The organism is Tsukamurella sp. 1534 (assembly GCF_000312385.1).
Taxonomy (GTDB): domain Bacteria; phylum Actinomycetota; class Actinomycetes; order Mycobacteriales; family Mycobacteriaceae; genus Tsukamurella.
In genome coordinates this window covers 1,728,791-1,841,862 of sequence record NZ_HE997626.1, presented here as the reverse complement: position 1 = coordinate 1,841,862, position 113,072 = coordinate 1,728,791, and the positions used below count along the sequence as shown (strand labels likewise).

Here is a 113,072-nt window from a genome sequence, read left to right as displayed (position 1 = left end):
GCCCTGCACCCCGGCCGGAAGAGCGACGTTCCAGCTGATGAAACAGGTCGGCGGGAACCAGCAGTGGGGGCTCTACCGGACCGCCGGCGTGGTCGGGGTGAAGGGCGGCTGGGGCCCCGGCGCCGACGGCCGGTACGTGGTGCGCCAGCTCGGAGCGATCACCACACAGCGGGGTACCACCGGCTTCATGCTGACGGTGCGCCCGTCCGACGGTACGCAGGCGTCCGGCCAGGCCGCCCTCACCCGGATCGCGTCGGCGCTCGTCGAGCGCCTCGGAGAACTCCCCACCGGTCAGTGCTGACGTCCGGCTCGGCGAGTCAGAACGGCGGAGGCTCGGGTTCGGTGTTCGGGACGAACTCGACGCCCTCTTCCTCGGCCTGCTTGCGTTGTCGTTCCAGTTCTTTCCGTAGTCGTTCCTCGGCGCGCTTCTTGACCTTCTCGAGGCGGATGCGGCGATTGCGGGTGCGTTCGTCGCGGCGTTGTTGGGCGCGGTGTTCGGCGTGGGTGTCGAAGGTCTGCGGCTGAGGCGGCTCTTCCGATTCGGAGCGGGCGGGGGTGTCCCAGATGAGTTTCCCGAGGCCGGGGAGGATCTCTTGCGCGGCGCCGGGTGGGGTGAGCCAGATACCTCCGGCAGGGTGGTGCCATTCGACGGTGCCGTCGTCGAGCAGGTCGGAGAGCCATCCGGTTTCGGTTTTGATGCGGTGGTGGAATCCGCACAGCGGTACCAGGTTCCCGGGGCCGTGCTTCCCGGCGACCGTTGTCCGGCCGCCGCGTGCGGGGGTGCGGTGGTCGTATTCGGCGACGTGATCTGCCTGGCAACGGGTAGAAGGCACGCTGCATCCGGGGAACACACACGTCGGATAGGTCAGCCGCATGATCAACAGTTGGTACTGCGTGGGGGTGTACCCGGAGGCTCCGGTGAGGTGGATGTCTCCGGTGGCGGGGTCGCGCTTACCCAACGTGCGGATGGTGGTGTCGCAGTGGTCGATCAGGTCGTACGCCTGCTCCGCGGTGACCGGCCCGGAGATGCCGAGTTCGTCGCACACCACATACGCCGCGCCCGACGAGTCCGGAGGCGTCGACGCGCGCTGTGCACCTGAGTCGCCGGAGGCGATGTCCCCGGTTTCGTCTACGTCGTCCGCATCGGTCGTGGTGTCTTCGGCGGCGGGTGGTTCGTCGAACAGGGTGATCACGTCGTCGACCGCAGCAGCGGTGGCGGCGGTGGGCTTGGGTTCGGCCGCGGCGGGTTCCGGTGGGCGGAGGTCGGATTCGTTGAGGAGGATCAGCGCCAGGGCTTTCACCTCCGATGCCACGGCCGCGGTGCGGGGTCGGCGTTCCTTGTACTCGCAGGATTCGTTGGAGCATTGACAGCCGAGAGTTTCGTAGCCCTCGATCAACGCGGCATGCGCGGCGACCTGCCGTTCGCCGAGGGTGCGGGGGTCTTTGCGGCAGGTGGTCTTGAGCATGTCCGCAAGCAGAGCGGCGAACCGGATGCCGTCGGCCTTCGGGATGACGGCTTCGACATCGACGGTTCCGTCCGCCCGCGCATGCATGTCGATTCCGAACCGCGGCTTCTTCTCCGGAACCTGCGGCACGGCATCGATGTCGATCCGCACCAGAATCTGCTTCGCCGCCTCCTCCACTGCTGAGGCGGTGACGGCGGTGTCCGGATCGGACAGCATTCCCGATAACCAGGCGGCCATGCGGACGTCGAACTCATGCAGCACGCGATCGTCGATGATCGCCGACGCATACCGCAGCACGGGGTAGAGCTGCTGGTTCGTCACGATCCCGGTGGCACAGACCGCGAACACGCGCGGCAACCGCTCCCGCAGATCCAGACCACGATGCACCGCCGCGGACGCGCCACCCCGCCCGACCTGCAACACCGCACCCACCTCGGCGACCAACTCATCCCAGTCCCCGACGAACCGGCGATCGGACTCGGCCCGGCACCGCCGCGCATCATCACGAACCACGAACAACCGGGACAGCAGAGCGTTCTTCCGGGCCTCCAAACGGTTGGCCTCGGTGATCGCCGCTCGGAGCTCCGCCAGAACTCCGCCGGCATCGAGCAGATCGACGTCCCCGAACTCAGGAGGCAGCGGCCGGCGGACCACCCTCCCGTGTTCGAACCTATCGTCCGCTGTGCTCATACATTCGATACTACGCCGCTCACTCAGGCGTTGCAATACCGAACATCTAAGGGATTCCTCTCCCCCGCAGAATGTTTCATACGCCAAGAAACGTCTGCACCGGCGGCTCCGACCGAGACGGATCGAACGCCGCCGGGCCGACGCACACACCCGCAGCCCTCTAGGCCGGGCGCCCCGCCCGCGGAGCCCCGCCGAGCAACAGGTTCGTGATCACGCGCGCCGTCTCGGCGGGGTCCGGCACGTCCAGGTCGTTCACCATGGCCGCGACGACGCCGGTCATGTAACCGAGCCACCCCTCCGCGATGTTCTCCACGGTCACGGCCGATGTGAGCAGGCCCGCCTCCGCCGCCGGGGCCAGGATCCCCGAACACCGCCGCACGGCCTCCCGATACAACTGCAGGTACTCCTCGAAGCTGTCGGCGTCCACGCCCGGCACTTCGAACAGCAGGAACCGGTACTCGTCGATCCGGTCCGCGACCTCGGTCAGGACACCGGCCGTGGCGGCGTGGATCGCGGCGCGCAACCCGGCGACGGTGACCGGATCGCCCATGACCCGGCCCGCAGCGCTCACGGTGTCGAGGAGCGCCGCCGATTCGCGGTCGATCAGCACGGACAGCATGTGCCGTTTGCTGTCGAAGTAGTTGTAGAAGGTGCCGTGGCTGACACCCGCACGCTCGGTGATCTCCTTGACCCCCACGGCCGCATAGCCGTTCGCGAGGAACTCCGAGACGGCGGCGTCGAGCAGCTCGGTGGCGCGCCGCGTCACCGTCTTCGCCGTCATCCGGCGGCCCCCTGCGGGGTGTCGGCCGCGCGGGCGTCGTCCGACAGGATGCCGCGCTGCAGCATCGTCACGGCGGCCGACACGTAGGTCTCGCGACGCTCGGCGTCGTCATCGTTCTGCAGCGCCATCACGATCCCCGGAACCGCCAGCGCGGGAAGCAGTCTCCCCAGCAGCGCGTAGGTCTCCTCGGTATCGCTGCGCCGGTCCGGGATCCAGCCGCTGTCGCGGGCGTTGTTCAGCGCGCGCACCGTGATCGAGTCGAACGTCTGGTACAGCCCCTGGATCCGGTAGCGCAGTTCCTCATCGACGGTGCCGGCCTGGACCAGGACCATCCTCAGCAGCTCGGGGCGGGCGTCGGCCAAACGGTACAGGCGCTCTCCCAGCGCCCGGATCGCCTGTGCCGCATCGCCCACCTCGCCCCGGGTCACGGACAGCACGTCGTCGGGGGAGACGGCGGTCATCAACGCGTCGACGCAGCGGTCGAACACGAGGTCCAGCAGTTCCCGCTTGCCGTCCACGTAGCGGTAGAGGGTGCCCTGCCCGATCCCGGCGCGCCGGGCGATCTCGCTGACGGACGCCTTCTCGTACCCCTGCTCCGCGAACACGGAGAACGCCGCGTCGGTCAGCTCTTCACGCCGCCGTTCCGCGAGTCCGGCGGAGCGCGGACGGCCACGGCGTGGCCTGTGGTCCGCGGCCCCCTCGGGCTCCAGCTCCAGCATGAGGATCGATTCTATCGGGCCGGCCGGGTTCCGCGGGCCCGCCACTCTGCAATCTCATCGCCCATCGCGGTCGCCGGGGGCCCGATCCCGAGGATCTCGCAGGCCACGGCACGCCACGGCCCGGTCGCGTGCAGCTCGCCGAGCAGCGCGGCGGTCGAGATGTCGGTGCGGCGGCCGAGCGCGTGCGCCTCCTGCAGCTTCTGTCCCGCGAACCTGTCCCGGAAGCCGCCCGCCGGGAGCGCCACCGAGACCACGGCGTGCCGCGCCGTACCGGGCGTGACGGTGACCTCCCCCTCCTCGAGGTGCCAGCCCACCACGTGCCCGATGAACTCGGACAGGTCGTCGACCCCCATCACGTCGGGACGGCCGATGAACCCGCCCTCCACCGCCAGGCGGTGCACCTCGGTCTTGTCCCCCCGCAGCACCGCGGCGAACAGCGCCCGCTCGAACCGGTGTTCCTCCTCGGTGAGGAGCACGGTCATGCCGAAATCCACGAACCCCGTTCGGCCGTCGTCGAGGAGGAGGACGTTGCCGGGATGCGGGTCGGCACAGAACCGACCGGTGCGGTACATCTCGCCGCAGTAGAACCGGTACACCGCCTCCGCGACGCGGTTCCGCGTCGACTGGTCCGCGGCGACGGCGGCGGCGAACGGCCGTCCCTCCAGGAACTCGGTGACGAGTACGCGGTCGGTGCACAACTCGTCGATCGGCTCGGGGACCGCGATGGCGGGGTGCCCCGCGAACAGGCCGGCGAAGTAGCGGTGGTGGTCGAGTTCGGCGGCGAAGTCCAGCTCGGCCAGAACCTGTTTCGCGATCTCCTGCGAGAGCGCCTCGGCGTTCGACGCGGGGACGTACTTGCCCAGCACCTTCATGAGCAGGCGCATGTTCTTGAGGTCGGCGCGCACCATCGCATCGACCCGCGGGTACTGGATCTTGACCGCCACGCGCCGCCCGTCGTCGAGGAGGCCCCGGTACACCTGGCCGATCGACGCGGCCGCGATCGGCCCCTCCAGGTCGACGATCCGCGACCGAAGCGGCCCCAGTTCCTCGTCGAGGCGGCGCATCATGTCGGCGTCGCGCCAGCGGGGCGCCGTGTGGAACAGCGGTTCCAAGCGGTGGGCGAACTCGTCCCTCGCGCTCCTGCTGGTGATCCCCATGTCGATCACCGCCAGCAGCTGGCCCAGCTTCATCGCCGCGCCGCGCATACCGCCGAGCACCGTCACCAGATCGTCGGCCAGGGCCAGCATCGCGGCGTCCTGCGCCGCCCGCGCAGCCTCCTCGTCGCGGAACCGGGAGCCGGCAGCGGTGGCCGCGGTGCGCACCGCGTGCCGCACGGCGACGCCGCCCAGCTGCGCCCCGCGACGGACCCGGCCCGTGGACGCACCCGCACCCTCGCCGGTGTGCTCCGGATCCCTCATGGCCGCTCCTCTCGCCGCACGACGAGGCTACGTGCCGAGCCGCCCTCCCGTGGGCGATGACGCCTGCGCCCACCTGCGGCGCGGGATGCGGCCCGCGCTGCGGGCGAGGCGGCCCGCGTCCACGGCGAGCCTCATCGCGGTGGCCATCGCCTCCGGATCGGCGGCGCGGGTCACCGCGGAGGCCAGCAGCACCGCGTCGCACCCGAGCTCCATCGCGGTCGCCGCGTCGCTCGCGGTGCCGATCCCCGCGTCGAGGATCACGGGGACCTCGCTCTGCGCGACGATCATCTCGATGTTGTGCGGGTTGAGGATTCCCAGGCCGGTGCCGATCGGCGAACCGGCGGGCATCACTGCGGCGCAGCCCACGTCCGCGAGGCGGCGCGCCAGGATCGGGTCGTCGTTGGTGTAGGGCAGGACCACGAATCCGTCGGCCACGAGCTCCTCCGCCGCCTCGACGAGCGCCACCCCGTCGGGCAGCAGCGTCTCGTCGTCGCCGATCACCTCGAGCTTGATCCAGTCCGTGCCGAGCGCCTCGCGGGCGAGCCGCGCCGTGAGCACGGCCTCCGCGGCCCCCAGGCACCCGGCCGTGTTCGGCAGCGGCATGATGCCGAGTTCCCTGATCAGGTCGAGCACGCCGCCACCCTCGGCAAGGCTGGTGCGGCGGAGCGAGACCGTGGTGAGCTCGGTGCCCGAGGCGACAAGGGCGGCCCGTAGATGGTCCAGGTTGGCGCTGCCGCCGGTGCCGGTGATCAGCCGGGAGCCGAACTCACGACCGGCGATCACCAGGCGATCAGCCACCCTGGACCGCCGTCAGCAGCTCGATGTCGGCGTAGGCGGGGAGGGCCTCGCCCCAGTGCGACCGGGGGTGCACCGCACCGTTCACGGCGATCGCCACGCCCTTGTCGGGCAGCCCGAGCTGTTCCAGCAGCGTGGTCGCGGACGTCCCGTCCGCCACCTGCCGATCCTCGCCGTTCACCGTCAGCTCCATGCGTGCACCTCCTGGTTGAGCACCATATCCGTCACCCTCGCGCCCGTGACCGGGGCGAGCAGGATCCCGTTGCGGCCGTGCCCCGTCGCCGCGAACACGCGGCCGGCGAGTGGGGCGATCACCGGCACGTTGTCGGAGGTCGACGGGCGCAGGCCCGCGGTCACCTCGATCAGGTCGTACTCCCGCAGCGACGGGAGGACCGCGAACGCGTCGTCGAGCAGGTCCACCACAGGGCCGATCCGCGGCGCCAGATCGAGATCGTTCTCGTACTGCGTCGCCCCCACGATCACACCGTCGGCGCGTGGGACCACGTACACCTGCCGGCCGTGCACCCGCGCGCGCACCGTCACCGTCGGCGGCGGTAGGCACTGCCGCCCGCGGCGCAGCCGTACCACCTCACCCTTGACGGGCCGGATCCCCAGGCCCGGGGCGATTCGATCGGAAGCCGAACCGGCACAGACGATCACGGCATCACCGGGCAGGCCATGAGGGTCCTCCACCCGCTCGCGGCGGAGCACGACACCCGCGTCGTCGCAGGCGGCGAGCAGGGCCCGGTGCACGAGGCGGTTGTCCACGGCGATCTCCTCCGGCACCGACGCGGCGGCCCGGATCCGCGGCGCCGCACCGGGAACCGCGCGCACCGCGGCGGACGGCCGCATCGGCCAGAACAGCGCCGCGTCGCCCACGGCGGCCGTGGCGGTGGCGAGGTCCGCCGCGTCGCCGTCGTCCACGGCGAGCCAGACGGTGCCGCGGGCGGTGATCAGCGGACCGTCGGCGAAGGGTTGCAGGGCCTCGGCGAACGGCGCCCACAGGCGCAACGACTCGATCCCGAGCCGCAGCAGGGGCTCCTCGCCCGGCCACGCCTCCGAGTACGGGGCGATCATGCCCCCGGCCACCCAGGACGCGCCGGAGCCGGGATCCGGGTCGACGACGGTGACGCGTGCCCCGGCACGCGCGAGCGACCATGCGACGGTGAGCCCGACGGTCCCGGCACCCACCACGGAGACAGTGCAATCCACCTGCTGCGATCCTTCCTTCGCCGGCATTATCCGGATCAGGTCTGACGGTCAGGGGCGCGGCGAGCCCCACTCTCAGCCCCGCGGCCGGGGCTCCCGTGTGTTCGCCCTTCATCCTACTCTGGGCACATGCCGTCTCCGCGCGAACGCCTCGACTCCGCCGTCCTGTACCTGTGCACCGACGCCCGCCGCGAGCGCGGCGACCTCGCCGAGTTCGTCGCCGCGGCGGTCCGCGGCGGCGTCGACATCGTGCAGCTGCGGGACAAGGGCTCGGCGGGCGAGCGCGAGTTCGGGGCGCTCGAGGCGAAGCAGGAGGTCGAGCTCGTCGAGCAGTTGCGCGAGATCGCGCACGCGCACGGAGCCCTCGTGGCGGTGAACGACCGGGCCGATGTCGCGCGGGCGGCGCGCGCCGATGTGCTGCACCTCGGCCAGGACGACCTCCCCGTGGCCGTCGCCCGCGAGATCGTCGGTGCCGACGTGGTGATCGGCCGGTCCACGCACGACGTCGCGCAGGCCCGCGCCGGGGCGGCGGAGCCGGGGGTCGACTACTTCTGCACCGGGCCGTGCTGGCCCACGCCGACGAAACCCGGGCGCACCGCGCCCGGCTTGGACCTGGTCCGCGCGACCGCCGCCGCCACCCCCGCGCGGAAGTGGTTCGCGATCGGCGGCATCGACCTGGCGCGCGTGCCCGAGGTGGTCGAGGCGGGAGCGGACGCGATCGTGGTGGTCCGCGCGATCACGGCCGCCGAGGACCCCGAAGCCGCCGCCCGCGCCCTCCGCACCGCGCTGGGTGGCCCGGGCTCGCGCCCGGCCGACTGAACAACACGGCCGCGCCGCGACGGGCGCTACCCGTCGGCGAGGGCGCGGACGTGGAGTTGCAGGTCCGGCCAGGCCGTCGCGAACGCCGGATGCAGCTTGCGGTCGGTGACGGCGCCGAGGTGCACCCACTCCAGCGCCGTCGACTCCTCGTTCGGCACCAGGTCCCGGGGTTCGACCAGCCGGGCCAGCACCGTCGTGTACGTCCAGCCGGACTCGGCCTGCGCGGTGACCACCTCGGACAGCACCTGCAGGGCGGTGGACGGAAGCCCCGTCTCCTCGAACGCCTCGCGCAGCGCGGCGTCGGCCGCGGACTCGTGGGAGTCCCGCGCCCCGCCCGGCAGTGCCCAGGTACCGCCCTGGTGGCTCCACCACGCACGGTGCTGCAGTAACACCTTGGTCTCGTCCGGCGACAGAGCCAACAGACCCGCCGCGCCGAAGCGGCCCCAGTAGCGGGCCCCGTCCGGGTCGTGGACCCAGCCGTTCCCGTCACCCAACATGGCTCCCACCGTAGCCGACGGAGGGAAGCTCGGGGCGGCGAAAAGCGCGTCGGTCACGGCCCGACGGGGGCCCTGCGCGATAGGGTCGACACACGGTCAACGCGGTCGCGAGTCGCGGCTTGACGGGCGACCCGAGGGAAGGGGCAGGCGGTGACAGCCCAGGCGTCGAAGAATCGGCAGCTGTCGACCCTCCGCCTCCGATCCTTCCCCGAGTCGTCGGTCTTCGCGGAGCTGCGCGAGTTCTTCACGTCGAGCCCCGGCAAGCTCGTCTCGATGGCCATCGTGCTCGTCACCATGTGCCTCTTCACGGGGTGGTTCACCTCCGCCGGCCAGCTCTCCCGCACCGAGGTGCTGCGTGACAACCTCAACGATTTCGAGCCGCGGGCGCACGCCGCGCAGGTGCTCTACAGCTCGCTGTCCGCGGCCAACGAATCCGCGAACGCGGCGTTCGTCGCTGGCGGGCTGCCCGCCGACGAGATCCAGAACACCTATCAGCTGTCGATGGCGACCGCGGGCAAGTCCCTGATCACCTCGGCGGCGAGCCTCCCTCCCGAGGATTCGGTGGCGCAGGGGTACCTCAACACGATCTCCATGAACCTGCCCGTCTACACCGGCCTGGTGGAGACGGCCCGCACCAACAACCGGCTCGACAACTCCGTCGCGGCCGCCTATCTCGCGACCGCGTCCACGCTCATGCAGGAGACGCTGCTGCCCGCCGCCGAGTCCTTCTATCGCGAGGAGGCCGACAACCTCCGCGACACGCACTCGCAGTTCGCCTCGCCGCCGTGGGCGATCTACGGCGTCCTCGGGATCGCGTTGGCCTCCCTCGTCGTGACCCACCGGTACCTGGCGCGGCGGACGCAGCGCCTGGTCAACCGCGGGCTGGTGGTGGCCGCCGCGGCGCTCACCATCGCCCTCGCGTGGGTGGTGGTCGCGGGCCTGACATCCGCCACCTATTCGTTGCGCGCCGAGCAGCGCGGCACCGCGGCGGTCGACGCGCTGTCGCAGGCGCGCAACCTGACCCAGAAGGCCCGCTCGTTCGAGACGATGGCCCTGGTGCAGCGCGGCGCGGGCCGCAGCGCGCCGCCCAGCGCGTTCGCGGACACCCTGGAGCAGGCGCAGAACACGCTCGACTCCGTCAGCGGTTCGGACCCCGAGATCGCCGCCGCGGTCGACGGCGCGCGGGCCGACGCGAAACGGTGGGTGGCCGCGCACCAGCTGATCGCGGCCAGTGAGGCCACCGGCGACTACCTCGGCGCCACCCGCATCGCGATCGGCACCGATCCCGGTTCCGCGGCCGTCTCCTACCGGGCGCTCGACGGGCAACTCACCACGGCGATCGCGCGGGCGCGGACCCTGTACCGCGACAACGTGAACACGGCGCGGTTCTCGATCGCGTTCTCCGGACCCGGCGCCTTCGTGCTGTGCGTGGTCGCCGCCGCGGGCGTCGCCGCGGGCTTCTACCCACGTGTACGGGAGTACCGATGATGCGCAGAATCGCCGGAGGCGTCGCCCTGGCCCTGTCCGTCGCGCTCGGCGCGACGGGCTGCGTCGTCTCCGCCCCCGAGGCGCCGGGCGACGCGGTCACCGCGTTCCCCCAGCCCGTGCCCGGATCCGGAGCCGCGGTCCCCGGCGACGCTCCGATCCCCGCCGAGGTCTCGATGTGTCCCGGCACCCTGTCCCCCGCTGCGGTACCGCCGGCCGGTCAGATGCCTCCGGAGTCGACGATGGCCGACATCGCGAGCCGCGGCCGGCTCGTCGTGGGCATCGACATCGGCTCCAACCTGCTCTCCTTCCGCGACCCGATCAGCGGCGAGGTCAAGGGATTCGACGCGGACATCGCACGCAGGATCGCGGCCGCGATCTTCGGGGACCCGAACCGCGTGCAGTTCCGGATCCTGTCCACGGCCGACCGGCAGAAGGCGCTCGAGGAGGGCACCGTCGACGTCGTGGTGAAGACGATGTCGGCCACCTGTGAGCGCGCGAAGTCCGTCGCGTTCTCCGCGACCTACTTCATCGCGCAGCAACGGATCCTGGCTCCCCGCGGGACCGCGATCAACACCGTGGGCGACCTGTCCGGGCGGCGGATCTGCGAGGTGCGCGGCACCACGTCCCTGGACCGGGTACGACGGGCCGTGCCCAGCGCCTCCGTCATCGCGACCGACTCCTGGTCGGACTGCCTGGTGATGCTGCAGCAGGCGCAGGTCGACGCGGTGTCCACCGACGACGCGATCCTCGCCGGGCTGGAATCGCAGGACCCGAACCTGCAGGTCACGGGCCCGTCGATGGGGCTGGAGTACTACGCGGTCGGCATCGGGAAGAACCGGCCCGACCTCGTGCGTTTCGTCAATGGGGTGCTGCTGCGCATGGCGTTCGACGGCACCTGGATGCAGTTGTACAACGAGTGGTTCCGCCCGTCGTTGGGCCCGGTGTGGTCCGCGCCGGCGGCGCAGTACACGGGCTAGGGGCTGGTGAGCGGCATGAGCGACGACGAAGAACAACACACACAGGCGCAGGCCGTGGTCTTCGACGACGAGGACGACGACGGCCCGCAGACCGAGGCCCAGGCGGTCGCGCTCGGCGACGACGAGGACGACGAGGAGCAGGGCACCGTCGGCGCCCCGATGACGGACCTGTTCGACGACACGGAACCCCCGCCCGTGGGCACCCAGGTCACCGCCGTGCCGCCGCCGCAGCAGGCGGTCGAGACGGCCGCGACGCCGCGGTTCGGCAACGGGCCGGGACGATCGGTCACCACCACCCGGGTCGCCGCACGCCGCCGGGTGGGCGGCGGACTCGTGGAGATCCCCCGCATCACCGAGGTGGACCCGTCCGAGGCGATCACCACCAACCCGATCATCGCCGAGGGCAAGAGGTACTGCTGGAACTGCCGCAAGCCGGTCGGCCGCAGGCACGACGGTGAGCCGGGGGCGCTGATCGGCACCTGCCCCCACTGCGGCGCGCGGTTCTCCTTCGAACCCGCCCTCAAGCCCGGCGACATCGTGGCCGATCAGTACGAGATCCAGGGAGCCATCGCGCACGGCGGCATGGGGTGGATCTACCTGGCGACCGACCTCAACGTGGTCGATCGCCCCGTGGTCCTCAAGGGGCTGTTGAACTCCGGCGACGCGCAGGCCCAGGCCGTCGCCGTGTCCGAGCGGCGGTTCCTCGCCGAGATGACGCACCCGTCGATCGTCAAGATCTACAACTTCGTCGAGCACCCCGATCCGGACGGGACCCAGATCGGGTACATCGTCATGGAGTACGTACCGGGTAAGACGGTCAAGGAGATCCTCTCCGAGGCCGAGGCGACGCTCGGCACCCCGGAGGAGACCCACATCGAGGTGGAACAGGCGATCGCCTACATCCTCGAAGTGCTGCCCGCCCTCGGCTACCTGCATTCGCTGGGCCTGGCGTACAACGACCTCAAGCCCGACAACATCATGATCAGCGAAGAGGACGTCAAGCTGATCGACCTCGGTGCCGTCGCCCCGCTCGGCGGGTACGGATACATCTACGGCACACCGGGTTTCCAGGCGCCGGAGATCGCGAAGACGGGCCCCACCACGGCCTCCGACGTCTACACGGTGGGGCGCACCCTCGCGGTCCTCGTGTCCGACGTGCCGATGGAACGCGGCCGCTACGTCGACGGCCTGCCCACGCCCACCGACGATCCCACGCTGGCCAAGTACAACTCGCTCTACCGGTTGCTGATCAAGGCGACGGCGGAGGACCCCGAGGAGCGCTTCGCCTCCGCCAACGAGCTCACCGACCAGTTGCTCGGCGTCCTCCGGGAATGCCTGTCCACCAAGTCCGGCGAGCCGCGACCGGGCCTGTCCGTGGTGTTCACGCCGCAGCGCTCGACGTTCGGCGTGGAGCTGATGCTACGGGCGGTCGATCCCGATCCCGACGTGCACGACGACATGCTGCGCGCCCCCGAGGTGCTGGCGGCGCTACCGATCCCGATCGCGAACCCGTCCGACCCCGCGGCCGGCGTGCTGGCCCTCACCATGCGCAGCGACCCGACACAGATCCTCGACTCGCTGGCCGAACTGCGGGAGGCGATGGCCGGCACGGTCGAGATCGACCTGGCCGAGGCCCGCGCGCACCTGGAGCTCGGCGAGGTGGATGCCGCCACCTCCCTGTTGAATTCGCTCGCCGAACGCGAGCCGCACCGGTGGCAGGTCACCTGGTACCGCGCCGAGACGGCGCTGATGCAGGGCGACTACGCCACGGCCTACGACCATTTCGAGGCGGTCACGGACCAGGCGCCCGGCGAGGCCGCCCCCAAGCTCGCCGCCGCCGTCGCCGCCGAATTCTGCTACCTGTCCGGCGAATCCGATCCCGAGGGCTGGCGCGACCGGGCTCGCGAGCGATACGAGGGAGTGTGGCGCACCGACCGCGGAATCATCTCCGCCGCCTTCGGCGCGGCCCGGATGCGACGGGCCGGCGGCGATGTGGCGGGCACGGTGGAGATCCTGGACCAGGTGCCGTCCACGAGCCGGCACTTCCACAACGCGCTGTGCTCGTCCGTCGTGGCGCTGGTGCACGGGCGCGACCTCGCGGAGGTCACCGAGGCGCAACTGCAGGAGGCGGCGCGCCGCGTCCGCACGCTACCCAAGTCGGAGTTCCGCAGACTGCAGCTGCGGGCGCTGGTACTGGGCGTCTCCCTCGGCTGGGTGCAGCACCGCAATCAGCACGGCCGCCTGGACGGGAAGGCCACGATCCTCGACCACGCGCTCACCGAACGCGGGCTGCGCACCGCCGCGGAGAAGTCGTTGCGCGACCTGGCGGCGCTCGCCGAACGCAAGCGGCAGCGGCACGCGCTGGTGGACCTGGCGAACGCCATCCGGCCGCGCACGGTCTTCTGATCGACCGCCACCCCTGGAGAGGCGTTCATGTCATCGCCGTCAACCGAATACAACGGCGTGCCGGAGACGGCTCCACGCTGTCACGCCGTCACCGTCGCGTCGGCCGCAGCAAGGCGGGCGACGTCGTCCACGACGCGTGCACACACCTCGCCGTGCGTGAGCGGCAGGTAATGGCCCGCACCTGGGACGACCTGCAGACTGCCGTGGGACGTCGCCGCGAGGAACCTGTGCTCACCGAAGCGGAAGTGGTCGTGCCCGCCGTTGAGCAGCAGCACCCTCCCGCGGTACCGCGCCAGCAGATCGATCGAGTCGATCCAGGCGGCCGCGTCCATCACCGACGGGACCACCTCGGTCGCGATGCCCGCCGCGATCACGGGCTCGGCGACCTCGCTCGGTAGCACTCTCCGCAGCGTGCGAGCGCTGGCCGCCGCCCCATCGTCGCCGAAAGCCGTGAGCACGCGATGCCCCAGTCGGAACGCGCCGCGCAATGCGACACCGGGCACCAGGGAGCAACCGACACCGACCAGGGCCGCAACGCGATCCGGATGATGTGCGGCTGTGGCGATCGACACGAACCCGCCGAGTGAGTGCCCGACCAGCACAGCGCGCCCGCCGACCTGGTCGATGGCGCTCACGACTGCGTCCACGGCAGCGCCGACGGTGAACGCCTCTCCTCGACGGGTTCCGTGACCGGGTAGGTCGGGCGCGACCACATCACGAGCGCCGAGCAGACGTGCCTGCTGCTGCCAGCACGCACCGGACAAGCGGACGCCGTGGACGAACACCACGGGCAGAGAAGCGGTCATGGGTACACCTCCAATGCAACGGATCGTTGCATTGGAGGTCTAACACACTCGCATCCGACTATGCAACGCACCGTTGCATAGTCGGGTAGCCTCAAGACCGTGAACCGGACTCCATCGCGACCGCGGAAGGCGGAGGCAATCTTCTCGGCGACCTTGGAGTTGCTCGCCGAGCACGGATACGACGCTCTGACCGTCGAGGCGATCGCCGCGCGGGCGGCCGTGAACAAGACCACGATCTACCGCACGTGGGCGACCAAGGACGAGGTCTTCGCCGACGCGCTCCTGCAGGCTCCGCAACTGGCCTTCGAGATCCCCGATACCGGCAGTCTGCGAGGCGATCTCGTTGCGCTCGGACAGCGGATCAATCGCCTGCTCACGCACGACGAGCCCCGCCGGATCATCACCGCCGCGCTCGCGGCGCTACCGGACCGACCCGCGACCGCTCACGCGGCCCGCACGTTCTTCGCCGACCGCCTCCAGCGTGAGCAGGTGATCTTCGAGCGCGCGCACGCGCGCGGCGAGCTCGCCGACATGACGGACGCGGCGATGATCGTCGACCTGATCGGCGGCGACCTCTGGCTGCACACCGTCGCCCGCGCGAAGACCGCCGACGACACGCACATCGAGCGAGTCGTGGATATCGTCCTCGCCGGCGTCACGACCTGAACCGACCGCCTCCGCGCGCGGCCCGAAGTCCGACGATGCTGTACGCCGGCAGGACAATCGGACTGTTCGCGCTAGTCGGCCGCCCCGGTTCGACGCGTGCCGATGGGCACGATGCAGGGCCTGCCCGGTGCGACGGGGTCGTCGATCACCTGCGACTTCAGGCCGAACACGTCGTCGAGCATCTGCTCGCTGATCACCTCGGACGGCGCGCCCTGGGCGACCACCGCACCGTCGCGCATCGCGATGAGGTGGTCGCTGTACCGGATCGCGAGGTTCAGGTCGTGCAGCACCATCACCACGGTGCGGCCCTGGCTGCTCAGCTCGTCCACGAGGTCCAGCACGTCGAGCGCGTGCGAGAGGTCGAGGAAGGTGGTCGGCTCGTCGAGCAATAGCAGGTCCGTGCCCTGCGCGAGCGTCATCGAGATCCACACCCGCTGCCGCTGGCCACCGGAGAGCGAATCGACGGCGCGGTCGGCCAGGTCCCGCACGCCGGTCTGCGTGAGCACGGCGTCCACCACCTCGGCGTCGTCGGAGCTCCACTGCCGCAGCCAACTCTGGTGCGGGTGCCGGCCGCGCGCCACCAGGTCCGCCACCGTCAGCCCCTCGGGGGCGAGCGGGCTCTGCGGCAACAGGCCCATCGTCGTGGCGATCTGCTTGGTCTTGAGCTTGGCGATGTCGTCACCGTCGAGCACCACCTGACCGGAGCTCGGCTTGATCAGGCGCGCCAGGGTGCGCAGGAGCGTGGACTTGCCGCAGCCGTTGGGCCCGATGATCGTGGTGACCACGCCGGTCGGGATGTCGAGGTCCAGGCCGTCGAGCACGGTGACGTGCCCATAGCCCGAGGACACGGACCGGGCGCCCAGGCGCGACGGTGCGCCTGCCGCGGTCTCGGTGGTGGTCGCAGCCGGGTTCACTTGGCCCCCTTGAGGTTCTGACGGACGAGCAGGTACACGAGGAACGGGCCGCCCACGGCGGCCGTGACGATGCCGACGGGCATCGACGTGGAGAACGCGGTCCGCGCGACGAGGTCGGCGCACACCAGGAGCGCGGCACCCATGAGCGCGGACGGGACCAGCGGCGGCGAGGGCAACCTCGTCAGCCGCATCGCGATCTGCGGCGAGACCAGCGCGACGAACGCGATGGGCCCGGCCGCGGACACGGCACCCGCGGCCAGCAGGACCGCGGCCAGCAACAGCAGCAGGCGGATGGGCCCGAGACGCACGCCGAGGCCCAGGGCGACGTCGTCGCCCAGCTGCACCGCGCGCAGCGCGAACGCGGCGCCGACCGCGAGGATCGCCGCGGGCAGCGCGATGTAGAGCGCGGAGCGCACGTCGCCCCAGTCACGGCCCTCGAGCGAGCCCACGAGCCAGGCCTGCGCCCGGGCCACGTCGCGGATGTCGGCGCGCACCAGCATCCAGTCGATGAGGGCGCGCATGAGCGCGGTGATCGCGATGCCGACCAACACCAGCCGCATCCCGTCGACGCCGCCGCGAACGGAGAGCAGGTACACCAGCGCGCCGGTGACGAGACCGCCGGCGAGGGCGACGATGGGAAGGCCCACGTCGTTGTTGAGGGTCGCCGCGAGCCCGCCGGTGGAGGTCACCAGGAACACCGCCGCGACGCCGGCGCCCTGGGTGATGCCCAGGATGTCGGGGCTCGCGAGCGGGTTGCGCGCGATGGACTGCACGATCGCGCCGGACATGCCGAGCGCTGCGCCCACGATGACGCCGACGAGGGCGCGCGGCATGCGCAGGTCCATGATGATGAACTCGGTCATCGAATCGCCGCGGCCGATCAGCGTGCTGAGCACTTCGCCGAAGGTCAGCGGGAACTCGCCCATCCGGATGCTGGCACAGAACGCCACGAACGCGATGGACGCGAGGATCGCGGTGACCGCCACGGGGAGCGGCCGCCACACGAAGGAGATGACGTTCCCGAACCGCACGCCCGGCCGGATCGGCGGGAGACCGGTCGCCGGGCCGGGCTTCTCGAGGGTTGCGCCGCTCATACCCGGACCGCCTTCCGCCACCAGACCAGGGCCACGAAGAAGGGCGCGCCCACCAGGGCCACCACGATGCCGACCTCCAACTCGCCGGGGCGGGCCACGACGCGGCCCACGATGTCGGCGGCCAGCAGGAGCCAGGCACCGAGCAGCGCCGAGAACGGCAGCAGCCAGCGGTAGTCCGGCCCGGTGAAGAACCGCGCGATGTGCGGGACCATGAGGCCGAGGAAGGAGATGCTGCCGCACGCGGCGGTGGCGGCGCCCACCAGCAGTGTCACGGCGCCGATGCCGACGGTGCGCGCCAGGTTGATGTTGAGGCCCAGCCCCTTGGCCACGTCGTCGCCCATGTTGAGCAGGTTCACGGCGGGCCCGTTGGCGAGTGCGAGCAGCAGGCCGATCACGATGAACGGCGCCACCGTGAGAATCACGTCGTATCCGCGGCCGACCACGGCGCCCGCGTTCCAGAACCGCAGCGTGTCCAGCGACTGGTTGTCGTTGAGCGCGATGCCCGTGGTCATGGCGCTGAGGAAGAAGCTCACGCCCGTGCCGGCGAGTACCAGGGTGAGCGGCGACCGCACGCCGTTGCCGATGCTCGACAGGCCGAACACCACGACGGCGGCGACGCCCGCACCGAGGAACGCGAACCACACGTACTGGACCGGCGCGGTGAGGCCGCCGATGAACGTCGCGCACACCACGGCGAACGCCGCGCCCCAGGTGAGGCCCAGGATGCCGGGGTCGGCGATGGGGTTGCGCGTGTGCCCCTGGATGAGGGCGCCGGCCACCGCGAGCGCGGCTCCGGCGAGCAGCGCGAGGAGGGTGCGCGGCACGCGCAGCGTCTGCACGATGATCGCGGCCTCGTTGAGCCGCGGGTCGCCCTGGTCGGCCCCCGTCGTGTAACTGTGGGTGAGGCCCGCCCACACGTCGGACGGCGCCAGGCTCCGGGAGCCGATCGCGAGCGACGCGATCACGGTGACCGCGAGCAGCGCCAGGAGCAGCACGAGGCCGATCACGCGTCGCCGGCGGCGCGCGACACCGGCGAGCGACGCCGGCCCGCCCGGCGGCACCGCGCCGGGCCCGGCTTCTTCAGTGGTTACTGCGGTCATCCACGTAATGATAGGCTGCCCTTCGCTCAACGGAAGGGGCGGCATGCGTTCTCTCGCGACGATCCTCGCGATCCTGGTCACTCTCACCCTCACCGCGTGCGGGTCCGGCGGTTCCGACTCCGCCGAATCCTCCAGCGGCGCACCGAAACGCGTCGCCTCGCTGGGGCTCGGAGACGTCGACACCCTGCTGGCGCTGGGTGTCACCCCCGTCCTCGTGGCGCCCTGGGCGCAGGACGCGAAGGAGCCCGTCGGCGAGTGGTCCAAGCCGCTGCTCAAGGGCGCGAACCCCGAGATGCTGCTGGGCACCAGCAGCCAGGTGGACACCAAGGCCATGGAGAAGCTGGCGGCGGCGCGGCCGGACCTCATCGTCGCGGTCAACTCGGGCTTCGACGAGGAGACCTTCAAGAAGCTCGAGTCGATCGCCCCCGTCGTGCGGCGGCCCGCGGACTCCCAGGCGTGGGGCGTGCCGTGGGAGAAGCAGGTGCGCACCATCGCGTCCGGCGTCGGCAAGGCCGAGGAGGGCGAAGCGCTGGTGTCCAAGACCGAGGGTGCCATCACCGCGGCCAAGGACGCGCATCCGCAGTACCGGGGCAAGTCCGCGGCCACCGTGCTCCCCATGTCCGACGGGGGCTTCTACGTGTACTCCACGACGGACGGCCGCGGCCAGGTGCTCACGATGCTCGGCTTCACGCTGCCCGAGACGCTCTCGTCGCGGGTTCCGGGCGGCACCTTCTACGCGACCGTGTCGGCGGAGAACCTGTCCCTCCTGGACCTCGATGCGCTCGTCTACCTCGACTACGGCACCAAGCAGGCGGACGACACCGCGTTCCGCTCGCTGAAGGTGAGCCGGGAGAACAGGGTGGCCACGATCGACAAGTCACTGGGCAACGCGATGTCCATGCCCAACCCGGTCACGATCGACTGGGTCCTGAAGAACCTGCCGCCGAAGCTCCCCGCCTTCGCCTGACCCCCGGCGCACCGTCGGCGGTCCCGCACCGGGGTCGACGGTCCGCCGCCTTCCGGCGGACCGTCAGCGCACGGCCAGGTACATCCGGGTCGGCTCGTTCCGGCCCCGCAGAACCTCGGTGGGCCCGACGCGCCAGTTGCGGCGCTCCGCGGGCACCGCGGCGAAGATCGCCGGGGCCGACGCCCACGGCACCGTCGGGTCCGCCTTCGCCTGGGTGGACAGCCGGGACGCCTCGTTGACCGGGTCGCCGATCACGGTGTACTCGAAGCGGTCCGCCGCACCCACGTACCCCGCGACGACCGTGCCGTAGGTGACGCCGCACCCCGCGCGGACCTCGGGGACCTCACGCGCGAGCCGCTGCATCATGGCCCGCGCCGCGGCGAGCGCGGCCCCCGCGGGATCGGTCAGCTGGGTCGGGGTGCCGAAGATCGCGAGCACCGCGTCGCCCTCGAACTTGTTCACCAGGCCGCCACGGCTGTTCACCTCCGCGACCACGACCCCGCAGAACCGGTTGAGGATCTGCACGACCTCGGTGGCCGGCCGCTCCGCCGCCAGCGCGGTGGACCCGACGAGGTCGATGAAGATCACCGCGACCCGCTGCTCGACGCCGCCGAGCTCCGGCTCGGATTCGATGGTCGCGCGGGCCACCTGCTCGCCGACCTGGCGGGCGTAGAGGTCGCGCACCCGCTCGCGCTCGCGCAGGCCCGCGGCCATCTGGTTGAAGCCGGACTGCAGGTCCCCGAGGGTGGTGCCGTCGTAGACCACGACCTCGGTGTCGTACCTGCCTTCACTGACCCGCCGCATCGCGGCGGTCACGCTGCGCACCGGCCCGGAGACGCGGGAGACGCCGAGCAGGTTGAGCACCGACCCGGAGACGATGCCGCCGCCGGCGAGCGCCGCGGCGCCGATCGCGACGCCGCCGGTGGTGGCAGCGGGCTCGAACAGCGCGAACACACCCACGAGGACCACACCGAGCATCGGCAGTCCCGAGCCGAGCATCCACAGGCCCAGCGACCTGCCCTGCAGGCTCTGGTGCCGGGGTGTGGGCCGGTACGTCTGCAGCACGATCGCGGTCACGGGCCGCAGGCAGAACTCGGCGAGCAGCATCGTGATGCCGGAGGTCACCAGGCCCGCACCGAGCACCACGAGCGACACCTTGGGGACGAGCGCCACGTCGTAGTTCCCGTAGACCACGCCGAACACGACGGCCGCGACCACCCAGTTGACCAGGTGGAACCGGTACATGCCGCTGGGCAGGGCCAGGGTCGCTCGCGCCTCCTCCTCGGTGGGCGGTTCGGTGCCGCCCACCCAGCGCAGCGTGCGGAACACGGTCCAGGTCTCGACGGCGTGCCCGAACGCGAAGCCGACGGCGACGTACAGCGGCATCCACAGCGCGTTGATCTCGTGCAGGCCCGGCTCTCGCACGGACGGTTCGGGTATCCCGACCATGATGAGCATCGCGCCGTACCCGGCGCCGAGCACGGTGGCGATCGACATGCTGGCGATCATCAGCACGATGGTGCGGTTGCGGCGGCTCACGCCGTCCTCGTCGCGGTTGCCGAGGAGGGGCGATCCGTAGTCGCCTCCCCCGTCGTCCGGCTCCGCTCCACCCGGGGCGTGGTGCCCCAGCGGCATCAGACGGCCGCCGCGTCGCGGGCTATCGCCAGTTCCTCGTTGGTGGGCACCACCAGCACCGCGACGGGGGCGCCGTCGGGCGAGATCCGCCGGGGCTCACCGGATCGCACGGCGTTGCGCTCGGGATCGACGACGATGCCGAACCGTTCGAGCCCGGCCAGGGCGTCGGCCCGGACCTGCGCGGCGTTCTCGCCCACGCCGGCGGTGAAGGTGATGGCGTCGACGCCGCCGAGGTCCACCAGGTAGGCACCCACGTATCGGCGCAGGCGGTGGATGTACACGTCGTAGGCGAGCTTCGCGTGCTCGTCCCCCTGGTCGATGAGGGCGCCCAGGGCGCGGAAGTCGTTCTCGCCGGCGAGGCCCTTGAGGCCCGATCGGCGGTTGAGCAGGTCGTCGATCTCGTCGATGGACATGCCCAGCGAGCGGCCGAGGTGCAGCACCAGGCCGGGATCGATGTCGCCGGTGCGGGTGCCCATCACGAGACCCTCGAGCGGCGTGAGCCCCATCGAGGTGTCCACGGCGCGGCCGCCCCGCACGGCCGACGCCGAAGCGCCGTTACCGAGGTGCAGCACGATCTGGTTCACGTCGGCGTCGGGTTTCCCGAGGAACGCCGCCGCCCGCGCGGACACGTACTGGTGCGATGTGCCGTGGAATCCGTAGCGCCGCAGGCCGTGTTCCTCCGCGAGCTCGCGGTCGATCGCATAGGTCGCGGCCGCCGCCGGCAGGTCGAAGAAGAAGGCGGTGTCGAACACCGCCACCTGCTTGACTTCGGGGAGCAGCTCACGGGCCACCTCGATGCCCTGCGCGTTCGCGGGGTTGTGCAGCGGGGCGAGGGAGCTGAGGCGGCGGATCTCGGAGAGGACGAAGTCGTCGATCAGTGTGGGCGAGTGGAAGGTCCGGCCGCCGTGCACCACGCGGTGGCCGACGGCGGCGAGCCCGTCGGGGCCGCCCGCGCCGGCCTGGAGGTCGAGGCCGCGCTCGGCGAACTCGTCGAACACCAGACGCAGGGCCGCCTTGTGGTCCGGGACGTCGGTCTCGCCGATCCGCTCGACGATGCCCCCGTGCACCACCTCCCCCGTCTCCGGGTGCAGCAGTTGATATTTGAGCGATGACGAACCCGAATTGAGGACGAGCACCGCCCCCGCCACTCCGCTCATGTCCGGCTCCTCTCCGCCGCGAAGGCCTGCGCCTGGATGGCCGTGATCGCCACGGTGTTGACGATGTCCTCGACCAGCGCCCCGCGGGAGAGGTCGTTGATCGGGGCGTTGAGGCCCTGCAGAACGGGTCCGATCGCGACCGCGCCCGCGGAACGCTGCACGGCCTTGTACGTGTTGTTGCCCGTGTTGAGGTCCGGGAACACCAGAACCGTGGCCTTGCCGGCCACCGGGGAGTCCGGCATCTTCGAGGCGGCGACGCCGGGATCGACGGCGGCGTCGTACTGGATCGGGCCCTCCACCAACAGTTCCGGGGCGCGGTCGCGGACCAGCCCGGTGGCGGCACGCACCTTGTCCACGTCGGCACCGGTGCCGGACTCGCCGGTGGAGTAGGACAGCATCGCCACCCGCGGGTCGATCCCGAACTGGGCGGCGGTCTGGGCGGAGGAGATCGCGATGTCCGCCAGCTGGGTCTCCGACGGGTCGGGGACCACGGCGCAGTCGCCGTACGCGAGCACCTTGTCCGCCAGGCACATCAGGAAGATGGACGACACCGTCGAGACACCGGGCTTGGTCTTGATGATCTCGAACGACGGGCGGATGGTGTGCGCCGTGGTGTGCGCGGCGCCGGAGACCATCCCGTCGGCCATGCCCAGGTGCACCATCATCGTGCCGAAGTAGCTCACGTCGACGACGGCCTCGGCGGCGCGTTCGAGCGTCATTCCCTTGTGCTTGCGCAGCTCGTAGTAGGTCTGCGCGAACTTCTCGACGAGGGCGCCGGCCCGCGCCGGGTCGATGACGTCGGTGTCGCCCAGGTCCACGCCGAGTTCGGCCGCGCGGGCGCGCACCTTGGACTCCTGTCCCAGGATGGTCAGATCGGCGACCTCGCGTTGCAGGAGCCGGCCGGCGGCGCGCAGGATGCGGTCGTCACCGCCCTCGGGCAGCACGATCCGCTTGCGATCGGCCCGAGCGCGCGCGATGAGGTCGTACTCGAACATCTGCGGCGTCACGACGCCGGGGTTCGAGACCTGCAGCGCCTCCAGCAGATCCGCCGACACCACGTACTTCTCGGTGAGCGCGATCGCGAGGTCCACCTTGCGTTCGGAACCGGGCCCTACGCGGCCGCGGGTCTCCGCGGCGATCCGGGCGGTCTCGAAGGTGCCGTGCGGCACCGACACGATGGGCAGGCTGGGCCGGAGCCCGTCCACCAGCGCCGCGGTCATCGGATGCGGCGCATAGCCGCCGTTGAGGATGATCCCGGCGAGCGAGGGGAATCCGTTGGCGCGGTGCGCCGTCACCATCGCGAGCAGCACCTCGGAGCGGTCGCCGGGGGCGATCACCGCGACGCCCTCGGTGACCCGTTCCAGGCTGTGCTCGGCCGTCATGCCCGCGACGAGGACGTCCATCGCCTCGCGCGACAACAACTCCGGGTCGCCCCAGAGCAGCTTCCCCTCCATCGCCTCCATCAGCTCACCGACGGTGGGGGCGGTGAGGACCGGCTCCTCGGGCAGCACCCACACCGGGAGCCCCGTGTCCGCCTTGAGCGCGTCGCAGACGGCGTCGAGGCGGTCGGGGTTGCACCGGTTGGCGATGATCGACGCGGTGTGGGCGTGGTTCGCCTTGATCTCCGCCATCGACTGCTCGGCGACCGACACGACCTGCTCGGGCGTGCGGTCGAGGGCCTTGACCGCCAGGAGGATCGACGATCCGAGGTTCGCCGCGATCCGGGCGTTGAACGACAGCTCGGTGGGTGTCGTGACGTCGGTGTAGTCCGAGCCGAGGACCAGCACGAAGTCGCATTTGTCGGCGACGGCGTGGAATCTGCTCACGATCTCCGCGATCGCCGCGTCCGGGTCCTCGTGCACCTGGTCGTACGAGACGCCCACGCACTCGTCGTAATCCAGCTCCGCGGTGGCCTGCTCGATGAGCAGCTCCAGGATGTAATCCCGCTGCCCGCCCCAGGAGCGTGGAACGGGCCGGAAGACGCCGATGGTCCACCCCGTCGAGGTGAGCAGGTTCATCGCGCCCAGCGCGATGGTGGACTTGCCGGTGTCCCCCTCCGGGGAGGCGATGTAGATGCTGCTGGTCTTCGGGGATCGCTCAGCGCTCTCGGCCATGGGCTTTACTATCGCAGCTCTGGCTCAGCCGAGCGCACGCAGCCGGGGCGCCAGGTCACGCTCGAAGTTGTCCAGGAAACGGCGCTGATCATGGCCGGGGGCGTGGAACACGAGGTGGTTGAGGCCCGCGTCCACGTATTTCTTCACCTCGGCGACGGCCTCGTCGGGATCGGAGGCGACGATCCACCGCTTGGCGACCTGCTCGATGGGCAGCTCGTCGGCGAGGCGCTCCATCTCGGCGCTGGAGTTCACGCTGTGCTTCTGCTCCGCCGTGAGCGAGAGCGGGGCCCAGAACCGGGTGTTCTCGAGCGCCAGTTCCGGGTCCGGGTCGTAGCTGATCTTGATCTCGATCATCTTGTCCAGCGCGCCGAAGTCGCGGCCGGCGATCTCCGAGCCCTCCTTCGCGGCCGGGATCAGCTTGTCCGTGTACAGCTCCATGCCCTTGCCGGAGGTGCAGATCATGCCGTCTCCGGCGCGGCCCGCGTACTTGGCCACGACGGGGCCGCCCGCGGCGATGTAGACGGGCACGGGACGCTCCGGGCGGTCGAAGAGCACCGCGTCCTTGGTGTGGTAGTAGTCGCCCTCGAAGTTCGTGATCTCCCCGGACCACAGCGCGCGCATCAGCCGCACCGACTCGCGCAGCCGCGCGAACCGCTCCTTGAATTCGGGCCACTCGCCCTGGAATCCGGTCGCGTACTCGTTGAGCGCCTCGCCCGATCCGACGCCGAGGAAGATCCGGTCCGGGTACATGCAGGCCATGCTCGCGAACGCCTGCGCGATCACCGCGGGGTTGTACCGGAACGTGGGGGTCATGACCGAGGTGCCGATCTTCACCCGCTCGGTCCGCTCGCCGACCGCCGCCATCCACGCGAGGGAGAACGGGGCGTGGCCGCCGTTCACCCGCCACGGCTGGAAGTGGTCGCTCACGGCCACCGAATCCATCCCGGCCTTCTCCGCCGCGACGGCGATCTCCACCAATTCGCGGGGCCCGAACTGCTCCGCGGATGCCTTGTACCCGAGCTGCAACTTCGCCATGGAACTCACCCTACTGTTCGCGCCCGGGGCGGCGCGCCCCCTCTCCGGAGCGCACCGTCGTGCGGCCCGGGGCGCGCGCGGCGGACCGTCAGCCGGCGGGATCGTCTGCGCGCGAGGCGCCGTACTCGGTCTCGAAGACCTTGCCGTTCTGCGCCATGACGAGGCCGGGGGTGCTCGCGACGATGGCGTCGGTGCGCGGGTCCTCCCGGTCGACGCCCCCGTACACCTGGGAGGCCTGGGTGTCGTCGAACTCCTCGCCCCGCTCGGCGCCGCGGACCAGCGCGTACGACCGGGCGGCGATGGCCTGCGCCTGCAGCGCCGCGGTGCCGCCCTGGTCGGCCCAGCCGGGCGAGCTCTCGACCGGAACCACGCTGCGCACGTAGTCCTCGATGCCCACGTAGTTGAGGACCTTGCCCTCCTTGGCGGCGAGCCGGCCGCGGTAGCCCGCGTTGCTGCCGCAGAACCGGAAGACCTGGTCCACGGGTACGCCCTGGTTGGCGGTCGGCGGGCTCACGGTGCCGTCGGGTGCCGGAACGGTGGCGACGACGGGGCCGCCGCACCCGGCGCGGACCGTCGCCGTGGTGCCGTCGATGCTGACCGCCTGGCCGGGCGCGACCTGCTGTCCGCCGACGACCGCCCCGGCGGGCGCGACCACGTCGACACGGTTCTGCTTGGTCAGCTGCACCGTCACGGGCAGGCCGGTGTGCACGGTGCCGAGCGTGGTGCCCGGGTAGTAGAAGTTGAGGATCTGCTGCGCGTTCCAGCCCTGTTTCGCGTACTGGAAGGCGCCGAGCTGGCTCATCCCGCGGCCGTGGCCGCCCGCGCCGCCGGGTGCGACGCCGCCGGGTGCCGATTCGTCCACCAGCGTCGGCTGGGCCGGCTGCTGCGTCTGGAATTCGAGCACCGCTCCGCCGATGGCGAGGGCGGGCACGACGGTCACTATCGCGGCACGGGTGACCCGCGCTCGTCGCGAACGACGGGGGCCGCCGTCGATCCACACGGGCATCCTCGAGTCTCCTTCGGTCGCTGACACAGGCCGGGCCACACTGAGACGAGTGTGACAGTTGTGACTACTGAGGTTCAAGTAAAGATCGAGACTTGTCAACCGCACGCTGCGCTCAACATCTCGCCCACGACCGCCGGCGCACCGTCGAAAACTCCTACCACCAGGACACTTCCCGGACCGGCGCGACGTCACCTCCGGATCAGAACCAGGTGCGCGCGAGCCAGGCGGCGAGGGCCAGCCCGCACACGCCCACGACGCGGCGCAGCAGGTCCTGATCCACCCGCTCGGCGACGGGCGGACCGCACCAGCCGCCCGCGAAACCTCCGACCGCGAGGGCGATGGCCGCCGGCCAGTGCACGGGACCGAACACGGCGAACGCGATCGCCGCCACGAGGTTCGCGACGCCGAGCGCGAAGCTCTTCTCGATCACCGCGCGCCACATCGGCAGCGTGGTGCACACCAGCGTGATCGCGAGGATCATCACCCCGGCCCCGGCACCGAAGTAGCCGCCGTACACGGCGGCCAGAAACACACCGCCGTAGTACAGGACGGGAAAAGTACGCTCGCCCGCCAGCGCCCGTAGGCGCGGCTGCACGAGGATCGCGACGGCCGCGATCGCCACCAGCACCGGCACGACGGCGGCGAACGACTCCCCCGGGGCGACGAGCAGGATCGCGGCCCCGGCGGCCCCACCCACGAGCGCGACCAGGGCCAGGCGGGCCATCCGGGGCTTGTCCTCCGAGAGCTCGGGCACCGAGTTGGCGACGGAGCCTCCGCCCACCGCCACCATGGCGACGGTGTTGGTGACGTTCGCGGCGACCGGCGGCAGTCCGACAGCCAGCAGCGCCGGATAGGAGACGATCGATGCCAGGCCGGTGAGGAATCCGATCAGCCCGGCGGCGAACCCCGCCAGGCAGACCAGGACCAGTTCGACCGACGACACCGGTCCATCCTCCGCCACCCGTCCCGACGTGCGGACACCGGCCGCACGAGCCCCGCGATTCCTCGCTCGGCGAAATCACTGGACATCAAGTTAACTTGAGGTCGTAGTCTTCTATGCATGAGCATGGAATCGGTCGCGTGGGACACCCTCTACCGCGGGTCGCGGGCACTGGACGCGCCGTCGCGCAAGCCGTCGGAGACGCTGCGACGGATGGGCCCGTTCGCCCGCCCGCACCGCTGGCGGCTCACGGGATTCCTCCTTCTCTCGGTCGTCTCGGCACTGCTCGCCGTGGCCACTCCCCTGCTGGCGGGCAAGGTCGTCGACCGGATCGTCGGCGGCGGACCGACGAGCACCGTCATCGAGCTCGCGATCCTCATCGCGGTGATCGCGATCGTCGGCGCGGGCGTCGATCTCGGCTCCCGGTGGTTCTCGTCGCGGATCGGCGAAGGACTCATCTACCAGCTGCGCACCGCCGTCTTCGACCACGTGCAGACGATGCCGGTCGCGTTCTTCACCCGCACCCGCACGGGCGCGCTGGTCTCGCGCCTCAACAACGACGTGCTCGGCGCGCAGCGCGCGTTCTCCGACACCCTCGCGGGCGTGGTCACCAACCTCGTGACGCTCCTGCTGACACTCGGCGTGATGCTCACGATCTCCTGGCAGATCACCCTGCTCGCGCTCATCCTCCTCCCCGTCTTCCTGCTGCCCTCTCGCCCGATGGGGAGGAAGATCGCGGCGATGTCCCGGCGGGCCGCACGACACAACGCCTCCATGAGCGACCAGATGACCGAGCGCTTCTCGGCCCCCGGCGCCACCCTGGTGAAGCTGTACGGGCGTCCCGAGATCGAGTCGCACGAGTTCGCGACCCGCGCCGCCGCGGTCCGCGACATCGGCGTCAGCACCGCGATGGCGCGGATGCTGTTCGTCACCCTGCTCACGCTGGTGAGTTCCCTCGCGCTGGCGCTGGTGTACGGCCTCGGCGGCTTCTACGCCATCCGCGGCGAACTGCAGGCCGGCTCGGTCGTGGCGCTCGCGCTGCTCCTCACCCGCCTCTACGCTCCGCTCACCGCGCTCGCGAACGCCCGGGTCGAGGTGATGACCGCGCTCGTGTCCTTCGAGCGGGTCTTCGAGGTCCTCGACCTCGAGCCGATGGTGCGCGATGCACCCGACGCGGTCACCGTCGAGAAGGGCTCGACCGAGCTGCGGTTCGACGACGTGAGCTTCGCGTACCCGTCGGCCGACAAGGTCTCGCTCGCCTCGCTGGAGGAGGTCGCCCAGCTGGACACCCGTGGCGGCGAGACCGTACTGCACGACGTGTCGTTCACGGCCGAACCCGGATCGATGGTCGCGCTGGTCGGCAGCAGCGGCGCCGGAAAGTCGACGATCGCGCAGCTGGCCACCCGCCTCTACGATCCCGATCTCGGCGGAATCACGGTGAACGGCACGGATCTCCGGGACATCACCGCGCGATCGCTGCACGCCACCGTTGGCCTGGTCACCCAGGACGGGCACCTGTTCCACGACACGATCCGCGGGAATCTGCTGCTCGCGAATCCGGCCGCCACCGATGCCCAGATCGCCGACGCGCTGCGCCGGGCCCGGCTCACCGACCTGGTCGCGATGCTGCCCGACGGCCTCGACACCGTCGTCGGTGAGCGCGGCTACCGGCTCTCCGGTGGCGAACGGCAGCGGCTCACGATCGCCCGGCTGCTGCTCGCACAGCCCTCGGTGGTGATCCTCGACGAGGCCACGGCGCACCTGGATTCGACGTCCGAGGCCGCGGTGCAGGCGGCACTCGGCGAGGCCCTGGCGGACCGGACGTCGCTGGTGATCGCGCACCGCCTGTCCACGATCCGCGCTGCCGACCAGATCCTGGTGCTCGAGGCCGGACGGATCGTCGAGCGCGGTACGCACGACACGCTGCTCGCCCAGGGCGGCCGCTACGCCGAGCTGTACCGCACCCAGTTCGCGGACCAGGCTGCCTGATTCAGCGGGTCAGTGCTCCCCGTCCTGGGCGATGCAGAACTCGTTGCCCTCGGGATCGGCGAGAACCGACCAGCGGAAGCCGAACTCGTCGTGATCGCGCAGGTGCGTGGCGCCCAGGGCCACCACCCGCGCGACCTCCGCGGCCCGGTCGCCTGAATGGAAGTCGAGGTGCAGGCGGTTCTTCACCGTTTTCCCCTCCGGCACCGCGAGCAGCATCATCCGGGGCAGCTCGGCGTTGCCGAACCCGAGCGTGCGCATGAAATCGTTGCCGTCGGTCTCGTCGATCGGGAGCCCGAGTGCCTCCGACCAGAACGCCGCCTGCGCGGCGACATCGGCGCAATCGAAGTTGATCGCCTGCAGCTGCAAAGCCATGGGAGGCCCCTTCTTCCGTGTCTCGTCCGGCAACGGCGACCCGTCGTCGGAATCAGACGATACGGTCAGGGTGTGACAGGTTCCGCCGCTTCCGCAACGCCCACCCCCGACGATCTGCCGTACCTGCGCCGATGCGTCGATCTCGCCCGCGAGGCGCTCGACGCCGGCGATGAGCCGTTCGGCTCGCTGCTCCTGGACGGCGGCGGCGCGGTGGTCTTCGAAGACCGCAACCGAGTCTCGGGCGGCGACGCCACCCGGCACCCGGAGTTCGAGATCGCCCGGTGGGCGGCCGATCATCTCGCGCCCGGGGACCGGGCGAGGGCCACCGTGTACACGTCGGGCGAGCACTGCGCGATGTGCAGCGCCGCGCACGCGTGGGTGGGCCTGGACCGGATCGTCTACGCCGCGAGCACGGAACAACTCGTGGCGTGGCACGCCGAATGGGGCCTCCCCGCGGCACCCGTGGCGCCGTTGCCGATCACCGCTGTCGCCCCGGGGATCCCCGTCGCCGGCCCCGAGCCGTCCCTCGCGGACGAGGTGCGCGCCCTGCACGCGCGTGCCGCCGGAATACCGGTGTGACACCTGAGCCCCGTCAGGCCGCGGCGGAACCGATCTCCTCGGCGGCCGTGAGCTCGGTGGAGAGGAAGTGGACCGCCACCTTGTAGGCGTCCCAGGACTCCCGCGTGAGGCCCGCACTGACCACGAAGGCGTGCACCTGACCGTCGTAGATGTGCACCTCGTTGCGGATGCCCGCTCGATCGAGGGATTCGTGCAGTTCGAGCGAGTCCACCATGAGGGCCTCGCGGTTCGCGGCGAACAGCACGCTGGGCGGGAAGTACGCGGCAGTGGCGTCGGTGGTCATGTCCTCGGGTCCGCGGAGGGCCTCGGGACCGCGGCCCAGCACGGTGCGCAGCTTGCGGATCTTGCTGATCGGCAGCATCGCGTCGCGCCGCGAGGAGCGCGGCAGGGTGGCGCTGATGTCGAGGAACGGGGAGAACCCGGCGAACGCCGTGGGGCCCTGGATGCCGGCCTCGGCGGCGTACTCGATGACCTTCGCGCACACGAACCCGCCGGCGGAGTCTCCGGCCACGAGGATGCGGTCGAACTCGCCGGAATCGAGCAGCTCGCGGTACGCGGCGAAGCCGTCGCCGACCGAGGTGCCGACGCCGCCGTCGGGGTACTGCCGGTACTCCACGTTGTAGACGGGTACCCGGAGACCGCGGGCGAGGAGCGCCGCGATCCGGCGGTGGGTGTCCAGGTTGCAGCCGATGAACGCACCGCCGTGGTAGTAGACGAGCGCGGCTCGCGGGTGCGGGTCGGCGTCGCCGTTGGCGACGATCCGCTCGGTGGGGACGCCGCCCAGGGTCGTCTTCTCGATCCGCACGCCGCGGATGGTCTGCGGGACTCGGCCGAGGTACGGCTCCGCGGCGCGCAGGAGCGGCAGGGTGCGGTCGCTCATCGGGAAGACGCGGAAGATCGTCTTCATGACGATCAGCACGAACCACTTCACGAGGCGTGCCGGGATGCTGCTGCCACGATGGGCGACGACCGCCATCTCGCTTTTCTCCTTGTTACTGACCAGTAAATCGTTCCTTCACAGCTTAGCTCCGCCCACCCGCAGTGCGAAGTTCCTGTGACCTGACACAATCACTCCGAAGTGTTGTGTGCTCCGTCGTCCCGTCTCCTTGAACCGGAGGAAGTCGACCACTGTGGTCACGAACGAGATCCCCTCGCAGTACCTGCTGTCCGCGCTCGCTCCCGAGCCGCGCACCCTGATCGACATCCTTCAGGCCACCGTCGAGACGTACCCCGAGGTGCCCGCGATCGACGACGGTGACGTCGTCCTCACCTACTCGGAAGTGTGGGAGGAGGTGCTCGAGGGCGCCGATTTCCTGGGCCGCAGCGGCGTCCGGGCCGGCGACCGCGTGGGCATCCGCATGCCCTCGGGGCACCGCTCCCTGTACGTGGCGATCCTGTCGACGCTCGCGGCCGGCGCCGCGTACGTCCCCGTCGACGCCGACGACCCGCAGGAACGCGCCGACCTGGTGTTCGGCGAGGCCGCCGCGGCGGCGATCTTCACCGGCGACGGGCTCTGGCGCGCGCCCGAGACCAAGGCCCGTGCGGCGGCGATCGAGGCCGGGACCGCGCAGGCAGGCAACCGGCTGCCGACGCCCCAGGACGACTCCTGGATCATCTTCACCTCGGGTTCCACCGGCACCCCGAAGGGCGTCGCGGTGACGAACCGCAACTCGGCGGCGTTCGTGGACGCCGAGGCGCGGCTGTTCCTGCAGGGCGAGCCGCTCAAGCCGGGCGACCGGGTGCTCGCCGGCCTGTCCGTGGCGTTCGACGCCTCGTGCGAGGAGATGTGGCTCGCGTGGCGGCACGGCGCGTGCCTGGTGCCCGCCCCGCGTTCGCTGGTGCGGTCCGGCATGGACCTCGGGCCCTGGCTGGTCTCGCGCGACATCTCCGTGGTGTCGACGGTGCCGACCCTGGCCGCGATGTGGCCGGCCGAGGCCCTGGAGGCCGTGCGCCTGCTGATCTTCGGCGGTGAGGCCTGCCCGCCCGAGCTGGCGCAGCGGCTCGCCGTCGACGGCCGCGAGGTGTGGAACACGTACGGGCCGACCGAGGCCACCGTCGTGGCCTGCGCGTCGTTGCTCGACGGGCTCGGCCCCGTCCGGATCGGCCTACCGCTCCAGGGCTGGGACCTGGCGGTCGTGGATCCGGCGACGGAGCTCCCCGTCGCGGAGGGCGAATCGGGCGAACTGGTGATCGGCGGCGTCGGCCTGGCCCGCTATCTCGATCCCGCGAAGGACGCCGAGAAGTACGCCCCGATGGAGACGCTCGGCTGGGACCGCGCCTACCGCTCGGGCGATCTGGTGCGGCTGGAGCCGGAGGGCCTGCTGTTCGAGGGCCGCGCCGACGATCAGGTGAAGGTCGGCGGCCGGCGGATCGAGCTGGGCGAGGTGGACAACGCCCTGCAGAACCTGCCCGGCGTCTCGGGCGCGGCCGCCGCGGTGCGGAAGAACTCCGCGGGCACCTCGATGCTGGTGGGCTACCTCGCGTCGACGGACCCCGACTTCGACGTCAAGGCCGCCCGCGACCTCCTCGCGGAGCAACTCCCGGCGGCGCTGGTCCCGCGACTGGCGCTCGTCGACGAGCTGCCCACGCGCACGTCGGGCAAGGTGGACCGGAACGCCCTGCCGTGGCCGCTCCCGGGCGCCGACGAGGCCGACACCGGCGATCTCACCGGTACGGCGGCGTGGGTGGCCGAGCGCTGGTCGGGGATCCTCGGGGCGTCCATCACGAGCGAGGACGCCGACTTCTTCGCGGAGGGCGGCGGTTCGCTCAGCGCCGCGCAGCTGGTGACGGCCCTGCGCGAGCAGTACCCGTCGGTCACCGTCGCCGACCTGTACGACCACCCGCGCCTCGGTTCGCTGGCGGGCTACCTCGACTCCCTGCGGCCCGCCGAGGTCGCCGAGCCGCGCGTCGTCCGGCCGACGCCCCGGTCCACGGGGCTGGCGCAGATCGTGCTCTCTGTGCCGCTCACGACGCTCACCGGACTGCAGTGGGTCACGTGGGCCGCGATCGCGAACAACCTGTTCGCCGCGACCACCGGGTCCACACTGCTCCCCACCATGAGCTGGTGGATCGTCCTGGCCCTGTTCCTCGTGTTCATCACGCCGATCGGCCGCATGGCGATGTCGGTGGTCGCGTGCCGCGCGCTGCTGGGTGGGCTCGAGCCCGGCGTGTACCGCAGGGGCGGCCCGGAGCACCTGCGGCTGTGGATCGCGGAGCGGTTCACCGCGGCCTCGGGCGCCGAGAACCTCTCCGGCGCGCCCTGGATGATCTACTACGCCCGCGCACTCGGCGCCAAGATCGGCCGCGGGGTGGATCTGCACGCGCTGCCACCCGTCACCGGCATGCTCGAACTGGGTGATCACGCCTCCGTCGAACCGGAGGTGGATCTCGCGGGCCACTACCTGGACGGCGACGAGCTGCACATCGGCGCGATCAGCATCGGCGAGGAGGCGTCCATCGGGGCCAGGTCCACGCTGCTACCCGGCGCGAAGATCGGCCGACGGGCCGAGGTCGGTCCCGGGTCCGCGGTGTTCGGCAAGGTCAAGGCGAAGCAGCATTGGGCGGGCTCGCCCGCGGAGAAGATCGGCAAGGCAGAGCACCCGTGGCCGTCGGAGCGGCCGCCGCGGCGCTCGCACTGGGTGTGGATCTACGGCGTCAGTTCCGTTCTCCTGGCGGGTCTTCCGATGGTGGCGATCGCCTCCGGACTGGCACTCATCGGCTGGCTGGTCCGCGATGCGTCGAACCTCGAGGAGGCCGCGCTGACGGCCCTGCCCGCGCTTCCGATCGCGGCGGTCATCGCGCTCACGGTGTACGCGCTGCTCACCCTGATCGCGGTGCGCCTGTTGGCGATCGGGCTCAAGCCGGGGTATCACGCGGTGCGCAGCCGGGTGGGCTGGCAGGTGTGGGCCACCGAGCGCCTGATGGACGCGGCACGCACCTTCCTGTTCCCGCTGTACGCGTCTCTGCTCACCCCGCTGTGGTTCCGCATGCTGGGCACCAAGGTCGGCAAGGACGCCGAGATCTCCACGGCCATGGTGATCCCCAAGTTCACGTCGATCGGCGACGGTTCGTTCCTCGCCGACGACACCATGGTGGGCAGCTACGAGCTGGGCGGCGGCTGGATGCGCATCGACGAGGCCAAGATCGGTAAGCGCGCGTTCCTCGGGAACTCGGGTATGACGGGGCCTGGCCGGCGCGTCCCGAAGGACGGTCTCGTGGCCGTGCTGAGCGCGACACCGTCGAAGGCGAAGAGCGGAAGTTCCTGGCTGGGCAGCCCGCCCGTGCGCCTGCGCCGGACCGCGGGGAACACCGATTCCACCTTCACCTACAACCCCTCGCACGCACTGCGGTTCGCCCGCGGCACCGTCGAGACCGCTCGCCTGCTGGCCGTGTTCGTCAGCTTCGGGCTGGGCCTGGGCGTACTGGTGTCCTTGAACTACTTCGCGATCAACGTGGGCTGGTGGCTCGCGGCACTGCTGTCCGGGGTCACGCTGCTGGTGGCCGGCGCGGTGGCGTGCTGCACCGCCGCCGCGGCGAAGTGGTTGGTGGTGGGCCGGATCGGGCGCGAGGAGCACCCGCTGTGGTCGTCGTTCGTGTGGCGCAACGAGCTCTCGGACGCGTTCGTCGAGTGCGTCGCGGCGCCCTGGTTCGCGCACGCCGCGACCGGCACGCCGATCCTGAACCTGTGGCTGCGGATGCTGGGCGCGAAGATCGGCCGCGGCGTCTGGTGCGAGACCTACTGGCTTCCCGAGGCCGACCTCGTGACGCTCGGTGACGCCGCCACCGTCTCCCGCGGCTGCGTGGTCCAGACCCACCTGTTCCACGACCGGATCATGGCGATGGACACCGTCGTCCTCGGCGAGGGCGCGACGCTGGGCCCGCACTGCGTGGCGCTGCCCGCATCCTCCGTCGGCGACGGGGCCACGGTCGGCCCCGCGTCGCTGGTGATGCGCGGCGATTCGGTGCCCGCCAACACCAAATGGCAGGGCAATCCGATCTCCCCGTGGGTCGTCAACGCGGGCAAGCGCAAGCGAGACTAGCCCGCCGCCCCGCCCCGACTTCTCCGCCCGCTACAGAAATCCCCGCTCGCCCCGCGCATCTCCGCAGCGAGCGGGGATTTCTGTAGCGCGGGAGGCCCCGGCGAGCGATTGCCGCGAATTCTCGACACAAATAGCACTCGAAGACTACTCTCTGAGACATGAGCGTTGATATGTCTCACGGTTTCGTGCCCCGCTCAGCGGCGACGTGGGCGGATCCGTGGCCGATGTACCGGTGGCTGCGGGAGCACGACCCCGTGCACCGCGTCGACCGGGAGGACGACGATTACTACGTCCTGGCCCGCCACGCCGATGTGCTCGCGGCGCTGCGGGACGCCGAGACCTTCTCGTCCGCCGACGGGGTCACCACCGTCTACGGTGAGCTGGAACGCACCGGCCTGCAGGACAACCCGCCGCTCGTGATGCAGGACGCCCCGCGGCACACCGATTTCCGCCGGCTGGTCGCCCGCGGCTTCACCCCGCGCCAGGTCACCGCGGTGGAACCCGAGGTGCGCCGGTTCGTGATCGAGCGCGTCGAGCGGCTGCGGGACAACGGCGGCGGCGACATCGTCGCGGAGCTCTACAAGCCCCTCCCCAGTATGGTGGTGGCGCACTATCTCGGTGTCCCCGAGGAGGATCGGCCGCGGTTCGACGACTGGACGGAACGGATCGTCGGCGCGGCGGCGGAGGCGGGTACCGACATCGCCTCGATGGGCCCGGAGGTCGCCACCGCGATCGGGGAGCTCATGGGCTACTTCGGCGAACTCGTCGAACGGCGCCGCAGGGACCCCGGCGACGACACCGTGAGCCATCTCGTCGAGGCCGGCATGGGCGACGACGGCGACGTCTCGGGTCTGCTCTCGATCCTCGGCTTCGCCTTCACGATGGTCACCGGAGGCAACGACACCACGACGGGGATGCTCGGCGGAGCCACCGCCCTCCTCGCCGAGAATCCAGGCCAGTTACGTTCGCTCACAGCGGATCCCGGAACCATACCCGACTCCGTCGAGGAGTTCCTCCGCCTCACCTCGCCGGTGCAGGGGCTCGCGCGCACCACCACGCGGGACGTCCGGATCGGCGGCGTCACGATCCCCGCCGGGCGGAAGACCCTGCTGCTCTATGCGAGCGCCAACCGCGACGAGACGGTGTTCGGTCCCGACGCCGAGACGCTCGACGTGGGCCGCCGCCCGCGCGACATCCTCACGTTCGCACAGGGGAACCACCACTGCCTCGGCGCCGCCGCCGCGCGCATGCAGTCGCGGGTCGCCCTCCACGAGATCCTCACCCGCATCCCCGGTCTCGAAGTGGACCTCGACTCCCTCACCTGGGCACCGGGCAATTACGTGCGCCGCCCACTCTCGCTCGAGGTGCGCGTCCGATGAGTTGGCGCGCGACGCAGCGGTCCGCGCGCGAATCCGCGGCCACCGACCGGATCCTCACCGCCGCCGGCGAGCTCTTCGGCCGCGACGGCGTCGCGGCGGTGGGGATGGCCGAGGTCGCCGCCGCCGCGGGCTGCTCCCGCGCGACGTTGTACCGGTACTTCCCCACCAGGCAGGCCCTGCACGTGGCCTTCGTCGAGCGGGAGGCCCGGACTGTGGCGGCGACGGTCCGCGACGGCGCGGCCGCGATCGACGATCCGGCGGACCGTCTGGCGACCGCGCTCGCGACCGCGGTCGCCGAGGTACGGAGGACGCCCCAGCTGGCGGCGTGGTTCTCGCCCGACGAACCTCCCGCGGGCGGGCTGGCCGCGCGATCCGCCGGCATCGAGGCGGTCGCCGCGGGATTGCTCCACGAGCTGACCGGCACCGTCGACGCCGATGCGGCACCGTCGGCCGCCCGGTGGCTCGTCCGCGTGGTGGTCTCGCTGCTGTCGCACCCCGAGCGCACCGTCGGCGACGAGGACGACCTGGTGCGCCGCTTCGTCGTTCCCGCGGTGCTCGCCGATCCGGCGTTCGCGGCTACGGTGACGGGGTGACCGACGACCTCCACATCGCCCCGTTCGCCCCCGGAGACGTGGCCGAGTTGCTCGTCCTGCAACGCTGCTGCTGGGTGCAGGAGGCGATCGCCAACAGCACGCTGGACATCCCGCCGCTCACCGAGACCCACGACGAGATCCTGGCCTGGGCCACCACGTGGAACACGGTGGTGATCAGGCTCGACGGCCGCCTCGTCGGCGCCGCGCGCGGTCGCGCCGAGGCCGGCGGGACGTGGCACATCGGCAGGATCATGGTGGCGCCGGACCTCGCGGGGCACGGCCTCGGAACACAGCTCATCGAGCTCATGGAGGCGCTCGCGCCCGCGGACACCCGCGAGTACCTCATGTTCACCGGCGCGGGGAGCGAACGGAACATCGGGATCTACCGGCGCGCGGGGTACGAGGTCTCCGATCCCGAGCCCGCTCCGCACGGCGGCGTCGCCACGGTCACGCTGCGTAAGCGTCGCGCCTGATCCACCCTTTCCTTGCTATCGTGACGAAACAGTTCACGATGAGTGGGGGTCTCGGGTGTTCGAGCCGGCGGATTTCACGGCCAGGGTCACGAGGAACGTCCGGCTGGCCACCGCCGTCACGGTCGCGTGCGCCGGGATCGGGCCGCTGAGCATCGTTCTCGACCTCCTCCCCCGCGACGCGGAGGAGGCGGCCGAGAACGGCCTGTTCGTCGTCTTCCTGTGCTCGCCGCTGCTGTTCCTCATCGCGCTCGCGCTCCCGGCGACGGCGTGCCCGAGCGGGCCGACAGCGCACGGCCCGCTCCGGGACCTCGTACCGCGATGGATCCTCGCCCTGGCCGTCGTGATCTCGGTGCCCGCGCTCGCGGCACCGCTCTTCTTCACCGACCCGTTCCTCGAGCGGACCGAGGTGACCGACGGCGGACGGTTCCCGTTCGCCGGCATCGCGTGGGTGTTCTACGCGTGCTTCGCGGGCGGCCTGCTGCTCACGCTGGTCATCGTGGGCGAATGCCGGGGCCGGGCCGAGCTCGACCCCGCGGACGAGCCCCGGGCCAGGAAGCGCATCGCCACCCGCGCCGTGACGGCGCTCGTCCCCCTGGCTACCGCCTGCGTCGCCGTGGAGGCGTTCGCGATCGGCGCGGCGGGACAGCGCTATCGGGACCTCACCGACCAGGGCTCCCCCGCACCGGCGGGATGGGCGTTCGCCGCCGAGCCCGGTGTGTCCACCGCAGTGATCACGGTCCTCGTCGCCGCCGCGATCCTGTTGATCGGGGCGGCGATCGTGTTCTCCTCGCCGCCCGTGGGCGATCGGGCCGCCGCGGCCGAGCGCGCGCCCGATTCCCCGGCGATCACGACGCGGCGGGGTCGCCGTGCGACGACGAGGCGAGCCCGCCGGTAAGGTGATCACCCGACCCCAGAGCGAGAGGCAGGTGCGATTCGTGGTGCGCAAGTCGGCGAGGCCGAAGCTCGGTGCCGCACCCAATCCCCAGCACGCCCGCGCGGTGGATCCGTACATCCCCGGCCACGGGAACCCCGGCTACCGGATTTCGCGGTACGACCTGGAGCTCGACTACAAGGTTCCCAGCAACCGGCTCGAGGGCAGGGCCACGATCACCGCGACCGCGTCCGAGCCCCTCAAGCGGTTCTCGCTCGATCTCTCGGACTCGCTGAACCCGGCGAAGGTGTCGGTGAACGGCCGACGCCCGCAACGCTTCTCCCACCGCGGCGGGAAGCTGGACATCACCCTCGCGGCCGAGGTCCCGGCCGGCGCCGCGATGACCGTCGCGATCCGCTACGCCGGGACGCCCCGCCCGATCCGCTCCACCTGGGGCGAGGTCGGCTGGGAGGAGCTGACCGAGGGCGTCATCGTGGCGTCCCAGCCGAGCGGTGCACCCTCGTGGTTCCCCTGTGACGACCATCCGGCGTCGAAGGCCTCCTACCGCATCCAGATCACCACGGATTCGCCGTACCGCGTGGTCTCCAACGGCGTACTGACCTCGCGCAAGGTCGCGGCCGGCCACACCACCTGGGTCTACGAGCAGGCGGCGCCCATGGCCAGCTACCTCGCCACCATCCAGATCGGCGCCTACGAGCTGGTGAAGGTCGCGGAGAAGCCGGTGCCGATCCGGGCAGCCCTGCCGCCCCGCCTGGCCCGCCATTTCCAGGGCAGCTTCGGCAACCAGGAGCGCATCATGCGCGCCTTCACCCGCTGGTTCGGCCCGTACCCGTTCCCGGAGTACACCGTGGTCGTCACGGACGACACCCTGGAGATCCCCGTCGAGGCGCAGACGGTGTCGATCTTCGGCGCCAACCACTGCGACGGCACGCGCGACGCGGAGCGACTCGTCGCGCACGAGCTGGCGCACCAGTGGTTCGGCAACTCCCTCACGCTCACGCGGTGGAAGGACATCTGGCTGCACGAGGGTTTCGCCTGCTACTCGGAGTGGATGTGGGCGCAGGAGTGCGGCGAGGCCACCACCCAGCAGATGGCCGAGCGCTACTACGGCAAGCTCGCCGCGTCCCGGGCGGACATCATCGTCGGCGATCCCGGACCGCAGCTGATGTTCGACGACCGCGTGTACAAGCGCGGCGCGCTCACCCTGCACGCGCTGCGCGCGGCGATCGGCGACCCGGCCTTCTTCACCCTGCTGCACGAGTGGACCTCGGAGTACGCGCACGAGTCCGTCACGACGGACGCGTTCGTGACGCTGGCCGCCAAGCACAGCCCCGAACCGCTCCGACACCTCTGGCAGAGCTGGCTCTACGACGCCCCGCTGCCGCCTCTTCCGGTGCTGACGGCGAACTGACGGCGACCTCGGAGAAAATTCTTCGGGGTCGTGTCGAAGACCGTCCCCCGCATTCGACGTAGGTGCGAGACAGTTGTTCACCATCTACGTAAAGGACTGATCGACATGCCACGTTTCCTGGGATTCGTTCGTATGGAAGAGGGACCCGCCGTCGGAACGCCGCCGAAGGCGCTGTTCGACGCGATGGACGTCTACATCGGAGAGCAGGCCGCCAAGGGCCACTTCATCGACGGCGGTGGCCTCTTCGGCACCGAGGACGCCGTCAACTACGTGGTCCGCAAGGGCGACATCACCCGGGTCGACGGCCCGTACGCCGAGGCCAAGGAGGTCGTCGGCGGCTGGTCGCTGCTCGAGTACGACACCGTCGAGGAGGCGGTGGCCGCGCAGGAGGAGTTCGCGCAGCTGCACGCCACCCACTGGCCCGAGTTGAACATGGTCGCCACCCTGCGCCAGGTCTCGGACGAGCCGCCGACACCGGCGGACGACTGACGCCGCGGCGGTGGTCCCCTTACGCTGGACCTCGTGCCAGCAGGGACCACCGCCGACGCCGGGAGCGGAGCGACCGGGTCGAATTCGACTCCGCACGCCGGGAGCGGAGCGACCGGGTCGAATTCGACTCCGCACGCCGGGAGCGGAGCGACCGGGTCGGACACACCCGAAGCGATCACCGCCACGTGGCGGGCCGAGTCGGGCCGCCTCGTGGGCGCTCTCACCCGGATGACCCGTGACATCACGCTCGCGGAGGACCTGGCGCAGGACGCCCTCGTCGCCGCGCTCGAACAGTGGCCGGCGACCGGGGTTCCCGGCAACCCGGCCGCCTGGCTGATGACCACCGCGAAACGTCGCGGGATCGACCAGATCCGCCGCGCCGAGACCCTCCGCCGCAAGACCGAGGAGATCGGGCGCGGGCTGCGGGAGGACGACGGTATGCCCGACCTCGACGAGCAGGTCGACTACATCGAAGACGATGCGCTCCGCCTGATCTTCCTGTCCTGCCACCCGTCCCTCACCCCCGAATCGCGGGCGGCGCTGACGCTGCGCGTCGTGGGCGGGCTCACCACCACGGAGATCGCCCGCGGCTTCCTGGTGTCCGAATCGACCATGGGGCAGCGCATCTCCCGCGCGAAGAAGACACTGACCACCGCCCGCGCCGAGTTCGAGCTCCCCACCGGCGAGGAGCGGGTGCGGCGCCTGGACGACGTGATGGCCGTGATCTACCTGATCTTCAACGAGGGCTACGCGGCCACGTCCGGCGACGACTGGGCGCGGCCCGATCTCGCGCGCGAGGCGATCCGGCTGGCACGGATGCTGGCGGACCTCGCACCCGGTGAACCGGAGGCCCACGGCCTCCACGCACTCCTGGAGTTCCAGGGTTCACGGCTCGACGCGCGCACCGGCGAGGACGGGGCCCCCGTCCTCCTCGAGGACCAGGATCGCGCACGCTGGGACCGCTTGGCGATCCGCCGCGGGACGACCGCGCTGCGGCGAGCCGAAATGCTCGCCGTCCGTGGCGTTCCGGTGGGGAAGTACTTCCTCCAGGCTGCGATCGCGTCGCGGCACGCGCTGGCGGAGACCGCCGCGGAAACGGACTGGCAGGCCGTCGCTCGGCTCTACGACGCACTGGCGGAGGCGGCGCCGGGCCCCGTCGTGGAGGTGAACCGGGCCGTGGCGCACGGCCGCGCGTACGGCCCCGCCTCGGGGTTGGCCGTGCTCGACGCGATTCCGCCGGCCGACCTCGCCGATTCCCCGTTGGTGCCCGGCGTGCGCGGAGACCTGTTCGCCCGCGCCGGAAGGAACGACGAAGCGGCGCACCAGTTCCGGGAGGCGGCGCGCCGCACCCGCAACGACGGTGAGCGCGCGCTGCTGGAGCGACGGGCCCGGGAGTGCGGAGGCTGAGTCGTCGTCAGCCGCGCCAGGCCGGCAGTTTGCCCGCGGCCAGGGCCTCCGCCAACGACGGTGCCGCCGTGTCCTTCTCGGACAGGATCGGGGCGACCTCGGCGGGCCACGGCACCGCGAGCTCCGGATCGAGCGGGTCGATCCCGTGCTCCCCGGTCGGGTTGTACTCGGAGGAGACGTGATACGCGACGACGGTGTCGTCGGTGAGCGCGCAGAATCCGTGCCCGAGTCCTTCCGCGAGGTACGCCGTGCGGTGGGCGGTGGAGTCGATCCGCACCGTCTCCACCGCCCCGAACGTGGGGGAACCGACGCGGAGGTCCACGATCACGTCGAGCACGGCGCCGCTGAGGCAGGCCACGAGCTTGGCCTGCCCGGGAGGCACGTCCGCGTAATGGATTCCACGGAGCGCGCCGCGGTGATTGACCGAGACGTTGGTCTGCGCGACCACCAGTTCGTGGCCCGTCGCCTCGCGGAACGCGGACGATTTGAACAGCTCGAAGAATTCGCCGCGGGAGTCCGGCCGCACGATCGGGTCGAGGACGAACGCGCCGGCGATGGGCAGGGCTCGCACGGTCATCGGTCCCCCTCCTCGAGCAGGCCCCGCAGGTACGTCCCGTACCCGGATTTGGCGAGCCGGTCGGCGTGCTCGGCGAGCCGCGCGTCGTCGATGAAGCCGCAGCGCCACGCGACCTCCTCGGGCGCACCGATCTTCGTTCCCTGCCGCTGTTCCACGGCGCGCACGTATCCGGTGGCGTCGGACAGCGCGTCGAACGTCCCGGTGTCCAGCCAGGCGGTGCCGCGCGGCAGCACGTCCACGGTGAGCCGGCCCTCGCGGAGGTAGTGCAGGTTGACGTCGGTGATCTCGTACTCGCCCCGCGCCGACGGCCGGATGGACCGGGCCACGTCGACCACCGACGGGTCGTAGAAGTAGAGACCGGGCACCGCGTACGGCGAGCGGGGGCGCTCCGGCTTCTCCTCGAATCCCACTGCGCGCCCGGCATCGTCGAACTCGATCACCCCGTAGGCCCGCGGATCGGCGACGCGGTAGGCGAACACGGCGCCGCCGTCCAGTCCGTCGAAGCGGCGGAGCTGGCTGCCGAGGCCCGGGCCGTAGAAGATGTTGTCGCCCAGGACGAGCGCCACAGTCTGATCGCCGATGAACTCCGCACCCAGGACGAACGCCTGCGCGAGCCCCTCGGGCCGCGGCTGCACCGCGTAATCGATCCGCACCCCGAACTGCGAACCGTCGCCGAGCAGCCGGTGGAACTGATCCGCGTCGCCGGGCGTGGTGACCACGAGGATCTCGCGGATCCCGGCGAGCATGAGGGTGGAGAGCGGGTAGTAGATCATCGGCTTGTCGTAGACCGGCAACAGTTGCTTGCTGACCCCGACGGTGATCGGGTGCAGCCGGCTGCCGGTGCCTCCGGCCAGGATGATCCCTCGCATGCGCACACGATATCGCGACACCCGGGGGAGTTATCGTATGCACATGCACATCGTTGTCACCGGCGGCGCCGGATTCATCGGGGCGAACTTCGTCCGGCGCACCGTCGACACCCGTCCCGACGTGCGGGTGACGGTGCTGGACTCGCTCACCTACGCCGCGAACGAGTCGTCGCTCGACGAGGTGCGCGACCGGATCGACTTCGTCAAGGGCTCGATCACGGATCCCGCGGTGGTGGACGAGGTGATCGCGGGTGCCGACGCGGTGGTGAACTTCGCGGCGGACACCCACAACGACAATTCGCTCAACGATCCCTGGCCGTTCCTGGACACCAACATCCGCGGGACAGCGGTGCTCCTCGACGCCGTGCGCCGGCACGACGTACGGCTGCACCACATCTCGACCGACGAGGTGTTCGGCGACCTACCGCTCGACACGCCCGAACGGTTCACCGAGGACACCCCGTACCGGCCGTCGAGCCCGTACTCGGCGTCCAAGGCCTCCTCCGATCACCTGGTGCGCGCGTGGGTGCGCAGCTTCGGGGTGCGGGCCACGATCTCGAACTGCTCGAACAACTACGGGCCGTACCAGCACGTGGAGAAGTTCATCCCGCGGCAGATCACCAACGTGCTCAGCGGCGCCCGGCCCAAGCTCTACGGCGCGGGCCTGAACGTGCGCGACTGGATCCACGTGGACGACCACAACGACGCCGTGTGGGCGATCCTCGACCGGGGCGCGATCGGCGAGACGTATCTCATCGGGGCCGACGGTGAACGGTCCAACCGGGAGGTGCTCGGGATGATCCTGGAGGCGATGGGGCGTCCGGCCGACGATTTCGACGCGGTCCCCGACCGCGCTGGTCACGATCTGCGGTACGCGATCGACGCGACCCGGATCCGCCGCGACCTGGGCTGGGAGCCCGCGCGGGCGGACTTCGCACAGGGCCTCGCGGACACCGTGAACTGGTACCGGGACAACCCGTCGTGGTGGAGCCCGGGCAAGGCCGGAGTGGAGTCCGCGTACGCCCGGCGCGAGGCATCGGATGTGTGATCTTCGTCGGGAGGTACGCGGAAACCACAGGTACGGCACGAAAACCTGTTTCAATTATTCGCAAGCAAAGCGGCTCGCCCCGATCGGGGAGCCACGACGAAACGATTGATCAGAGGTGACATCCATGCCGCCCCAAGGCACCCCCGCCGCCGCCACGGCAGCGCCGGCCGCAGCACCCTCCCGCGATGATCTGGACACCGCGGGCCAGAGGGAGCGGCGAAAGCGCATCATCGACGCGACGCTGGCGCTCGCGCGTAAGGGCGGGTACGACGCGGTGCAGATGCGCGCGGTGGCCAAGAAGGCGGACGTCGCGCTGGGCACCCTGTACCGGTACTTCCCGTCGAAGGTCCACCTGCTGGTGGCCGGGCTCGTCAGCCAGTTCGAGCGGGCGGGCGAGCGGATCGGCAAGGCGCAGATCCCCGGGGGACACGTCGGCCGAGCGCCTGATGTTCGTCCTGGACCGGAACACCCAGGCCCTGCAGCGCGCGCCGCTGCTCACGGAGGCCATGGTCCGCGCGTTCATGTTCGCCGACGCCACCGCCGCGGCCGAGGTCGAGCGGGTGGGCCGGCTCCTCGAGGGGATGTTCGCGCACGCGCTCGGGATCACCGATCCGGACGAGCGCCAGCGCGACACGTTCCACCTGATCGCGGACGTGTGGATGGCGAACCTCGTCGCGTGGGTGACGCACCGCGCATCGGCGTCGGAAGTGCAGAAGCGCCTCTCAGTCGCGGTCGATCTCCTGATAAAAGACTGAGAAAGACCCCCCATACGCCCAGGTCACTGGGTAAAGGACTGAAACACGTACTAGTTTTGCCGCGCGCTTGTTACGCTCCTTTCGCACCTGAGGAAAGGACCGCGATGTTGGCGTTCGGAGGCGTGGCATGAGGGCCGCGTTGCTGTACCGGCTGTACCAATTCGCCGCGATCTTCACGAAGAGTCTCTCGACGGTCGGCCGCTCGGTCCTGCTGGCGCAGCAGATCGTGACGTGGACGTTCCGCGGCGTCGTCCGCCGCAACTTCGCGGTGGGCGAGACGGTCTCGCAGGCGGTCACCCTGCTCCGCGTCACGACGCTCCCCGCGATCCTGGTGGCGATCCCGTTCGGCGCCGTCGTCTCGGTGCAGGTCGGCGCCCTGGTGGACACGGTCGGCGCGAACTCGCTGGTCGGCGCGGCCTCGGGCATCGGCATCATCCGGCAGGGCGCTCCCCTGGCGACCGGCGTCCTTCTGGGCGGCGTGTGCGCGTCCGCCATCGCCGCCGACCTCGGCTCGCGCACCGTGCGCGAAGAACTGCAGGCCATGCAGGTCATGGGCGTCGATCCGATCGCCCGGCTCATCGCGCCGCGCATGCTGGCCCTGATCCTGATCGCCCCGATGCTGCTCATCGCCATCGTGGCCGTCGCGATGCTGGTGGCGCTCGCGGTGTCGGTCTCCCAGTTCGGGCTCAGCTCGGGCGGCTTCTGGTCCTCCTTCGGCGCGTTCTCGGCCCCGGCCGATCTCGTGTTCGCCGTGCTCAAGGCCGAGACCGGCGCGGTGATCGTGGGACTGGTGGCCGGCCTGCGCGGCCTCGAGGCCTCGGGCGGCCCGCGCGGCGTCGCCGACGGCGTGAACTCGTCGGTGGTGCTGTCGATCACCCTGATCTTCCTCGCGTTCCTCGGTCTCACGCAGATCGAGACCATGTTCTTCCCGAGTCAGGTGGCGTGATGGCGACTCCGACCACGACTCCCGGGGGCGGGGCGCCCGCGCCGCAGACCCCCGCCAAGGAGCCGACCACCCACCAGCCGAGCCGGCCCACCTCCGCGATCGCGAAGATCGGCGAGGCCGTGGTCTTCCTGGCCCAGTCGATCTACCTCATCCCCGTGGCGGTCATGAAGTACCGGGGCGAGACGTCCCGGGTCCTCAAGACACTGGCGTGGGGCCGTGGTTCCGTGATCGTCGACGGCGGCGTGGTGGCCATGATGGTCATCCTCGGCGCGGCGAGCGGCGCTGCCGTCGCGATCGAGGCCTACGCGGGCCTGAACCTCATCGGCTTCGGGCCGCTGACGGGCGTCATCGGCGGACTCGCGAACATCCGCGAGATGATCCCCATCTCCGCGGGCATCGGCTTCGCGGCGCAGGCGGGCTGCCGCATGACCGCGCAGATCGGCTCGATGCGCATCGCGGAGGAGATCGACGCGATCGAGGCCCTCGGCATCCGCTCGATCCCCTACGTGGTGAGCACACGCCTCATCGCCGGGATCGTGGTCGTCATCCCCGCCTACCTGCTGACGCTGCTGCTGGCGTTCCTCACCTGCAAGCTCATCGTGGTGGTGTTCCACGGCCAGGCGCTCGGCACGTACAACCACTACTTCGAGCAGTTCCTCAGCCCCACCGACATCCTGTCGTCGACGGTGAAGGCGGTCGTGTTCTGCGCGGCGGTGACGATCATCCACTGCTACTACGGCTTCTACGCCAAGGGCGGCCCCGAGGGCGTCGGCCTGGCGAGCGGGCGCGCGGTGCGCGCGAGCCTCGTCTCCGTGCTCACCCTCGACTTCATCCTGACCATCACCATGTGGGGCCTGACCCCGACGATCATCTTCCGGGGGTAGGCGCGTGTACGAACTCCTGGGGGGAACACCCCAACGCCAGCAGAAGATCTTCCTCACCGTGGGGGCCGTCGCCGTCGTGGTGGCGCTCCTCGCGGTACTCGTCCTGGTTGTCGTGTCGGGGCGCGACTCCGACGACGGGAAGCTCTCCCTCACCATCTCCGCCGGTGACATCGGGCCGGGCGTCAAGGCCGGCACCAAGGTCACGCTGCGCGGTGTACCGGTCGGCGAGGTGCGGTCGGTGGACACGCCCGACCCCGGCGACGTCCGGGTCGGCGTACGGCTCGACCCGACCAGCGTGGCCGGCCTCACGGACGCGTTCTCGGTGCGGTACCAGCCCGGCAACTACTTCGGCATCACGGAGATGGCGCTCCTGCCCGGCTCCGGCGGCGGCGAGCTGCGTTCCGGCTCCGTGCTGCGACCGGCGTACAGCTCGGACACCATCTCGGACCTGCTGACCCGCAGCTCCGATTCCGTGTCCGGCGTCATCACGCCCAAGCTGATCGACGTGACCCGCAAGGCCACGAAGTACACCCAGGCCGTGACGCCGCTGCTCCAGGTCGCGTTCGCGGTCGAGCAGCAGAACGCGCTGAGCTCCCCCGTCCCGATCGAGACCACGCAGCGCAACGTCCGCAAGACGCTCGACGGTGCGCCCGGGGTCGTCGAGGCGGCGTTCGAGGGCTGGTTCATCCCGCAGATCAAGGGCGGCGAAGCCGCGGGCACGCTCGACTACACCGTCAACAACTACGACAAGGTGGACGCCACGACCACGCTCCTCGGCACCGGCTTCTTCACCCCGCTGGCCGACATGTTCGGTTCGCACGAGGCCGATTTCAAGCCGGGAACGGTCATGCTGCGGGTGATCATGGACAGCACGACGAAGGTCATGCGGACCGTGAGCGTGCCGCGCCAGGTGGTGCCGCTGATCACCGGGCTGAACCGTTCCTTCGTCACCGTGCCCCAGGGGACCGCCCTGCGCACGAACGTCGTCGTCGACCGCTTCCCCGCCGCCGCGTCGGTGATCGACCAGGGAGGACGCTGATATGCACCACTCGTACCGACGCGCCACCATCACCCTCGCCGTCGCGCTCGCGATCACCGTGCTCATCGGTGCCGGGATCTTCGCGGCGCTGCGTAATCCCGCGGGTGGCGAGACCTCGAGCTACGAGGCGTCCTTCTCCGACGCCTCGGGCCTGCGCACGGGCAGCGACGTCCGCCTGCGCGGCGTCCTCATCGGGAAGGTCACCTCGGTCGAGGTGCGCAAGGGAGCCAGCGGCAACGACGCCGTCGTCGGATTCACCTCGCAGAAGACGCATCCCGTCACCACGAGTACCCGCCTGGCGGTGAAGTACCGCAACCTCACGGGCGAGCGCTTCATCGAGGTTCAGCCCGGCTCGGGCGCCCAGGGCACCAGGACGTCGAAGGTCCCCGTCTCCCAGACGACCCCGTCGTTCGACATCACCAACCTGTTCAACGGCCTCGCCCCGGTGCTGCGCACTCTGAGTCCCGAAGACGTCAACGAGCTGACCCGGAACCTGTTGGGGCTGTTGCAGGGCGACGACACCACGGCCAAGCAGACCTTCGCGTCCATCGACAGGGTCACCGCGAACCTGGCGGACCGGCAGGCGGTCATCAAGACGCTGATCGACAACGTGACCCGCGTGGCCAACATGATCAACGACTACTCGCCGCAGGTCGTGGAGTTCATCACGAACTTCGATCTGCTGCTGACCAAGGTGCTCCAGAACCTCGAGGAGTTCCGGCGCACCGCGACGTACGGCCCCGGCTTCGGTGCCGCCACCAACCGGGTGCTCACCGCGCTCGGCCTCTCGAAGGAGCTCGACGTCGAGAAGCTGTTCCACACGGCGGTCCGCGATCCCAACGAGGCGATCGCCGCGATGCGCCAGCTGCCCGGCCTGTTCACCGGCGTCGCCGCACTTCTCGGCGCGCCGCCCCAGGGTTCCTGCAGCAAGGGCGAGGCGAAGCTGCCCGAGTCGACGACGGTTCTGATCGGCGGAACGAATGTGACGGTGTGCGCGAAATGATCTTCACCGGAAGGCCGCCCTGGCGGTCACTCATCAGCCGCTCGACCAAGATCGGCGCGATCGCGGTCGCGATCGCCCTCGCGATCGCCGCGGTCCTCGCGTACGTCTACGCCCGCCCGCCGGGGCAGAAGCAGATCGAGTTCTCCACCACGGACGCGGCGCTCATCAAGCCCGGCTACGAGGTGCGGTCCGCGGGCGTGCGGATCGGGACCATCAGCTCGGTCGAACTGCGCCGGGACGACGTCAAGGTCGTGGCCAGGGTCGAGAACTCGGTGTTCGTCGGCGACCAGACCTCGGTCGCGGTCCGGATGTTGACGGTGGCCGGCGGCTTCTACGTCGCGCTCTCGTCCGCCGGGCGGAGTGACCTCGGGGACAAGCCGATCCCACGCGAACGGGTCAGCCTGCCGTACACCATCGGCGACCTGCTGCAGGAGGCGCCGGACAAGCTGACACCGCTCGATCGCACACAGCTCGCGGGCTCGATCAAGGAGCTCAGTGCGGGGCTGGAGGGGAACCCCGGGTCGGTGGAGAACATCGTCGAGGGCGTCAACTCCCTGGTCGGCCAGCTCACCGAGCAGCGGAACCAGGTGGGCCGCATCATCAACGTGAGCACCCAGTACGCCGAGAGCTTCGCCAAGGAGCGCGAGACGATCATGAACATGGTCCGCAAGGCGTCGCTGGCGATCGTCACCCTGGATCAGACCGCCGTGAACTTCGGCGTCGCGTACCAGGGGCTGGCGGGGATGTTCGGCAAGATCAAGCCCTTCCTCGATCTGTACTACAAGTACCGGGAGCCGTTGGGATCGGCGTTCTCCCAGATGGAATCGGCCTTGCAGACCACGAACGTGACGATCCCCCAGATGATCTCCGAACTGCAGAAGGGCATCGACGCGATGCAGGCGACCCTGGAGCAGCGCGGCACGCCGGCCCCGGAGAACACGGTGCTCGCCAGCAAGCTGTGCTTCCCGACGGCGACGGTGAGCTGCTGATGCGCGCGAACAAGTACCTGTCCCTCGGCATGGCGGCGGCGCTCGCCACGTCGACCCTGATGGCCACCACTGCGGCTCCCGCCCAGGCGGCGGGGAGCGGCACGATGTGCGCGTTCCTGTCGGACAGCATCGGCCTGTACCCCGATAACGACGTGACCCAGATGGGCGTCAAGATCGGCTCGGTCACGAAGGTGGAGCCGCAGGGCGACGGCGTGAAGGTCACGTTCGACGTGTCCGGCCGCACGCTGCCGGCGTCGGTCAAGGCCGTCACCCGTTCCGTGTCGATCCTCGCGGACCGCACCCTGGAACTGGTCGGCAACTACTCGTCGGGCCCCACCCTGCAACCGGGGACCTGCATCGGCCGCGACCTGACGGCGACCCCCAAGTCGATCTCGGAGACCACCGCCTCCGCGACCCGCGTGGTCAACGCCGTCACGGAGGGCGGGGCCTCAGCCGATCTGGGGAAGCTGCTGACCACGCTGGACGAGCAGGTCGGCCCCGGTGTCGCACCGCAGGCGAACCGGTCGCTGAGCAATCTCTCGACGCTGATGAGTGACCCCGCGGGGTTCCTCGGCGATGTCACGACGGTGGTCAGCAACGTACGGCCGCTGATGCAGGACATGGACAAGCAGTGGGGGCAGCTGCTGCTCACGCTGCAGCACGTGGGTCCGGTGCTCGAGGAGTACGGCCGGGTCACGTTCCCCGCGGTGCAGGAGATCTTCCAGACGCTGCCGGTGTTCTTCCTGGTGGGCGACGACCTGATGCGGCGCTACGGCCACATCCTGCGTCCCGGCGGGGAGGCCGCCTCCGACGCGGTCCGGCTGGCCGCATCCGGCGTCCGCTCGAACGAACAGCTCGCCAAGACGCTGCCCGTGTTCGGTTCCATGGTGGCGCCGTTCCTGCCGCGCGGCGACGGTGACCAGCCGCTCACCGTGGCCGGCGTCCCCACCACCAGCGTGGCGTCCGCCGACCCGAACGGCCTGTGCCGCAAACTCAACGACCGATCGCCGGGCTCCTGCGAGGTGGCCGGCGGGAAGGCCCAGGTGGCCGACGTGGACCTGCTCAAGCTCGTACTCGCGCAGGGAGGACGATGATGAAGGCCCCCGCTCTGACGATGCGCTGGCTGCCGCGGCCGATGGTCACGGTGGTCGCCCTGCTCGGACTGATCGCCCTCGGCGGATGCTCCGTCAGCCCCGCGAACATGGACCTGCGCAACCCGGCCTCGACGAGCGACCAGTACCAGGTGGACATGAAGTTCGCCGACGTCCTGAACCTGCCGATCGGCTCGAAGATCACGCTCGGCGGTATGACCGTGGGCCGGGTCAAGGGCGTCGCGCTCGCCGACGACGCGGTGACGGTGTCGTCGAGGATCGACGAGAAGGTCAAGCTCCCGGCCAACGTGCACGCGGCGGTGCTCCAGGACACCCTGCTCGGCGAGGCGTACGTGCGCCTCGAGATCCCGGGCGGCACACCGTCGCAGTCGAACCTGCGCGGCGGTTCGGTGCTCCCCCTGACGCAGACGAGCCCCCCGCGGTCCGTCGAGGGGACGCTCACCGTGCTGGCCGACTACTTCGGCAGCGGCTCCGTCCAGGACATCAGCCGCACCATCACCAAGCTGAACACGTCGCTGCCCAAGAACACCAAGGAGTTCGACCGGCTCACCTCCCAGCTGGGGAAGGACGTGGAGGGCTTCGGCGCGTCGACCGCGGAGACCAACCGGCTGTTGGACTCGGCCTCGGAGATGGCGGACCGGCTCGCCAAGCAGGAGAACAACTTCAAGACCACCTTGTCGCCGTACAACATGAAGTACTGGATGAACCAGGGCAAGCTCATGTCGAACATCGGCGTGCTGCTCCCCGCGGTGGGCGGCATGCTGCAGCAGGGCTACTGGCTGATCCCGCTGATGAACTCGTCCTCGGACCTGTTCGAGCTCCTCACGGCGGACATGGTGTCGCTCGGCGACGCGATCCACGGAGGATCGGTGCTGGTCAACTCGAATCTCGTTCCCTTCCTCAAGAAGCCGACCCTCAAGGTGGACTCCGTCACCGGACCCGACGGGAAGAACATCACCGACGGGACCGCGGCGATCCTGCGCATGATCGGACAGGCGAAATGACGCGCTCGGGAGTGGCATCGGCCCTCGGACTCGTCGCCCTGGTGGTGGTCTCGGTGATCGCACTGGGATTCCAGGGCGTGCAGTGGCTCTCGCCCTCGGACCAGAGGACCGCGTACATCCAGCTGACCGACGCGAACGGCCTCATGGTGGGCTCGCGGGTGCTGGACCGCGGCGTCGACGTGGGCACCGTGCGCGCCGTGACGGTGAACGCCGACCGCGTGGAACTGGAGCTCGCGTACGCGAAGGGCACGCGGATCAGCGAGGACGCGTCGATCCGGGTCCAGAACCTCTCCGGCCTCGGCGAGACCTATCTCGCGCTCCTGCCCGGCACGGGTCCGGCACTCGCCGACGGTGCCCGGGTCAAGGGAGTCGTGGACACCGCCGATTCCACGGTGGGCGCGCTCTCGACCTCGTTGTCGCGGTTGATGAAGCAGCTCGACCCCAGCACCGTGCAGCGCCTGCTGGGACGCGCGGAGGAGTCCCTCCCCGCGGGCGAGCAGGTGGCCCCGGTCATCGACGCCGGCGCGGTGCTCACGGCCACCTCGATCCTCCGGCAGCTGCCGGACATCAAGGACCTGCTCGGCTCGTTCAACTCGATCACGCCGCGCGCCGATCAGGTGGGCCCGCTCCTGATGAGCATCGCCGGGCCTCTGCGCACCTTCGGCAAGGGCTATGGCGAGATGGCGCCCTACTCGGTCTCGTACATCAGCCAGGGCGACTACCCGAACGTGATCAAGAACGGCATGCTGGAGCTGTTCAAGGTGATCCAGAAGTTCGAGGACGGCTCGGGTCCCAGCGTCAAGTACCTCTCCGAGCTGGTGCTGCCCTCCGCCCGCGCGATCGCGGAGCCGCTGTCCACGATCAACGCGGGTCAGCTGCTCGACACGGCGCTGGCGTCCGTGCGCGGCCGCAACGGAGTCACCCTGAACCTGAACGGGCAGGGCGGCCCCGCGCCGGCACCGGGTGCCTCGCCCGCCGCGCCGAAACCGTCCTCGGCCAAGCCCTCCCCGTCCGCGCCCGTGTCTCCGTCGGCGTCCCCCTCGTCGACGACACCGGGCCGCTGATCCCCGCAACGGAGTACCCACGATGACCTTCGCTCTCACCGACGTTCAGCACGCCCTCTCCGAGGCGATCGACGACTGGGCCGCCCGGACCGACCCGTCCGCGGCGGTGCGCGCCGTCGAGCCGGATGCCGACGCGCGCGTCGATCCCGCCGCCGTGGATGCGGCGTGGAAGGGCCTGACCGAGCTCGGCGTCTTCGGGATCGGCGTCGACGAGGCACTGGGCGGCGCCGGCGGCACCGCGACCGACGTGGCGACCGCCATCGAATCCGTCACCCGGGCACTGGTTCCGGGCCCGGTCGTCGGGACCCTCACCGTCCTGGGACTGCTCGGCGCCGCGGACCGTACGCCCGTGGTGCGGGCCGCGCTCACCGACGGTGCCGAGGGCGCGTTCCGCGCCGCGGTCGCCGGCCCCCTCTCCTCCGGTTCCGCCGCGACCGTCGCGGACGCGGCCCGGGACACCCATCTCCTGGTCGGGGTGGCCGGTGGGGATCGGTGGTACCTGCTTCCGCCCGGCCACCCGGCGATCGCCGTCGAGGACCTCCCGCCGCTGGACCGCTCGCGTCCGCTCGCCCGCGTTCGGCTGACCGGAGAACCGCCGGAGGAGTTCCGCGTCAACGGGATCGGGGCGGCGACGGTCCGCGCCGCGACTCTCGCCGCGGCCGCCGCGGAGGCGGCGGGGATCGCCTCCCGCTCGCTCGACACCGCGGTCGAGTACGCGAAGGTCCGCGTGCAATTCGGCAGGCCCATCGGCTCGTTCCAGGCGATCAAGCAGATCGCCGCCGACATGCTGTGCCGCTCGGAGGAATCGGTGGCGCTGGCGTACGACGCGGCGTCGTCGGGCGCCGAGTTCGCGGCGGTCGCGGCGGCGGCCCGCACCCTGGACGCCGCGGTGCTCAACGCGCAGGACGCGATCCAGGTCCTCGGCGGGATCGGTTTCACGTGGGAGCATCCCGCGCATCTGTACCTCCGCCGCGCACTGGGACTGCGCCAGGTGCTCGGCGGTTCGGCGTGGTGGCGGACGGAGACCGCCCGGATCGCCCGCGACGGTGCCCGCCGGACACCCGTGGCCGTCGCCGAGCCGTCGGCGGAGCTGAGCGCCGAGGCAGCGGCGATCGCCGCGCTCCCCGGAGCGGAACAGCGGCGGGCGCTGGCGGATTCGGGGATGCTCGTGCCGCACTGGCCCGCGCCGTACGGCAGGGACGCGGACGCCGCGGCACAGCTGGAGATCGACGCGGCGCTGCACGGTGCCGGCGTCGATCGCCCGGACCTGGTGATCGGCGCGTGGGCGGCGCCCACCGTTCTCGCGCACGGCACTCCCGAACAGGGCGAGCGCTTCGTCTGGCCCACGCTGCGCGGCGAGATCACCTGGTGCCAGCTGTTCAGCGAGCCCGAGGCGGGGTCCGACCTCGCGGCGCTGCGCACCAAGGCGGCCCGCGTGGACGGCGGGTGGGAGCTCACCGGGCAGAAGGTGTGGACCTCGCTCGCGCACGAGGCCGACTGGGCCATCTGCCTCGCCCGCACCGATCCGGATGCGCCGAAGCACAAGGGCATCACCTACTTCCTCGTGGACATGCGCAGCGCCGGCGTCGAGATCCGGCCGCTGCGCGAGATCACCGGCGATGTGCGGTTCAACGAGGTCTTCCTCAACGGGGTCTTCGTGCCGGACGAGCTCGTGGTCGGCGAGGTGAACCGCGGCTGGCGGCTCGCCCGCACCACTCTCGCCAACGAGCGGGTCGCGATGAGCGGCGGCGCCACCCTCGGTGCGCGCCTGGAGGCGCTCGTCGCGGGTGCCGACGACGCGGACGAGTCCCTCGGCGGCCTCGTGGCCGAGGCGTGCGCGTGCGCGGCCCTGGACGACCGCGCCACTGCGCTCGCCGTCGACGGACGGGACCCCGGCCCCGTGTCGAGCGTCCGGAAGCTGATCGGAGTGCGACACCGTCAGGCGGTCGCGGAGGCGGCGCTCGTCCGCCTGGGCCCCGAGGGCGCCGTCGCCGACGGTGATGCCGTCGACGTGCAGTACGAGGCCCTCCTGACGCGGTGCCTGTCGATCGCCGGCGGCACCAGCCAGATCCTGCGGAACGTGGCCGCGGAGCGCGTGCTGGGCCTGCCCCGCGACTGATCGCGATCGATCCGCGAGGGAGGCGCGCGCAAACCCTCCCGCGAAATTGGAACGTGTTCTACCATTCTCGACATGGATGACTCCGCGATCGCCGCTGCCGCCGAGGCCCTGCTCGGCGCCTACGCCGCCGGCGAGCCGATCGATCCGCTGATCGAGACGTTCCCGCAGGCCACCATCACCGATGCGTACCGGATCCAGCAGGAGCAGGTGCGCCGCTGGGAGGCCGCGGGCGACAGGGTGAAGGGCCACAAGGTGGGCCTGGCCTCGCTGGCGATGCAGCGCCAGATGAACGTCTTCGAGCCCGATTTCGGGCACCTGACGGCGTCGATGTTCCACCTGGAGCACCTCCCCATCGACGCCTCGGCGTGGATGCAGCCCCGGATCGAGCCGGAGATCGCGTTCATCCTGGGGCGCGAGCTGCGCGGCCCGGGCGTCACGGTCGCCGACGCGATCCGGGCGGTGGACTACGTGGTGCCCGCGCTCGAGGTCGTGGACTCCCGGATCAAGGACTGGAACATCTCGATCGTCGACACGGTGTCCGACAACGCCTCGTCGGGCGGGGTCGTCCTGGGCAGCCGCCCCACCCGGCTGGACGCGGTCGACCTGCGCACCGTGGGCTGCACCTTCCGGATCAGCGGCGAGCAGGTGGGCACCGGCGCCGGCGGGGCCGTCCTCGGCTCCCCCATCAACGCACTCGTCTGGCTGGCCAACACGGTGGGGCCGCTGGGCACAGCCCTCGAGCCCGGTCACGTCGTGCTGCCGGGATCGATGACCCGCGCGGAGCCGGTGCGGGCCGGCGACACCATCGTCGCCGACATGGGGCCGCTCGGCTCCGTGACCGCCGTACTGGCCCCCTGACCACTGGAATCCCGCGAACGGAGAGTACGCACATGAAGATCACCATCGGCGACGCCTGCACCGGATTCGGCGTCTGCGAGGGCATCCGCCCCGACGTGTTCGAGGTCAACGACGAGGGGTTCGCCGAGGCCACCGACGAGGGACTCACCGAGGCGGACCGCGAGGACATCGAGTACGCGGTCACGCAGTGCCCGACCCAGGCCATCCTGCTGGCGGACTGAGCACGCGGCGGGCCCCGCACGTCACGGGGCTAACGGACCGTCCTCGAGCGGCGATGTACGGGTGAGTCGTGATGACACCGCGGCGTCCACGTCCGGCGAGGAAGGGAACCTCATGGCCGCCACCACCCGAATCCTGACCTGCGGCGCGGCAGCGCTGTCCCTGACCGCTCTCGCGGTTCCCGGTGGAGCGAGCGCCGCCGAGCCGCCCACCCCCGAGGCGCGGCTGGCGGTGCAGCAGCTGCAGCAGCTGCCCGAGATCGACCCTTCGGGCAGTCCCGACATGAGCGACTACCGCAGGGCGTTCTTCCGCATTGGCGACGCCCAGTGCGAGATCGGCCCGAACGGCGGCCTCGCGGGTTGCGGGATGGTCCCGCGCAGCGCCCCGGACGGGGCCATGGCCACCATGTCCGCGAGCTATCAGGCGGGCCGGTTCGAGGGCACCGCACCGAGGCAGCGCCCCGAGACCGTCCAGCTCGGCGCCGGGCAGAAGACCGGGAACGAGGGCTCGGAGTGCGGACGGCCCGATGCGGCCCGGCTGGTCTGCACGACCGGGCCGCACGGGTTCCTGCTCGTCACCTCCGGAACCGGCTACGCCACCTTCTGGTGACGGGCGGGCTCACACCTTCTGCGCCGCGGACATCTCCACCGCGATCGCGATGATCATGTCCTCCTGGCCGCCCACGTAGCCCCGGCGGCCGCACTCGTAGAGGATCTCGTGCGCGGGAACGCCGTAGCGCTCCGCGGCGCGCTCGGCGTGCAGCAGGAAGCTGGAGTACACGCCGGCGTAGCCCTGCACGATCGAACTGCGATCCATCACCGGGAGCCGCGTGATGTACGGCTTCACCACGTCCTCCGCGGCGGCCATGAGCGCGTCCTTGTCCGTGCCGGTGCGCACGCCCAGCCGCTCGAACGTCGCCGACAGGATCTCGGTCGGCGAGTTGCCCGCGCCCGCGCCGAGCGCGAGGAGCGAGCCGTCGATCTGCTTCGCCCCCGCGCGGTACGCGAGAACCGAATTGGCCACGCCGAAGCTGAGGTTCTGGTGCCCGTGGTAGCCCACCTGCGCATCGTCGCCCAGCTCGGCTACGAGGGCGGCCACGCGGTCCGCGGCGTCCTCGAGGATGAGGGCGCCGGCCGAGTCCACCACGTACACGCATTGGCAACCGGCGTCGGCCATGATCCGCGCCTGCTTCGCCAGGGCCTCCGGGGTGGACATGTGCGAGAGCATGAGGAAGCCGACGGTCTCCAGGCCGAGTTCGCGTGCGGCGCCGAAGTGCTGGATCGAGACGTCGGCCTCGGTGCAGTGCGTGGCGATGCGCAGCGCGCCCGCCCCGAGGTCGGCCGCCACCCGGATGTCCTCGACGGTGCCGAGGCCGGGCAGCATGAGCACCGCGATCTTCGCCCGCTGCGCCTCGTCGACCGCGGCGGCGATCAGCTTGCGCTCGTCGACCAGGGAGAAGCCGTAATTGAAGGTGGAGCCGCCCAGGCCGTCGCCGTGGGTCACCTCGATGAGCGAGACACCCGCGTCGTCGAGGGCGCGCACCGTGTCCCGGACGTTCTGCTCCGTGAACTGGTGCGCCATCGCGTGGCTGCCGTCGCGCAGCGAGGTGTCCACGATCCGCACGTCCCGGTTCGGGTCGTTCCAGAGTTCGCCGTTGATGCCGCTCATGCCTTCACTCCTGCCAGGATCCGCTGCGCCAGCAGCTCGCCGGCGCGCGCCGCGGCCGCCGTCATGATGTCCAGATTGCCCGCGTAGGTGGGCAGGTAGTCGCCGTTGCCGGCCACCTCCAGGAACACGGCGACCCGCGCCTTGCCCTCCCAGCCCGGCCTCGGCTCGTCGTACTGCGGCGGCGCCTTGAGCGTGTACCCCGGGACGTACACCTGCACGTCCCGCACCATCTGCTCGATGGACGCCGTGATCGCGTCCCGGTCGGCGTCCGGGTCGATCGCGCAGAACACGGTGTCGCGCATGATCATCGGCGGTTCCACCGGGTTGATGATGATGATCGCCTTGCCCTTCGCTGCGCCGCCGACCTCCTCGATCGCGCGGGCCGTGGTCTCGGTGAACTCGTCGATGTTCGCGCGTGTGCCCGGTCCGGCGGAGCGGGAGGACACGGACGCCACGATCTCCGCGTAGTCCACCGGCGTGATCCGGCTGACGGCGTGCACGATCGGGATCGTCGCCTGCCCTCCGCAGGTGATCATGTTGACGTTCGGCACGTCGAGCTGGGACTCCAGGTTCACGACGGGGCACGCGAGCGGCCCCACGGCCGCCGGCGTGAGGTCGACCGCCACGATGCCGGCCGCCTCGTACCGCGGCGCGTTGGCCCGGTGCGCCTTCGCCGACGTCGCCTCGAACACCAGCTGCGGCGGGTCGGGCTGCGCCAGAAGCCAGTCCACGCCCTCCGCCGAGGTCTGCAGACCCATCTCGGCGGCCCGCTTGAGGCCGTCCGATTCCGGGTCCACGCCCACCATGTACCGCACGTCCACGTGCTCGCTGCGCTGCAGTTTGGCCAGCAGGTCCGTGCCGATGTTGCCCGGGCCCACGATGGCCGCCGTCACCTTCTCCGTCATACCTCGACGATGCGCCTCGCGAGCCCGCATACTCAAGGCATGTGTCCCGCTGAGCGGAACGACGGTGCCGTCGTCGCGCGCGTCGAGGCACTGCTGTCCGCGTACCGCCCCGGCGACGGGGCGCTCGGCGTCTCGGAGCTCGCGCGGCGCACCGGGCTGCCCAAGTCGACCGTGCACCGCCTCGCCGGGAATCTCGTCGACGCCGGGCTGCTGGCGCGCTCCGGCACCGCCCTGCGGCTCGGTCTCCGGCTGTTCGAGATCGGCCAGCTCGCGACGGGCCAGCGGGACCTGGTGGACGCGGCGCGGCCCGTGCTGGCCGATCTGCGCTCCGGCACCCGGAACACGGTGCACCTCGCGCGCCTGGAGGGGACGGAGGTCGTGTACTTCGACGTGGTCCCCGGCCCGGACGCGCCCGACCTGCCGTCGCGCGTGGGCGGGCGGATGCCGGCGCACGCCACCGGAGTCGGCAAGGCCATCCTCGCGTTCTCCGGCGGGGCGGTGGTGGACGCCGTCGTGGCGGCGGGCCTGCCGCGGTTGAGCACCCGCACGATCACCTCGCCCGCGCTGCTGCGCCGCCAGCTGCAGCGCATCCGGGTGGACGGCGTCGCCTACGAGCGGGAGGAGTCCGGGCGGGGAACGGTGTGCGTCGCATGTCCGGTCCTCGACGCCGACGGTGCGCCCGTCGCCGCCGTCTCGGTCGCGGGCTGGAGCAACCGGATGCGCCCGGAACGGGTGGCCCCCGCGGTCCGCGCCGCCGCCCTGACCCTCTCCCGCGTCGCGGGGTCCGGACTCTGAACGGTCATCCCACGGTGACGACGACCTTGCCCCGGACCCCTCCGCTCTCGAACCGGCGATGCGCCTGCGCGACGTCCGCCAGCTCGTAGGCTGCACCGACCACCGGCCTCAGATCCCCGGCGTCGGCCATCCGCGCGAGCTCATCCAGGAGCGCACGCTCGGGTCGGCCTCGGAAGAATCGGATCCTGCTGGTCCCGTGTACGCCGGACATCGCGATCCCGCCCAGGGCACGTACCGGACGCGCGGTGTCGAATCGCACCGCGACCATACGGCCGCCCGGCTCGAGGAGCCGCCGGTAGGCACCGAGGTCCGTGCCCACGGTGTCGATGACGACGTCGACGGTGCCGATCTCCCGCGGGACCGTACTTCGGTAGTCGAGGACCCGGTCCGCACCGAGCTCCCCGACGAAGCCAGTCGTGGGCCCACTCGCCAGTCCGATCACCTCGCCCGCTCCCAGCGCCTTGGCCACCTGCACCGCTGCGCTTCCCACGCCTCCCGCCGCCCCACGCACCAACACCCGCTCCCCCGGCCGGAGCCGGGCCTTCCGTCGCAGGGCGACCAGTGCGGTCAGTCCACCGACCGGGAGCGTCGCCGCCTCCGGAACGGAGAGCGTCTCCGGCGCCGGCGAGACCTGGTCGGGCCGGACCGCGACGTATTCCGCGAGGCTCCGCAGGGGCTGCCCCCGAGCGTCCGGCTTCTCGTCGAGCAGTCCCCACACGCGGTCCCCCGGCGAGTACCCCGTCACCGCCGCGCCCACGTCGACCACTTCCCCGACGAAGTCAAGACCTGTCTGGCGCGGGAAGGGAGCCCGCATGAACCACGGCGGCAGACCGCCGGATCGCACGATCACCTCCCCGCCGTTCACCGTCGTGGCACCGACGCGGACGAGGATCTCGTCGGCGGCCGTCACCGGTGCCGGCACCCTGCCCTCGTAGAGGACGTCCGGTGGTCCGAACCGGTCGAAGAGGGCGGCGCGCATGAATCTCTCGTCATCGGTGTTCATGTCCGCCAGAACTCGCGGCGAACGGAGGGATGTTCCCGTCACCGATAAAGTGAGAGACATGGCGGCCGCGAAGCCTCAGTCACCGTCGGGAACGCCCCCGTCACTCAGGGCCGACGCGCGACGCAATCGCGACCGGATCGTCCGCGCGGCGCGAGAGGTGTTCACCTCCCGCGGGATCGACGCGCCGCTGTCGGCGGTAGCCCGGCGCGCGGAGGTCGGACTCGCCACGCTTCACCGCCGCTTCCCCCGTCGTGAGCTGCTGGTCGCGGCCGCGTTCGACGAGCAGTTCGGTTCGTGCACCGGGGCGGTGGACGCGGCGCTCGCCGACTCCGATCCCTGGCGTGGCCTACAGACGCTCGTCCACACGGTCTGCGAGCTCCAGGTGTCGGACCGCGGGTTCACCCAGGCCTTCCTGGCGACGACTCCGCACGGAACCGATTCGGCCACGATCGCCGCGGCCGAACACGGGCTCGGCGAACTCGTGCGGAGATGCCGGGAGTCCGGAGGGGTCCGCGCCGACCTGACCGCCGACGACATCACGCTCGCGCTCATCGCCAACGCGGGCCTCGTCGCGAGACTGCGGGCCCCGCAGCGGGCCTCGGCACGGTTGGTGGGCCAACTCCTACGCGCGTTCTCCGCGTCGGGCGAGACGGCGCTTCCGCCGGCCCCTGGACTCGAACTTCGCCCGCTCCTCGCCGCTTCTGAAACCGGCGACACCCACCGGCACGACCCGGTTCAGCCTTCTCCGAAGTAGAGGGTGATCGCGGGATCGCCCGGTACGCCGCCGAACTCGACGAGAGCGAGGCCGCGACGGTCACCGTCGTGCACCGTCACCGTGACGGAGGTTCCGGCGGCGAGGGTCTTCCCCACCGACAGCCCTCGACGGCGCAGCGCCGCCCGGGCACGGCGGCGGCCGCCGGCGCCCACACCGCGCAGTCCCGCGAGGAATCCCGCCGCGGCGCGGGGGCCGAGCGTGCGCACGAGGCGCGGCCCCAGGATCGTCCCGGCGAGCAGCCCGCGCGGGCCCGCGGCGAGCAATTGGGCGATCATCCCCCGCAGCTCCCAGTGCGCGTACAGCCCGAGGATCCGGGCGCGGCCCGCGTCGTCGAGGGTCACTTCGTACCGCAGGTGCATCGGGATCCGCATCGTGACGCCCGTGCTCATCGTCGTGTACACGGTGAGGTCCCGGATCATCGTGTCGCCGGCGATCACGTCGTGTTCCACGTCGAACACGATGGTGTTGGGCGCGATGAACATGTCGTAGAACCGCGCGATCGCCGCCGGGTCACGTTGCGGCCGTGCGCCCACCGGGTCGTGCACCTCGCCGTCCGCGGCGAACAGCGCGGTCCACGCGCCCTTGTCGTGCGCGGCCACGGCGGCGGGCGAGGCCTCGACCACCGCTCGCACCGACTCCCGGGGCGGCGCCGTCACAACTTGAGCGCGTGGGTCGCGGTGGCGCCGCCGTCCGCCACGAATTCGGCGCCCGTGCTGTAGCTCGCCTCGTCGGACGCGACGAACAGGACCAGCGAGGCGATCTCGTCCGCGGTGCCCTGACGGCCGATCGGCAGGCGCTGCTTGAGCCAGTCCGTCGGCGGCTCGTTGCCGCCGAGGGCGTCCGCCACCATCGCCGTGTCGATCATCCCCGGATGCACGGAGTTCACCCGGATCCCGTACTGGCCCAGCTCCATCGCGGCCGCCTTGGTCATGCCCCGGATGGCGAACTTACTGGCCGTGTACGCCGTGAGGTAGGGCATTCCGCCCAGGCCCTCCACCGAGGACGTGTTGACGATGGATCCACCGCCGGCCGCCTTCATGGGCTCCACCGCCGATCGCATCCCGAGGAAGCAGCCGAACTGGTTGATCCGGATCACGCGCTCGTAGTCGGCGAGGGTGGTCTGCTCGAGCGCCGAGAAGAACAGCACGCCCGCGTTGTTCACCAGAACGTCGAGACCGCCGAAGGCGGTGGTGATCCGCTCGACCGCCGCCGCCCAGTCGTCCTCGTTCGTCACGTCGAGGTGCTGGTACACCGCCGCGCCGCCCAGCTCGTCCGCCAGGGCCTGCCCCTGGTCGTCGAGGACGTCGCCGAACACCACCGTCGCGCCCTCCGCGACGAACCGGCGCACGACCGCTTCGCCCTGCCCGCGCGCCCCGCCGGTGACGAGTGCGCGCTTACCGTCGAGCCTGCCCATGGTGCACCTACCCTTCCAACTGTGCGGCGACGAACATCCGGTCGTCGCGGTCCGCGAAATATCCGCCCACGGAGGCGGCCAGGTCGGCCTCGTCCCATTCGCCGCCCTCGGCGTCGAAGCGCCGCTCGAGGCTGGGCGGTGCCATGAGGGCCACCATCCCGCCGTGCACCACGAACACCTGCCCGTTGATCCGGTCGGCCTCCGGGCCGGCGAGGAAGCGCACGAACCTGCCCACGTGATCCACGGACAGCGGGTCGACGGTGCCGTCGGGCGCGTCACCGAAGACGCCTTCCGTCATGGCCGTCCGGGCACGCGGGCAGATCGCGTTGGCGCGCACGCCGTAGCGGCCGAGGCCGCGGGCGGTGGCGATGGTGAGCGCTGCGATGCCCGCCTTCGCGGCGGCGTAGTTGGGCTGTCCGACGGAGCCGAACAGGAACGCCTCCGAGGAGGTGTTGATCACCCGGCCGTACACGTCGGCCCCCGAGGTCTTGGCGCGGTCGCGCCAGTAGGCGGAGGCGTTGCGGGACAACAGGAAGTGCCCGCGCAGGTGCACCCGGACGACAGAGTCGAACTCGTCGTCGGACATGGAGAAGATCATCTTGTCCCGGCAGAACCCTGCGTTGTTCACCACGATGTCCAGGCCGCCGAGCCGCTCGGCCGCGTCCATCAACCCGTCCGCGGTCTCGCGGTCACCCGAATCGCCCAGCACCAGTTCCGCCCGGCCGCCGTCGGCGCGGATCGCGGACACGACCTCCTCGGCCGCGGGCGCGACGTCGCCGATCACGACGGCCGCGCCGCCCCGGGCCAGGGCCAGGGCCTCGGCTCGGCCGAGTCCGGCCCCGGCGCCCGTCACGATCGCCACCTTGCCGTCGAGACTCTCCAGTGCGCCCTGCGCCATCCGTGCCACCCTTCGTCAGCTGTCGCCATGAGAACGTGTTACCGATTCCGCGTACGGCTCGGTACAAGGGAAAAGTACCCCCGAGAACGCCGATTCGTTCCACTTTTCTAGAACTTGTTCTACAGTGGCGCCATGCGGATCGACTACGCCCCGGAGCAGCAGGAGCTCCGTTCGACCCTGCGTTCCTACTTCGCGCAGCTCATGACGCCGGAGCGCCGCGAGGCGCTCACGGGCGCCGGCGGCGAGTACGGCGACGGTGAGGTCTACAAGGAGATCACGCGCAAGCTCGGCCATGACGGCTGGCTCGCGATCGGCTGGCCGGAGGAGTACGGCGGCCAGGCCCGCCCCATGCTCGACCAGTTGATCTTCACCGACGAGGCCGCCATCGCCGGTGTCCCGGTTCCGTTCCTCACGGTGAACACCGTGGGCCCGGCGATCATGGCCGGCGGCACGGCCGAGCAGAAGGCCACGCTGCTGCCGGGCATCGGCGCCGGCGAGACGCACTTCTCCATCGGCTACTCCGAACCGGAGGCGGGCACCGACCTGGCCGCGCTGCGCACCCGCGCCGTGCTCGACGGCGACGACTACGTGATCAACGGCCAGAAGATGTGGACGTCACTCATCGAGTACGCCGACTACATCTGGCTCGCGGCCCGCACCGACCCCGAGGCGGCGCGGCACCGCGGCATCTCGATCCTCGTGGTGCCCACGGACTCCGAGGGATTCTCCTGGACCAAGGTGCACACGGTCGCGGGGCCCGGAACGTCCGCGACGTACTACGAGGACGTCCGGGTGCCGGCCTCGTCGGTGGTCGGAGACCTGCACGGCGGTTGGAAGCTGATCACCAACCAGCTCAATCACGAGCGCGTCGCGCTCACCTCCTCCGCGCCGCTCCTGGATTCCGAACGGCAGGTACGGCACTGGGCCCAGAACACCAAGCTGGCGGACGGATCCCGGCTCATCGACTCCGAATGGGTGCAGACCCACCTCGCCCGCGTGTACGCGCACGCCCAGTACCTCAAACTGCGCAACTGGAAGATCGCCTGGGCGGCCGACCACAGCGAGCTGGGCCCCGCCGACGCCTCGGCGACGAAGGTGTTCGGCACCGAGTACGCGACGGAGGGGTACCGGCTGTTGATGGAGGTGCTCGGCAGCGGGGCCGTGATCCGCGGGAACTCCGCCGGCGCCCTGCTCCGCGGACGCATCGAGCGCCTGCACCGCAGCTCGCTGATCCTCACCTTCGGTGGAGGTACCAACGAGATCCAGCGCGACCTGATCGCCGGAGCCGGCCTGCGGCTACCCGTGAGCCGCTGAGCGTGTAGGAGGAGAGACATGGATTTCACCGTCCCCGAGACGCAGTCCGATCTCGCGGGGCTGACCCGCGACATCGTCGAGGCCTGGGCCGCCAAGACCCCGCAACCGTCGGACGGCGGTTTCGACGCGGACCTCTGGGCCGTCCTCGCCCGCTCCGGCGTGCTCGACGCGGCGCTGCCGGGTTCCGTCGGCGGAGGCGGACTGGGGCTCCTCGCGCACAGCGCGGTCCTCACCGAGCTCGGCCGCGTGGCCGCACCCGCGCCCTACATCGACACGATCCTGCTCGCGGCGGAGGCCCTCGCCCGCCACGGCGGCCCGGAACAGCGTGAGCGCTGGTACCTCCCGCTGGTGCGCGGCACGTCGACCGCCACCGTGGTGCTCGGCGACGACCTGTCCGGGTTCACGTCCCGCACCTCGGGTACCGGCTGGACCGTCGACGGGGCGCAGACCGCCGTCTCCTCCGCAGCCTTCGCCGACCTGTTCCTCGTCGAGGCGAGCACCCCCGAGGGGCCCGCACTGTTCCTGGTCCCCCGCGACAGCGCCGGGCTGACCGTCAGCGGGCAGCACGTGGTCAACGGCACCGACGCCGCGCTCGTCGAGGCCGAGGGGCTCGTGCTGCCGCCGGACGCCCGGCTCGCCTCCGGCGACGGCGTGGCCACGGTGCGGCGCACGGCCACCATCGGCTGGTGCGCCTGGCAGGCCGGCGTCACCGAACGCGCCCTGGAGCTGACCGCCGACTACGCCCGCACCCGCGAGCAGTTCGGCAAGCAGATCGGCTCCTTCCAGGCCGTGCGGCAGCGCCTCGCCGACGCCTACATCGACGTCGAGGCCGTGCGCCTCACGGCGCTCGAGGCCGCGTGGCGGGAGTCCGAGGGGATGGACTCCGCAGCCGAGATCGCGACCGCCAAGTTCTGGGCCGCCGAGGCCGGGCACCGGGTGGCGCACACCGCCGTCCACGTGCACGGCGGCGTCGGCATCGACATGGACCACCCGACCCACCGCTACTTCATCGCCGCGAAGCGCGCCGAGTTCGCGCTCGGCGGCGCCACCGCTCACCTCCGCGCCCTGGGCGCGGTTCTCGCTGGAAGGAACCCCGCATGATCCGCAAGCTCTCCAAGACCGCCACCACCGCCATCGGCGCCTCCGACACCGCCGACTACGTGGTGATCGGTTCCGGCAGCGCGGGTTCCGTGGTGGCCGGCCGCCTCGCCGACACCGGGGCCACCGTCGCCCTGCTCGAAGCGGGCCCCGCCGACAACACGCGGATGACGCAGGTGCCGGGAATGATCACCATGGTCCACACCGTGCCGCAGATGAAGTCGCGGGTCGCGTGGAAGCAGTACTCCGTGCCGCAGAAGTTCGCCAACGACCGCCGGATCCCCATGACCCGCGGCAAGATCCTCGGCGGTTCCAGCTCCATCAACGGGATGCTGTTCGTGCGCGGCAACCGCGCCAACTACGACTCCTGGGCCGCGGAGGGCGCGACGGGATGGGACTACGAGGGGGTGCTCCCCGCGTTCAAGCGCCTCGAGAACTGGGAGGACGGCGAGAACGATCTGCGCGGCGCGGGCGGCCCCATCGAGGTCACGCGCCAGCGTGATCTCACCGAGGCCACGCAGTCGTACATGGAGGCGCTGTCGGGCACCCTGAACGCGCCCCGGATCGAGGACTACAACGGGCCGTCGCAGGAGGGCGTCAGCGTCTTCCAGGAGAGCGCCGCGGGCGGCACCCGGTACAGCTCCGCGCAGGGCTACCTGCGCACCGCCCGCCCGAATCTCCGGGTCCATGTGAACGCCCACGTCAAGCGCGTCGTCATCGAGAACGGGCGCGCCACCGGCGTGGAGGTCCTCGACGGCGCCGGCACCAGGACCATCCGCGCCAACCGCGAGGTGATCGTGTCCGCCGGCGTGATGGGCAGCGCCCAGATCCTCATGCTGTCCGGGGTCGGACCGGGGGCGCACCTGCGGGAGAAGGGGATCCATGTGCACGCGGACCTCCCCGTCGGCCAGAACCTGCACGACCACCTGTTCGTCCCGATGACCTTCCTGATGAAGGACGCCGTGCACAAGGGCACGCCCGCCTACTTCGCGAAGGGGCTCGCGAACGAGATCCGCAACCCCGGTACCACGTGGGTCGCGCGCACCGTCTTCGACGCCGTCGGCTTCGTCCGCACCTCCTACGCCAAGGACATACCGGACCTGCAGATCCACTGCCTGCCGTGGAACTACCCGGTACCGAACCAGGACGCCGACAAGCTGCACATGGTGGATCCCCGCCCGGGCCTGACGATCCTGCCGACGCTGATCTACCCGCAGAGCCGCGGCGAGCTGCGGCTGAACTCCTCGGACCCGCTGGACTCGCCGGTGATCGACCCCGGCTACCTGTCGGACCCGCAGGACACCGAGGTGCTGATGGAGGGCATCGGGATGATCCGCGAGGTGATGCGCCATCCCGCCGTCGCCGGCAAGGTGAGCGAGGAGTTCACCCCGGGCGCGGGCTACATGGACGAGACCGCCCTGCGGCGCGAGCTGCCGAACCGCGTGCACTCGGTGTACCACCCCGTGGGCACCTGCCGGATGGGCACCGACGAGCGCTCCGTGGTCGACCCGCAGTTGCGGGTCAACGGGATCGAGGGTCTGCGCGTGGCCGACGCGTCGATCATGCCCTCGGTCACCGGCGGCAACACCAACGCCCCGTCGTACATGATCGGCGAGATGTGCGCCCGGTTCCTCGGCGCCTGATGTGAGCACCGTCGCCGACCTCCTGCTCGCCCGCGCCGGGGATCCCGGCGCGGGCCTGCGGGCCGGTGACGACACCTGGACCTGGTCCGAGCACGTATCCGGCTCCGCCGCACGGGCTTCGGTCCTCGCGGAGCTGCTGCCCGATGGCGCGCCGCCCCACTTCGGAGTGCTCGCGGACAACGTCCCCGAGTTCTCGCTGCTGTTGGGCGCCGCCGCGCTGTCCGGTTCGGTCCTGGTGGGGCTCAACCCGACCCGCCGGGGCGCGGCGCTGGCCCGCGACGTGCGGATAGCGGACTGCCAGGTGGTCCTGGCGGCGGGCAGGCACCGCGCGCTCCTGGACGACGCACATTCCGGCGTCCCGGTGATCGACTTCGACGGCGCGGACTGGGCGCGCCGAATCGCCGCACACTCCGGAGCGGAACCTCCTCGTGCGGACCTCGGCCCCGAGGACCTGCTGGCGCTCGTGTTCACATCGGGCACCAGCGGCGAGCCCAAGGCCGTGCGCGCTACGCACGGCAAGTTCGTGGGCGCCGGATCCATGCTCGCACAGCGGTTCGGGCTCACGGGCGCCGACACCGCCTACGTCTCCATGCCGTTGTTCCACTCCAACGCGATGCTGGCCGGGTGGGCCGTCGCCGTGGCGTCCGGCGCGACGATCGCCCTGGCGGAACGGTTCTCGGCGTCCGGGTTCCTGCCCGACGTGCGCCGCTACGGCGCCACCTACGCGAACTACGTGGGAACCCCGCTCGCCTACATCCTCGCCACCGAGGAGAAGCCCGACGACGCGGACAACCCGCTCCGCGTCCTGTACGGCAACGAGGGCCGGGCGGACGACATCGCGGCGTTCGCAGCACGTTTCGGATGCCACGTGCAAGACGGCTACGGCTCCTCCGAGAACGGCGTGGCCATCGCCCGCACCCCGGACACCCCGGCCGACGCCCTCGGGCCGCTGCCCGACGGGGTCGCCGTGTGGCGCGTCGGCACCACCGTCGAGTGCGCCCGCGCGGACGTGGCACCCGACGGGACCCTCCGCAATCCCGACGACGCGATCGGCGAGCTCGTGAACACCGCCGGCACCGGCGGCTTCTCGGGGTACTACAACGATCCCGGCGCGGATGCGGCGCGCTCCGCCGGCGGGGTCTACCGCACGGGCGACCTGGCCTACGTCGACGCCGCGGGTTACGTGCACTTCGCGGGCCGGACTGGCGACTGGATGCGGGTGGGCGGCGAGAACCTGGGCGCCGGCCCGATCGAGCGGGCACTGCTGCGGCATCCCGACATCGCAGAGGCCGCCGTGTACGGCCTCCCGGACCGGGTGGGCGATCAGGTCGCGGCCGCGGTGGTCCCGCGTCCCGGGGCGCGGATCGATCCCGCCGAGGTCGCGGAGTTCATGTCCGCCCAACCGGATCTGGGACCGCGGCAGCGGCCCCGCCGGCTCCGGGTGGTCGCGGAGCTTCCGCGCACCCCCTCGTTCAAAGTGCTCAAGCGGGCCCTCGTCGCCGACGGGGCGGACGCCACCGTCGAGCTACCCGGGTAGCAGCGCGCGCACCGCGTCGATCGTGTCGGCCTGCTCCGCGGTCTTGTCGGGCCGGTATCGCAGTACCCGCGCGAACCGCAGGGCGACGCCGCCGGGGTAGCGGCGGGAGGTCTGCACCCCGTCGAGCTCGATCTCGACCACGATCTCGGGGCGCAGGTACACCGTGTGCTCGTCCCGCTCGCGCTCATGGCGCGGGAACTCCTCCGTCTGCCAGCGCAACAGGGCGTCGGTGAGCCCCTTGAAGGTCTTGCCCACCATGATCGGCTCGCCCCCGTCCGGGTCGCGCGCGCCGAGGTGCAGGTTGGACAGCATCCCAGTGCGCCGCCCGTACCCCCACTCCGCGCCGAGCACCACGAGGTCCAGGGTGTGGGTCTGCTTGACCTTCTGCCACGCGCGGCCGCGGCGCCCTGCGGCGTAGGGCGAGTCGAGTGCCTTCACCATCACGCCCTCATGACCGGCACCGAGTGCGGCGGCGAGGTGGCCGGCCGCCTCCTCCGCGGACGGTCGCGTGAGGGCGGGGATGCGCAGCTCGCCCGCGACCGACTGGAGCGCGTCGAGGCGCACGGAGAGCGGCTCGTCGAGCAGGTCCCGCCCGTCCAGGTGCAGGCAGTCGAAGAAGTAGGGGCGCAACGCGGTCGAGCCGTCGGCGTCCTCCGCCGAGCCGAACCGGCTCATCGTCTCCTGGAACGGCCGCGGCCGCCCCGCGTCGGTGAGGGCCAGTGACTCCCCGTCGAGGACCACGGATTCGCACGGCAGTTCCCGTGCCAGCGCGACGATCTCGGGCACGGCGCCGGTGATGTCCCGCAGGGTGCGGGTGTACACGCGCACGTCGTCGCCCGCGCGGTGAACCTGGACCCGCGCACCGTCGAGCTTGAACTCGACGCTCACGTCCGCGCCGAGGTCCGCCAGCGCGGAGTCGAGATCCTCGGCCGGCGAGGCGAGCATGGGCGAGACGCCCCGCAGCACCTCGAGCCCGAACCCGGCCAGTTCCTCCGCCCCGCCTCGGAGCGCGGCGGCCGCGGTCTCGGGCAGCGAGCCCGAGAGCATCGATGCGCGGCGCACGGTGTCGAGGGGGACGGCCGCGGCGCGGGCCACCGCGTCCGTGACGACGCCCGCGAGCGCTCCGTGCCGCACCTCCCCCGTGATCAGCCCCACGAGGAATCGTTGCTCGGGTTCGGTGGCGCGGCCGAACAGCGCGGCGAGCACGGCGTCACGCCGGGCGGAGGAGCCGGCACCCGAGGTGCCGGCCAGTTCGTCGAGGGCCGCGGTGACGTCGGCGACCGTGAGGGACGGTTCCGAGGCGCGCGGCGCGCCGTCGGCGACGGTCCGCGCGAGCGTGCGCCACCCGGTGCCCAGGCGACCCTGCAGCAGCGTCCCGGACAGCCAGGCGACCACGGGCAGCACGTCCTCCGGCCCGGCGGCGGCGATCACCCGCGCGAGGGCCTCGATCTTCGCGGTGCGGGACCGGGTGGCGCCCACCTCGGCGGACGCGGCGACGACATCGGCGAACAGCACGCGACGATTGTCGCGCACGGCACCGACATGCGGGCACCACCTGACGACAGGCCGGCGACAGCGCCACGACAGCGCGGTCCGGCACCGTCGTCGGCATGACAGTCACACAGATGCGGACGGGGCCCGGCCCCGCCTCCCCCACCGACCTCGCGATCGACGCGACGGGCCTGGTCAAGCACTTCGGCGCCACCCGGGCCGTGAACGGCGTGGACCTGCAGGTGCCCACCGGCACCGTCTACGGCGTGCTCGGCCCCAACGGCGCCGGCAAGACGACCACGATCAGCATGCTCGCGACGCTGCTGCGTCCCGACGCCGGGAGCGCCCGGATCTTCGGCCACGACGTGGTCGCGGAGTCCACCACCGTGCGCTCCCTCATCGGGGTCACCGGCCAGCACGCCTCCGTGGACGAGGATCTGACGGCGAATCAGAACCTCGTTCTGTTCGCGCGCCTGCTGGGCAAGAGCCGGGCCGCGAGCCGCGCCCGCGCCGACGAGCTGCTGCACGCCTTCGCCCTCGAGGATGCGGCGGACCGGCCACTCAAGGAGTTCTCCGGCGGCATGCGGCGCCGCCTCGACCTGGCGGCGAGCCTGATCGACACCCCGCCGCTGCTGTTCCTCGACGAGCCGACGACGGGGCTCGACCCGCGGACCCGGTCCCAGATGTGGGAGACCATTCGCGGCCTCGTCCGGGACGGTGCGACGGTGCTGCTCACCACCCAGTACCTCGACGAGGCCGACCAGCTCGCCGACAGGATCGCCGTGATCGACCACGGCCTGGTGATCGCCGACGGCACCGCCGACCAGCTCAAGCAGTCGGTGGGCTCGTCGACCCTGCAGCTCACCCCCGCCGACCGCGCCGATGCCGCGGTCGTCGCGCGGACCGTGGAGGCGGTGCTCGGCGAACCCGCCGCGCTCAGCCCCGAGGCCTCCCGGGTGACGGCCACCCTGCATCGTCCCGACCTGGTGCCCGATGTGCTGATCACACTGCGGGAGCACGACATCGCCGTCGAGGAGATCGCCGTCCAGAAACCCAGCCTCGACGAGGTCTTCCTCACCCTCACCGGGCGCGCCGACCCCGGTGCCGACCACGACAACGCCGAGGAGGCGTCATGACCACCACTCTCACCGCCGCCCCGGCAGCGCCGCCGGATCACGTCGGTCTCACCGAGACCGTCCGCCAGTCGTTCACCATGGGGTGGCGCGGCCTGCTCAAGCTGCGGCACAACCCGGAGCAGTTGTTCGACGTGATCCTCCAGCCCGTCGTGTTCACGCTGATGTTCGCGTACATCTTCGGCGGTGCGATCAGCGGCGACGTGCACAGCTACCTCCCCGTGATCATCCCCGGCATCCTCGTCCAGACCGTGATCGTGGCCTCCATCGTCACCGGCACCCAGCTGCGGGAGGACATGGACAAAGGTGTGTTCGACCGCTTCCGGTCGCTGCCCATCGCCCGGATCAGCCCGTTGGCCGGCGCGCTCCTCGCCGATGTGGTGCGATACCTCATCGCCACCGCCATCACGTTCGTCGTGGGGATCGCGATGGGGTGGCGCCCCGATCCGGTCGGCGTGATCGCCTCCACGGCACTCATCCTGTTCTGCAGCTTCGCGGTCTCGTGGATCTTCGCCCTCATGGGCTGCTTGATGCGGAAGGCGACCTCGGTCCAGGGCGTCTCGATGATGATCATGTTCCCGCTCACGTTCCTGTCCAACGCCTTCGTCCCGGTGGACACCATGCCGGGCTGGCTGCAGGCCTTCGTCGACGTCAACCCGGTGAGCCACCTGGTCTCCGCGGTCCGGGAACTCTGCAACGCGGGGCACGCGGGGATGCACGTGGTGTGGAGCCTGGTGGGCGCCGTGGCACTGATCGCTGTCTTCGCTCCGCTCGCCGTGCGCGCCTACATCCGCAACGCCCGCTGAGCCACTGAAGCTGCGCGACCGGCCCCGTCAGTCGACGAGGCCGGTCGTGCGCAGCCCCGCCACGGTCCCGCGCAACATGTGCACCGCAGCCGCGCGGGAGAGCACCCGCTCACCCGAGACACGTTCGGTCGCTCGCAGTTTCGCCGCCCGCATGACCGGGTAGTCCTGGCGGGCGCCCAGCCGCACCGCGAGCCGGTAGAGGGTGACGGTGTCGTCCTCCGCCCCTCCCACGGAATCGAGGTACTCCCCCATCGCGAGGGCCATCGTCGCGGCCTGCGGCAGGTCCCAGTACCCCGCGGCGCCGAACATCGCATGCTCGCCGGCCACGAGTGCCGACGCGAGGGGCCGTGCCGACGCACCGGACCCGCACGCCACGGCGCCGAGGAGCGCCACCGACAGCAGCATCTCCGATCCCGGGTCACGGGTGCCGTCGGGGATCCTGCGGATGAGCAGTTCGCCGGCGCGGATGTACCGGGCGCCATCGGGTTCGCCCCGCAGGCGTGCGATCTCCGCGCCACCGAGCATCATCGCCGCCACCACCTCGGGCCCGCCGTTCGGGTCGGGCGCATCCGGCGTCCACCCGTTCGCCAGTCGCCGGTACTGTTCCTCCGCCTCGTCGATCCTGCCCAGGCAACACAACGAGGCCACGAGGTAGCCGCGCGCCTGCCGGGCGTCCTCGTCGGCGCCGATCGATTCGAGTTGGGTTATCGCCCTGCGGTATCCGCGCTCGGCATCGTCCCACAGCGCCTGCTGCCCGTAGATACTGGACGTGGTCATCGCGACCAACGCGTCGAACCAGGGATCGGAGCCGTCCCCACTCGACCTGATGGTCGCGGAATCGGCGAGCGCTCCGACGAGGTCGCCGTTGTTCTCGCGCAGGTTCATCCGCAGGGCGAGCGCCGGAAGCCGGACCTCGGGCTCCGCGGCGGCCACCCCCGCGAGCACCTGCCGCATGATGGTGAACGACGAGTGTGCGAGGAACATGGCGCTGGCGAAGTCACCGGGCCGGCGCAGCGTGAGCTCCGCGCGATGCAGTCGGCGCAGCAGGACTCGGCCACGCGCCACCCGCCGGGAGGTCGGGTCGGTCGCGAGATCGGCGGCGCACGCGAGGATCACCGCCTGCCACCGCTCCCGCTCGGCCTCCGTCAGCACGGGCGGCGGGGCCGGCAGGGCTGCGAGTACCCGCTCACCCCAGTCCTGCAACTGTGCGTGCAACCCGCGCATCACCCATAGGCCCGCGATGAGCGGGAACACCGAGATCACCGTCGGGGCCGCGCGCTCGTCGCCGCCTTCCAACCGGGACACTGCGCCGCGCAGCACGAAGACGAGGTTCTCGAAATCGCCGGTCAGGCGGGCTATCACGGTGCGCCCACCCCCGGCGCGATAGGTCTCCCACAGATCGATCGCCGTGTTACGGGCCCAGGCCGCCATGGCCTCGTCCACGACGTCGAACTCGGACGGCGCACCCCGCGCGCCGGCGCCGCCGAGGCGCTCCTCGCCGAACTCGCGGACCGTCTCCAGCATGCGGTAGCGCGCGCGGCCCGCAGCCTCCGAGACGTGGAGCAGGGACTGGTTCACGAGGGAGGCCAGGGCGTCGTCGAGCCGGACGCCGGCCATGGACGCGACCCGTTCGGCGGCAGCGGCGTCGAAACCGGCTGGGAACCTGCACAACCGGCGCAGCGCGGTACGCGCGTCGTCGTCCAGGAGATCCCAGCTCCACTCGATCACGGCGTGCAGGGTGCGGTGCCGGTCCGGGGCTGTCCGGTCGGACGAGCGGAGCAGCGCGAACCGCTCGGAGAGGCGGTCCGCGATCTCCGCGACGGTCATGGTGCGCACGCGGGCCGCGGCGAGTTCGATGGCGAGCGGCAGGCCGTCCACGCGCCGGCACAACCTCGCGACCGCATCCGGGTCGAGATGCGCATCGGGACGCACCGCGAGCGCGCGCTGCCGGAACAGTTCCACCGCAGCGGACCCGGCACCCTCCGCACCGAGGACGGGGAGCGGGTACACCTGCTCGGCGCGGATCTGCAGCGGTGACCTGCTCGTCACCAGCACGGCCACCTCGGGGGCGGTCGCGATCAACTCCGCGACGAGCGCCGCGCACCCGTCGATCACCTGCTCGCAGTTGTCCAGCACCAGCAGGCACCGGCGATCGCGGAGCGTGGACAGCAGGAGTTCACCGAGGTCGCCGACCGCGACGCGGGGCCTCCCGTCCGCGCCGAACTCGGTCTCGGCGACACCGATCGCGCGAGCGACCGCGGCGACCACGTCCTCGGCGTCGCGCACGGACGCCAGCGGGACGTAGTGGACCTCGGTCCCCCCGGCGGCGACGGCACGGCCCACCGACTCGGCGACCCGGGTCTTCCCTACCCCGCCCGGACCGAGGACGGTCACGGCCCGGTGATCGACGACGGCGCGCCGCAGATCGGCCAGTTCCGCTTTCCTGCCGACCAGCGGCGTCGACTCCGCCGTGAGCCCCTGCGCGAGACCGAAGGGCCCTGCCGGCCCGCCGGATTCGCGTGTCGGCGCGGGGCCTTCCGCCGTCGAGGCGAGCAGCGCACGATGCACCCGTTCGGCCTCGTCGCCGGGGTCCATACCGAGCTCCGCCGCCAGGGTCCGGCGCAGATCCGCGTACGCCGCGAGCGCCTCGGCGGTCCGGCCCTCTCCCGCGAGGGCGCGCATGAGGAGGACCCGCGCGGGTTCGTCGATGGGGTCGTCGGCGACGCGCCGCTCGGCGAGCGCGCGAGCCGCCGAGTAGTCCCGTGACTCCAGGGCCGCCAGGGCGGCACGATTCTCGAGAACGTCGCGGGCGCGGCGGGCGCGGCGCGCGAGCTCTGCACCGGGTCCGTCGCCGACGATGTCGTCGCCGGGGACTCCCCGCCACAGCAGGAGGGCCCCGGGGTCGTCACCGGGACGCGACAGCGCGTCCTCGGCGCGCGCGAGGTCCGAGTCCGCGTCGGTCAGGCGGTATCCCGCCGGTCCCGCCTCGATCGAGGCGGGGGGAGGAGCTGGCGGAGTCGCGACACCTGCGTGTGGAGCGCCGCGTGCGGCGCCTTCGGCGGGGCGTCGCCCCACACCTCGTCGACCAGGCTGTCCGCGGACACGGCCCGCCCGTCCGCGAGGACGAGTGCGACGAGGAGCCGACGCGCCCGCAGTCCCGGCACGCCACGGCCGCCGACGGTGACCGGCCCGAGGACGCCGATCACCGGCGCCTTCGCGGGAGGGGCCGGATCGTCGCGCACCCGGACAGCGTAGCCGCGCCGCGAAGCCCTCAGCGGATGCGGAGTTTGCGCATCCAGCGCAGCACCTGAACGGTCTGCTGCGCGTACTGGTCGTAGCTCTGGCCGGGGCGGGTGCCGTAGACCTGCTTCTTCATCGTCGCGAGGTTCGTGGTGTCGGTGTACTTGAGCAGGCCGGCATCGCCGTGCCGGACGCCGACGCCCGACGCCTTCCAGCCGCCCGACGGTGTGCCCTTGCTCGCGAACGACGCAGCGAAGCCGTCGTTGATGTTGATGTTGCCGGCCTCGAGCTGCGCACCGATCCGGGCCGCCCGGCGAAGGTCCTTGGCCCAGACGCTGGCGTTCAATCCGTACCGGGTGTCGTTGGCGAGGCGGATCGCCTCGTCGTCCGAGGAGTAGCGGAACAGCGCCACGACGGGCCCGAAGGTCTCGGCCGTGGCGAGATGCATGTCCGGTGTGACGCCGGTGAGGATCGTGGGCGCGTAGAACGCCGGGCCCACGTCGGTCCGGGCGCGGCCGCCGCAGAGCACCGTGGCACCCTTCGCGCGGGCGTCCTCGACGTGCGCGGAGACGCGGCGCATCTGCTCTGGCGAGGCGAGCGATCCCATGTCCGGCTCGTAATCGTAGGTGGCGCCGAGTTCGAGCGCGCCCGCCGCGGCGACGAAGCGGCGCGCGAATTCGTCGAAGATGCTGTCGTGGACGTACATCCGCTCGATGTGCATGCACGCCTGCCCCGCGTTGGCGAACACGGCGAAGATCGCGCTGGGAACGGCTTCATCCAGGTCCACGTCGTCCAGGACGATCATCGGGTTCTTGCCGCCGAGTTCCAGGCTGCAGCCGATCAGGTTCTTGCCCGCGCGCTCGCCCACGGTGACGCCGGTGGCGCTGGAGCCCGTGAACATGACGAAATCCGAGTCGTCGATCAGCGCGGGCCCCACGTCGGGGCCCTGACCGCAGACCACCTGGAACAGTCCCTCGGGGGCGCCGGCGCGGCGCAGCAGCTCGACGCCGTAGAGCGCCGCGAGCGCGGTCTTGTTGTCCGGCTTGAGAACCACGCCGTTGCCGGCGATGAGCGCGGGGATCGCGTCGGAGAGGGCCATCGCGAACGGGAAGTTCCACGGCGCGATGACACCGATGACGCCCTTGGGCCGATGCAGCTCGACCGAGTTGCTCAGCACCGGGATCGGGCCGCCGCGCGTCCGGCTCCGCAGCAGCCGCGGCGCCGCCTTGAGGTAGTGGCTGATCACCATCGGCACGTCGCAGGACTCCTCGAACGCCATCCGGCGGTTCTTACCCGTGCCGCTCTGGATGAGGTCCACGAGGAGCTCGTTGTTCGCCAGGATCAGTTCGTGCAGTCTCCGGAACACCGCGAGGCGCTCCTCCAGCGGCCGCTGCGCCCATTCCTTCTGCGCCTCCCGCGCCGTGCCGAACGCGGCGGCCACGTCTGCGGGCGTGGACTGCGGGAGATCGGCGATCGGGGCGCCGGTGAACACCTCGGTCATGGTGAAGGGCTCGCGCGTACCGTCGGCGACGACGAGCCCGGTCAGCCGCTCGATCAGCTCCGCGGAGACGCGCGCGGGCAGGGTGTTGCGAACCTCGGTCGGTGAAGCCATAGCCGAACTCTAACCCACGAACGTAGAACTTGTTCTAGATTCGGGGCATGGGCACCGATCTGAATCTGGGCATCAACCTCGGCTACTGGACCCGCGGTCCCGAGGATCACACCGACGCGGTGATCGCGGCCGACGAGTTGGGCTACGACTACGTCTTCACGGCGGAGGCGTACGGCTCCGACGCGTTCTCCACGCTGGCCTGGTACGGCTCGCGGACGAAACGGATCAAGCTCGGCACCGCCGTGGCCCAGATCCCGGCCCGCACGCCCACCGCCACCGCCATGCACGCGCTCACCATCGACGGCCTCTCCGGGGGGCGCATGGTGCTGGGCCTCGGCGCGTCGGGGCCGCAGGTCGCCGAGGGCTGGTACGGGAACCCATTCCCGAAGCCACTGGCACGCACCCGCGAGTACATCGACATCGTCCGCCAGGTGATCGCGCGCGAGGCGCCGGTCACCAGCGCCGGGCCGCACTACCCGTTGCCGCTGCCGAGCGGCACCGGCCTGGGGAAACCCCTGAAGTCGATCGCGCTACCGGTGCGCCCGAGAGTGCCTGTCTTCCTGGGCGCGGAGGGCCCGAAGAACGTGGCCATGGCGGCGGAGATCGCCGACGGCTGGCTGCCGCTGTTCATCGATCCGACGCAGCTCGAAGCGGTCTTCGGCGAATCCCTCGCGGGGCGCCCGCCGGGATTCGAGATCGCGGCGACGGTGTCGGTGATCGTCTCCGACGACCTCGATGCGGCACTCGCGCAGGCGAAGATCCCGCTCGCGTTCTACATCGGCGGGATGGGCCACAAGTCCACGAACTTCCACCTGGACCTGATCGGCCGGCTCGGACACGCGGACGCCGCCGTCGAGGTGCAAGAGAAGTTCCTGGCCGGCGATCGCGCCGGGGCGATCGCCGCCGTCCCGGACGAGCTGGCCGATTCCATCGCCCTGCTCGGCCCGATCGACCGGATCGCGGAACGGATGCAACTCTGGCGGGACTCGCCCGTGACGACGGTGCTCTTCAGCGGCGTCCGGGACGAGCCGACGCTGCGTGCCCTCGCTACGGCTGCCCGAAGCTGAACGCGAGGTCCCACGGATCGAGGTCCCACCGGCCGATGGCCTCGGTCATCAGCGTGGGCACCACCGTGACGGTCTCCGGAGAGAACGGCGCGCTCATCGTCTGACTCGGTGCCGCCGGGTCGAGGAACGGCTCCCACAGCGTCGAGCCGGCGGGCGCCGGTGCCGTCTCCACGACCGAGACCCGCGCGGCACCGTCGGGCAGGACGGCGAAGAGGCAGAACGGCTGGTCCGGAGCCCCGATCCCGCCGCGCCGCACGACGAGGAACTCGTACTTGGCGGCGCAGTGTTCGACGGCCCGGGTGAGCACCTCTCGGAAGTCCTCGAAGGTCGCGCGGGAGGCCCGCCTGCGGGGTTCGGCGAGTTCGACGGTCTGCGCCTCCATGGTGAGCCCGTCGGCCGCCTGCACGGGGAACCGCGGCCGGATCACCAGCGCCGAGCCGTCCCCGGCGAGCTCCGCCGCCTCGCCGGACAGTCGCTCGCCCCGCGGGATCCGCGGCAGGCGGCCCGTCGCCTGGTTCTCCCGCAGCACCGCGTCGTTCGGGACGGACCACAGCCCCGTCGTCCCGTCGTCGCCCCACGTGCGGATCCGGCCGCCCACGCAGGGGCTGAGCTGGACGGCGGTCATCAGAGGTACTGCGCCGTCGACCCGCTCACCGGCATCGCGGGCATGCCCATCTTGCGGTGGTCCCAGCTGCGTACCCGGGCCCCGCGCAGCCGCACGGCCACCCGCTTGTTCATCATGGCGTCGATGGCCGGTTTGAGCTCCTCGGTGTACGGGCCGAAGTAGCGTTCGTACACCTGCACGCACACGGCGCGGACCGTCGCCTCGTCCTCGGCGATCTCGGCCTCGCCCTCGATCGCGACGCCGCGCAACTGGTCGTACGACTGCCCGGCCTCGATGGAGACACTCATCACCGGGTTCCGGCGCAGGTTCACCACCTTCTGCGATTTGGTCTTGGTCTCGATCCACACATCGCCGTCGAGGACGGCGTACCACATGGCCACGAGGTGCGGCACCCCGTTCGCGCCGACCGTGGCGATGGTCGCGGTGCGTTGGTGCTCGAGGAACTCGGCGATCTCCGCCTCGCTCATCTGGATCTGGCTGCGCTGGTTCTCTCCCATGGGTTCAGCGTGCCAGGTTCAGCCGGTCCACGGAGTCCTCGAAGTCGCCGACGAGCTCGGCCATGATCTCCGCGACGGGCCGCACGGCGTTCATCCGGCCCACGATCTGCCCCACCGGCATGGCCACCACGGAGGGGTCGCCGGAGACGCTGATGCGCTTGTGCGCCTCCCCCACCAGCAGGTTCTGCAGGGGCATCGGGAGGGCCGACGGTGCGCCGGGCTGCTCCCAGGCCTCGGTCCACCGCGTCTTGAGCAGGCGCGCCGGCTTGCCGGAGAAGATCCTGGTGCGCACGGTGTCGGCGCTGGTCGCGGCGACGAGCGCGTCCTGCATGGTGCGCGAACCACTCATGGTCTCCAGGTACTCGGTGGTGGTGAGCCAGTAGGACCCCATCCAGACCCCGTCGGCGCCCAGCGCCAGGGCGGCGGCGATCTGCCGGCCCGAGCCGATCCCGCCCGCGGCGACCACGGTGGCGTCCTCGCCCACCGCGTCGACGATCTCGGGCAGCAGGACCATCGAGGCGATCTCGCCGGTGTGGCCGCCCGCCTCATAGCCCTGGGCGATCACGATGTCCACCCCGCTCGCGACGTGGGACCGGGCGTGCGTGGCACGGCCGGCGAGCGCCGCGACCTTGACGCCCTTGTCGTGCGCGGCGTCGATCACGTCCTGCGGCGGAGACCCCAGGGCGTTGGCGATCAACGCGATCCGGTGCTTGAGCGCCACCTCGACATGGGACCGGGCCACCGAGTGCAGCCAGCCGAGCACCCCGGCACCGGCCTCGCCCTCGGGCAGCTCGGGCACCCCCAGTTCGCGCAGCGTGCGCTCGACGAAGGCGCGGTGCTCGGCGGGGATCAATTCGGTGAGATCACCGGCGCTGCCCTCGGTGGGCACCTTGTTCGGCATCACGATGTCGACGCCGTAGGGGCGTCCGTCGGTGTTGGCGTCCATCCAGTCGAGCACCGCTTCGAGTTCCTCGGCCTCGTTGAACCGCACGCAGCCGAGGACGCCGAGCCCTCCGGCGCGCGAGACGGCCGCCGCGACGTGCTCGGACGGGGTGAAGGCGATGACCGGGTATTCGATTCCCAGGTCGTCGCACAGGGGTGTACGCATCTGTTTCCTCCTGAAGACGGCTTACCTCCAAACTAGAACCTGTTACTGTTCCGAGAAGCGGATTTCCGCAATTGCCGACCCGTAGCCGGGATTTCTCATCACAGGAGCGCCCCATGTCCGACGACTCCCCGCACGCCCTCGTCGAGCAGCGCGGCCACACGCTGCTCATCACGATGAACCGCCCGCACGCGAAGAACGCCCTCACGGGCGAGATGCTCCAGATCCTCTCGGACTGCTGGGACCGCATCGACGAGGATCCCGAGATCCGCAGCGCCGTACTCACCGGCGCGGGCGGCGCCTTCTGCGCGGGCGCCGACCTGAAGAACATGGCGAAATCCGATCCGGGCACGGCGATGTCGGGCGGCGGCTGGGATCCGTCGAAGATCCCCGGCCTGATCAAGGGCCGGCGACCGGGTAAGCCGCTGATCGCCGCCGTCGAGGGCGCGGCGATCGCCGGCGGCACGGAGATCCTGCAGGGCACCGACATCCGCGTCGCGGCCCAGAGCGCCCGCTTCGGCGTCTCCGAGGCCAAGTGGAGCCTGTACCCGATGGGCGGCTCGGCCGTGCGGCTGCCGCGCCAGATCCCGTACACCGTGGCGGCGGAGCTTCTGCTCACCGGCCGCCACATCAGCGCGGCGGAGGCCAAGGAGTACGGGCTGGTCGGCCACGTGGTGCCCGACGGCGAGGCGCTGGACAAGGCGCTCGAGCTGGCCGAGCTCATCAACGCGAACGGCCCCCTGGCCGTGCAGGCCATGCTGCGCACCATGCGCGCCACGGAGGGCATGCCGGAGGACGAGGCCTTCGCGATCGACGCGAAAGAGGGCCTGCCCGTGTTCCTCTCACAGGACGCGAAAGAGGGGCCCCGCGCCTTCGCCGAGAAGCGCACCCCCGTGTTCGAGGGCCGCTGACGCACCCCGCTGCCTGACTTAACAGCAGTAGATCCCTGCTCTGACGGCTCCAGAGCGGGGATCTACTGCTGTTAAGTCAGGAAATGCGGTTCAGGCGTAGCGGGCGCGGAGGGCCTTCTTGTCCGGCTTTCCGAGCGGGCTGACCGGGATGGCGTCCACCACGTCGACGGTCTTGGGCGTGTACACCGCGCCCTTGCGCTCGCGCACCAGGTCGCGGAGGGCGTCCGCGCTGACCTCGGCGCCGTCGCGCGGCACCACCACCGCCTTGACCGCCTCACCCCACTTCTCGTCGGGCACCCCGATCACGGCGACCGAGGCCACCGACGGATGCGTCGAGATCACGTCCTCCACTTCCCGCGGAAAAACGTTGAAGCCGCCCGTGACCACCATGTCCTTCTTGCGGTCCACGATGTACAGGTAGCCCTCGTCGTCGAAGCGGCCCACGTCGCCGGTGTGCAGCCAGCCGTGCTCGGTGGCCTCCGCCGTCTGCTCGGGCTTGTTCAGGTAGCCCTGCATCACCAGCGGCCCGCGCACGCAGATCTCCCCCGGCTCGCCCGGCGCCGCCTCGCGGCCGTCGTCATCGAGCAGGGCGACGTTCACCCACGGGACGGGCTTGCCGCAGCTGGCCAGGCGTTCCGGATTCGACGGGTCGTGGTCGCCCCTCCGGAGTACGGAGATCGTCATGGGGCACTCGGCCTGGCCGTAGAACTGGAAGAACTTGGGGCCGATGCGGTCGACGGCCTCCGCGAGCCGGGTCGGCGAGATCGAGGACGCACCGTAGAACACGGTCTCCAGGCTCGACAGGTCGTAGTCGTCGAACCGGGGATGATCGAGCAACGCGTAGATCATCGTGGGCACCAACATGGTGGCGGTGATGCGGTACTTCTCGATCGCCGCGAGCACGGCCTCGGGTTCGAACCGGGGCAGCACCACCATCGACCCGCCGGTCATGGCGGTGGGATTCCAGAACGCGCCGCCCGCGTGACTCAGGGGTGCGCACACCAGGAATCGGATCTCCTCGGGCCACTCCCATTCCGTGCGCTGGATGCGCAGCAGCGCGGCTCCGCCGGCGTAGCTGAGCATGACGCCCTTGCTCTTGCCGGTGGTGCCGCCGGTGTACGCCAGGCTGGCGATGGACGACGGGTCCGCGGTGTGCGCCCGGAGCGGCGCGGGGTCGAACGCCGCGGCCGCGGCGGTCAGATCGGTCCCCACGTCCGTGGGTCCGAGTGACAGCAGCGTCTTCAGGCCGGGAACCCGTCCACGCAGGTCGGCGGCGCGTTCCTCGTAGAGCCGCGGATCGTAGATCAGCGTCTCGATCCCGGCGTCCTCCATCACGTACACGTGGTCGTCGAGCGAGCCCATCGGGTGCAGCGCGGCGAACCGCACCCCCGTGACGAGGTTGGCGGACTGAGCGATCAGCACCTCGTGCCGGTTGCCGGAGAGCATGGCGACAGGGCTCCCGACGCCCAGCCCGAACCGCTCGTACGCCTGGGCGTAGCGGCTGATCTCGTCGCGCATCTCGGCGTACGTGAGCCTCCGCTCGCCGCGGGCGTCGGTCACGTGCACCGCGGTCCGGTCGGGGTGGAGATCGAGCGAGCGGAGCAGGATGTCGCCCGCCAGCGGCTCCCGATGCAGGTCGTCCATGGGCACCTCGTAGTCGGTCGGAATGGGGTGTGCGAAGTGAGTCGCGCGTGATTCCACCGTAGGCGCAGAAGTCGTTTTCCGGCATAACCTTGCGCCAAAAAGTTAGAACATGTTTCACTCGATTGGTGACGGCCGAACCGCAGACGCTCTCAGCGCCGCTTACCCTGTCCTTCGACTACACCCGTTCGCTCGGGCCCGTACTCGGAGCGTTCATGACCAACCTGCGCGCGCGCCGCATCGTCGGCACGCGGGACGCGAGCGGACGGGTCCACGTGCCCCCGCTCGAGTTCGATCCGGACACCACCGCGCCGCTGACCGACGTGGTCGCCGTGTCGGACACCGGCACGGTGACGAGTTGGACGTGGAACGCGCACCCCGTCGAGGGACAACCCTTCGACCGGCCGTTCGCGTACGCGCTCGTCCGGCTCGACGGCGCGGACACGTCCCTGCTGCACGCGGTCGACGTGGCCTCCCCGGACCGGATCAGCACGGGCATGCGGGTCCGCGCCCGCTGGGCGGAGGAGCCCACCGGCGCGATCGGCGACATCCTGGCCTTCGAACCCGGTGAGGGAGACGGGATCCCGCCGGGAGAGGCACCGTCGGGCGACGCGGTCACCATGGTGACCACCCCCGTGAACCTGCACCTGCACCACTCCGCCTCGGAGCCCGAGACCCGGTACCTCCGGGCGATGGCCGAGGGGCGGCTGCTGGGGCAGAGGTGCAGCACGTGCGGCAACGTCTACGTCCCGCCGCGCAATTCGTGCCCGATCGACGGCATCCCCACCACGGAGGAGGTCGACCTGCCGGACACCGGCGTGGTCACCACCTTCTGCGTGGTCAACGTGCCGTTCCAGGGGCAGCGGATCAAGCCGCCCTACGTGGCCGCCTACGTGCTCATCGACGGCGCGGACATCCCGTTCCTCCACCTGGTCCTGGGCTGCGACGCCGCCGAGGTGCGGATGGGCATGCGGGTCCGCGCGATGTGGAGGCCGCGCGAGGAATGGACGGAGAGTCCCGGCAACATCTCGCATTTCGAACCGACCGGGGAGCCGGACGCCCCCTACGAGAGCTACGAGAGGCACCTGTAGATGACGGGCCGTACCTGCACCGATCCCGACGGCTCCGTCGCCGTCGTCGGCTACGCCGCCACGCCGTGGCGGCGGTCCGCGGAGACCACCACCAACGGCGTCGAGATGCTGATCCCGTTGTTCTCCGAGGTGTTCGCCCAGACGGGTATGACCAAGTCCGACATCGGATTCTGGTGTTCGGGGTCCTCGGACTACCTGGCGGGTCGGGCGTTCTCGTTCATCGCGGCGGTCGATTCGATCGGCGCCGTTCCCCCGATCAACGAATCGCACGTGGAGATGGACGCGGCCTGGGCCCTGTACGAGGCCTGGGTGAAGATCCGCACCGGCGAGGTCGACACGGCGCTCGTCTACGGGTTCGGCAAGTCCTCAGCGGGGATGCTGCGCCGGACCCTGACCATGCAGCTCGACCCGTACACGGTCGCGCCGCTCTGGCCGGATTCGGTGTCGGTGGCGGCGCTGCAGGCCCGCGCGGGCCTGGACTCCGGCGCCTGGTCCGAGGCCGACATGGCCGAGGTCGCCGCCCGCAGCCTGTCCGACGCCACGACCAATCCCGCCGCCCAGTTCTCCCGCACGGTGGACGCCGCGACGCTGCTCGCCGAGCCGATGTGGTCGGATCCGCTGCGCCGCCATGACATCGCGCCCGTGACCGACGGTGCCGCCATGATGATCCTGGCCTCGGCCGAGAAGGCGCGCGAGCTCCGGGAGAACCCCGCCTTCGTCACCGGCTTCGAACACCGCATCGACTCCCCCGCGATCGGCTCGCGCGACCTGACGGCCAGCCCCTCCACAGCGGCGGCCGCACGGGCTGCCGGCGCCGACGGCGCGGAGATCGCCGAACTGCACGCCCCCTTCACGCATCAGGAATTGATCCTGCGGTCGGCGATCGGGCTCGGCGACGCCGCGGCGGTCAACCCGTCGGGCGGTGTTCTCGTGGGCAACCCGATGTTCTCCGCGGGCCTCGCCCGGATCGGCGAGGCGGCCCGCGCGGTCTGGGAGGGCCGCGCCGGCAAGGTGCTCGCCCACGCGACGAGCGGCCATGCCCTGCAACAGAACCTGATCGCAGTGATGGAGGCCAAGTGACCGCGCACCGCACCGCCGTACTGGGCACCGGGCAGACCCACCACCGCGCCAAGCGCACCGACGTGTCGATGGCGGGGCTCATCCGCGAGGCGGTCGACCGCGCGCTCGATGACGCCGGGACCACGCTCGCCGACATCGACGCCATCGTGATCGGCAAGGCGCCCGACATGTTCGAGGGCGTCATGATGCCCGAGCTGTTCCTCGCCGACGCGCTCGGCGCCGTGGGCAAACCGCTTCTGCGCGTACACACCGCGGGGTCCGTCGGCGGATCCACCGCAGCCGTCGCCGCGGCCCTGGTCAAATCGGGCGTGCACCGGCGGGTCCTGACGGTGGCCTGGGAGAAGCAGTCCGAATCCAACGCCATGTGGGCCCTGTCCATCCCCGTGCCGTTCACGGTGCCGGTCGGCGCCGGCGCGGGCGGCTACTTCGCACCCCATGTGCGCTCCTACATCCGCCGCTCCGGCGCGCCCGCTCACGTGGGCGCGATGGTCGCCGTCAAGGACCGGCGCAACGGCGCGAAGAACCCGCTCGCGCATCTACAGCAATCCGACATCACCCTGGAATCGGTTCAGGCGTCCCAGATGCTGTGGGATCCCATCCGGTTCGACGAGACCTGCCCGTCCTCCGACGGCGCCTGCGCGATCGTGCTCGGCGACGAGCAGAGCGCCGCGGAATCCGAAGCCGTCACCGGGAAGCGGCCCGGGTGGGTGCTCGCGACCGCGATGCGCACCGAGCCCCTCGCATACGCCGGCCGCGAGCATGTGAGCCCCGAGGCGGGCCGGGACGCGGCCGCCGCGCTGTGGCGCGCCGCCGGCATCACCGATCCCCTGCGCGAGGTGGACGCCGCCGAGATCTACGTGCCGTTCTCGTGGTTCGAACCGATGTGGCTCGAGAACCTCGGTTTCGTCCCCGAGGGCGACGGATGGAAGCTCACGGAGAGCGGCGGCACCGAGATCGGCGGCGCGCTCCCCGTCAACCCGTCGGGCGGCGTGCTGTCCTCCAATCCGATCGGCGCATCGGGCATGATCCGCTTCGCGGAGGCCGCCAAACAGGTCATGGGACGCGCGGGCGACTACCAGGTCGACGGTGCGCGCACCGCCCTCGGACACGCGTACGGCGGTGGCTCTCAGTACTTCTCGATGTGGCTCGTCGGAGCTGACAAGCCGCAGTGACGGTGTGGCGCGGGCGTCGATCGAATCGCCGCCGCGTTCCGGATCTCGGGTTCCACGAGGGTCTGCCGCACGATCCTGCCGCGGACGGCCGTGGAACCCGAGGTCCGGGCCGTCGTGAGTGACCCCCGGCTTCCGGGCCGACTGCCGAAGTGCGTCGATCGGCAACAGGTTCTCCCGCAACGCACGACTGCGCCCCGGGAACGGCGTTCCCGGGGCGCAGTCGACGGAGGCGTCGACTACTCGTACGCGACCTTCCAGTGCTTGATGCCGTTGAGCCAACCCGACCGCAGGCGGCGCGGCGGCTCGAGCTCGCGGATGTTGGGCATGACGTCGGCGATCGCCTTGAACATCAGATCCATCTCCAGCCGCGCCAGGTTGGCGCCCACGCAATGGTGCGTGCCGGAACCGCCGAAGCCCACGTGCGGGTTGGGGTCGCGGAGGATGTTGAAAGTGTAGGGGTCCTCGAAGGCGTCCTCGTCGAAGTTGGCCGAGGCGTAGAAGAGCGCGACGCGCTGCCCCTTCTTGATCGTCTGCTCCCCGAGCTGGACGTCCTCGAGCGCGGTCCGCTGGAACACCGAGACGGGCGTGGCCCACCGGACGATCTCGTCCGGCGCGGTGCGGGGCCGTTGTTCCTTGTAGATCTCCCACTGCTCCGGGTGATCGACGAAGGCCTTCATGCCGTGGCTGATCGCGTTGCGGGTGGTCTCGTTGCCGGCCACGGCGAGCAGCAGAACGAAGAACGCGAACTCATCGCTGCCTAGCGACTCCCCGTCGATGTCGGCGTGGATGAGAGAGGTCACGATGTCGTCCATGGGGCACTTCCGGCGCTCCTCAGCCAGGTTCCAGGAGTAGCCCGTGAACTCGGTCATCGCCTCCAGGTAGTTGCCCTCGAACTCGGGATCGTCGTAGGCCATCATCGAGTTCGACCAGTCGAACAGCTTCTTCCGGTCCTCCTGGGGCACGCCCAGCAGTTCGGCGATCGCCTGGAGCGGGAGCTCGGAGGCGACCTGCTCGACGAAGTCGCCGCCGCCGGTCTTGCGCGCCTCGTGCACGATCCGCTCGGCACGCTCGGCCAGCGCGTCGTGCAGCGACTGCACCGCCTTCGGGGTGAAGCCGCGCGAGATGATGCGTCGCGTCTTGGTGTGCTGGGGCGGATCCATGTTGAGCAGGAGCATGCGCTGCATGTCGATCTGCTCGCGCTCCATCTCCGGCCCGAACCGGACGATCGCGCCGTTCTCCCAGTTGGAGTACTGCTTCGGATTACGCGAGATGGCCTTGATGTCGTCCAGTTTGGACACCACCCAGAAGCCACCGTCGTCGAAGCCTGTGGTCCCGGGCGGCACGTCCTGCCACCACACCGGCGCGGACCGCCGGAGCTCGGCGAACTCGGCCTCGGGCCGCCGCTCGGACCACAGATCAGGGCTGGTGAAATCGAACCCCGCGGGGAAGTGCACGCTCACGCCGCCTCCTCAAGCGCTGCCGCCTGGGACTGGCCAGGCGTATCTGAAACATGTTCTACTCATTCAAGCACAGTCCGCGTCGTCGTGAGCTAGATTGCGAGATACGCGGGGTGCATGGCATCCAATCAGGCCAGAAGCATCCATCGACGCCATCGGCGGACCTCGACAGATCTGCGCGGCGGCGGCACAATCAAGAACGTGCTCTACCCAGGCGGTAGGGCGGAAGGTGAGGTCCGTTCGATATGGGTACCCCCGTCATCGTCGACGCCGTACGGAGTCCGATCGGCAAGCGCAACGGCTGGCTGAGCGGCCTGCACCCGGCGGAGCTTCTCGGCGCCACCGTGACCTCGCTCCTGGATCACGCCGGCGTCGATCCCGAACTCGTCGAGCAGATCGTCGGCGGCAACGTCACCCAGGCCGGCGAGCAGGCCGGGAACATCACCCGGACCGCCTGGCTCAACGCCGGGCTCCCCGAGCTCACCGGTGCCACCACGATCGATGCGCAGTGCGGCTCCGCGCAGCAGGCCACCGGCCTCATCGCGGGCCTGATCGCCACCGATGCCATCTCGGTCGGCCTGTCCTGCGGCGTCGAGTCGATGAGCCGCATCCCGCTCGGCGCCAACCGCCCGGAGGGGCTCGGCAATTCGCGCCCGCCGTCGTGGACCATCGACCTGCCCAACCAGTTCCTCGCCGCCGAGCGCATCGCCGAGCGCCGCGGCTTCACCCGCGAGCAGGTCGATGCCTTCGGCCTCGAGTCCCAGCGCAAGGCGATGCGCGCCTGGGAGGAGGGACGGTTCGAGCGGGAGGTCGCGCCCCTGAAGGCACCGGCCATGGCCGACGGTGCGCCCACCGGCGAGACCTTCCTCGTCTCCTGGGACCAGGGCCCGCGCGAGAGCACGATCGAAGGCCTGGCGAAGCTCAAGCCCATGCTCGACGGTGGCCGGCACACGGCCGGCACCTCGTCGCAGGTGTCCGACGGTGCGGCGGCGGTACTCCTCATGGACTCCGACCGCGCGGCCGCGCTGGGCCTCAAGCCCCGGGCGCGGATCGTCTCCCAGGCGCTCGTCGGCGGTGAGCCCTACTACCACCTCGACGGCCCCATCCGCGCGACGGAGCGGGTACTGGAGCGATCCGGCCGCTCGCTCGCCGATATCGACCTGTACGAGGTCAACGAGGCCTTCGCCTCGGTCGTGATGTCCTGGCAGCAGGTCACCGGCGCCGATCCGGACAAGCTCAACGTCAACGGCGGGGCGATCGCCCTGGGGCACCCGGTCGGGTCCACGGGGGCCCGCCTCATCACCACGGCCCTGCACGAGCTCGAGCGCCGCGACGCGTCCAGCGCCCTCATCGCCATGTGCTGCGGCGGTGCGATGGCGACCGGCACGATCATCGAGCGGGTCTGAACACGATGCGGGTGGCGGTGACCGGCGCAGCCGGATTCGTGGGCGGGAACCTCCTGCATCAGCTGGTCGAGCACGGCCACGATGTGGTCGCCATCGACCGGACCGCGTCGCCGCACGCGCCCGAGGGCGTGCGCTGGGTGCAGGCCAGCGTCCTCGACCCCGAGGCTATGCGCGAAGCCCTCCGCGACGTCGAGGTGGTGTACCACCTGGTCGCGATGATCACCCTCCGGATGGAGGACGAGGTCGCGTGGCGGCTCAACACGGAGGGCGTGCGCACCGTCGCGCGCGCCGCCCTGGAGTCCGGCGTCCGGAAGATGGTGCACCTGAGCTCGATCCACGCGTTCGACCAGGACCTGGTGGACGTGATCGACGAGACGGCACCACGCTCCGAGCGGCCCGAGATCCCGGTCTACGACCGTTCGAAATGGGCCGGCGAGCAGGAGCTGCGCAAGGTCATCGAGGACGGGCTGGACGCCACCGTCTGCAACCCCACCGGCGTGTGGGGCCCGGCGGACCACGGCGCCACGCTGTCGCGGCTGAACCGGCTGGCACACACCGCCGCCCGCGGGCGAATGCCAGCGTTCGTCTCGAAGGCGGGGTTCGACCTGGTCGACGTACGGGATGTCGCGACGGGGGTGATGCTGGCCGCGGAGAAGGGACGCACGGGCGAGAACTACCTCCTGGGCGGCGAATTCGCGCCGATCATCGACGCCATGCGACTGTCCGCACGCGCCGCGGGCAAGCCCGGGCCGCTCGTGGCCCTGCCCATCGGAGCGCTGGCCGCGGTGATGCCCGTTCTCGAGCCGATCAACGCGCGGCTCGGATCGGACGTCCTCTCCAAAGCCGCACTGGGTCCACTGTTCGCGTCCCCGCTGGTGGACATCAGCAAGGCGCGCAACGAACTCGGCTACTCCCCTCGCTCGATGTCCGCCACCGCCGAGGAACTCGTGGAGTTCTTCGCCCGCAGCGGCCGGCTCGGCACCCGGCGGCGATAGCCGCCCAGGAACTCGGCCCGCTCACCGCGCCGAGACGCGACCGGCCGCGCGGAATCCCCTCCCGCGCGGCCGGCTTCGTCGTTTCGGCCCCCGTCAGGCTCCGTACACGGGCTCGGGCTGGGGCCCCTCGGCGACGAGCTCGCGTACGACAGAACCCAGTTCAGCCGGCTCCCACCGCGCGCCCTTGTCCCGCCCCGGGCCGTGCCGCCACCCCTGGGCGACGGACACCTTGCCTCCCTCGACCTCGAACACCCGGCCGGTGACGTCCGCGGAGTCCGTGCTCCCGAGCCACACGACCAGCGGGGAGATGTTCTCCGGCGCCATGGCGTCGAATCCGTCCTCGGGAGCGGCCATGTCGTCCGCGAACGTCACCTCGGTCATCCGGGTACGCGCGGCCGGCGCGATCGCGTTCACGGTGATGCCGTACCGGGCCATCTCCGCCGCAGCCTGGATCGTCATCTCCGCGATCCCCGCCTTCGCGGCGGCGTAGTTCCCCTGCCCGATGCTGCCGAGCAGGCCGGCACCCGAGCTGGTGTTGACGACCCGCGCGTCGGGCTGCCGTCCCGCCTTCGACTCGTCGCGCCAGTACGCGGCCGCGTGCCGGAGCATCGCGAAGTGACCCTTCAGGTGCACCCGCGTCACCGCGTCCCACTCCTGCTCGGACATGGTCACCAGCATCCGGTCGCGCAGGAAGCCCGCGTTGTTGACCAGTACGTCGAGCCGGCCGAACTCGTCGATCGCGGTGCGGATCAACGCCTCCGCGCCGTTCCAGTCCGCGACGTCGGACCCGTTCGCGACGGCGCGTCCGCCGGCCGCGCGGATCTCGTCGACCACCTGTTGCGCGGGCCCGCTCGAGGCGTCCGCGCCGTCGAGCCCGACGCCGTAGTCGTTGACGACGACCGCGGCGCCCTCCGCCGCGAACGCCAGTGCGTGAGCCCGGCCGATTCCGCGGCCGGCGCCGGTGATGACGACGACTCTGCCGTCGACGATTCCACTCATGGATCTTCTCCTGCTTCTCAGTTGCGTTCCCGCTCGCCGTGATCCGCGGTGGCGGCGGCGAGGAAGGCGGGGCGTTCGCCACCGCCGTGGACGAGGAGGGTCGCGCCGCTGACGTAGGACGCGAGGGGCGAGGCGAGGAAGGCCGCGCACGCGCCGATCTCCTCGGGATCGGCGAGCCGGCCGAGCGGGATCGTCGCCCCGATGGCCGCGATCCCGGCCTCGTCGCCGTAGTGCTGCTCCGCAGCCTCGGTGCGCACCATGCCCACGTCGAGCGCGTTGACCCGGACGGCGGGCGCGAACTCGACCGCGAGGCTCGCGGTGAGCGAATCGAGCCCGGCCTTGGCGGCGCCGTAGGCAGCGGTGCCCGGCGACGGGCGGGTGGCGCTCACGGAGGAGACGTTGACGATCGCCCCGCCTCCCGCCCGCTGCATGGCCGCATTGGCACGCTGCGCCACGAGCAGCGGGGCGAGCAGGTTGAGCCCGATCACCTTGTCGTGGAAGCGCGGCGACGCCGTCGCGGCGTCCGCGAACGGCGCGCCGCCCGCGTTGTTGACGAGGACATCCAACCGGCCGTGCCGGTCGACGATCCCGTCCACGAGCGCGGCCACCTGTTCCGGCTCGCGCACGTCGGCGGCGACGAACTCGGCCACCGCACCGTCGGCCTCGACGGGACGCTCGGGCTCCCGGCGCGCGCAGACCACCACCGTGGCGCCGTGACGCAGGAACACGCGGGCGATGCCCGCCCCGATCCCGCGGACGCCGCCGGTCACGAGGACGACCGCGCCGTCCAGTCCCAGGGCTAGTTCAGACAACGTTTCCCACCTTCGTAGTTCCGGTGCACCCGGCACCGGTGGTAGCGTACCAAGCAATTGCTAGGTTTAGATCATGTTCTACCTCCCTACCTCGAAGGAGGCACTGTGCCTTCACCGGTCACGACCACCGTCCAAGCCCCCGGCATCCACGTAGTCACCGTGGACGCGCCGCCGGTCAACGCCCTCACCGTGCAGGGGTGGTTCGACCTCGCGGAGGCGATCACCGCCGCCGGGCGCGACCCCGAATGCCACGTCGTGGTGCTCCGCGCCGCCGGGCGCGGCTTCAACGCCGGCGTGGACATCAAGGAGATCGACGCCTCGGAGGGCTACGGCGCCCTCATCGGTGCCAACCACGGCTGCGCCGCCGCGTTCTCGGCGGTGTACGACTGCGCGGTACCCGTCGTCGCCACGGTCAACGGCTATTGCCTCGGCGGCGGAATCGGCCTCGTCGGCAACGCCGATGTGGTGGTGGCCTCCGACGACGCGACCTTCGGCCTGCCCGAAGTGGATCGGGGCGCCCTCGGCGCCGCGACGCACCTCGCGCGTCTCGTGCCCCAGCACCTGATGCGGACGCTGTACTTCACGGCGGGCACGGTGACCGCGCAGCAGCTGCACCACTTCGGCTCCGTGTATCGCGTGGTGCCGCGCCCGGAGCTCGACGAGGCCGCGCTCGACGTGGCTCGCGCGATCGCGGCGAAGGACACCCGCGTGATCCGCAAGGCGAAGGAGGCGATCAACGGCATCGACCCCGTGAACGTGCACACCAGTTACCGGTACGAGCAGGGCTTCACGTTCGAGCTGAACCTCGCGGGGTACTCGGACGAGCACCGTCAGGAATTCGTCGCCACAGGCCGCACGGTCGGCGAGGCGAAGGAGGAGAAGGCATGAGCGACAAGCGGATGACCCCCGAGCAGGTCGTCGACCGACTCGAGGACGGGATGACCCTCGGCATCGGCGGCTGGGGCTCTCGGCGTAAGCCGATGGCGCTGATCCGCGCGATCCTGCGATCCGACCTCAAGGACCTCACCGTGGTCTCCTACGGCGGGCCCGACGTGGGCCTGCTCGCCGCGGCGGGCAAGATCCGGAAGCTGGTGTTCGGCTTCGTCACCCTGGACACCGTGCCGATCGACCCGAACTTCGCGCGGGCGAGGCAATCCGGGGCGATCGAGGTCGCCGAATGGGACGAGGGCATGTTCGCGGCGGGGCTCAAGGCGGCCGTCCAGCGGCTCCCGTTCCTCCCCGTCCGCGCCGGCCTCGGATCGTCGGTGATGGACGTCAACCCCGACCTGCGCACGATCCGCTCGCCGTACGCCGACGGCGAGGACCTCGTGGCCGTGCCCGCCCTCCGGCTGGACGCCGCCCTCGTGCACATGAACCGGGCCGACGAGCGCGGCAACGCCCAGTACCTCGGTCCCGACCCGTATTTCGACGACGACTTCGCGCTCGCCGCGGACGCCTGCTACGTCTCGTGCGAGCGCATCGTGAGCACCGGCGATCTGGTGGCGGGCGGCCCCGTGCAGTCGCTCCTTCTCAACCGCAGCGCCGTCACGGGTGTCGTGGAGACGCCCAACGGCGCCCACTTCACCACCGCCGCACCGGATTACGGACGCGACGAGAAGTTCCAACGACACTACGCCGCGAGCGCCAAGGACCCCGACGCGTGGGCCGCGTTCACCGAGCGCTTCCTCACCGGCGACGAGGCGCACTACCAGGCCGAGGTGGCGGCATGGGCCGCCGAACAGGAGGATCGGACATGACCGACATCACCCGCGCAGAGGTCTGCGTCGCCGCGATCGCCGACCTGTTCCGCGGCGACGGGGAGATCACCGCCAGCCCCATGGGGCTCATCCCGTCGCTGGGCGGCCGCCTGGCCCGACTCACGTTCGCTCCCGATCTGCTGCTGTCGGACGGCGAGGCGTACCTCGTCGCCGATGCGGCGGACCCGTCCGCCGGCATCGAGGGCTGGCAGCCGTTCAAGAAGGTGCTCGACGTGGTGGTGCCGAACGGGAAGCGCCACGTGATCATGGGCGCCAGCCAGATCGACCGGCACGGCAACCAGAACATCTCGGCCATCGGCGATCACGCCGCGCCGACGCGTCAGCTGCTGGGCGTGCGCGGCGGCCCGGGCAACACGGTGAACAACCGCACGTCGTACTGGATTCCGAAACACTCGACCCGGGTGTTCGTCGAATCCGTCGACGTCGCCAGCGGCGTGGGGTACGACAGGGCGAAGGCCGCGGGCCCCGCGGCGGCGCGCTTCCACGACGTGTACCGGGTGGTCACCGACCTCGCGGTGCTGGGCTTCGACGCCGACGGCGCGATGACGCTGCTGTCCGTCCACCCCGGCGTCACCGAGCAGCAGGTCCGCGACGCGACCGGGTTCGAGCTGACCGGCGCCGGCGTCCCCGAGACGCGCCTACCGACCGCCGATGAACTCGAGCTCATCCGCACCGTCGTCGATCCGAAGAACCTGCGCTCCAAGGAGGTCCCCGCATGACGTTGCGGACCCGCCTGACCGACCTGGTGGGGATCGAGCACCCCGTCGTCCAGACGGGGATGGGATGGGTGTCCGGCGCGCACCTCACCGCGGCGACCGCGAACGCCGGTGGTCTCGGGATCCTCGCTTCGGCGACCATGACCTACGCCGAGCTCGAGACCGCGATCCGGAAGACCAAGGAGCGCACCGACGAACCGTTCGGAGTCAACCTGCGTGCGGACGCCGAGGACGCCCAGCAACGGGTGGACCTCCTGATCCGCGAGGGCGTGAAGGTGGCGTCCTTCGCACTGGCCCCTCGCAGGGAGATGATCGCGCAGCTCAAGGACGCCGGCCTCGTGGTGATCCCGTCGATCGGCGCGGCCCGACACGCGGAGAAGGTCGCATCCTGGGGCGCCGACGCCGTCATCGTGCAGGGCGGCGAGGGCGGCGGCCACACGGGCGGCGTCGCGACGACTCTGCTGCTGCCGTCCGTCCTGGACGCCGTGGACATCCCCGTCATCGCGGCGGGCGGGTTCTTCGACGGCCGCGGCCTGGCTGCGGCGCTGTCCTACGGCGCCGCGGGCGTCGCGATGGGCACGCGGTTCCTGCTCACGAAGGACAGCCGGGTCCCCGATTCCGTCAAGGCGGAGTACCTGCAGCGCGGCCTGGGCGACACCGTCGTGACCACCAAGGTCGACGGTATGCCGCACCGGGTGCTGCGCACCGCCCTCGTCGATGCGCTGGAGCGTTCGCGCGGCGCCGCCACGCTGGTGCACGCCGCGCGGAACACCCTGCGATTCCAGGCCCTCACGGGCGTCTCCTGGAAGGGACTGATCGACGAGGGGCTCGCCCTGAAGAAGGGGGGCGACCGCACCTGGAGCCAGCTGATGATGTCGGCGAACACGCCGATGCTGCTGCGGGCGGGCCTCGTCGACGGCAACACCGAGGCCGGAGTCCTGGCGTCGGGCCAGGTCGCCGGGATCATCGAGGACCTGCCGACGGTGGCCGAGCTCGTCCCGCGCATCGTCGCCGAGGCCGAGGACCGTCTGGCCGCCGCGGCCGCCCTCCGCTCCTGACCGCCGGCACCACCCGCACCCGTCCCCACCCCGTCCATGCCCACCCCCACCCTGACTTAACAGCGTTAGCCCATGCTGAAACGCCAGGTGGACGTCTGGGCTAACGCTGTTAAGTCAGGAACGCGGGGCCGACGGGGCCGACGGGGCCGGCGGTGGGGTCAGGCGAAGCGCATGACCTCGCTGTAGACGGTCTTCATGTCGTCGAAAGCTCGCGAGGAGACCTTGAGGGTCGAGTAGGCGACGGCGTCGACACTGCCGATGCAGCCCTCGATGCTGACGCGCTTCTCACCGAACCGCACGCCGAAGGACTCACCCACCGCGGGTTTGTCGATCGTCTTGGTGCCGACGGGGAGGTAGACGATCGCGCCGGGCGCCGTCTTGATCACCTGGTTCTGCGTCAGCCCCAGGGAACCGCCGACGCCCACGAGCGCGGCCCCCGCCGCCGGAATGCTGCCGGCGAGCGCGCCGCCGGCTCCGATCGTCTGGTTACTCCCGATCCACGACTCGAACCCACCGTCCTTGACGCCGCAGGCGACCACGTAGCCGACCTCCACCGTCGCCGATTCGACGCCGCCCGGACCGGCGGTGATCACGCCTTCGGCCTTGCCGTCGACGTACGCCAGGCGCGACTTGTTGTCGCCGGCCAACGGCGGGAACAGCTTGGCCTTGAGGTCGAACAACGCGATCTGCGCGTTGAGCCCCTCCGGGGACTTGACGGTCTGCTTCGCCCCCTTCACCGGACCCGACGGGTTCTGCGGGGTGATCTGGGCGGAAGCGGGTCCCGCTGACATCACGGTGCCCGCGCAGGCGGCGGCCACGACGACCGCCGTTCCGAGCTTGATTCGACGCACTCTTCGACTCCTCTGGTCACGCCTGATTGACAACGCACAGAGAATCACAGCAAACAATATTTGCCAACCCGGCACAGCCGCCGACGACGTTCTGCGACACAACCAAGAGGTCTTGCGACAAACCGCAATGAGTTCGTTATCTCGAATAGCTTCTTGTGCATCGATCCGAACGGCGTTCACCAGTGCCGATCCTTGACCAGACCGAGAACTCTGAGTAACTTCTGAGAATCAGGCGAGAGTGGACCCCACGTTCGACGCACCAGCGGGACGCGGATGCGGTAGACCTTCCCTGGTGAACGGAGACGAAGGTAGGGTGGTTGTTCTTTGCCACTCAACATCGGGGTTGCGATGAAACAAGGAGTGACACGGTGCAGATCCTGTACCTGCACAGCGCCGCGACGCCCCTGAGCGCGCCGCCGCTGGAAGCACGGCTCGAGCCACTGGGCCACGGCGTGTTGATGGTGCCGCTCGTGCACGCCGCGCCGCTGTACGCACTCACCGGTGTCGGCGCGGTGCTCATCGAGACGACCAACGGCGACTCGTTCGACGCCTGCCGCGATCTCCGCCGGATCTCCGATGTGCCGATCATCATGATCGGCGACCATCACGACGAGGTCCACGCCATCACGGCCCTCGCCGTGGGCGCCGACGACTACCTCGTCCGGCCCGTCTCCGGCAGGGAGATCGATGCGCGCCTGAGGGCGATCGGCCGACGGGTCCGCGCCGAGAACTCGTGCACACTCACGTGTCGCACGCACGGTGGGGCGGACGACACGACGGTGGTGATCGAGCAGAGCGGCCTCACCATCGATTCGGTCACCCGTACCGTCACGCGGTCCGGGCACCCCGTTCCCCTGACTCCCACCGAGATCGGCCTCCTCATTGCGCTGGCGTCCCGGCGCGGCGTGCCGCAGTCGCGGGACACCCTGCTCCGCCAGGCCTGGGGTCACGACTACCTCGGGCGATCGAGGATCGTCGACAACGCGGTGCAGCGCCTGCGCACCAAGATCGACACGAACGACTGGCGGCACATCAGGAGCGTCCGGGGCTTCGGCTACTCGCTGCGCTGACCGCCGGCCGAGCGGCTACGCGAGCCGCTCGATGACGGTCACGTTGGCGGTGCCGCCCCCCTCGCACATCGTCTGCAGTCCGTAGCGTCCGCCGCGGCGCTCGAGCTCGTGCAGCAGGGTGGTCATCAGTTTGGCGCCCGTCGCGCCGAGGGGGTGGCCGAGCGCGATGCCGCCGCCGTTGACGTTCACCTTCTCGTGCGGGATCCCCAGTTCGTCCATCCAGGCGAGAGGCACCGAGGCGAACGCCTCGTTGCATTCGAACAGGTCGATGTCGTCCACCGTCAGTCCCGTCTTCCGCAGCGCGTACTGCGTCGCCGGGATCGGCCCCGTCAGCATCCACACGGGGTCCGCCGCGCGGACCGAGATGTGGTGGATCCGCGCACGGGCACGGAGGCCGTGCGCCTCGACGAAATCGCCGGAGGCCACGGTGACCGCTGCGGCGCCGTCCGCGATCTGGCTCGCGACCGCGGCGGTGATCGCCGAACCCTCGGCGAGGGGGGCCAGGCCCGCCATCTTCTCCAGAGACGTTCCACGCCGGGGCGTCTCATCGACGGCGAAGTCGCCGACCGGGGCGATCTCGTCGGCGAACCGGCCCTCGTCGGTCGCGGCGAGCGCGCGCTCGTGGCTGGCGAGAGCGAACTCCTCCATCCGGCTCCGCGAGATCCCCCATTTCGTGGCGATCATGTCCGCGCTGGCGAACTGCGACACCTCGACGTCGCCGTACCGCTCGCGCCACCCCGTCGAACCGGAGAACGGGTCATCGAACCCGTACTCCCTCCCCGCCAGCATGGCGGCGCTGATCGGGATCGCGCTCATGTTCTGCACCCCGGCCGCGACCACGACGTCGGCGGTACCGGACAGCACGGCCTGCGCGGCGAAGTGCACCGACTGCTGGCTCGATCCGCACTGCCGATCGACGGTCACGCCCGGGACGTGCTCGGGCAGGCCCGCGGCGAGCCACGCGGTGCGCGCGATGTTGCCGGACTGCGGGCCGATGGTGTCGCAGCAGCCCATGATCACGTCGTCGACCAGCTCGGGGTCGATGCCCGAACGCAGGACGGCGGCGCGCAGCACGTGCGCGCCGAGGTCGGCGGAATGCACCTCGGCGAGCGAACCGCCGCGCTTGCCCGTGGGGGTGCGGACGGCGTCCACGATGTAGGCGCCGCTGTTGTTTCCGGTCATGACTTCTCCTTGTCGGGCTGCGCGATCCCCTGCTCGAGGATCTTCAGGTACTGGCCGGCGACCTCGCCGACGGGCAGCTGGCCACCGGGGCGGTACCAGCGGATCGCGACCCAGACGGTGTCGCGCAGGAAGCGGTAGGTCACGTCGATGTCGAGATCGGCCCGGAACGCACCGGACTCCACACCGCGGGTGAGGATCCCGCGCCACATGGTGCGGAACTCCTCCAACAGGTCGGCGATGTAGCGGAACCGTTCCTGCTGGGCGAGGCCGCGGGCCTCGGCCTGGTAGATCGCCACTGCGTCCGGACGGGCGTCGATCGCGTCGAACGACGCGATCACGCAGCCCCGCAACTGTTCCCGAGGATCATCGACAGTCGCGAGCACCTCCCGGTAGCTGCCGAACAGCTCATCGAGGAAGTCGCGCAGGATGTCGTCGAGCATCGACTCCTTGGAGTCGAAGTGGTGGTACAGGCTCCCCGACAGGATTCCCGCGGCGTCCGCGATATCGCGGACGGTGGTGGCGCGGAACCCGTTCTCGGCGAACAGCCGCGCGATCACGGTGAGCAGCTCGGTCCGCCGCGCCGACGTGTCCGGTCTACGCATGCTGGCTGCTCACGGACACGACCTCGCCCGTCATGTAGCTCGCGTAATCCGATGCGAGGAAGGCGATCACGTTGGCCACCTCCCACGGTTCGGCGGCGCGGCCGAACACCTCGCGACGGGACAGCTCGTCGAGCAGCTCGTCGGAGGTGACCTTCGCGAGGAAGGGGTGCATCGCGATGCTGGGCGAGACCGCGTTGATCCGTACGCCGTGCGGCGCCGCGTCCACGGCGGAACACCGGGTGAGCGCCATGACGCCGGCCTTGGCCGCGGCGTAGTGGGCCTGCTCCTCCTGGGCGCGCCACCCGATCACCGACGCGTTGTTCACGATCACCCCGCCCCCGCCCTGGTCGATGAAGCGGTTGATCGCGGCGCGGGTGGCGCGGAAGGTACCGGTGAGCGTCACGTCGAGGACGCGCGACCACTGCTCGTCGGTCATGTCCTGCACCGCCACGCTCCCGCCGAGCCCGGCGTTGTTGACCAGCACGTCGACCCGGCCGAACCGGTCCGCGGCGCCGTCGAGCAGGCCCTGGACCTGTTCCTCGACCGTGACGTCGCAGGGGATGGAGTGCACGCGGTCCCCGAAGTCGGCGGCCAGCTCGGCGGCCTTCTCGCCGAGCCGCCGCTCGTGCCAGTCGGAGACCACGACGCGCGCGCCCTCCTCGAGGCAGCGCCGCGCCGTCGCGGAGCCGATGCCGGTACCGGCCGCCGCGGTCACGACGACCACGCGCCCCTCGAGGAGGTCACGCCCCCGGGGGTACGGGGGTGCGGGGATCGCGGGTGCGGTGGGCGGGTTCTGTGCGGTCACGGTCGTGCCTCCCTCGGCAGGCCGAGCACGCGCTCGGCGATGATGTTGCGCTGGATCTCGTTCGAGCCGCCGTAGATCGTGTCGGCCCGGGTGAACAGGTAGAGCCGCTGCCAGTCGTCGAGCTCCGGTTCGGCCAGTAGGCCCGACGGTCCGCGGACAGCCATCGCCAACTCGCCGAGGCGCCGGTGCCAGTTGGCCCACAGCAGCTTCGCGACCTCGGCGGTGCCGGTTTCGGCCGAACCCAGCGAGCGCAGCGCGTGCGCGCGCATCACGTCGAGTTCCATCCAGGCCCGGCGCAGGGCCTCCGCGATCTCGGGGCGATCGGCGACGCCGGTGTCGAGAGCGAGGTCGGTGAGCCGCTGCAACTCCCGGCGGAAGCCGAGCTGCTGTCCCAGGGTCGCGACCCCGCGCTCGAATGCGAGGGTGCCCATCGCCACTCGCCAGCCGTCCCCGGGCGCGCCGACGACGTTGGCCGCGGCGGTGCGGGCACCGTCGAAGAACACCTCGTTGAATTCGGAGGTGCCGGTGAGCTGCACGATCGGCCGCACCTCGATGCCCGGCTGGTCCATCGGGACCAGCAGGTAGGAGAGGCCGCGGTGCCGCGACGAGCCCGGCTCGGTCCGCGCGACCACGAAACACCAGTCGGCGACGTGGGCGAGCGATGTCCACACCTTCTGACCGCTGATCACCCATTCGTCGCCCTCGAGCCGGGCCTGCGTGCTGACGTTGGCGAGATCGGACCCGGCGCCGGGCTCCGAGTAGCCCTGGCACCAGAGCTCGCGGACGTCCCGGATCGCGGGGAGAAAACGCTCCTTCTGCTCCTCGGTGCCGAACGCGATGAGCGTGGGCCCCAGCAGCTCCTGCCCGAGGTGCGAGACCTTGGCGGGCGCACCCGCGCGGGCGTACTCCTCGTGGAAGATCACCTGCTGCGCGAGGGTCGCTCCCCCGCCGCCGTTCTCGGTCGGCCAGCCGATGCAGTTCAGGCCCGCCGCCGCGAGGTGACGCTCCCACGCGATGCGCTCCTCGAAGTACTCGTGTTCGCGGCCGGGGCCACCGGCACCCCGCAGCTGCGCGAACTCGCCGGCGAGGTTCGTCGCCAGCCAGTCCCGGATACGGGTGCGGAAATCCGCGTCGGTCTCGGTGCTCGCCGTGGCCACCGCACTCCCTTCGCCGCGCCCTCGAGCAGCCGCTCGGGGGATTCGAGTTACACAGACACTCAACGCACTGTAACGTGTTCTACCAAGCACTTGCTAGGTAGGAGGATTTTCGCATGTCGCGCACCATCGCACAGGCCCTCCGTGCGTCCGCGGAGCAGTTCTCGGGGAACGAGGCGGTGGTCGACGGCGACCTCCGCATCACCTACGCAGACCTCCACCACCGGGTCCGCTCCGTCGCGAAGGCCCTCCTCGCCGAGGGCGTGCGCGGCGGCGACCGGGTGGCGATCTGCGCGCCGAACGGGCACGAATGGATCGAGGCCGCGCTCGGCGCCGCCTACATCGGGGCGGTCCTGGTCCCGGTGAACACCCGCTACACCGGCCCGGAGATCGTCGACCTCCTGGTCCGGACCCGCGCCCGGGCCTTCGTGGTGGCGGGCGAGTTCCTCGGCGTCGACCGGCTGGACCTCGTCAGGGAGACCGCCGGCGGCCTGCCGCCGGACATCGCCGCCGTCCTGCGCACGCCGGACTGGGACGGCGTCCCCGCGCGCGGCGCCGGCGTGCCGGACGACGAGCTCGACCGCGCCGCGGACGAAGTGACCCCGGACGCCCCGTCGGACGTCTTCTTCACCTCGGGCACCTCGGGCCGGAGCAAGGGTGCGATGAGCACGCACGCGCAGACGCTCGCGAACGCGGCCAACTGGTCGGAACTGGTGGGCGTCACCGACACCGACCGCTACCTGATCCTGAGCCCGTTCTTCCACATCTTCGGCTACAAGGCCGGCGTGCTCGCCGCCCTGCAGTTCGGCGCGGCGATCTACCCGGCGCAGACCTTCGACGTGGTGAGGGCGTTCGATCTCGTGCAGCGCGAACGCATCTCGGTACTCCCGGGCGTTCCCACCGTCCACCAGATGATGCTCGACCACCCGGACCGCGACCGCTACGACCTGTCCAGCCTGCGCGCCGCGACCACGGGCGCGGCGACCATCCCGGTCGTGCTCATCGAGCGGATGCGGGCGGAGCTGTACGAGCGGGTGCTCACGGCCTACGGGTTGTCCGAGGCACCCGTCGTCACGATGTGCCGCGCCGACGACGCGCCCGAGGTCATCGCCACCACGTCCGGGCGCGCGGTACCGGACATGGAGGTCCGGATCGCCGACGACGGGGAGATCCTGGTGCGCGGCCCCAACGTGATCGCCGAGTACTTCGAGGATCCCGAGGCGACGGCCGCCGCCTTCACCGGCGAGGGATGGTTCCGCACCGGCGACGCGGGAAGCATGGACGACGCCGGGAACCTGCGGATCACCGACCGGATCAAGGACATGTTCACCAACGGCGGCTTCAACGTGTATCCCGCCGAGGTGGAACAGGTGATCGCGCGGCTCGACGGGGTCTCGGAGAGCGCGGTGATCGGCGTTCCGGAACCGCGGCTCGGCGAGGTGGGCAAGGCGTTCGTGGTGACCGCGGCGGGCCGCGCGCTCACCGAGGAGCAGGTGATCGAGCACTGCCGCACGTCACTGGCCAATTTCAAAGTCCCGCGCAGCGTGGAGTTCGTCGACGAACTGCCCCGCAACGCAACCGGAAAGGTGCTCAAGCGCGTACTGCGCGGCGAGCCCGAACCCGTATCAGGAGAGAAGCGATGACCGAGAACACGACGCCGACCGCCGACCGCCCGGACGCGGAGGAACCCGTCACGTACGAGACCCGTGGCCCGGTCGCCGTGGTCACGATGAACCGCCCCGAGTACCGGAACGCCCAGAACTCCGCCATGACGTACGCCCTCGATGCGGCCTTCGTTCGCGCGGTGGAGGATCCCGCGGTCAAGGTGATCGTCCTCGCCGGCGCGGGCAAGCACTTCTCCGCGGGGCACGACATCGGAACCCCGGGACGCGACGTGGATCAGCACTTCGAGAACACCGCCGTACTGTGGTGGGATCACGTGGGCAAGCAGGGCGGCGACCAGCGGTTCGCGCGCGAGTCCGAGGTGTACCTGGGCATGTGCCGCCGCTGGCGGGAGATCCCCAAGCCCGTCATCGCATCGGTCCAGGGCGCCTGCATCGCCGGCGCCCTCATGCTCGCCTGGTCGTGCGACCTGATCGTGGCGTCGGACGACGCGTTCTTCTCGGACCCGGTGGTGCGCATGGGCATTCCCGGCGTCGAGTACTTCGCGCATCCGTGGGTCATGGGTCCGCGCGCCGCCAAGGAGTTCCTGTTCACGGGTGACCGCTTCACCGCGCAGCAGGCCAAGGAGTGGGGAATGGTCAGCCGCGTCGTGCCTCGCTCGGAGCTGGAGGAGGAGTCCCTCGCACTGGCCGAGCGGATCGCCGAGATGCCGACGTTCGGCCTGGCGCTGACCAAGAAGGCCGTGAACCAGTGCGAGGACCTGATGGGGATGCGCGCGGGGATGGACTCCGTGTTCGGCCTGCATCACTTCGCGCACGCGCACAACGCCGAGGTCTCCGGGGGAGACTCCCTGGGCGGCCAGGACGCCAAGTCGATGGCGTCCGGGGCCCGCCGCGCGGGCGACGGCGGAGCACCGAAGGGCGGGGGCGAGTAGGTGGACCTCGAATTCGACGAAGCCACGATCGCCTTCCGCGACGAGGTGCGGGCGTGGCTGGCGGACAACGTTCCCGCCGAACCGCTCCCGTCCTTCGACACCGCCGAGGGTTTCGCGGCGCACCGCGCCTGGGAGGCGCGGCTCGCCGACGCGGGCCTGGCGGCGGTGTCCTGGCCGAAGGAGTACGGCGGCCGCGAGGCGACGCTCCTGCAGTGGGTGGTCTTCGAAGAGGAGTACTACGCCGCCGGAGCGCCCCTGCGGGTGAATCAGAACGGGCTGTTCATGCTGGCGCCCACCCTGTTCAGCCACGGCACCGACGAGCAGCGGGCGCGCATCCTGCCCGCCATGGCGCGCTCGGAGCGCGTGTGGGCGCAGGCGTGGTCCGAACCGGAGGCCGGCAGCGACATCGCCTCCCTGCGGTCCACGGCGACCCGCGTCGACGGCGGCTGGACGCTGTCCGGGCAGAAGACCTGGAGCTCGCGGGCGGCGTTCGCGGACGGTGCTTTCGGGCTCTTCCGCAGCGAACCCGGTTCGGAGCGGCACCGCGGACTCACCTACCTGATGTTCGACCTGCGGGCGCCGGGCGTCACCGTGCGCCCCATCCCCCAGCTCGACGGCGAGCCCGGCTTCGCGGAGATCTTCCTCGATGAGGTGTTCGTCCCGGACGAGGACGTGATCGGCGAGCCGGGCCAGGGCTGGAAGGTCGCCATGACCACGGCCAACAACGAGCGCGGACTGTCGTTGCGCAGCCCGGGCCGGTTCCTCTCCGCGGCCGACGCCCTCGTGGACCTGTGGGACCGCGAGGACGGCAGCACCGAGAGCGCGGAGGCGGCCCGCGTGGCCGACGCGTGGATCGGCGCGCGCGCCTATCAGCTGTACACGTTCGGCACGGTCACCCGCCTCCAGGAGGGCGGGGAGCTGGGGCCCGAATCCAGTGTGAACAAACTGTTCTGGAGCCACCTCGACGTCGGATTGCACGAGACGGCGCTCGATCTGCTGGGCGCGCGCGGCGAGCTCACCGGCGGCACCGCGCCCGACGGGGGCCGGTGGCCCGCGGGCTACCTGTTCTCGCTCGCCGGACCGATCTACGGCGGAACCGACCAGATCCAGCGCAACACGATCGCCGAGCGGCTCCTCGGCCTTCCGAGGGGAGCACGATGAGATTCGCACCGTCGGAGGAGAACCGCGCGTTCGCCGAATCCCTCGGCGACCTGTTGGCGGGTGCCGGCACCGTGGCCGCGGCCCGCGCGTGGGCCGCGGGCGACGCCGGCCCCGGCCGCAAGGTCTGGTCCGCCCTGGCCGAACTCGGCGTCACCGGGCTGGCCGTCGATGAGGAGCACGGCGGAGTGGGCGGCGGCCCCGTGGATCTCGCGGTCGCGTTCGAGGCCCTGGGCTATCACGCGGTACCGGGCCCGGTGGTGGAATCGATCGCAGTGCTGCCCGTCCTGCTCACCGGCGGCCTCGCCGACGCGCACCTGCCCGCCCTCGCGGAGGGTGCGATCGGCACCGTCGCCATCGCCCCGCGCACGCCGTTCCTCCTGGACGCCGACGCCGCCGACCTCCGATTCGTCGCGGCGCCGGACGGCGCCGTTGCCGAGGCGCCGGCCCCCACCGGGCCGCCGCGCCGCTCGGTCGACCCCACCCGGCGCCTGTTCGACGCCCCGGAACCCGCGGGGGGGCAGGCGGGCGATCACGCCCGGGCCGAGTTGCTCGGCGCGTTCGCCGTGTCGGCGCAGGTGCTCGGCGCCGGCCGGCGACTGCTGGACGAGTCGGTCTCGTACGCGAAGGCACGGGCGCAGTACGGGCACGCGATCGGCGAGTACCAATCGATCAAGCACCTACTGGCCGATGTGGCCACACGGCTCGAGCTCGCGGCACCGCTGGTGCAGGGCGCGGCGGTCTCCCTCCTCGCGGAAGGCGGCCCGGTGCACCTGGATCCGGTGCGCGACGTCGCGGCCGCCCGCGTCGCCACCGCGGACGCCGCGTACCTGGCGGCCCGCACAGCGCTCCAGGTGCACGGGGCCATCGGCTACACCGCGGAGTACGACCTGGGGGTGTGGCTGACCAAGGTGCGTGCGCTGCAATCCGCCTGGGGCACACAGGCGCAGCACCGCGCGGCTGTGCTGGACGCGGTCCGGGGGGCGGCGCGATGAGCTCCGAACTCGACGACCTCGCCGCCGCGGTCCGCAGCGTGGTGGACCGGCGTTGGTCGCCCGCCGCCCTGCGCGCGGCGATCGACGCGCCCACGGGCCGCGACGACGCCCTGTGGTCCGTGCTCTGCGAGCAGGTGGGCGTCGCGGCGCTCGCCGTCCCGGAGGAGTTCGACGGTGTCGGCGCGGGCGTGCGCGCACTGCAGACGGTCGCGGGAGAGCTGGGCCGGCACCTGATCCCGTCCCCGTTCCTCGGCTCCTCCGTGCTCGCCACCACCGCCCTCGAGGCCGCCGGGCAGAACGCGGCCGAGTCCCTCGGCGCGTTGGCCGCCGGGGAACGGACCGCCGCCCTCGCCGACCCCGCCCTCGCCGACTCCGACCTCGCGAACGGCGGCGTCGCCGTGACGGACGGAGGACTCACGGGCACCGTCGGCCTCGTCCTGGACGGGGACCTGGTGGACCTCCTCCTGGTGCCGGTCCGCGACGGCGGCCGGACCGACCTGTACCTGGTCGACGGCTCCACGGCGCACCGTCGACACACGCCGTCCATGGACCCGACCCGGCGGTTCGCGGAGATCGTGCTCGACGGCACGCCCGGGATCCTGATGCGCGAGGATGCCGCGGCCGCGCTCGATCGTGCGACCGGAACGGCCCGGGCGGTGCTCGCCGCCGAGCAGGCGGGGGCAGCCGCGGAGGCGCTGCGACGCACGGTGGAGTACACGGGGACGCGGGTGCAGTTCGGCCGGCCGGTGGGATCCTTCCAGGCGCTCAAGCACCGGATGGCCGATCTGTTCGTACTCGTGGAGGCCTCGCGCTCCGCCGCGTACGCGGCCGGTGACGCGCTGGACCGCGGGGCACCGGACGCGGCGGTCGCCGTGGCGACGGCCGCGACGTACTGCTCCGAGGCGTTCAGCGCGGTCGCGGGCGAGATGATCCAGTTGCACGGCGGCATCGGGATCACCTGGGAGCACGACGCGCACCTGTACTTCAAGCGCGCGCACTCGTCGTCCCAGCTGTTCGGCGACCCCGCCTCCCACCTCGCCCGCAGGGAGCTCACCCACTCCTAGCGCGCCCCTGGAACACGTTCTTGCCGTTGCAGTCGCGAGCCAGTAGTTTGGTAAGCGAACAACTATCGAGGAGGTTCCATGACGACGGGCAGCGCACGGACGGACGGCGACACCTGGGACATCGCCACCAGCGTGGGGTTCACCGCACTGCTGGTGGCCGCGGCACGGGCGCTGGAGAACGACCGCGCCGATGCGCTCGCGCGCGATCCGTACGCCCGCGTTCTGGTCGAGGCGGCGGGCGAGCCGCGGGCGATCGCGATGCTCGACACCCCGGCCGACGGCTCGACGCCGATGAGCGCCATGAGCGCCAGCCGGCACCTCGGGGTGCGCACGCGGTTCTTCGACGACCATGTGCGGGACGCCGTCGCGGCGGGCGTGCGGCAGGTGGTGATCCTCGCGTCGGGCCTCGACTCGCGGGCCTATCGTCTCGATCTTCCCGGCGACGTCGACGTGTACGAGCTGGACCAGCCGGCGGTGCTCGCCTTCAAGCGCGAGACCCTGTCTGCACGGGGCATCCGGCCGGCCGCCGGCCTGCACGCCGTGCCCGTCGACCTCCGCGAGGACTGGCCGGCCGCCCTGCGGTCCGCCGGATTCGACGGTGCCGCCCCCTCGGCCTGGCTCGTCGAGGGCCTCCTGCCGTACCTTCCCGCGCAGGCGCAGGTCCTGCTGTTCGAGCGGATCGTGGAGCTGGCCGCACCCGGCAGCCGCGTCGCCGTCGAGGGGCAGACCGGCCCCCTCGATCTCGAAGGCTTCCGCGCGCTGGCGGACCGGTACTCCTCCTCGCCCGACGACCCGCTCGGCGAATTCGACGTCACCGCACTGTTCGCGGAGGACCAGGGACGCGAGGATCCCGCGGAGTACCTCGCACGGGAGGACTGGTCGATCACGCGGAGCGGCAGCCCGATCGATCTCGGCCGCGCGTACGGCGTGGAGACCGTGGTGCCGGAGGGCACGGCGCACCTCAACGCTGCGATCGGCTACTTCACGGCGACCCTGCCGGGCTGATCACGCCGCCGTCATCGTGCGGCGGCGTGGTACTCCGGGTTCGGCCGCATGTCGATCGCCGACGCCAGCCGGTTGGTCATGTTGAAGAAGGCAGCGGTGTTGGCGATGTCGTAGATGTCGCGGTCACTGAACCCGCTGTCCCGCAGGCGCTGCCGATCGGGCTCGTCCATCTTCGACGGGGCCTCGGTCAGCTTCTCCGCGAACTCCAGCATCGCCCGCTGCCGCGCCGGGAGCTCCGCCGCGCGGAAGTTCATCACGAGCGTCTCACCGAGGGCCGGGTCGCCGGAGAGCTCGCGCACCGCGGCGCCGTGCGCGGTGAGGCAGTAGAAGCACTTGTTGATCGAGGAGACGACCACCGCGATCATTTCGCGCTCGAGCGTGGTGAGGCCCGAGTCCCCCAGCATCAGATCGTTGTAGGTGGCGGTGAACGCCTTCAGTTTCGCCTCGTCGAAGGTGAGGGAGGACAACACGTTCGGCACCATGCCGAGCTTCTCGCGGCACACCGCGAGATAGCGCTCGGTCTCCTCGCTGAGCTCGCCGGCTGGTAGGTCCAGCGCGGTGATCCGTTCGGTCACGGGCGCCCTCCTTCGATCGTCGTCCCCGGTACTCCTCCCGGAGTACCAGAGCGCGGCGCGGCCCGAGCCGGTTCCGCTACATCAGGTCGCCTACATCCAGTCGTCGCCGACGGGCCAGGTGAGGAACGAATCGAGCGACAGCGCACGCGGAATGGCCTCGCCCCGTTCCGTCACGGTCTGCGTGTAGCGGCCGCGGTAGAACAGCAGGGGCCGACCGGCGTTGGGCGGACTGAGCTCCAGCACGCGTCCGATCACGATGTGGTGATCGCCGCCGTCGTGCACGGCCTCCACGGCGCAGTCGATCCAGCTGAGCGCACCGCCGAGCAGCGGCGAACCGGTGCGCGAGGGCTTCCACTCGACCGCACCGAACTTGTCGGGATGCCGGGAACCGAACACCGAGCTCACGTCCTGCTGCCCCTCGCCCAGCACGTTCACCGCGAAATGCCCGGTGCGCTCGATCGTGCGCCAGGCGCCCGAGGTCTTCATCGGGCAGAACAGCACGAGCGGCGGATCCAGGGACAGCGCGGAGAAGGACTGGCAGGCGAACCCGACGGGGCCCTCCCCGTCGGCCGCGGTGATCACCGTGACGCCGGTGCAGAAGTGCCCCATCGCGGTGCGGTAGTCGAGCGGCTCGATCGGTGCGGGGGCGTCCGTGGGGCGGGTCATCACTGCTCCTTGAATCCGATGGAGAAGTCGTGGCCCCAGAGGCTGACCGCGGTGGACTCCCGCGCGATCCAGTCGTCGTTCTCGACTTCGAGGCCCTCGCAGCCGAACTCGATGTCGAAGCCTCCGGGGGTCTTCATGTAGAAGGACAGCATCTTGTCGTTGATGTGGCGGCCCAGGGTCGCGGACATCTTGACCTTCTTGCGATTCGCTCGATCGAGGCACAGGCCCACGTCATCGGAGTTCTCCACCTCCACCATGAGGTGCACGATCCCCGTCGGGTTGGGCAGCGGCAGGAAGGCGAGCGCGTGGTGGCGCGGATTGCACCCGTAGAAGCGCAGCCACGCCGGATCGCCGTCCGCGGGGCGGCCCACCATCTGTGGGGGCAGGCGCATCGAATCGCGGAGCCGGAAGCCGAGCACTCCCTGGTAGAACTCCTGCGCGGCAGCGTCGTCCGTGCAGGTGAGCACGACGTGCCCGAGCCCCTGCTCGCCGGTGACGAACCGGTGCCCGTACGGGCTGACGAAACGCCTGCCCAGGTACTGCGCGCCGTGGAAGGCCTCGAGGGTGTTGCCCGCGGGATCCTGGAAGCGGATCAACCCCTCGACGCGGCGCTCGGCCTTCTCGTCCTTGGTCCCCTCCTCGAAGGTGACGCCGGCGGCGGTGAGGGTGTCGCGGAGCTCCTGCAGACCGGGGGCGTCGGCGACCTCCCAGCCGGACACCAGGAGCCTGTCCTTCTCGCCCGGCACGATCACCAGGCGGGCCGCGAAATCGTCCATCCGCAGGTAGAGGGAATCGGGGTCGTTGCCCGTCCCCTCCATCATTCCCAGCACCTTCAGCCCGTACTCGCGCCAGGCCGCCATGTCGGTGGCCTCGATGCGCATGTACCCGAGCGCCTTGATCGCCATGTGCCTACTTCTCCTTGTCAGCCGGCCAGGAAATCGGCCGTGAGCCGGTTGAACTCGTCGAACTTCTCGAGCTGCGCCCAATGCCCGCACTGCCCGAACACGTGCAGCTGGGCGCGCGGGATCTGCTTGAGGGCGAGCAGCGCACCGTCGAGCGGGTTGACCCTGTCCTCCCTGCCCCAGATCATGAGGACGGGCTGGCGCAGCTTGTAGGCGTCGCGCCAGAGCATGCCCTTCTCGTAGTCCGCGGACGCGAAGGACTTGCCCATCGCCGTGAAGGCGGCGATCGCCTCCGGATCGAGTGCGAGCTCGAACCGCTCCTCGATGAGTTCGGGCGTGATCATCTTCTGGTCGAAGACCATGATCCGCAGGAAGTCCTCGAGCCGCTCCTTGCTGGGCGCGGCGTAGAACTTCTGCAGGGTGCGCAGGCCCTCGGTCGGGTCCGGCGCGAAGGTGTTCACGCTGAGCCCTCCCGGGCCCATCAGCACGAGCCGGCCCGCGCGGTCCGGGAAGTCGAGAGCGAACCGCACGGATGTGCCGCCGCCGAGCGAATTGCCCACCAGGTGCACGCGTTCCGTGATCCCCAGCGCGTCGAGCAGGCCCGCGAGCGCCGTTGCGCTGTGCACGAAGTACTGCGGGTGCTCGGTCGGCTTGTCGGACCGGCCGAAGCCCGGCTGGTCCACCGCGAGCACGTGGAAGCGCTGCGCCAGAACGGGGATGTTGCGCCCGAAGTTGCTCCACGAGGAGACGCCGGGGCCGCTGCCGTGCAGCAGCACGACGGTGCCGTTGGCCCGGTTCTCCTCACCGGCCTCGTGGTAGTGCATCGTGAGGCCAGCGGCGGTGGTGGCGAACTTCCCCTCCTTGAGGACGTCCACATCCGTCTCCGTCACGGTCAGACCATCCCGTCCATCACCGGCAGGCCGAACTCGCCGGTGCCGAACATCTTGTAGGCGCGCTCCGGATCGTTCGCCGCGTGCACGCGACCGGCGTGGGCGTCGCGCCAGAACCGCTGGATCGGCGTGCCCTCGGCGAGTGCCCGGCCGCCGGAGTTCTCGAACATGCGGTCCACGGCGAAGATCGCACGCTCGGTGCCGCGCACCTGGTCGCGACGGACCTTGAGGCGCAGGTTGAACGGGATCTTCTCCCCGGCCTTGACCAGCTCGTACTCCGCGTTGACGTTCGAGATGAGCTGCAGCCAGGCCGCGTCGATCTCGCTGCCCGCCTCGGCAACGCGCACCATGGCGAACGGATCCTCCTTGGCGGACTCCCCCGCGTAGGCGGCGCGCACGCGGTTGCGCTGGTGCTCGACGTGGGCGTCGTAGGCGCCCTGCGCCATCCCGATGATCGGGGCGGTGATAGTGGACGGGTGCACCGAGCCGAAGGGCAGCTTGTACAGCGGGCTGGTGTTGACCTCCTGGCCCGGGCCCTTGCACTTGGACACCTGCTGGAAACTCAGTGCGCGGTGCTCGGGGACGAAGACGTCCTCGACCACGATGTCGTTGCTGCCGGTGCCGCGGAGGCCGACGGTGCGCCACACGTCGTTGATGACGTAGTCGCTGATCGGCACGAGGTAGGTCAGGAAGTCGACGGGCTTGCCGTCCTTGAACGCGGGGCCGCCGAGCAGCGCCCACGTGGCGTGATCGCAGCCGGACGAGAAGCTCCACTTGCCCGAGAGTCGGTAACCGCCCTCGACGATCTCCGAGCGGCCCATCGGCGCGTACGACGAGGAGACCAGCGTGTCCTGGTCCTCGCCCCACACCTCCTGTTGCGCACGGTCGTCGAACAGCGCGATGTTCCACGGGTGGATGCCGAGGATGGAGGCGACCCAGCCGGTGGAGCCGCAGGCGCCCGCGAGCATCTTGACCGCGGTGTAGAAGTCCTCCGGATCGGCCTCGAAGCCGCCGTAGCGCTTGGGCTGCAGCAGCCGGAAGAAGCCGCTCTGCTGCAGGGACTTGATCGACTCCGCGGGTACCCGGCGCGCGTCCTCGGTCTCCTGCGCGCGATCCCGGAGCGTCGGCAGCAGTTCCGCCACCTCCGCCAGCACGGCGCTGACGCTCTGTTCGCTCATGTTTCCTCGCTCTCTGCGATTCTCGGACGGGCTGGCGCCTGTCGGTGGAACCGATACTAGAACACGTTCTCGTTTTCTGGTTCGAAACGCTACACCAAAGGCTCGAATCTGCCTATCTTGCTGGTATCTCCCTTGGCCGGACCGTGACCGATCCGGCCGAAACCGGGAGATAACCGGTTACGACACCAGCCCGAGGAGTCCCATGCCCGCCAGCCGCCGCCCCGTCGCCGCCGAATCCGTGACCGACTGGACCCTGGAGGCCGATGTCGTGGTCGTGGGCTACGGGATCGCGGGCGTCTGCGCCGCCATCGAGGCGGCGCGCGCCGGCGCCGACGTCCTGATCCTCGAGCGCGCCGGGGGCTGGGGCGGTGCCGCCGCGGCCTCCGGCGGATGGATCTACCTGGGCGGAGGCACCGGCCTGCAGCGCGCGCTGGGATTCGAGGACACCGCCGAGAACATGGAGACCTTCATGACGGCCGCGCTCGGCCCCGGGGTGGACGAGGCCAAGATCCACGCCTACGCGCACGGCAGCGTCGAGCACTACGACTGGCTCGTGGGCTGCGGCGTGGTGTTCAAGGAGGAGTTCTGGGGCGAGCCCGGATGGGAGGTCCCGCACGACGAGGGCCTCGGCTACTCCGGCGGGGAGAACGCGGCGCCGTTCAACGCGGTCGCGACCCCCGCCCCGCGCGGACACGTCCCGCAGATGGCGGACAAGCGGACGGGCGTGCGGGGCGCCGGCTACATGCTGATGAAGCCCCTGGCGGAGACGGCCGAATCGCTCGGAGTGCGTGCCGAGTACGACGTGCGCACGGCCGCCCTGGTCACCGACGCCGACGGCCGCGTCGCCGGGGTGACCGCTCGCCGGTTC

106 protein-coding genes, 1 pseudogene and 1 riboswitch (1 of these 108 cut by a window edge) are annotated in these 113,072 nt (G+C 71.0%); of the genes and pseudogenes, 58 read left to right on the top strand and 49 right to left on the bottom strand.

What is annotated here, in order from left to right; all coding sequences use genetic code 11:
• On the top strand, nucleotides 1-301 hold the end of the coding sequence (locus BN39_RS08930; RefSeq protein ID WP_148281448.1) for a serine hydrolase. Its footprint begins 596 nt before the window's first position; 301 of the gene's 897 nt are visible here — the last part of the coding sequence; its start codon lies off the left edge, out of view; the stop codon is at nucleotides 299-301.
• 16 nt (nucleotides 302-317) lie between these two features.
• Here the strand turns inward: BN39_RS08930 and BN39_RS08925 are convergent, their stop codons facing one another.
• The 7 genes from BN39_RS08925 to thiO form a co-directional block, all read right to left on the bottom strand.
• Nucleotides 318-2,156 (bottom strand): HNH endonuclease signature motif containing protein, encoded by a 1,839-nt coding sequence (locus tag BN39_RS08925; RefSeq protein WP_081585969.1) that lies wholly within the window; start codon nucleotides 2,154-2,156, stop codon nucleotides 318-320.
• Between the two features lie 160 nt (nucleotides 2,157-2,316).
• On the bottom strand, nucleotides 2,317-2,937 hold the full coding sequence (locus BN39_RS22195; RefSeq protein WP_019202042.1) for a TetR/AcrR family transcriptional regulator: 621 nt from the start codon (nucleotides 2,935-2,937) through the stop codon (nucleotides 2,317-2,319).
• Nucleotides 2,934-3,656, bottom strand: a complete 723-nt coding sequence (locus BN39_RS22190; protein WP_051158989.1) for a TetR/AcrR family transcriptional regulator — start codon at nucleotides 3,654-3,656, stop codon at nucleotides 2,934-2,936. Before BN39_RS22190 ends, BN39_RS22195 begins: the two co-directional genes overlap by 4 nt.
• 11 nt (nucleotides 3,657-3,667) lie before the next feature.
• Nucleotides 3,668-5,074, bottom strand: coding sequence for an AarF/ABC1/UbiB kinase family protein (locus BN39_RS08915; RefSeq protein ID WP_019202040.1), 1,407 nt, complete (start codon nucleotides 5,072-5,074; stop codon nucleotides 3,668-3,670).
• 27 nt (nucleotides 5,075-5,101) lie between these two features.
• Nucleotides 5,102-5,872 (bottom strand): thiazole synthase, encoded by a 771-nt coding sequence (locus BN39_RS08910; RefSeq protein ID WP_019202039.1) that lies wholly within the window; start codon nucleotides 5,870-5,872, stop codon nucleotides 5,102-5,104.
• Nucleotides 5,865-6,062, bottom strand: a complete 198-nt coding sequence (gene thiS / locus BN39_RS08905) for a sulfur carrier protein ThiS (RefSeq protein WP_019202038.1) — start codon at nucleotides 6,060-6,062, stop codon at nucleotides 5,865-5,867. The genes BN39_RS08910 and thiS overlap by 8 nt, the downstream gene beginning before the upstream one ends.
• On the bottom strand, nucleotides 6,053-7,081 hold the full coding sequence (gene thiO, locus BN39_RS08900; protein WP_040767113.1) for a glycine oxidase ThiO: 1,029 nt from the start codon (nucleotides 7,079-7,081) through the stop codon (nucleotides 6,053-6,055). Before thiO ends, thiS begins: the two co-directional genes overlap by 10 nt.
• Nucleotides 7,077-7,188, bottom strand: a riboswitch (TPP riboswitch). (Overlaps the previous gene by 5 nt.)
• 19 nt (nucleotides 7,189-7,207) lie before the next feature.
• On the opposite strand from thiO, the gene thiE reads away from it, so the two are divergent.
• Nucleotides 7,208-7,897, top strand: a complete 690-nt coding sequence (gene thiE / locus BN39_RS08895) for a thiamine phosphate synthase (protein WP_019202036.1) — start codon at nucleotides 7,208-7,210, stop codon at nucleotides 7,895-7,897.
• Between the two features lie 26 nt (nucleotides 7,898-7,923).
• Here the strand turns inward: thiE and BN39_RS08890 are convergent, their stop codons facing one another.
• Nucleotides 7,924-8,394: an NUDIX domain-containing protein gene (locus tag BN39_RS08890; RefSeq protein WP_019202035.1), complete on the bottom strand. Its 471-nt coding sequence runs from the start codon at nucleotides 8,392-8,394 to the stop codon at nucleotides 7,924-7,926.
• Nucleotides 8,395-8,544: 150 nt separating this feature from the next.
• Here BN39_RS08890 and BN39_RS08885 point away from each other — a divergent pair, with 150 nt between their 5' ends.
• From BN39_RS08885 to BN39_RS08875, 3 genes are all read left to right on the top strand, one after another.
• Complete coding sequence (locus BN39_RS08885) at nucleotides 8,545-9,882, top strand: hypothetical protein (protein WP_019202034.1); 1,338 nt, start codon at nucleotides 8,545-8,547, stop codon at nucleotides 9,880-9,882.
• Complete coding sequence (locus tag BN39_RS08880) at nucleotides 9,879-10,859, top strand: transporter substrate-binding domain-containing protein (protein WP_040766069.1); 981 nt, start codon at nucleotides 9,879-9,881, stop codon at nucleotides 10,857-10,859. The genes BN39_RS08885 and BN39_RS08880 overlap by 4 nt, the downstream gene beginning before the upstream one ends.
• Before the next feature lie 159 nt (nucleotides 10,860-11,018).
• Entirely contained in the window at nucleotides 11,019-13,265 is a 2,247-nt protein-coding gene (locus BN39_RS08875; protein WP_371190630.1) for a tetratricopeptide repeat protein, read from the top strand.
• A gap of 80 nt (nucleotides 13,266-13,345) precedes the next feature.
• On the opposite strand, the gene BN39_RS08870 is transcribed toward BN39_RS08875, so the two are convergent.
• On the bottom strand, nucleotides 13,346-14,071 hold the full coding sequence (locus BN39_RS08870; RefSeq protein ID WP_019202031.1) for an alpha/beta fold hydrolase: 726 nt from the start codon (nucleotides 14,069-14,071) through the stop codon (nucleotides 13,346-13,348).
• Between the two features lie 99 nt (nucleotides 14,072-14,170).
• Here BN39_RS08870 and BN39_RS08865 point away from each other — a divergent pair, with 99 nt between their 5' ends.
• Entirely contained in the window at nucleotides 14,171-14,737 is a 567-nt protein-coding gene (locus tag BN39_RS08865; protein WP_040766067.1) for a TetR/AcrR family transcriptional regulator, read from the top strand.
• Between the two features lie 71 nt (nucleotides 14,738-14,808).
• On the opposite strand, the gene BN39_RS08860 is transcribed toward BN39_RS08865, so the two are convergent.
• The 3 genes from BN39_RS08860 to BN39_RS08850 are packed head-to-tail and all read right to left on the bottom strand — an operon-like array spanning nucleotide 14,809 to nucleotide 17,845.
• Nucleotides 14,809-15,651 (bottom strand): ABC transporter ATP-binding protein, encoded by an 843-nt coding sequence (locus BN39_RS08860; protein WP_019202029.1) that lies wholly within the window; start codon nucleotides 15,649-15,651, stop codon nucleotides 14,809-14,811.
• Nucleotides 15,648-16,745 (bottom strand): iron chelate uptake ABC transporter family permease subunit, encoded by a 1,098-nt coding sequence (locus BN39_RS08855; protein WP_019202028.1) that lies wholly within the window; start codon nucleotides 16,743-16,745, stop codon nucleotides 15,648-15,650. Before BN39_RS08855 ends, BN39_RS08860 begins: the two co-directional genes overlap by 4 nt.
• Complete coding sequence (locus BN39_RS08850; RefSeq protein WP_081585968.1) at nucleotides 16,742-17,845, bottom strand: iron ABC transporter permease; 1,104 nt, start codon at nucleotides 17,843-17,845, stop codon at nucleotides 16,742-16,744. Before BN39_RS08850 ends, BN39_RS08855 begins: the two co-directional genes overlap by 4 nt.
• A 43-nt stretch (nucleotides 17,846-17,888) precedes the next feature.
• On the opposite strand from BN39_RS08850, the gene BN39_RS08845 reads away from it, so the two are divergent.
• Nucleotides 17,889-18,812, top strand: a complete 924-nt coding sequence (locus BN39_RS08845) for an iron-siderophore ABC transporter substrate-binding protein (protein ID WP_019202026.1) — start codon at nucleotides 17,889-17,891, stop codon at nucleotides 18,810-18,812.
• 63 nt (nucleotides 18,813-18,875) lie between these two features.
• On the opposite strand, the gene BN39_RS08840 is transcribed toward BN39_RS08845, so the two are convergent.
• The 6 genes from BN39_RS08840 to BN39_RS08815 form a co-directional block, all read right to left on the bottom strand.
• Nucleotides 18,876-20,447, bottom strand: coding sequence for an adenylate/guanylate cyclase domain-containing protein (locus BN39_RS08840; protein WP_019202025.1), 1,572 nt, complete (start codon nucleotides 20,445-20,447; stop codon nucleotides 18,876-18,878).
• A complete protein-coding gene (locus BN39_RS08835) occupies nucleotides 20,447-21,604 on the bottom strand; it encodes an acetate kinase (RefSeq protein ID WP_019202024.1) in 1,158 nt (385 codons plus the stop codon). Before BN39_RS08835 ends, BN39_RS08840 begins: the two co-directional genes overlap by 1 nt.
• Entirely contained in the window at nucleotides 21,601-23,718 is a 2,118-nt protein-coding gene (gene pta, locus BN39_RS08830; RefSeq protein ID WP_019202023.1) for a phosphate acetyltransferase, read from the bottom strand. The genes BN39_RS08835 and pta overlap by 4 nt, the downstream gene beginning before the upstream one ends.
• A gap of 24 nt (nucleotides 23,719-23,742) precedes the next feature.
• Nucleotides 23,743-24,753: a glucose-6-phosphate dehydrogenase (coenzyme-F420) gene (gene fgd, locus BN39_RS08825; protein ID WP_019202022.1), complete on the bottom strand. Its 1,011-nt coding sequence runs from the start codon at nucleotides 24,751-24,753 to the stop codon at nucleotides 23,743-23,745.
• Between the two features lie 88 nt (nucleotides 24,754-24,841).
• Complete coding sequence (locus tag BN39_RS08820) at nucleotides 24,842-25,759, bottom strand: SpoIID/LytB domain-containing protein (protein ID WP_081585966.1); 918 nt, start codon at nucleotides 25,757-25,759, stop codon at nucleotides 24,842-24,844.
• Between the two features lie 199 nt (nucleotides 25,760-25,958).
• Entirely contained in the window at nucleotides 25,959-26,702 is a 744-nt protein-coding gene (locus tag BN39_RS08815) for a sulfite exporter TauE/SafE family protein (RefSeq protein ID WP_019202020.1), read from the bottom strand.
• 117 nt (nucleotides 26,703-26,819) lie between these two features.
• Between BN39_RS08815 and BN39_RS08810 the strand changes: the two genes are divergently transcribed.
• Entirely contained in the window at nucleotides 26,820-28,688 is a 1,869-nt protein-coding gene (locus tag BN39_RS08810; protein ID WP_019202019.1) for an ABC transporter ATP-binding protein, read from the top strand.
• Between the two features lie 9 nt (nucleotides 28,689-28,697).
• On the opposite strand, the gene BN39_RS08805 is transcribed toward BN39_RS08810, so the two are convergent.
• A complete protein-coding gene (locus tag BN39_RS08805) occupies nucleotides 28,698-29,060 on the bottom strand; it encodes a VOC family protein (protein WP_019202018.1) in 363 nt (120 codons plus the stop codon).
• A 72-nt stretch (nucleotides 29,061-29,132) separates the two neighbouring features.
• Between BN39_RS08805 and BN39_RS08800 the strand changes: the two genes are divergently transcribed.
• On the top strand, nucleotides 29,133-29,639 hold the full coding sequence (locus BN39_RS08800) for a nucleoside deaminase (RefSeq protein WP_019202017.1): 507 nt from the start codon (nucleotides 29,133-29,135) through the stop codon (nucleotides 29,637-29,639).
• A gap of 13 nt (nucleotides 29,640-29,652) precedes the next feature.
• Here the strand turns inward: BN39_RS08800 and BN39_RS08795 are convergent, their stop codons facing one another.
• A complete protein-coding gene (locus BN39_RS08795) occupies nucleotides 29,653-30,615 on the bottom strand; it encodes an alpha/beta hydrolase (protein ID WP_019202016.1) in 963 nt (320 codons plus the stop codon).
• A 154-nt stretch (nucleotides 30,616-30,769) separates the two neighbouring features.
• On the opposite strand from BN39_RS08795, the gene BN39_RS08790 reads away from it, so the two are divergent.
• From BN39_RS08790 to BN39_RS08755, 8 genes are all read left to right on the top strand, one after another.
• Nucleotides 30,770-34,678, top strand: coding sequence for a Pls/PosA family non-ribosomal peptide synthetase (locus BN39_RS08790; RefSeq protein WP_019202015.1), 3,909 nt, complete (start codon nucleotides 30,770-30,772; stop codon nucleotides 34,676-34,678).
• Nucleotides 34,679-34,836: 158 nt separating this feature from the next.
• Nucleotides 34,837-36,057, top strand: coding sequence for a cytochrome P450 (locus tag BN39_RS08785; RefSeq protein WP_040766064.1), 1,221 nt, complete (start codon nucleotides 34,837-34,839; stop codon nucleotides 36,055-36,057).
• The gene (locus BN39_RS08780; RefSeq protein WP_019202013.1) at nucleotides 36,054-36,650 is read left to right on the top strand and encodes a TetR/AcrR family transcriptional regulator; all 597 of its coding nucleotides are present in this window, start codon (nucleotides 36,054-36,056) and stop codon (nucleotides 36,648-36,650) included. Before BN39_RS08785 ends, BN39_RS08780 begins: the two co-directional genes overlap by 4 nt.
• A complete protein-coding gene (locus tag BN39_RS08775; RefSeq protein ID WP_019202012.1) occupies nucleotides 36,647-37,123 on the top strand; it encodes a GNAT family N-acetyltransferase in 477 nt (158 codons plus the stop codon). Before BN39_RS08780 ends, BN39_RS08775 begins: the two co-directional genes overlap by 4 nt.
• A gap of 55 nt (nucleotides 37,124-37,178) precedes the next feature.
• Nucleotides 37,179-38,018, top strand: coding sequence for a hypothetical protein (locus BN39_RS08770; protein WP_019202011.1), 840 nt, complete (start codon nucleotides 37,179-37,181; stop codon nucleotides 38,016-38,018).
• A gap of 31 nt (nucleotides 38,019-38,049) precedes the next feature.
• Nucleotides 38,050-39,426, top strand: a complete 1,377-nt coding sequence (locus BN39_RS08765) for a M1 family metallopeptidase (protein WP_040767092.1) — start codon at nucleotides 38,050-38,052, stop codon at nucleotides 39,424-39,426.
• A gap of 132 nt (nucleotides 39,427-39,558) precedes the next feature.
• Nucleotides 39,559-39,915, top strand: coding sequence for a YciI family protein (locus tag BN39_RS08760; RefSeq protein ID WP_019202009.1), 357 nt, complete (start codon nucleotides 39,559-39,561; stop codon nucleotides 39,913-39,915).
• 174 nt (nucleotides 39,916-40,089) lie between these two features.
• Complete coding sequence (locus BN39_RS08755) at nucleotides 40,090-41,322, top strand: RNA polymerase sigma factor (protein WP_040767088.1); 1,233 nt, start codon at nucleotides 40,090-40,092, stop codon at nucleotides 41,320-41,322.
• Nucleotides 41,323-41,329: 7 nt separating this feature from the next.
• On the opposite strand, the gene BN39_RS08750 is transcribed toward BN39_RS08755, so the two are convergent.
• Both BN39_RS08750 and rfbA read right to left on the bottom strand, forming a co-directional pair.
• Nucleotides 41,330-41,899, bottom strand: a complete 570-nt coding sequence (locus tag BN39_RS08750; protein ID WP_019202007.1) for a dTDP-4-dehydrorhamnose 3,5-epimerase family protein — start codon at nucleotides 41,897-41,899, stop codon at nucleotides 41,330-41,332.
• On the bottom strand, nucleotides 41,896-42,768 hold the full coding sequence (gene rfbA / locus BN39_RS08745; protein ID WP_019202006.1) for a glucose-1-phosphate thymidylyltransferase RfbA: 873 nt from the start codon (nucleotides 42,766-42,768) through the stop codon (nucleotides 41,896-41,898). Before rfbA ends, BN39_RS08750 begins: the two co-directional genes overlap by 4 nt.
• A gap of 43 nt (nucleotides 42,769-42,811) precedes the next feature.
• Here rfbA and rfbB point away from each other — a divergent pair, with 43 nt between their 5' ends.
• From rfbB to BN39_RS08675, 14 genes and pseudogenes are all read left to right on the top strand, one after another.
• Complete coding sequence (rfbB, locus tag BN39_RS08740; protein ID WP_040767083.1) at nucleotides 42,812-43,816, top strand: dTDP-glucose 4,6-dehydratase; 1,005 nt, start codon at nucleotides 42,812-42,814, stop codon at nucleotides 43,814-43,816.
• 124 nt (nucleotides 43,817-43,940) lie between these two features.
• A pseudogene (gene kstR, locus BN39_RS08735) lies at nucleotides 43,941-44,571 on the top strand (cholesterol catabolism transcriptional regulator KstR).
• A 127-nt stretch (nucleotides 44,572-44,698) separates the two neighbouring features.
• Nucleotides 44,699-45,517 (top strand): ABC transporter permease, encoded by an 819-nt coding sequence (locus BN39_RS08730; protein ID WP_019202003.1) that lies wholly within the window; start codon nucleotides 44,699-44,701, stop codon nucleotides 45,515-45,517.
• Entirely contained in the window at nucleotides 45,517-46,401 is an 885-nt protein-coding gene (locus tag BN39_RS08725) for an ABC transporter permease (RefSeq protein ID WP_019202002.1), read from the top strand. Before BN39_RS08730 ends, BN39_RS08725 begins: the two co-directional genes overlap by 1 nt.
• 4 nt (nucleotides 46,402-46,405) lie before the next feature.
• On the top strand, nucleotides 46,406-47,440 hold the full coding sequence (locus BN39_RS22185) for an MlaD family protein (RefSeq protein ID WP_019202001.1): 1,035 nt from the start codon (nucleotides 46,406-46,408) through the stop codon (nucleotides 47,438-47,440).
• Nucleotide 47,441: 1 nt separating this feature from the next.
• Complete coding sequence (locus BN39_RS08715; RefSeq protein WP_019202000.1) at nucleotides 47,442-48,443, top strand: MlaD family protein; 1,002 nt, start codon at nucleotides 47,442-47,444, stop codon at nucleotides 48,441-48,443.
• A complete protein-coding gene (locus BN39_RS08710; protein WP_019201999.1) occupies nucleotides 48,440-49,432 on the top strand; it encodes an MlaD family protein in 993 nt (330 codons plus the stop codon). The genes BN39_RS08715 and BN39_RS08710 overlap by 4 nt, the downstream gene beginning before the upstream one ends.
• Nucleotides 49,402-50,526 carry an MlaD family protein gene (locus BN39_RS22180; RefSeq protein ID WP_019201998.1) on the top strand — a complete coding sequence of 375 codons (1,125 nt, stop codon included), beginning with the start codon at nucleotides 49,402-49,404 and terminating at the stop codon, nucleotides 50,524-50,526. The genes BN39_RS08710 and BN39_RS22180 overlap by 31 nt, the downstream gene beginning before the upstream one ends.
• A complete protein-coding gene (locus BN39_RS08700) occupies nucleotides 50,523-51,548 on the top strand; it encodes an MlaD family protein (protein ID WP_081585965.1) in 1,026 nt (341 codons plus the stop codon). The genes BN39_RS22180 and BN39_RS08700 overlap by 4 nt, the downstream gene beginning before the upstream one ends.
• Nucleotides 51,545-52,612 carry an MlaD family protein gene (locus BN39_RS08695; protein ID WP_019201996.1) on the top strand — a complete coding sequence of 356 codons (1,068 nt, stop codon included), beginning with the start codon at nucleotides 51,545-51,547 and terminating at the stop codon, nucleotides 52,610-52,612. The genes BN39_RS08700 and BN39_RS08695 overlap by 4 nt, the downstream gene beginning before the upstream one ends.
• A 22-nt stretch (nucleotides 52,613-52,634) precedes the next feature.
• Entirely contained in the window at nucleotides 52,635-54,731 is a 2,097-nt protein-coding gene (locus BN39_RS08690) for an acyl-CoA dehydrogenase (protein WP_019201995.1), read from the top strand.
• Nucleotides 54,732-54,803: 72 nt separating this feature from the next.
• The gene (locus BN39_RS08685) at nucleotides 54,804-55,589 is read left to right on the top strand and encodes a 2-keto-4-pentenoate hydratase (protein ID WP_019201994.1); all 786 of its coding nucleotides are present in this window, start codon (nucleotides 54,804-54,806) and stop codon (nucleotides 55,587-55,589) included.
• Between the two features lie 32 nt (nucleotides 55,590-55,621).
• Nucleotides 55,622-55,810: a ferredoxin gene (locus BN39_RS08680; protein WP_019201993.1), complete on the top strand. Its 189-nt coding sequence runs from the start codon at nucleotides 55,622-55,624 to the stop codon at nucleotides 55,808-55,810.
• Between the two features lie 61 nt (nucleotides 55,811-55,871).
• Nucleotides 55,872-56,417 carry a hypothetical protein gene (locus BN39_RS08675; protein ID WP_148281446.1) on the top strand — a complete coding sequence of 182 codons (546 nt, stop codon included), beginning with the start codon at nucleotides 55,872-55,874 and terminating at the stop codon, nucleotides 56,415-56,417.
• Nucleotides 56,418-56,426: 9 nt separating this feature from the next.
• Here BN39_RS08675 and dmpG read toward each other — a convergent pair whose 3' ends face one another.
• Nucleotides 56,427-57,476 (bottom strand): 4-hydroxy-2-oxovalerate aldolase, encoded by a 1,050-nt coding sequence (gene dmpG / locus BN39_RS08670; RefSeq protein ID WP_019201991.1) that lies wholly within the window; start codon nucleotides 57,474-57,476, stop codon nucleotides 56,427-56,429.
• The gene (locus BN39_RS08665; protein ID WP_019201990.1) at nucleotides 57,473-58,381 is read right to left on the bottom strand and encodes an acetaldehyde dehydrogenase (acetylating); all 909 of its coding nucleotides are present in this window, start codon (nucleotides 58,379-58,381) and stop codon (nucleotides 57,473-57,475) included. Before BN39_RS08665 ends, dmpG begins: the two co-directional genes overlap by 4 nt.
• Nucleotides 58,382-58,420: 39 nt before the next feature.
• On the opposite strand from BN39_RS08665, the gene BN39_RS08660 reads away from it, so the two are divergent.
• On the top strand, nucleotides 58,421-59,176 hold the full coding sequence (locus BN39_RS08660; protein WP_019201989.1) for an IclR family transcriptional regulator: 756 nt from the start codon (nucleotides 58,421-58,423) through the stop codon (nucleotides 59,174-59,176).
• Between the two features lie 4 nt (nucleotides 59,177-59,180).
• Here BN39_RS08660 and BN39_RS08655 read toward each other — a convergent pair whose 3' ends face one another.
• Nucleotides 59,181-60,155 (bottom strand): NAD(P)-dependent alcohol dehydrogenase, encoded by a 975-nt coding sequence (locus BN39_RS08655; protein ID WP_040767071.1) that lies wholly within the window; start codon nucleotides 60,153-60,155, stop codon nucleotides 59,181-59,183.
• 82 nt (nucleotides 60,156-60,237) lie between these two features.
• On the opposite strand from BN39_RS08655, the gene BN39_RS08650 reads away from it, so the two are divergent.
• A complete protein-coding gene (locus tag BN39_RS08650; protein WP_051158866.1) occupies nucleotides 60,238-60,933 on the top strand; it encodes a TetR/AcrR family transcriptional regulator in 696 nt (231 codons plus the stop codon).
• Here the strand turns inward: BN39_RS08650 and BN39_RS08645 are convergent.
• Genes BN39_RS08645 through BN39_RS08635 form a run of 3 tightly spaced genes read right to left on the bottom strand, consistent with a single transcriptional unit; the run spans nucleotide 60,915 to nucleotide 63,266 of the window.
• Nucleotides 60,915-61,610 carry a nuclear transport factor 2 family protein gene (locus BN39_RS08645; RefSeq protein ID WP_019201986.1) on the bottom strand — a complete coding sequence of 232 codons (696 nt, stop codon included), beginning with the start codon at nucleotides 61,608-61,610 and terminating at the stop codon, nucleotides 60,915-60,917. The two genes, BN39_RS08650 and BN39_RS08645, sit on opposite strands and share 19 nt — an antisense overlap.
• Nucleotides 61,607-62,368 carry a glucose 1-dehydrogenase gene (locus BN39_RS08640; RefSeq protein WP_019201985.1) on the bottom strand — a complete coding sequence of 254 codons (762 nt, stop codon included), beginning with the start codon at nucleotides 62,366-62,368 and terminating at the stop codon, nucleotides 61,607-61,609. Before BN39_RS08640 ends, BN39_RS08645 begins: the two co-directional genes overlap by 4 nt.
• Before the next feature lie 7 nt (nucleotides 62,369-62,375).
• Nucleotides 62,376-63,266, bottom strand: a complete 891-nt coding sequence (locus tag BN39_RS08635) for a 3-oxoacyl-ACP reductase (RefSeq protein ID WP_019201984.1) — start codon at nucleotides 63,264-63,266, stop codon at nucleotides 62,376-62,378.
• Between the two features lie 132 nt (nucleotides 63,267-63,398).
• Between BN39_RS08635 and BN39_RS08630 the strand changes: the two genes are divergently transcribed.
• The 4 genes from BN39_RS08630 to BN39_RS08615 are packed head-to-tail and all read left to right on the top strand — an operon-like array spanning nucleotide 63,399 to nucleotide 68,858.
• A complete protein-coding gene (locus BN39_RS08630; RefSeq protein WP_019201983.1) occupies nucleotides 63,399-64,580 on the top strand; it encodes an acyl-CoA dehydrogenase family protein in 1,182 nt (393 codons plus the stop codon).
• A gap of 18 nt (nucleotides 64,581-64,598) precedes the next feature.
• Nucleotides 64,599-65,681, top strand: coding sequence for an acyl-CoA dehydrogenase family protein (locus tag BN39_RS08625; protein WP_019201982.1), 1,083 nt, complete (start codon nucleotides 64,599-64,601; stop codon nucleotides 65,679-65,681).
• Entirely contained in the window at nucleotides 65,678-67,321 is a 1,644-nt protein-coding gene (locus BN39_RS08620; RefSeq protein WP_019201981.1) for a GMC family oxidoreductase, read from the top strand. Before BN39_RS08625 ends, BN39_RS08620 begins: the two co-directional genes overlap by 4 nt.
• A gap of 1 nt (nucleotide 67,322) precedes the next feature.
• The gene (locus BN39_RS08615) at nucleotides 67,323-68,858 is read left to right on the top strand and encodes a long-chain-fatty-acid--CoA ligase (RefSeq protein ID WP_019201980.1); all 1,536 of its coding nucleotides are present in this window, start codon (nucleotides 67,323-67,325) and stop codon (nucleotides 68,856-68,858) included.
• On the opposite strand, the gene BN39_RS08610 is transcribed toward BN39_RS08615, so the two are convergent.
• The gene (locus BN39_RS08610) at nucleotides 68,847-70,373 is read right to left on the bottom strand and encodes an ATP-dependent DNA ligase (protein ID WP_019201979.1); all 1,527 of its coding nucleotides are present in this window, start codon (nucleotides 70,371-70,373) and stop codon (nucleotides 68,847-68,849) included. The genes BN39_RS08615 and BN39_RS08610 overlap by 12 nt on opposite strands.
• 95 nt (nucleotides 70,374-70,468) lie before the next feature.
• Here BN39_RS08610 and BN39_RS08605 point away from each other — a divergent pair, with 95 nt between their 5' ends.
• Nucleotides 70,469-71,485, top strand: coding sequence for an ATP-binding cassette domain-containing protein (locus BN39_RS08605; RefSeq protein ID WP_051158864.1), 1,017 nt, complete (start codon nucleotides 70,469-70,471; stop codon nucleotides 71,483-71,485).
• Entirely contained in the window at nucleotides 71,482-72,288 is an 807-nt protein-coding gene (locus BN39_RS08600; RefSeq protein ID WP_019201977.1) for an ABC transporter permease, read from the top strand. Before BN39_RS08605 ends, BN39_RS08600 begins: the two co-directional genes overlap by 4 nt.
• Nucleotides 72,289-72,315: 27 nt before the next feature.
• On the opposite strand, the gene BN39_RS08595 is transcribed toward BN39_RS08600, so the two are convergent.
• From BN39_RS08595 to BN39_RS08590, 3 genes are all read right to left on the bottom strand, one after another.
• Nucleotides 72,316-75,363: a BTAD domain-containing putative transcriptional regulator gene (locus BN39_RS08595; protein WP_051158862.1), complete on the bottom strand. Its 3,048-nt coding sequence runs from the start codon at nucleotides 75,361-75,363 to the stop codon at nucleotides 72,316-72,318.
• Entirely contained in the window at nucleotides 75,249-75,494 is a 246-nt protein-coding gene (locus tag BN39_RS24065; RefSeq protein WP_371190629.1) for a winged helix-turn-helix domain-containing protein, read from the bottom strand. Before BN39_RS24065 ends, BN39_RS08595 begins: the two co-directional genes overlap by 115 nt.
• 65 nt (nucleotides 75,495-75,559) lie before the next feature.
• Nucleotides 75,560-77,140 (bottom strand): succinic semialdehyde dehydrogenase, encoded by a 1,581-nt coding sequence (locus tag BN39_RS08590; protein WP_019201976.1) that lies wholly within the window; start codon nucleotides 77,138-77,140, stop codon nucleotides 75,560-75,562.
• Between the two features lie 59 nt (nucleotides 77,141-77,199).
• Here BN39_RS08590 and BN39_RS08585 point away from each other — a divergent pair, with 59 nt between their 5' ends.
• Nucleotides 77,200-78,207, top strand: a complete 1,008-nt coding sequence (locus BN39_RS08585) for an LLM class F420-dependent oxidoreductase (RefSeq protein ID WP_202803297.1) — start codon at nucleotides 77,200-77,202, stop codon at nucleotides 78,205-78,207.
• On the opposite strand, the gene BN39_RS08580 is transcribed toward BN39_RS08585, so the two are convergent.
• Genes BN39_RS08580 through BN39_RS08570 form a run of 3 tightly spaced genes read right to left on the bottom strand, consistent with a single transcriptional unit; the run spans nucleotide 78,188 to nucleotide 80,437 of the window.
• Nucleotides 78,188-78,832 carry a hypothetical protein gene (locus BN39_RS08580; protein ID WP_019201974.1) on the bottom strand — a complete coding sequence of 215 codons (645 nt, stop codon included), beginning with the start codon at nucleotides 78,830-78,832 and terminating at the stop codon, nucleotides 78,188-78,190. The two genes, BN39_RS08585 and BN39_RS08580, sit on opposite strands and share 20 nt — an antisense overlap.
• Complete coding sequence (locus BN39_RS08575) at nucleotides 78,832-79,329, bottom strand: pyridoxamine 5'-phosphate oxidase family protein (RefSeq protein ID WP_019201973.1); 498 nt, start codon at nucleotides 79,327-79,329, stop codon at nucleotides 78,832-78,834. The genes BN39_RS08580 and BN39_RS08575 overlap by 1 nt, the downstream gene beginning before the upstream one ends.
• Before the next feature lie 4 nt (nucleotides 79,330-79,333).
• Nucleotides 79,334-80,437 carry a nitronate monooxygenase family protein gene (locus BN39_RS08570; RefSeq protein ID WP_019201972.1) on the bottom strand — a complete coding sequence of 368 codons (1,104 nt, stop codon included), beginning with the start codon at nucleotides 80,435-80,437 and terminating at the stop codon, nucleotides 79,334-79,336.
• A gap of 113 nt (nucleotides 80,438-80,550) precedes the next feature.
• On the opposite strand from BN39_RS08570, the gene BN39_RS08565 reads away from it, so the two are divergent.
• On the top strand, nucleotides 80,551-81,345 hold the full coding sequence (locus BN39_RS08565) for a crotonase/enoyl-CoA hydratase family protein (protein WP_019201971.1): 795 nt from the start codon (nucleotides 80,551-80,553) through the stop codon (nucleotides 81,343-81,345).
• 90 nt (nucleotides 81,346-81,435) lie between these two features.
• Here the strand turns inward: BN39_RS08565 and BN39_RS08560 are convergent, their stop codons facing one another.
• Nucleotides 81,436-82,989 (bottom strand): AMP-binding protein, encoded by a 1,554-nt coding sequence (locus BN39_RS08560; RefSeq protein WP_019201970.1) that lies wholly within the window; start codon nucleotides 82,987-82,989, stop codon nucleotides 81,436-81,438.
• 125 nt (nucleotides 82,990-83,114) lie between these two features.
• On the opposite strand from BN39_RS08560, the gene BN39_RS08555 reads away from it, so the two are divergent.
• The 3 genes from BN39_RS08555 to BN39_RS08545 are packed head-to-tail and all read left to right on the top strand — an operon-like array spanning nucleotide 83,115 to nucleotide 86,329.
• On the top strand, nucleotides 83,115-84,077 hold the full coding sequence (locus BN39_RS08555; RefSeq protein WP_019201969.1) for a Zn-ribbon domain-containing OB-fold protein: 963 nt from the start codon (nucleotides 83,115-83,117) through the stop codon (nucleotides 84,075-84,077).
• Nucleotides 84,078-85,157: a thiolase domain-containing protein gene (locus tag BN39_RS08550; protein ID WP_019201968.1), complete on the top strand. Its 1,080-nt coding sequence runs from the start codon at nucleotides 84,078-84,080 to the stop codon at nucleotides 85,155-85,157.
• Nucleotides 85,154-86,329 (top strand): thiolase domain-containing protein, encoded by a 1,176-nt coding sequence (locus BN39_RS08545; RefSeq protein WP_019201967.1) that lies wholly within the window; start codon nucleotides 85,154-85,156, stop codon nucleotides 86,327-86,329. Before BN39_RS08550 ends, BN39_RS08545 begins: the two co-directional genes overlap by 4 nt.
• A gap of 236 nt (nucleotides 86,330-86,565) precedes the next feature.
• Here the strand turns inward: BN39_RS08545 and BN39_RS08540 are convergent, their stop codons facing one another.
• The gene (locus tag BN39_RS08540) at nucleotides 86,566-87,789 is read right to left on the bottom strand and encodes a cytochrome P450 (RefSeq protein ID WP_019201966.1); all 1,224 of its coding nucleotides are present in this window, start codon (nucleotides 87,787-87,789) and stop codon (nucleotides 86,566-86,568) included.
• Between the two features lie 242 nt (nucleotides 87,790-88,031).
• On the opposite strand from BN39_RS08540, the gene BN39_RS08535 reads away from it, so the two are divergent.
• Nucleotides 88,032-89,192, top strand: coding sequence for a steroid 3-ketoacyl-CoA thiolase (locus BN39_RS08535; RefSeq protein ID WP_019201965.1), 1,161 nt, complete (start codon nucleotides 88,032-88,034; stop codon nucleotides 89,190-89,192).
• A 5-nt stretch (nucleotides 89,193-89,197) separates the two neighbouring features.
• A complete protein-coding gene (locus BN39_RS08530; protein ID WP_019201964.1) occupies nucleotides 89,198-90,187 on the top strand; it encodes an NAD-dependent epimerase/dehydratase family protein in 990 nt (329 codons plus the stop codon).
• Nucleotides 90,188-90,280: 93 nt separating this feature from the next.
• On the opposite strand, the gene BN39_RS08525 is transcribed toward BN39_RS08530, so the two are convergent.
• Nucleotides 90,281-91,186 (bottom strand): SDR family oxidoreductase, encoded by a 906-nt coding sequence (locus BN39_RS08525; RefSeq protein ID WP_019201963.1) that lies wholly within the window; start codon nucleotides 91,184-91,186, stop codon nucleotides 90,281-90,283.
• A 17-nt stretch (nucleotides 91,187-91,203) separates the two neighbouring features.
• A complete protein-coding gene (locus BN39_RS08520; protein ID WP_040766058.1) occupies nucleotides 91,204-91,998 on the bottom strand; it encodes an SDR family oxidoreductase in 795 nt (264 codons plus the stop codon).
• Between the two features lie 105 nt (nucleotides 91,999-92,103).
• Here BN39_RS08520 and BN39_RS08515 point away from each other — a divergent pair, with 105 nt between their 5' ends.
• From BN39_RS08515 to BN39_RS08500, 4 genes are read left to right on the top strand one after another with little or no spacing between them, the layout of a single operon-like run.
• Nucleotides 92,104-92,886, top strand: a complete 783-nt coding sequence (locus BN39_RS08515) for an enoyl-CoA hydratase family protein (RefSeq protein ID WP_040766056.1) — start codon at nucleotides 92,104-92,106, stop codon at nucleotides 92,884-92,886.
• Complete coding sequence (locus tag BN39_RS08510) at nucleotides 92,883-93,755, top strand: CoA transferase subunit A (protein ID WP_019201960.1); 873 nt, start codon at nucleotides 92,883-92,885, stop codon at nucleotides 93,753-93,755. Before BN39_RS08515 ends, BN39_RS08510 begins: the two co-directional genes overlap by 4 nt.
• On the top strand, nucleotides 93,752-94,495 hold the full coding sequence (locus BN39_RS08505; RefSeq protein ID WP_019201959.1) for a CoA-transferase subunit beta: 744 nt from the start codon (nucleotides 93,752-93,754) through the stop codon (nucleotides 94,493-94,495). The genes BN39_RS08510 and BN39_RS08505 overlap by 4 nt, the downstream gene beginning before the upstream one ends.
• Nucleotides 94,492-95,550: a nitronate monooxygenase family protein gene (locus tag BN39_RS08500; RefSeq protein ID WP_019201958.1), complete on the top strand. Its 1,059-nt coding sequence runs from the start codon at nucleotides 94,492-94,494 to the stop codon at nucleotides 95,548-95,550. Before BN39_RS08505 ends, BN39_RS08500 begins: the two co-directional genes overlap by 4 nt.
• A gap of 158 nt (nucleotides 95,551-95,708) precedes the next feature.
• Here BN39_RS08500 and BN39_RS08495 read toward each other — a convergent pair whose 3' ends face one another.
• Nucleotides 95,709-96,401, bottom strand: a complete 693-nt coding sequence (locus tag BN39_RS08495; protein WP_019201957.1) for an MspA family porin — start codon at nucleotides 96,399-96,401, stop codon at nucleotides 95,709-95,711.
• 368 nt (nucleotides 96,402-96,769) lie between these two features.
• On the opposite strand from BN39_RS08495, the gene BN39_RS08490 reads away from it, so the two are divergent.
• The gene (locus BN39_RS08490) at nucleotides 96,770-97,471 is read left to right on the top strand and encodes a response regulator transcription factor (RefSeq protein ID WP_019201956.1); all 702 of its coding nucleotides are present in this window, start codon (nucleotides 96,770-96,772) and stop codon (nucleotides 97,469-97,471) included.
• Between the two features lie 15 nt (nucleotides 97,472-97,486).
• On the opposite strand, the gene BN39_RS08485 is transcribed toward BN39_RS08490, so the two are convergent.
• From BN39_RS08485 to BN39_RS08470, 4 genes are read right to left on the bottom strand one after another with little or no spacing between them, the layout of a single operon-like run.
• On the bottom strand, nucleotides 97,487-98,653 hold the full coding sequence (locus tag BN39_RS08485) for an acetyl-CoA C-acetyltransferase (protein WP_019201955.1): 1,167 nt from the start codon (nucleotides 98,651-98,653) through the stop codon (nucleotides 97,487-97,489).
• Nucleotides 98,650-99,255 carry a TetR/AcrR family transcriptional regulator gene (locus tag BN39_RS08480; RefSeq protein ID WP_019201954.1) on the bottom strand — a complete coding sequence of 202 codons (606 nt, stop codon included), beginning with the start codon at nucleotides 99,253-99,255 and terminating at the stop codon, nucleotides 98,650-98,652. The genes BN39_RS08485 and BN39_RS08480 overlap by 4 nt, the downstream gene beginning before the upstream one ends.
• Nucleotides 99,248-100,060, bottom strand: coding sequence for an SDR family oxidoreductase (locus BN39_RS08475; RefSeq protein ID WP_019201953.1), 813 nt, complete (start codon nucleotides 100,058-100,060; stop codon nucleotides 99,248-99,250). The genes BN39_RS08480 and BN39_RS08475 overlap by 8 nt, the downstream gene beginning before the upstream one ends.
• Complete coding sequence (locus tag BN39_RS08470) at nucleotides 100,057-101,217, bottom strand: acyl-CoA dehydrogenase family protein (protein WP_019201952.1); 1,161 nt, start codon at nucleotides 101,215-101,217, stop codon at nucleotides 100,057-100,059. Before BN39_RS08470 ends, BN39_RS08475 begins: the two co-directional genes overlap by 4 nt.
• Before the next feature lie 113 nt (nucleotides 101,218-101,330).
• On the opposite strand from BN39_RS08470, the gene BN39_RS08465 reads away from it, so the two are divergent.
• From BN39_RS08465 to BN39_RS08440, 6 genes are all read left to right on the top strand, one after another.
• Nucleotides 101,331-102,857 (top strand): FadD3 family acyl-CoA ligase, encoded by a 1,527-nt coding sequence (locus BN39_RS08465; RefSeq protein ID WP_019201951.1) that lies wholly within the window; start codon nucleotides 101,331-101,333, stop codon nucleotides 102,855-102,857.
• The gene (locus BN39_RS08460; protein ID WP_019201950.1) at nucleotides 102,854-103,771 is read left to right on the top strand and encodes an enoyl-CoA hydratase; all 918 of its coding nucleotides are present in this window, start codon (nucleotides 102,854-102,856) and stop codon (nucleotides 103,769-103,771) included. Before BN39_RS08465 ends, BN39_RS08460 begins: the two co-directional genes overlap by 4 nt.
• Nucleotides 103,772-104,932, top strand: a complete 1,161-nt coding sequence (locus BN39_RS08455) for an acyl-CoA dehydrogenase family protein (protein WP_019201949.1) — start codon at nucleotides 103,772-103,774, stop codon at nucleotides 104,930-104,932.
• Nucleotides 104,929-105,924, top strand: coding sequence for an acyl-CoA dehydrogenase family protein (locus BN39_RS08450; RefSeq protein WP_019201948.1), 996 nt, complete (start codon nucleotides 104,929-104,931; stop codon nucleotides 105,922-105,924). Before BN39_RS08455 ends, BN39_RS08450 begins: the two co-directional genes overlap by 4 nt.
• Nucleotides 105,921-106,988, top strand: coding sequence for an acyl-CoA dehydrogenase family protein (locus tag BN39_RS08445; protein ID WP_019201947.1), 1,068 nt, complete (start codon nucleotides 105,921-105,923; stop codon nucleotides 106,986-106,988). Before BN39_RS08450 ends, BN39_RS08445 begins: the two co-directional genes overlap by 4 nt.
• 78 nt (nucleotides 106,989-107,066) lie before the next feature.
• The gene (locus BN39_RS08440; protein WP_019201946.1) at nucleotides 107,067-107,993 is read left to right on the top strand and encodes a class I SAM-dependent methyltransferase; all 927 of its coding nucleotides are present in this window, start codon (nucleotides 107,067-107,069) and stop codon (nucleotides 107,991-107,993) included.
• An 11-nt stretch (nucleotides 107,994-108,004) separates the two neighbouring features.
• Here the strand turns inward: BN39_RS08440 and BN39_RS08435 are convergent, their stop codons facing one another.
• The 5 genes from BN39_RS08435 to hsaA all read right to left on the bottom strand — a co-directional run bounded on the left by BN39_RS08435 (nucleotide 108,005) and on the right by hsaA (nucleotide 112,204).
• Nucleotides 108,005-108,568: a peroxidase-related enzyme gene (locus BN39_RS08435; RefSeq protein WP_019201945.1), complete on the bottom strand. Its 564-nt coding sequence runs from the start codon at nucleotides 108,566-108,568 to the stop codon at nucleotides 108,005-108,007.
• Nucleotides 108,569-108,658: 90 nt separating this feature from the next.
• Nucleotides 108,659-109,234, bottom strand: coding sequence for a 3-hydroxy-9,10-secoandrosta-1,3,5(10)-triene-9,17-dione monooxygenase reductase subunit (gene hsaB, locus BN39_RS08430; protein ID WP_019201944.1), 576 nt, complete (start codon nucleotides 109,232-109,234; stop codon nucleotides 108,659-108,661).
• Complete coding sequence (hsaC, locus tag BN39_RS08425; protein WP_019201943.1) at nucleotides 109,234-110,139, bottom strand: iron-dependent extradiol dioxygenase HsaC; 906 nt, start codon at nucleotides 110,137-110,139, stop codon at nucleotides 109,234-109,236. The genes hsaB and hsaC overlap by 1 nt, the downstream gene beginning before the upstream one ends.
• Nucleotides 110,140-110,156: 17 nt before the next feature.
• On the bottom strand, nucleotides 110,157-111,026 hold the full coding sequence (gene hsaD / locus BN39_RS08420) for a 4,5:9,10-diseco-3-hydroxy-5,9,17-trioxoandrosta-1(10),2-diene-4-oate hydrolase (protein ID WP_040766055.1): 870 nt from the start codon (nucleotides 111,024-111,026) through the stop codon (nucleotides 110,157-110,159).
• Between the two features lie 2 nt (nucleotides 111,027-111,028).
• Nucleotides 111,029-112,204, bottom strand: coding sequence for a 3-hydroxy-9,10-secoandrosta-1,3,5(10)-triene-9,17-dione monooxygenase oxygenase subunit (hsaA, locus tag BN39_RS08415; RefSeq protein WP_019201941.1), 1,176 nt, complete (start codon nucleotides 112,202-112,204; stop codon nucleotides 111,029-111,031).
• A 202-nt stretch (nucleotides 112,205-112,406) separates the two neighbouring features.
• Between hsaA and BN39_RS08410 the strand changes: the two genes are divergently transcribed.
• Nucleotides 112,407-113,072 (top strand): FAD-dependent oxidoreductase (locus BN39_RS08410; RefSeq protein ID WP_040766053.1); only part of this gene is annotated, 666 nt, incomplete at its 3' end.

What these genes read in the sequence shown, in the direction of transcription:
- BN39_RS08750 (WP_019202007.1), bottom strand. Translation starts at nt 41,899, where the DNA reads ATGACCGTGCGAGCCCTGCCCATCGCCGGCGCGTTCGTCCTCGACCCG.
- BN39_RS08845 (WP_019202026.1), top strand. Translation starts at nt 17,889, where the DNA reads ATGCGTTCTCTCGCGACGATCCTCGCGATCCTGGTCACTCTCACCCTC.
- BN39_RS08525 (WP_019201963.1), bottom strand. Translation starts at nt 91,186, where the DNA reads ATGAGTGGAATCGTCGACGGCAGAGTCGTCGTCATCACCGGCGCCGGC.
- BN39_RS08795 (WP_019202016.1), bottom strand. Translation starts at nt 30,615, where the DNA reads ATGGCGGTCGTCGCCCATCGTGGCAGCAGCATCCCGGCACGCCTCGTG.
- BN39_RS08605 (WP_051158864.1), top strand. Translation starts at nt 70,469, where the DNA reads ATGACAGTCACACAGATGCGGACGGGGCCCGGCCCCGCCTCCCCCACC.
- BN39_RS08580 (WP_019201974.1), bottom strand. Translation starts at nt 78,832, where the DNA reads ATGACCGCCGTCCAGCTCAGCCCCTGCGTGGGCGGCCGGATCCGCACG.
- BN39_RS08535 (WP_019201965.1), top strand. Translation starts at nt 88,032, where the DNA reads ATGGGTACCCCCGTCATCGTCGACGCCGTACGGAGTCCGATCGGCAAG.
- BN39_RS08835 (WP_019202024.1), bottom strand. Translation starts at nt 21,604, where the DNA reads ATGAGCGGAGTGGCGGGGGCGGTGCTCGTCCTCAATTCGGGTTCGTCA.
- BN39_RS08570 (WP_019201972.1), bottom strand. Translation starts at nt 80,437, where the DNA reads ATGCGTACACCCCTGTGCGACGACCTGGGAATCGAATACCCGGTCATC.
- BN39_RS08710 (WP_019201999.1), top strand. Translation starts at nt 48,440, where the DNA reads ATGATCTTCACCGGAAGGCCGCCCTGGCGGTCACTCATCAGCCGCTCG.
- BN39_RS08695 (WP_019201996.1), top strand. Translation starts at nt 51,545, where the DNA reads ATGACGCGCTCGGGAGTGGCATCGGCCCTCGGACTCGTCGCCCTGGTG.
- BN39_RS08485 (WP_019201955.1), bottom strand. Translation starts at nt 98,653, where the DNA reads ATGACCGGAAACAACAGCGGCGCCTACATCGTGGACGCCGTCCGCACC.
- BN39_RS08480 (WP_019201954.1), bottom strand. Translation starts at nt 99,255, where the DNA reads ATGCGTAGACCGGACACGTCGGCGCGGCGGACCGAGCTGCTCACCGTG.
- hsaA (WP_019201941.1), bottom strand. Translation starts at nt 112,204, where the DNA reads ATGAGCGAACAGAGCGTCAGCGCCGTGCTGGCGGAGGTGGCGGAACTG.
- BN39_RS08655 (WP_040767071.1), bottom strand. Translation starts at nt 60,155, where the DNA reads ATGCGCGCCGCCCTCTTCGACCGGTTCGGACCACCGGACGTCCTCTAC.
- BN39_RS08465 (WP_019201951.1), top strand. Translation starts at nt 101,331, where the DNA reads ATGTCGCGCACCATCGCACAGGCCCTCCGTGCGTCCGCGGAGCAGTTC.
- BN39_RS08760 (WP_019202009.1), top strand. Translation starts at nt 39,559, where the DNA reads ATGGAAGAGGGACCCGCCGTCGGAACGCCGCCGAAGGCGCTGTTCGAC.
- BN39_RS08660 (WP_019201989.1), top strand. Translation starts at nt 58,421, where the DNA reads ATGTGTCCCGCTGAGCGGAACGACGGTGCCGTCGTCGCGCGCGTCGAG.
- BN39_RS08690 (WP_019201995.1), top strand. Translation starts at nt 52,635, where the DNA reads ATGACCTTCGCTCTCACCGACGTTCAGCACGCCCTCTCCGAGGCGATC.
- BN39_RS08685 (WP_019201994.1), top strand. Translation starts at nt 54,804, where the DNA reads ATGGATGACTCCGCGATCGCCGCTGCCGCCGAGGCCCTGCTCGGCGCC.
- BN39_RS08915 (WP_019202040.1), bottom strand. Translation starts at nt 5,074, where the DNA reads ATGAGGGATCCGGAGCACACCGGCGAGGGTGCGGGTGCGTCCACGGGC.
- BN39_RS08880 (WP_040766069.1), top strand. Translation starts at nt 9,879, where the DNA reads ATGATGCGCAGAATCGCCGGAGGCGTCGCCCTGGCCCTGTCCGTCGCG.
- BN39_RS08820 (WP_081585966.1), bottom strand. Translation starts at nt 25,759, where the DNA reads ATGCCCGTGTGGATCGACGGCGGCCCCCGTCGTTCGCGACGAGCGCGG.
- BN39_RS08700 (WP_081585965.1), top strand. Translation starts at nt 50,523, where the DNA reads ATGATGAAGGCCCCCGCTCTGACGATGCGCTGGCTGCCGCGGCCGATG.
- BN39_RS22195 (WP_019202042.1), bottom strand. Translation starts at nt 2,937, where the DNA reads ATGACGGCGAAGACGGTGACGCGGCGCGCCACCGAGCTGCTCGACGCC.
- BN39_RS08635 (WP_019201984.1), bottom strand. Translation starts at nt 63,266, where the DNA reads ATGGCGCAGGGCGCACTGGAGAGTCTCGACGGCAAGGTGGCGATCGTG.
- BN39_RS08875 (WP_371190630.1), top strand. Translation starts at nt 11,019, where the DNA reads ATGACGGACCTGTTCGACGACACGGAACCCCCGCCCGTGGGCACCCAG.
- BN39_RS08530 (WP_019201964.1), top strand. Translation starts at nt 89,198, where the DNA reads ATGCGGGTGGCGGTGACCGGCGCAGCCGGATTCGTGGGCGGGAACCTC.
- BN39_RS08500 (WP_019201958.1), top strand. Translation starts at nt 94,492, where the DNA reads ATGACGTTGCGGACCCGCCTGACCGACCTGGTGGGGATCGAGCACCCC.
- BN39_RS08665 (WP_019201990.1), bottom strand. Translation starts at nt 58,381, where the DNA reads ATGACGGAGAAGGTGACGGCGGCCATCGTGGGCCCGGGCAACATCGGC.
- BN39_RS08855 (WP_019202028.1), bottom strand. Translation starts at nt 16,745, where the DNA reads ATGAGCGGCGCAACCCTCGAGAAGCCCGGCCCGGCGACCGGTCTCCCG.
- BN39_RS08440 (WP_019201946.1), top strand. Translation starts at nt 107,067, where the DNA reads ATGACGACGGGCAGCGCACGGACGGACGGCGACACCTGGGACATCGCC.
- BN39_RS08505 (WP_019201959.1), top strand. Translation starts at nt 93,752, where the DNA reads ATGACCGACATCACCCGCGCAGAGGTCTGCGTCGCCGCGATCGCCGAC.
- BN39_RS08715 (WP_019202000.1), top strand. Translation starts at nt 47,442, where the DNA reads ATGCACCACTCGTACCGACGCGCCACCATCACCCTCGCCGTCGCGCTC.
- hsaB (WP_019201944.1), bottom strand. Translation starts at nt 109,234, where the DNA reads ATGACCCGCCCCACGGACGCCCCCGCACCGATCGAGCCGCTCGACTAC.
- BN39_RS08785 (WP_040766064.1), top strand. Translation starts at nt 34,837, where the DNA reads ATGAGCGTTGATATGTCTCACGGTTTCGTGCCCCGCTCAGCGGCGACG.
- BN39_RS08590 (WP_019201976.1), bottom strand. Translation starts at nt 77,140, where the DNA reads ATGGCTTCACCGACCGAGGTTCGCAACACCCTGCCCGCGCGCGTCTCC.
- rfbB (WP_040767083.1), top strand. Translation starts at nt 42,812, where the DNA reads ATGCACATCGTTGTCACCGGCGGCGCCGGATTCATCGGGGCGAACTTC.
- BN39_RS08560 (WP_019201970.1), bottom strand. Translation starts at nt 82,989, where the DNA reads ATGGACGACCTGCATCGGGAGCCGCTGGCGGGCGACATCCTGCTCCGC.
- BN39_RS08805 (WP_019202018.1), bottom strand. Translation starts at nt 29,060, where the DNA reads ATGGCTTTGCAGCTGCAGGCGATCAACTTCGATTGCGCCGATGTCGCC.
- dmpG (WP_019201991.1), bottom strand. Translation starts at nt 57,476, where the DNA reads ATGAGCGGCATCAACGGCGAACTCTGGAACGACCCGAACCGGGACGTG.
- BN39_RS08680 (WP_019201993.1), top strand. Translation starts at nt 55,622, where the DNA reads ATGAAGATCACCATCGGCGACGCCTGCACCGGATTCGGCGTCTGCGAG.
- BN39_RS08630 (WP_019201983.1), top strand. Translation starts at nt 63,399, where the DNA reads ATGCGGATCGACTACGCCCCGGAGCAGCAGGAGCTCCGTTCGACCCTG.
- thiE (WP_019202036.1), top strand. Translation starts at nt 7,208, where the DNA reads ATGCCGTCTCCGCGCGAACGCCTCGACTCCGCCGTCCTGTACCTGTGC.
- BN39_RS08510 (WP_019201960.1), top strand. Translation starts at nt 92,883, where the DNA reads ATGAGCGACAAGCGGATGACCCCCGAGCAGGTCGTCGACCGACTCGAG.
- BN39_RS08600 (WP_019201977.1), top strand. Translation starts at nt 71,482, where the DNA reads ATGACCACCACTCTCACCGCCGCCCCGGCAGCGCCGCCGGATCACGTC.
- BN39_RS08445 (WP_019201947.1), top strand. Translation starts at nt 105,921, where the DNA reads ATGAGCTCCGAACTCGACGACCTCGCCGCCGCGGTCCGCAGCGTGGTG.
- BN39_RS08640 (WP_019201985.1), bottom strand. Translation starts at nt 62,368, where the DNA reads ATGGGCAGGCTCGACGGTAAGCGCGCACTCGTCACCGGCGGGGCGCGC.
- BN39_RS08450 (WP_019201948.1), top strand. Translation starts at nt 104,929, where the DNA reads ATGAGATTCGCACCGTCGGAGGAGAACCGCGCGTTCGCCGAATCCCTC.
- rfbA (WP_019202006.1), bottom strand. Translation starts at nt 42,768, where the DNA reads ATGCGAGGGATCATCCTGGCCGGAGGCACCGGCAGCCGGCTGCACCCG.
- BN39_RS08840 (WP_019202025.1), bottom strand. Translation starts at nt 20,447, where the DNA reads ATGCCGCTGGGGCACCACGCCCCGGGTGGAGCGGAGCCGGACGACGGG.
- thiS (WP_019202038.1), bottom strand. Translation starts at nt 6,062, where the DNA reads ATGGAGCTGACGGTGAACGGCGAGGATCGGCAGGTGGCGGACGGGACG.
- BN39_RS08460 (WP_019201950.1), top strand. Translation starts at nt 102,854, where the DNA reads ATGACCGAGAACACGACGCCGACCGCCGACCGCCCGGACGCGGAGGAA.
- pta (WP_019202023.1), bottom strand. Translation starts at nt 23,718, where the DNA reads ATGGCCGAGAGCGCTGAGCGATCCCCGAAGACCAGCAGCATCTACATC.
- BN39_RS08925 (WP_081585969.1), bottom strand. Translation starts at nt 2,156, where the DNA reads ATGAGCACAGCGGACGATAGGTTCGAACACGGGAGGGTGGTCCGCCGG.
- BN39_RS22190 (WP_051158989.1), bottom strand. Translation starts at nt 3,656, where the DNA reads ATGCTGGAGCTGGAGCCCGAGGGGGCCGCGGACCACAGGCCACGCCGT.
- BN39_RS08890 (WP_019202035.1), bottom strand. Translation starts at nt 8,394, where the DNA reads ATGTTGGGTGACGGGAACGGCTGGGTCCACGACCCGGACGGGGCCCGC.
- BN39_RS08870 (WP_019202031.1), bottom strand. Translation starts at nt 14,071, where the DNA reads ATGACCGCTTCTCTGCCCGTGGTGTTCGTCCACGGCGTCCGCTTGTCC.
- BN39_RS08550 (WP_019201968.1), top strand. Translation starts at nt 84,078, where the DNA reads ATGACGGGCCGTACCTGCACCGATCCCGACGGCTCCGTCGCCGTCGTC.
- BN39_RS08650 (WP_051158866.1), top strand. Translation starts at nt 60,238, where the DNA reads ATGGCGGCCGCGAAGCCTCAGTCACCGTCGGGAACGCCCCCGTCACTC.
- BN39_RS08810 (WP_019202019.1), top strand. Translation starts at nt 26,820, where the DNA reads ATGAGCATGGAATCGGTCGCGTGGGACACCCTCTACCGCGGGTCGCGG.
- BN39_RS08625 (WP_019201982.1), top strand. Translation starts at nt 64,599, where the DNA reads ATGGATTTCACCGTCCCCGAGACGCAGTCCGATCTCGCGGGGCTGACC.
- BN39_RS08575 (WP_019201973.1), bottom strand. Translation starts at nt 79,329, where the DNA reads ATGGGAGAGAACCAGCGCAGCCAGATCCAGATGAGCGAGGCGGAGATC.
- BN39_RS08725 (WP_019202002.1), top strand. Translation starts at nt 45,517, where the DNA reads ATGGCGACTCCGACCACGACTCCCGGGGGCGGGGCGCCCGCGCCGCAG.
- BN39_RS08565 (WP_019201971.1), top strand. Translation starts at nt 80,551, where the DNA reads ATGTCCGACGACTCCCCGCACGCCCTCGTCGAGCAGCGCGGCCACACG.
- BN39_RS08780 (WP_019202013.1), top strand. Translation starts at nt 36,054, where the DNA reads ATGAGTTGGCGCGCGACGCAGCGGTCCGCGCGCGAATCCGCGGCCACC.
- fgd (WP_019202022.1), bottom strand. Translation starts at nt 24,753, where the DNA reads ATGGCGAAGTTGCAGCTCGGGTACAAGGCATCCGCGGAGCAGTTCGGG.
- BN39_RS08620 (WP_019201981.1), top strand. Translation starts at nt 65,678, where the DNA reads ATGATCCGCAAGCTCTCCAAGACCGCCACCACCGCCATCGGCGCCTCC.
- hsaC (WP_019201943.1), bottom strand. Translation starts at nt 110,139, where the DNA reads ATGGCGATCAAGGCGCTCGGGTACATGCGCATCGAGGCCACCGACATG.
- BN39_RS08730 (WP_019202003.1), top strand. Translation starts at nt 44,699, where the DNA reads ATGAGGGCCGCGTTGCTGTACCGGCTGTACCAATTCGCCGCGATCTTC.
- BN39_RS08850 (WP_081585968.1), bottom strand. Translation starts at nt 17,845, where the DNA reads ATGACCGCAGTAACCACTGAAGAAGCCGGGCCCGGCGCGGTGCCGCCG.